Source organism: Arthrobacter rhombi (assembly GCF_039526245.1).
Lineage (GTDB): Bacteria > Actinomycetota > Actinomycetes > Actinomycetales > Micrococcaceae > Arthrobacter_H > Arthrobacter_H rhombi.
In genome coordinates this window covers 111,717-209,573 of record NZ_BAAAIV010000003.1, presented here as the reverse complement: position 1 = coordinate 209,573, position 97,857 = coordinate 111,717, and the positions used below count along the sequence as shown (strand labels likewise).

Sequence of the window (97,857 nt, the reverse complement as noted above, 5' to 3'; positions counted from 1 at the left end):
ATCGCGGCATCTTCATGTCCACCGTATGGTGGTACTCGCAGAACTACATTGAAGGTCAAGGAGAGTGGGCCAATGGCACTGGACGCTTGGAAAGTGGATGTCCCGAGAGCGACGTCCATCGTCGGCACCGCGCAGGACGATGTCGACCTTCTCAAAGACCAGGAAACGTCCCTGACCACGTCCTTCACGGAAGCCGCCACAGCTTGCGACCACATCGAGATTGGCGACGCGCTCAATGGTCTGCTCGGCGATTTCCTGGGCCCGCTGCTGGAGGCGGGAAAAAACGCCGGCAACTCCATCTGTGGAAACGCGCTGGCGTCGATCGATGCCTATGGTGACGCGAACGGGAAAATGGCGGATAAAGCAGAGAGCGCCATCTACTCCGTTCCCACTCCCCCCAAGTCGAAGGTGGATGCCGGATGAGTGTCAGCACGGCAAGTCTGCCCGAAAAGCTGCCAGACACTGGGGCCATCGATACCGCGGCCGCCGCAGTCCGCAAGGTCGGGACCAAAAGCCATGAAATCCGGAAGGATGTCCAGAGCGACTGGTCCGGTCTCGAGGGCGTCTTCAAGTCGCCCCACCAAGCATTGGTCTACTCGGCGGTGAAGACGGTGATGAAGCCCTACACCGATGCCGTCAAGACCCTTACGAACGATACTGCGACTGCCCTGGAAGACTTTTCTTCGGACATCTCCGGGCTCAAGCAGCGGTACGACGACGTGAAGAAACAGGCATCGGCACACAATGCACTGGAAGGCGACGATCGTCCCGACGACTATGGGACGAAGAACGCCGACATACAGGCCGAGATCAATGCGGTGAGCCGGCTCTACGACGACGCTGTCAAGGATTGTGCGAACACGATCTCCACGCTCAATCCGCTCGTTGCCGATCTCTCAAAGCCCGCTGGAACCGTCGGCGGGCTATCCGGCGATGCCAAGAATGCCTTGGAGATCCTCGGCGTGACAACAAAATCCCTCGAATTCCGGGACCGAAAAATCTTCTTCAAGTACAACTCCGAGGCGAACGTCTTCAGTGAGAAGAAATTGCCTCGCAAGTTCTCCATCAATGAAGGAACCCTGAAAAAACTCGGAGTACCAAATTCGTATATTGAGCGTCTGGTCGACAGCCAGAAGCCCTCGGGCGACCGCGTCTCCAAGAACGCCGGAAAGAAGATGCTGCACAACCTTGATCCCAAGAGTCCCCTGGGGGCACTGGTGGCCAAGTACCCCTGGCTCAAAAACACCAAATACAGTGTGGATGGCCGGAAAGTCACGCTCAAAGCCTCGCTGACCCGGGGCCCCGGTCAGCCTGGGCGACACGCTGCTCCGGGGCCCGCCAGGCTGCCGAAGGCCTTTGATAAGGTCAATAAGTTGGCCAATGGGCCAGCCGGGAAGATCCTGAGCGGCGTCGGTATCGCATCAACTTTCGCTGGAACCTACACCGAAGGCTACAACGATAGTCTGATCCGCAATCCCGATATGACCCCGGGTGAGCATCGGGCGGAGGCTGCCAAGGACGCGGCCATCGTGACAGGTGCTGAACAAGTCGGTAGCGTGGTTGGTACTGCCGTTGGGCGGGGCGCGGGCGCTGCCATCGGGCAGGCCATCATCCCGATTCCAGGCGTGGGCGCGGCTGTTGGTGGATTCCTTGGCGGCCTGGCCGGAGGGTATGTCGGAGGAGTAGTGGGTAACGCCATTGGATCCACCATCAACGACATCCGCCATGGTGATATCGGGTCGGTCGGTGAAGCGGTCAAGGACACCGGCAAGAAGGTTCTCAGCTCACTCAACCCATTCGACTAGTCAAGGAGCGAAGTAAACCAGCGCATGGAAGACATCCTTCTCCTAGCACTCATAATTGGCCTTCCGGCTCTGGGGCTCCTGTGCGCATTCGGGCTTGCCTGGGCCGGAATATGGCGCACATGGGCGGCAAAGGATCCTGGGCCGTTCATTTTCACGAAACGCAACTATGCCCCCATGCAGCTGGGCATCGCGGGGCTGGCCCTCTTGTGCATCTGTCCTGCCATCCTTGCGAGTTTGGATCGCTGGGAGCATGCGGAGACGCTCTGGACGGTCCTGATTGTCGTCTTCGTACCCATTGGTATCGGCATGCGATGGTGGTGGCCGGCCGCTGTGACCCCGACGTGGCACAAGGCTTGGGTTCATCGCGGGGGAACAAGTGAAACACCGCTCTGGGGGCCGGATGAGTCCGTCCCTGCTGCTGCAGCGAGAAAAGGATTGAAATGACGGGTATGGATACTGCCGTGAGACACGAGGGCTTTCAGCGGATACTTTCTTTTGAGCTACCCGAGCCATGGTCTGCTGAGGTAGTTCGCCCGGAAGTTGAGCTCTTCGGCAGCATGCCCTTGGTCGAGGGCGAATTCACGCCAAACGTCATCGTCACGGTCAATCCCTTCTCCGGGAGCCTGCCCGACTTCAGTCGTCGTGCCGTCTCGGGGATCGTCGCCTCCTTGAAGGAGGGGCGCATTGTGGACGTCGACGAGTGGGCCTACCGGACCGAGCCGCCAGACGGTGACGGTCAGATCCCCGTGGACGATCGCGGGCTGCCTCTGGTACGGCATGCTGGTCGGGTCGTGGAATATACCCATCGGGCACCAGTGGGGCGAACTGTCAGCGGCGTGGACTACCTGGTTTTGATTAATGGTTGGGCCGTCCAGATCAGTACTACCACCGCACTGCAGACCCGCCACCTCTTCGAGGAAGAGTTCGTCGCCATTGCCCGCTCGGTGACCGCATTGCGCGCGGCCGCAGAAGCCGGAGTTCCCGTGGGCGAAGACGGCAGCGTGATTCCGCCCGGTAGTGATGGAATCGACCCCGTTGCCAGCAGGGCCCGTGGAGAGGAGACCGAGGACTACTCGTTTTATCGAGCCTCAGGATCCTGGATTGGTGAGGGGACCTGGATGTCCGGGGCCGCGATCGCCCGCATGGGCGAGTTGGAGGACTCGGTCCTGGGCCGGCTTTCGAGCGGCCGCGGTGACCCGGTGCTCGAGGAGCTGCGGGACCTCGGGGTGTTGGAGGATGGGCGCCTGAGTGAGATTGGCGACGTCATGGCCACTGCTCTGAACAACGCGCCGACACGATTGCGCCTCACCGGCCGTTTCCTCGATGCCGAGACCACCTTTCAGGCGTTCGCGATTGGGGATCTGGCGTTCGTGGCCGCCGAGCAGGGCTACGGCCCGCGCGTGCACAACCAGCCGTGGAACGCTGATGACCCGACGCTGTTCAATGTCCAGTTGATCCCGCTGAGCGAACTCTCCTCATGCGCCTCCCGGTGGGCGGGGGCAGGGCCCGCATGGAACATCCACGTGGCACCCTTCCTTTTGGAATCGGGGCAGCTGGACGAGAGGTTTGCGGGTGAGGCGCCGTTGCCAGCGGGCGCGAACGAGGTCATGGAACAAGTCTGGAACCAGCCGTGGTTCATTTGGCAGATCGAAGCCGAGGGCGAAGCCGGGCCCATTGAACCCATCACCTACGTCAACACGGGAATCCGTGGAAATTACCGCCTGGCACTCATGGAGGACCCGGCCACGGGGGAAGATCGGCCGGCACTGTGGAGTACCGATAGCTCTTATGTCCTGCGTCAGCTTGAGGACGTCATCCAAGCAGTCGTCTTCGGCCGCGAGGTCCAGTGGACCTGATCTGCGGCCAGCAAAAGCCGACCGCATAGAATCGATGCGCACCCGCAACGAAAAGGAACGCATTGGCCAAGCTCTACTTCCGCTACGGCGCCATGAACTCCGGCAAGTCCACCGGACTGCTGCAAGCCGCCTTCAACTATGAGGAACGCGGTCAACGCGTGCTGTTGGCCAAGCCCGACGTCGACACCAAGGGCGATGACCAGGTCGTCTCCCGACTCGGGATGGCCCGCACGGTGGACATCATGATCCCTGCAGGGGCCTCGGTGACAGAGCTGTTCAATGCCTATGCCGCCGGTGACGATCCCGATGCGCTGCTGGAACACGTCGACCAGAAGCCTGTCGCCTGCCTGCTGGTGGACGAGGCCCAGTTCCTCTCCGCCGGGCAGGTCGATGACCTCTTCCGCATCGCGGTGCAGCAGAACGTTCCCGTGCTGGCCTACGGCATCCGCACCGATTTCAGGACCCGCATGTTCCCGGGGGCCCACCGCCTCATGGAACTGGCGCACACGCTCGAGGAACTCAAGACCATCTGCCGGTGCGGACGCAAGGCCATCTTCAACACCCGGCGGATCGGTGACGAGGTGGTGTTCGACGGCGACCAGGTGGCCATCGACGGCCAGGACGTCTGGTACGAATCGCTCTGCGGCTCCTGCTACCTGGAGGCCTCTGGCGGCCGGCTCGGCGCCTAGCGCACACGGCATCCGTCGCCCCGGGACCGGGGACCTTCGTCGTCTTCACTTTGGCTGCCCAGCGGCGGATGATGAAGCCATGGGCACCGAGATGAACCCGCTGCGGGAAACCGCCTATGCGGCCAATGAGTTGATCCACCTGCCGCGGTCCCGGGTGTGGGCCCTGCTGACGGACTTCACCGCTGCGCCACTGTGGCTCACCGGGGTCACCGAGATGCATGCCGACGGGCCGTTGGCTGCCGGCGTTGACGTGGACGTGCACGTCGGAAACCGGGTGCGGACCCACACGGTCATCCGTTTCGACCCCGAGCGCGAGCTCTGTATCTCAGCCGGGGACGGCGACGTCCACACCACCTACGCATACCGCCTGGAAGGCAGCGGTGATGACACGCGCCTGGACCTTGCCGTGGACGTCGTGGTGTCCCCGGCACTCACCGCAGAGGCGGAGGGGATCCGTGCCTCGGTGGCCGCCGATGAGGACGGCCACCTGGCACGGTTCCGCCGGTACGCTGAGCTCGCGCCTTGAGCGGCCCTCCGCCGTAACCGGGCCCTACTGGCCGAGGATGTCCCGGAAGTGGGCTTCGTACAGGTCGTCGAGCGTGGGGGCCCAATTGACCTCCGTGTCGTGCAGATGGGTTGCTGCGGCGACGGCGAACTCGGGTTGGGCCAACTGGTTCAAATTCGGGATGGAGCCCTTTTCTCCGGCTCCGGCGCTGACGAGGAAGGCGGTGCCGATCTTGCCGTCCTCCGAGCAGGACCAGGCCCCGCGCATGGTGGCCTTGACGTCCCCTCCGGGGCCCTTGGACATCGCCACGTCCCCGACCTCGGTGGAGATGCCGTCGGCGTCCTTCTTCCGTCCGGTCGCGCACATGTCGCTTCCGAGCAGGCCGGTCTCATCCATCGTCTTGCTGGTGTCGTTGGCGATATAGAACCGCTTGATCTGCACGGTGGGCGCGGTTCCGGGGTCGCCGGCAGCGGTGAACGTGCAACCCGCCTCATGCCGCAGACCGCCGAGGACCACTGAATCCACCTTCGGCAGGTAGGTGGCCACGGCGTCGAGCATGGTCTGGTCCAACAGGGTGTCCAGGCAGGCAGTGGACTTCGGGTCGGTATCGACGACGGCACTGCGGGCCTGCTTCATCCACGCCTCGTTGGCCGCACCGGAGACGATTGGTTCTTCCCCGGCCGCGGCCTGTTGCGTGCCGGTGCCCGCGGTGGACGAGGCTTCCGTGGACGGGGTCTGGGACGGGGATGCCGGGGCGGACGGGGAGCCCGCGGTAGTGCTGCTGGCGGTGGATGATGCCGCAGCCGAGCCGTTGGTGGCCTGCGAATCGGCGGCTCCGGCTCCGGTGGCGCAGGCGCTCAAGGAGAGGGCCCCGAACGTGGCCAGCGCCAGCAGGCGGGGCGCGACGGCGGTGCGGGACGTGGGCGCGGTGCGCACCCGGGGCAGGACGGAAGTGGTCTGGATAAGGCGGCGCATGGGGATCCTTGGGGCTCGAGGTTGCACGCTGTCTGCGTGCGGATATCAGTCGCGCTGTCTGCCACCGTGGACCGGGTGGCCAGGGGAGGGCCGATCCGGCCCTGCACCACTGTCGAACCTACGGAGGGGGGATAGCGTCCACAATGGTCCCCGCCGCATCGTTATCGTTTCGGGACGCGGTCGCCGTCCCTAGGGGTGCTGTCATCTTGAAGCTGGTCCGCCCGGGGTGGACCGGGTGGCGCCGCGGCACCTGCGCTAACGCGGCAGCGCGCCATCCAGGATGACCTCCAGGCCCCAAGCGAACGCGTCGGCGCCCAGTGGTGGCCCGCCCGGGCTTGCCGGATCGTTCGCGGCCACCGAAGCCAGGCGGGCCCGCTCCTGCTCGGCGGCCACCGAGCCGAGAATGTGGTTCAGGACCAGGTGCTGCGCCCAGGCAGAGCGGCCGGGGCCTACCCCTGCAGCTTCCAGGAGGTCCCGCAACGAGGTCAAGGGGGCCAGAGCCACAGGCTGCATTGACTGGGCCAGTTGGACGACCTCGGCGCTGTCCGGCACCGGAACCAGTGCGGAGCGGATGGCGGTGGCCAGCTGCACCACGGCAGACCGTCCGGCGCCAGGGCCCTGGCCGCTTGCCTCCTCGGCGGGGATGTCACCGAGGAGCTGGGCGGCGACATCGACCAGGAGTTCCTGCTTGTTCTTCACGTGCCAGTACAGCGCGCCGACCTGGACGTCGAGCTCCCGCGCCAGTCGGCGCATGGACAGATCGGCAAGCCCGAAATCGCGGAGGACCGACACCGCGGTTCCCACCACTTGTTCCCGAGTCAACGCCATGGGCCCCAGTCTAAGGGGAGGCTCCTGTACCGCCTGACCGTGCGCTCGCAGCGTCCCTGCAGTGGGGGTCGAATTGCGTCGCGGGATCGTCAGTTCTGTGGAAAAAGTCGCATGTTGCCGGGCACTTGGGTAAACTCAGTGCGTAAGAGCCCCTTTCACTCTTACGCTTTCGCCCGGTTTCGGGGCGGGGTACGGAGGTCAGGGGCGTTCTTGTGTCCGGCACCGCCGGAACCCGGCGTAAGCCGGCCGCTGACCCACGCAAGGGGGAGGATCCCATGCCAGCAATCGTGATCGTCGGAGCCCAATGGGGCGACGAAGGAAAGGGCAAGGCCACCGATCTGCTCGGAGGCCGTGTCGACTACGTGGTCAAGCCCAATGGCGGCAACAACGCCGGGCACACCGTCGTCGTCGGCGGCGAGAAGTACGAGCTCAAGCTCCTTCCCGCCGGCATCTTGTCGCCGAAAGCCACGCCCGTTATCGGCAACGGCTGCGTGGTGAACCTGGAGGCCCTGTTCGAGGAGATCGACGGCCTGGAAGCCCGCGGCGCCGACACCTCCAAGCTGCGCATCTCCGCCAACGCCCACCTGGTGGCCCCCTACCACCAGACCATGGACAAGGTCACCGAACGCTTCCTGGGCAAGCGGGCGATCGGCACCACCGGCCGGGGCATCGGCCCGGCCTACATGGACAAGATCGGACGCCTGGGCATCCGCGTGCAGGACGTCTTCGACGAGTCCATCCTGCGCCAAAAGGTCGAGGGCGCACTGCGGCAGAAGAACGAACTGCTGGTCAAGGTCTACAACCGCCGTTCCGTCGAGGTCGACGAGATCGTCGAGTACTTCCTGGGCTTCGTGGACCGGCTGCGGCCACTGGTCGTGGACTCGGTCCTTCTGCTGAACCAGGCGCTGGACGAGGGCAAGGTCGTGCTCATGGAGGGCGGCCAGGCCACGTTCCTGGACGTCGACCACGGCACCTACCCCTTCGTCACCTCCTCCAACCCGACCGCCGGTGGGGCCTCCGTCGGATCGGGCATTGGACCGACCCGCATCACCCGGTCCGTGGGCATCATCAAGGCCTACACCACCCGCGTCGGTGCCGGCCCGTTCCCCACCGAGCTCTTCGATGACATGGGCGAGTACCTGCAGAAGACCGGTGGCGAGTTCGGCGTGAACACGGGCCGCCCGCGCCGCTGCGGATGGTACGACGCGGTCCTGGCCCGCCACGCGTCGCGCGTGAATGGCTTCACCGACTACTTCGTGACCAAGCTCGATGTGCTCACCAACATCGAGAAGATCCCGGTGTGCGTGGCCTACGACGTCGACGGGGTCCGCCACGACGAGATGCCGATGACGCAGACCGACTTCCACCATGCGAAGCCGATCTTCGAGTACTTCGACGGATGGACCGAGGACATCTCCACGGCCCGCAGCATGGAGGACCTGCCGGAGAACGCCAGGAACTACATCCTGGCGCTGGAGAAGATCTCCGGAACCCGGATCTCAGCGATCGGTGTCGGCCCGGACCGCGACCAGACCATCGTGCGCCACGACCTCATCGAGGGAACTATCTAGGGACGGCCCCCCGCCGTGCCGGATGCCGCCCCGACCCCGGTCGAGACGGCATCCGCCGGTTAACGGGCGGATGGACGGCCCGCGTGTTCGAGGATCGCGACGAAGCCGTCGGGTCGGACGACGACGACCGTCCCGTCGGGCAGGCCCCGGCGCGGTGACGCCCCGAAACGGTGCAGGGGCAGGGCATGCTCTGCTGCGGTGCGCGATCCGGCGGCTGCGGCCCGCGGACCGTAGGCGTGGACCTGCCAGGTGGCCGAAGCCAGCGGGGCATGGTTGTCCTCGCCCGGATTCGTTGCGCCGATCCATGGCAGCCGTCGACCCAGGACGTGGCCGCGGCTCCGGCGTCGGGCAGGTCCCCGCAGGGACTCTGCGTGACGACGTGCGCTCTCGGTCATCCAGTAGTGGATCCGCAACTGCGACACGTAGCCGAACATCCTGCGTCCCATCGGTCCCCGCGGCACAACGCGCGCCAGCACCGGCCAGGCCAGGGGCATGAGGCGTTCCCGGATGAAGCGGGCCCGCGGTGCCGAGGACGTGACGTCGGCGAAGAGCCGGTCGGTGGTCGCGACCAGATGTGCTGCCACGGGCTGGCGTTCGGCGGCATAGCGATCGAGGTAGTCGGCCGGCATGCGCCCGGCCAGCACATCGGCGAGCTTGCACGCGAGGTTGTGCGCGTCCTGCAATCCGGTGTTCATCCCCTGCGCGCCGACGGGGGAGTGGACATGTCCGGCATCCCCGGCGAGGAAGACCCGCCCGATCTGGAAGGCGTCGGCGACCCGGTGGTGTACGCGGTAGGTGGCAAACCATCCGGAGCTGTCGTAGGTGACATCGAAGTCGCGTTCCAGGGCGGCGCGTGCCCGCCCCTCGTCGACGGTCACCTGGTCGTTGTCGGCGTCCAGGGTGCCGCTTGCGGCGCCGGGGACGTCGCGCAGAATGCCCAGCAGGCGTACACGTTTCTGCGCGCCCTGCGCAGACATGGGGAAGGTGAGCAGGAAATCGTCTCCGGCCAGCCGGACGTTGATGCCCGATCCCGTCCCCGCGACGCCCTGGGCATCCACGACGTAGAAGACCCTGGAATTGGTCGCCCCGGCGAAGCCGACGCCCAGCTGGGTCCGGGTCGGCGACGAAGCCCCATCGGCGGCAATCACGTACCGTGCGGAGATCGCCTCCGAAGTGCCGTCCGACTGCGTGGTCTCGACCAGCACCCGGTCTCCGACCTGCCCGATCGATGTCATCCGGGTATTCCAGAGGACCCGCCGTCCAACTGCCTCCAAGCGGTCGGCCAGAATCCGCTCGTTGGCGTGCTGTTCCAGGATATGGATCCCCGGGTAGGGCGTCAGTCCCGCTCCGATCGCGCCCAGCGGCACGGCGACCCATGCGTGGCGGCCCACTCCGGGACGCAGCTCGGTCGCCGGGACGGCCTGGGCCAGCACCTCGTCGACGACCCCGAGCTGGGCGTAGATCTCCATGGTCCGCGCCTGGACGCCAAGGGCCCGCGACTCGCGCGTCGGGCCGTCCTTGCCGTCGATGGCCACAGCATCCACGCCGAGGCGTTCAAGCCAATTTGCCGCCATGAGCCCTGTGGGACCGGCCCCGATGACGCAGACGTCCACCTCGCGCTGGTTGCTCTCCATGGCGTCAGGCTACGCCCGGACGGTGCCCCCGTCATCGGTGTCCGGCGTTCGGGTTTCCCGACGGCCTCGGGCGCATCGTCGGCCGGGATGTCCAGGTCACGGTGGCCACACGCAGGAGACCGAGCAGGCCAAGGCCAGCAAGGAGGGCCCGCGAAAAGGTGAAAACGTCCGACGTGGGGCCGCACTGCTGTCCAGGTTTGTGCCGAACCAGAAGAGAACGCGTCCGCGGAGCTCGCGACGCATGAGTCGCGAGACCGCCTAGGAGAGCCACGTCCGCGTCATGGCCTGAACCGTCGTTCCGTCGAGGTCCGCGAGTTTACGGGCGATGAACGCCGTCGCTCCAGGTGACGTCTGCACCCGGAAGGGTGGATCAACATCCGTGATCAGCTGTGCGAGCAGCTCGCCGACCTCACCGGCGTCTTGCGCTGCTGCGAAGGACTGCGCAGTCCGGGCGAGGTACGCCTGCAGAACCGGACCGTAGGGGCCGGCCTCCGCCACCATGTGCTCCGAATCCATCCCTGCATTCGCAATGAACTCGCTGGCCACTGCTGCCGGCTCGACGACGACGACGCCCACGCCAAGTGCGGCCGCGACCGGAGCGAGGCTCTCCATGGCACCTTCCACCGCGAACTTGGCGGCACAGTAGGCGTCGTTGAACGGCTGCCCCGCCACCCCGCCCACGCTGGTGACGGTGATGACCTTGCCGCCCACCTCCCTGAGCAGCGGAAGCGCGGCCCGCGTCAGGGCCATCACGCCGAAGTAGTTCACGTCCATGGCCCGCCGGAGATCGGCGTCGGTCAGGGTCTCGACCGTTCCGACCTGCGCCGCTCCGGCGTTGTTGATCAGGACGTCGAGTCTGCCGAATTCATGGTGAATTCGCTGGACGGTGTCGACGATGGCCTCGCTGTCCGTGACATCCAGCGGCCATGGCTCGACAGTGACGCCATGCTTGGCTGCCTCGCTCAGCAGGCGGTCCGCTTTCGACGGCGTGCGCATCGTCGCGATCACGTGATGGCCCGCCTGTGCTGCGCTGACGGCGGCATGCAGGCCGATGCCGCTGGAGCTGCCCGTGATGAGGACTACTTTCCCGGCCTGTCGCGGATTCTCCATGCCGTTCTCCTTTGATGAGGGGCGTCTGTGCGGGTTCGCCCGTTCTGTCGATTCGAGTCCAGCCTGCCATTTCCACTTGACGGAGGCCGGACCATGCTCGTGTCCGTGAGTGCCATCTCCACTGAATCGAGCGAGGTGCACGAAGTAGCAGGCGGCCCCCACTGATCCTGCTGTCAGGCTACGCCTCGATGGTGCCGCCATCGGCGGCCTCGATGGCCCGGGCCACGGAGGCCACCCGGAGGGAGGCGAGGAGCCCCAGAGCCAGGAACGCCGCCGAGGCGAACACCGCCCATTGCACACCCGTGGAGAATCCTGTGGTGAGGGCAGCGCGCAGGGTGGAACCGGCGTCGTATCCGGCAATCATGCCGCCGGCGGAGTCGCTGAGGCGCTGCGCCAGTTCCGTGGCGGTGCCCGAACCGGCTCCGGCATCACGCAGCGCCGCTGTGGTTCCTACCGTGGTGCCGATGGCCAGGATCGTGCCCGCGACGGCGGAACCCAGGCCGGAGCCGAGCTGGCGGACGGTGCTCTGGGTGGCCGATCCCTGGCCGGAGGCCGAGGTGGGGATGTCGCGCAGGACGGTACCGGTCAGCTGGGCCGACGCAAGCCCCAGGCCCAGGCCGTAGACGACCAGCAGCGGGACCAGCAGGCCGAGGGCGATGTGGTTGGTGGTGAACAGGCCCAGGGTGAGCACGGCGATGACCTCCAGGGCCAGGCCCAGGATGACCACGCGTTCGGCGCCCAGTCTGGCGGCCAGATGGCGGGCGCTGGCTCCGGATCCGAAAGCGCCCAGGGCCATGGCGGCCAGGATGAAGCCAGCGCCCAGGGTACCGGTACCGAGCACGTTCACCAGGAAGAGCGGCAGCACCAGCAGCAGCCCGAATTCGCCGACGGCGACTGCCGATGCCGCGGTGTTGCCCCAGGAGAACGTGCCGATGCGGAACAGGTTCACATCCAGCAGCGCGGCGCGGCCGGTGGCACCGCGGTGGGCCTCCCACCAGATGAAGGCTGCCAGCAGGAGCAGCGCGGCCACGGCGAGGCCGACGACGGGGGGGCTGCCCGCCGGCCAGGTCCAGGACCCGATGGCCAGGGGTTGGCGCGGGGTCCACCAGCCCAGCGTCGGGCCCTCGATGAGCGCGAAGACCAGCAGGCCGAAGCCCGTGGCGCTGAGCAGCAGGCCGGGGAGGTCGACGCCGGGGACGGCGGGGGCCTCGTGGGTCTCGGGGACGAAGAGCCAGGTGCCGATCAGCACCAGCACGCCGAGCGGGAGGTTCACCAGGAAGATCCACCGCCAGTCGATGCTGGACGTCAGCCAGCCGCCCAGCAGCGGGCCGACGGCCGCCATGCCGGAGATGACAGCACCCCAGACGCCGAAGGCAGCCGCCCGGTCGCGGCCGCGGAAGGTCGCGTTGACGCTGGACAGGGTGGAGGGCAGTACCGCGGCGCCGCCGATACCCTGCAGTGCGCGTCCGGCGATCAACGCCGCCGAGGAATCCGCCGCGGCCGCGAACAGGCTGCCCACGACAAAGAGGACGACGCCGATGACGAAGAGCTTGCGCCGCCCGAGACGGTCCCCGAGCCGCCCCGCGGTGAGCAGGAGTGCTGCCAGGACGACGGAGTAGAGGCTGTTGACCCACTGGGCGTCGCCCAGGTCCATGCCGAGGTCGTTGATGATGGTCGGCAGCGAAACACCCACGATGGTCCCGTCGAGCACGATCATCGACAGGCCGGCAGCCAGAACGGCCAGGGCGGCCCACTTGTTGGGGGCGGGTTTCTTCATGGCATAAACGTTACGCATCGGTATCCGGGTGCGACATCAACCAATCGGTCGATCGTGGGTACGCTGGGGGGACCGCAGCGGAAGGCAAAGACGATGAAGATCAGTGTTGGACAGCTCTCGCCCAGCGGGGTGCTGGAGGAGAACCTGCAGGTGGTCCGCCGGATCGTGGCCCGGGCCAAGGATTCCGGGGCCGAGCTGGTGCTCTTCCCCGAGGAGACCATGTTCACGGTCCGCAAGATCGACGGGCCGCTGGCCCCCGTGGTGGATCGGGACTGGAGCACGTTCGTCCAGCAGGTCTCCCTGCTGGCCGCCGAGTTCGAGATCGCCATCGTCGCCGGTGGCTACGAGCCGAGTGGCGAACCCCAGCCCTACAACACGCTGGTGGTCGTGGACGGCACCGGCAGGATCCTGGGCACGTACCGCAAGATCCACCTCTACGATGCGTTCTCCTACCAGGAGTCCACCCGCATCAAATCCGGTGACGTGGCTGCAGTGCCCGTCTTCGAGATCGGCGGCCTGAAGGTCGGGGTCATGACCTGCTACGACATCCGCTTCCCCGAAATGGCCCGCCGCCTCGCCGTGGCCGGAGCCGACGTGGTCCTCGTCGCAGCCGCCTGGTTCAAGGGCGACTTCAAGATCGACCACTGGGAGACACTGCTCAAGGCACGGGCCGTGGAGAACACGGTCTGGGTCGCCGCCGCGGGCACCAGCTCGACGAACACGGTGGGGCACTCGGCCATCCTGGACCCGATGGGCATCCCGGTGGACTTCCTCGACGACGAGACCGAGGCGCTGGTCACCGTCGACGTCACCCGCCGCAGGATCGACGAGGTCCGCGAATTCCTGCCCGTGCTGGCCAATCGGCGGATCGGCACCGACGTCAGCGCCTGAGCGCTGCCTCGCGGGCGTTGTCCGCCGCGTGTTCTTCCCAGCCGGGTGAGGCGGGGATGGCCAACAGCCGACGGCTCGCAAAGGCCAGGATGACGGCAACGGCGCAGATGCCCGCGCACAGGGCCAACACTCCCGACCACCCCCATGCCGCGTAGCCGAAGCCGGCGACCAGGGGGGCCAACGGGATGGCGCCCATGGCCAGCAGGTCCAGCGCGCTGTTGGCCCGGCCCAGCAAATGCGTGGGCACCGCGACCGTGAAGTAGCCCAGCAACGAGGCATTGATGGCCGGGGCGGCGAACATGCTGGCCCCCAACACGGCGCACACCGCCGGAATCGAGTGGACGAACGGCAGGGCGGCCACCGCTGCGGTACACACCGCCAGCCCGACGGCGCCGAGCCATCCGGTGGACACGCGGCGCACCAGGGGAGGGGCCAGCACTGCGCCGGCAAGCATCCCGGCCCCGACCGACGCGGTCGCCAGGCCGATGGTGGCCGGCGATTCGCCCCGCTGCTGCAGGCCGAAGACGACGGCGGTGATGGAGGCATTCATGCCGAGGTTCACGATGGTGGAGATGGCCATGACGCCGCGCAGTTCCGGGCGGTGCAACAGCCAGGAGAAGCCCTCCCACGCCTCGCGCAGGTAGCCGGTGCGGCCGGCAGCGGCAGCCGCGTCGTGCTCCGGGACATCGCACAGTGGACGCAGGTCGGCACGGATGCGCAGGACCGTGAACAGGCCCATCAGGTTCAGCACAGCTGTTGCGGCGAACGGCACGGCATGGCCGATGACCATCAGGACGCCGCCGACCGGACCTCCGGCGAGGCTGACGACGGCGTCGCGACCCTGGTTGGCTGCCATGGCCGAGCCGACGGCGCGGGGCTCGACGACGGACTTCAACGCCGCGTTGGGCACGCCGTCGAACAAGCCGCTGCGCACGTTCATCAGCAGGTTCAACACGGTCAGCAGCCAGAAGCCGAGCAGTCCGGCCAGTTGGAAGGCGGCCAGCGCGCTCGCCACGGCGACTCCGGTGGCGGTGCCCAGCAGGATGAGCCGGCGGCGGTCGTGCCGGTCGGCCAGGACGCCTCCCGGAAGAGTGGCCACGACGCGGCCGACCTGGCCGATGGCCGCGATGATCCCGGCCTGGGCGGGGTCGCCGGTGACGTAGAGGGCGAGCAGCGGGACGGCGAAGTTGTGCAGGGCACGTCCGAGTCCCGTGGACGTGTCGGTGGCCAGCCACCACCGGTAGTCGCGGTTGCGCCACAACGCCGGAGGACGGCCGGATTCCACGGTGGCGGCCACGGGGGTGGATGCATCGGCCGGGGAATCGGGCTGGAGTGGTTCCATGCGTCGAGCGTAGATCCGCACAAGAAATTGCGCAAGAGAAGTTGCGCAATTTATGCGGCGGGTTTGTAGACTGTCAGCATGGACACCGATCGCCAGCCGCCGCGTGCGCCGGAACCCGAACCCCGGGTCATGACCTCACCCATGCTCAAGGCGATGGCGCACCCCTTGCGCCGGCGGATCGTGGCCGTGCTCGGTGCCCAGGAATACGCCCGCGCCACCGACCTGGCCCGACAGCTGGGCGTGGCCGCCAATACCCTGAGCTTCCATTTGCGCACGTTGGCCGAGGCGGGGTTCGTCCAGGAGGCCCCCGAATTCGCCCGCGACCGGCGTGACCGGGTGTGGAAGGGGGCGGTCCAGTCCTATCGGGTGGGTTCGCCCGAGACCCCGATCGGGCCGGAGGACGAAGCCCCGCTGGCTGCCTACCTGGACCAGTTGACACGCGACCAGCAGGAAATGGTCGCCAAGGTGACCGCCTGGGCTCCGGGCTTTGCCACCGGCCGTGAAACGGAGGCGAAAGCGGACCTCAGCCTGGGGACGTTGCGGCTGACCCCGGACGAGGCGGACCGCTTGTTCACCGAAGTCTGCGCGGTGCTGGACCGTGCCCGGTCGCTGCACCACGAGCCGTCGCCTTCCGACGAGGCCGACGGTGTGCGGGCCTGGGATTACACGTTCATGGCCGCGCGCGAGGACCTGTAGGGCGCTCGCCGGTCAGTCGATGACTGCGGCGACGGCCTCGATTTCCACCAGCTGGTCCTCGTGGCCCAGGACCGTGACACCGAGCAACGTGCTGGGCACGTCGTGCTCGCCAAAGGCCCCGCGGATGACTTCCCACGCGGCGACCAGGTCCGCTCGGCGGGCCGAGGCCACCAAAACGCGGGTGCTGATGACGTCGTGCAGCCCGGCTCCGGCGGCTTCGAGGGCACCGGTCAGGGTCGCGATGCAGGCAGCTGCCTGGCCGGCATAGTCCTCGACCGCCAGCGTGCCCCCTTCGGTATCGAGGGGGCAGGCTCCTGCCAGGAAGACGAGTCGGGCCTCCGGTGGGGCCGTGGCAGCGTAGGCGTAGTCGACGGCGTCTGACAGGCCCGGGGCGCGGATGAGCTGGACGGCTGAGGGCATGGCACCAGTATGTCCGGTCCGGCCGGAGGCGCCAACGGCCCGCCCTCCCGCACCGGGGAGGCGGGCCGCCGTCGTTGCTTGAAAGCCTGGAGCTAGGCGAGCACCTGCCGCTTGGAGGAGACCACGCCGGTGTTGAAGCCTGCCAGGTGCAGCCCCCCGTGGAAGCGCGCATGCTCGATCTTCACGCACCGGTCCATGATGGCGTGCATGCCGTACGACTCGGCCAGCTGTGCCGCCTCCTCGTTCCAGATGCCCAGCTGCAACCAGACGGTCTTCGCGCCGGCCTGGTGGGCCTCCTCGACGATGCCGGGGGTGTCCTCCGCCTTGCGGAAGACCTCCACCAGATCCGGAGCCACCGGCAGATCGGCCAGCGATGCGTGGACCGGGTGGCCCAGGATCTCGGCGCCCTTGGCCGCCAGGATCGGGTTGATGAAGTACAGGTCGTACTTCGTGGAGCTGTTCAGGTACGTGGCCACGAAGTAGGAGGCCCGCGCCGTCTTGTCGGACGCGCCCACGATCGCGATCGACTTCGTGGACCGCAGGATGTTCAGGCGTTCGGGGGCGGAAGGCCCCACCCAGCCGCGCTGTGCGGTGTCGGCGCTCATTTGCCCGCTCCGATCTGCTCGCCGGCACCTGCCGGGACCGCGCAGGCTGCACCGTCTTCAGTCGATGCGTCTGCGGTTGTGGTGGCGGGGTCCTGCTGGGAGGCGGTCAGCGCCTGGTCCAGGTCCCAGATGATGTCCTCGATGTCCTCGAGCCCCACGGAGAGGCGGATCAGGTCCTCCGGCACGCCGGCTGCGGCGAGCTGGTCGGCGGACAGCTGCTGGTGGGTGGTCGATCCCGGGTGCAGGACCAGGGTGCGGGCATCGCCGATGTTGGCCAGGTGGCTGGCCAGCTGCAACGCCTCGATGAAGCGTCCGCCAGCCTCGCGGCCTCCCGCAACGCCGAAGCTGAAGACCGAGCCGACGCCATCGGGCAGCAGCTCCTTCGCGCGATCGTGCTGCGGGTGGGAGGGCAGGGCAGCGTAGTTCACGTACGTCACGCGCGGGTCCGTCTCGAGCCATTCGGCGACCGTGAGGGCGTTGGAGAGGTGGGCGTCCATGCGCTGGGGCAGCGTCTCGACCCCCTGCAGCAGCTGGAAGGCGGACTGCGCGGACAGCGAGGGCCCGATGTCACGTAGCTGCTCGGAACGCAGCTTGGTGAGGAACCCGTACTCGCCGAAGTTCCCCCACCAGGACACATTGCCGTAGGAGGGGACCGGTTCGGTCATGGTGGGGAACTTGCCGTTGCCCCAGTTGAACCTGCCGGATTCGACGACGACGCCGCCCAGGGTGGTGCCGTGGCCACCGAGGAACTTGGTGGCCGAGTGGATGACGATGTCCGCCCCGTGCTCGATGGGCCGCAGGATGTAGGGCGGGGTGAGCGTGGAATCCACGATCAGCGGGATGCCCGCCTCGTGGGCCACGGCGGCCAGGCCCTTCAGGTCCGCCAGGTCCCCGGAGGGGTTGGCCACGATCTCGGTGTAGAGGGCCTTGGTTTCCGGGCGGATCTCGGCGGCGAAGTCTGCCGCCTCGTTGCTGTCCACGAAGGTGGTCTCGACCCCGAAGCGGCGCAGCGTCACGTCGAGCTGGGTGATGGTGCCGCCGTAGAGCTTGGAGGAGGCCACGATGTGGTCCCCGGCCTGGGTCAGCGCGGCGAAGGTGATGAATTCGGCGGCCATGCCCGAGGCGGTGGCCACCGCGCCGATCCCGCCTTCCAGCGAGGCGATGCGTTCCTCGAAGGCGGCAACGGTGGGGTTGCCGATCCGGGAGTAGATGTTGCCGTACTTCTGCAGGGCGAACAGGTTGGCGGCGTCGTCGGTGTCCTTGAACACGAACGAGGTCGACTGGTAGATCGGCACGGCACGGGCGCCATGCTCGGCATCGGGGGTGCCCCCGGCATGCAGGGCGCGCGTACGGAATCCGAACTGGTGATCCGACATCTAGGCGTTGGCTCCTTCGAGGTTGGTTTCCGGCTGCTGCCGATCCCTGCCATGGTGTGGTCCGCCGGGGGAACCGTGCAACCGGTGTCCGGCTGCGCTCCATCGCCTCTGGCGTTAGCACCGCGCCGGTGGATTCCGGTGGTTGCTGCGGCGTCAACAAGCCAGATCTCTCGGCCGCTCGGGATGGTCTCCTCCATGGTCGCAAACCCGGGGCCGTCAGCAAAGAATGTTGCGCAGCGTGGCAGTCCGCCGCCGGTCGATAGGCTGGGGGGCATGGGAACACGCATCGCATTGGTCCGCCATGGGGAAACCGACTGGAACGCCGAGCGGCGCCTCCAGGGCCAGACCGACATCCCCTTGAACGCCGCCGGGCGCGACCAGGCACGGGCTGCGGCCCGGGAGCTGGAACGCCTGGGGCACGACGGCGGTGCCTGGGAAGCGCTGGTCTCCTCGCCGTTGGGGCGGGCCGTTGAAACGGCGGCCATCATCGGCGGGCAGCTGGGGCTGGAGGCCATCGCGCCGGTGGAGGGCCTGCAGGAACGCCACTACGGTGACGGCGAGGGCCGCATTGTCGCGGGGCTGGACCGAGCCGAACTGGATGCGTTGCTGGCCACCGCCGAGCCGGAGGCCGAGGTGGTCGCCCGGGCGCAGACGGCACTTCGCGATGTCACCGCCGCGCACCCGGACGCCAACATCGTGGTCGTCGCCCACGGCACCCTGATCCGCCTGGTGGTCGGTTCGCTGCTCGGCGTGGAGCACCCGCGGGTGCTCAACGGCGAGGTCGTGGAGATCGACGCCGACCTGCTGGCGGCCCCGGCCGACCAAGTCATCGACCACCTGCGCACCGAACGCACCCAAGAATCCACACTCAACGCCTGAGTTGGCCCGCGCGGAATGCGTGGCCGAACTGCACCGCCGCCTCCAGGACTCCCGGCGTACCGACGACGCTCAGGAGTCACGTAGCGAGTCCGTGGATGAGGCGCGGGTCAGGACCATGGCCAAGCCTATGACAGGAACGGTAAGGCCCTGGCGGACTCCAAAGGGCGCCAGCCCGCAGCAAACAAGGCAGAGGGCAAGCCGGCCAACGAACAAATGCAGTCGCTGGCCGCGAAGCTGCGCGCGGCTGAACGATTGGAAGAGGAGAGCCGCCGTCGCGACATGGACCCGCCGGCCCCGGGCCGCGAGCGTGGCCCCCGGCGCGGGCGATATCCCGCAAAAAGGCGATGGCCACCGGTTGAGCCCTCGACCTATGGGCGAGATCAGCCGGTGGCCATGTTCCACAAAGCAGGTGATTGCAGACTTTCTCAGTACAGCGAGATCCGCCCTAAGGTTTTTGCGTGAGACGGCGAGCAAACGCGCTCACCGCGACCGCGATGAGCAACGCGGCCCCGAGCATTGATCCGATGAAGATCCAATCCGGCCCCAGTGGTCGTGGAACTGCATAATCATCGACTAGAGCCCCCCACGGTAGCTGAATGACAACAGTCGATACGAGCGCCAGGGAAAGGGTTCCAAGGAAGACATTCGTCTTGGCCCAGGTCGATTCCGCGGCGTCGGCCATGAGGCCGCCGACCATGCAGGCGGCTCCCATGAGGATCAACCAGACCTGACTGGCGCCAAGAACCATCGCTGCTGCCGCCGGAGTGACGTCGGGCCAGATGAGACCACCACCGAGCGGTCGGACTATAGACAACACGACCAGGGAGACCACAAGGTAAAGACCGGCTGCTCCGCTGGTCAAGACCCCGGACTGACCCAGACTAAAATCCTTCTTTACCAATTGCATGCTTTTGCTACTGCCCTCGCGTCCTTCTTCTTGATGGCGTGTTTCACTGCGGCAAGGATCTCCGTCTTCCGCCAGGACGGCTTGCTCTTCCGGGAGCTTTCCAAATCTATCTTGAAAGTTCCAAACAAGCCGGTGACGTGGCAATCCCATTGCTGGCGCATGGTGGCGATCTTCATGGACCGGGGGTGGTGTTCCACCAAGTCCTTGCGCCGGAACCCGCTGCTGCGGGCCCTGCGCGCCGTCGCCGGCTTCTACCGCGTGAACTGGCGGCGGGCCGCCGCCCAGGAATACGAGTACGTCAGGCTCCGCGACGAGGCCGTCCGGAAGTATCCGGCCGCCTCGGGCGGCCGGATGTGACCGGCGTCCGGTCCCGGCCTACGCCGGAGTGCAGATCCGCTGCAGTTCCGGGATGCAGGGTTCGTTCTGCAGGCTGGTCGTGTCGCCGAGCGCCGTTCGCTCGAACAGCTGGGTCAGCAGCCGGCGCATGATCTTCCCCGACCGTGTCTTGGGCACGTCGGGGACGAACACGATGTCCCGCGGCTTGGCGATCGGGCCGATCTGCGTGGCCACGTGTGACCGCAATTCCGCCGCCGCTGCGAGCTGTTCCGGCGTCGATCCGGCAGCCGTGCCCGCACCGATGAGCGAACGGTCATGGGGGACGACGAACGCTGTGGCCGCCTGTCCGGTCTTCGCGTCGGTGGTGGGGCAGACGCCCGCCTCGACGACGGAAGGGTGGGAGACGAGCGCGGATTCGATCTCGATCGTGGAGAGCAGGTGCCCGGAGACATTGAGTGCATCGTCGGTGCGGCCCAGGATCCAGGTGTCGCCGTCGTCGTCGTACTTGGCGCCGTCGCCGGCGAGGAACCAGCCCTGGGTCGCGTACTTCTCCCAGTAGGACGTGAAGTAGCGTTCCGGATTGCCCCAGACGGTGCGGGCCATGGCCGGGCCGGTGGAGGTGAGCACGATGTTGCCCTGCACCTGGGCAGGGACCCGGGCGCCGCCGTCGTCCACGATGTCCGTGGAGACGCCGGGCAGGGCGCGGGTGCCGCAGCCGGGTTTGAAGACGGTGTCGGACGGGCGGGGGGAGAGGATGGTGGCCCCGGTTTCCGACTGCCACCAGGTGTCCACCATCGGGATGCCGGCGTCGGGCTGGCCGGGGATGAGGGCATCGCGGCCGACCTGGGTGCGCAGCCAGCGCCAGGCCTCCGGGTTGACCGCCTCGCCGACGGTGCCGGCCAGGCGGATGGAGGAGAGATCGTAAGCGGCGGGGATGCCGTCGGGGAACCAGCCCATGAGCGAGCGGACCAGCGTGGGGGCCGTGTAGTAGCTGGTCACGCCGTACCGTTCGATGATCTCGAAGTGCCGGCCGGGGTGTGGGGCGTTGGGGACGCCCTCGTAGATGACCTGGGTGACGCCGTTGGAGAGCGGACCGTAGATCTCGTAGGTGTGGGCGGTGACCCAGGCCAGGTCGGCGGTGCACCAGTGGACGTCGTCGCCGCGGCGGGACGGATCGGGGTGGGAGAAGAGGAACTCGTGGCTCCACGAGGCCTGGGTGAGGTAGCCGCCGGTGGTGTGCACCAGCCCCTTGGGCTTGCCGGTGGTGCCGGAGGTGTACATGATGAACAGCGGCGTCTCGGCGTCGAACGCCTGGGCGGCGTGGGTGCGCGGCTGGGTCTCGACGGCCTCGTGCCACCAGAGATCCCGGCCTGCGGTCCACGCGATGTCGCTGCCGGTGCGGCGGATGACGAGAACGTGCTCGATCGCGTTGTCCCCGGCGACTGCGGCGTCCGCGTTGTCCTTCACCGGGACGGCGGTGCCCCGGCGGAACTGGCCGTCGGTGGTGACCAGCAGCTTTGCGCCGGTGTCCTCGACCCGGAACCGCAGCGCCTCGGCGGAAAAGCCACCGAAGACCAGCGAATGCACCGCACCGATGCGGGCGCAGGCCAGCGTGATGACGATGGTTTCCACCAGCACCGGCAGGTAGATGACCACGCGGTCACCCGCCCCGATGCCCAACGACGTCAGCGCGTTGGCGGCCTGGGACACGAGTTCGGTCAGCTCCGCGTAGGTGACCGTGCGGCGGTCGCCGGGTTCGCCCTCGAAGTGCAGGGCCACTTTGTCGCCGCGACCTGCCGCAACGTGGCGGTCGGCGCAGTTCACCGCGGCGTTCAGCGTCCCGCCCTCGAACCAGCGCAGCTCCGGGCCGCGGCGGGCCTGCGGATCCACGGGGGTGGCGCTGTGGATGGTGTGCCAGGGCTCGGCCCACTGCAGCCGGGCTGCGGCGGCGGCCCAGAAGTCCAGGCGTTCGGCCTCGGAGGCAAACCCGGTGTCGGGTCCGACGGCGGACGCGTCGAGGGCGACGGTGGTGGATGTGGGGGCAGTGCTCATGAAATCAGCTCCATCGGTCATGGCGGAAGCACCTGTGCCGGATGCCGCCGCACCTGGGGTGCTGCGCCGTCCGGCGTGGTTGCTGCGGCGTCACGGAGCCACGTCTCTCGGCCGCTCGGGATGGGTTCCCCTCTACTGAAGACCAGCGGGTGGGGTGCGGGCAACTTCTGCGACGCGTTGCGAAATATTTCATCAAGGGTCCTGCGGGGGTCCCGGTGGTGAATAAATCGCACCAGAAACCCCGAAATCACCGCCATTGTTCGACGTTGGGCGGTGGTGTTCCGGGGTGCCCCCGGGCTGGGAACGGGTCGTCATGCGGGGGACGGTGGTTGTCGTGGGGGTACTTCGTGTGGCCCAATGGAGGCAGTAACCATCCAGAGCGGCCGAGAGATCTGGCTCGATGACGCCGCAGCAACCCCTTCCCGTTCACCCGGGAGGAAGGTGCTCACGCCGGAACCGATGGAGTGATTGTCAATGTCCGCTGTGCCGATCGACGAGGTGGCCCCCCGCCACCTGATCAAGCTCACCCCCGGCGTCCCAGCCGATTCCCGCTACGACGAGCTCGCCGCGATCTTCCGCCCCGTATTCGCCCGGATCGCCGAGGGCGCCGCGGATCGCGATGCCGGACGGATCCTGCCCATCGAACAAGTCGGCTGGCTGAACCAGGCACGGTTCGGTGCCCTGCGGGTACCCCGCGCGGCCGGCGGATTCGGGGCCACCCTGGTGGACTCCTTCCGCCTGCTGATCGAACTCGGGGAGGCTGATTCACAGATCGCCCAGCTGCTGCGTTCGCACATCGGCTTCGTTGAATCCGTGCTGCTGCTCGAGGACGAGTCGGTGAAGGCCCGCTGGTTTGCGCGCTTCGTCACGGGCCAGATCGTCGGCAACGCCTACACCGAACGCGGCGGCAACGACCTGGGCCAGCTCAACACCGTCGTCGAGTCGACCGGCACCGGATGGCTGCTCACGGGGGAGAAGTACTACTGCACCGGAACGATCTTCGCCGACTGGGTCGCGGTCACCGCGACCGCTCCCGGAGTGCCCGGCCGGCACATCGCCGTGGTGTCCACCCGGCATTCGGCAGTGCGGATCTACGACGACTGGGACGGCTTCGGCCAGCAGCTCACCGGCACCGGCTCGACGACCTTTGAGCGGGTCCCCGTCGACACCCTGCTGGATCCGGCGGTCCTGGAGATCCACCCGGAGTCGGCCATCTTCCAGCTGGTCCTGCTCGCCGTCCAGGCCGGAATCGCCCGCGCCGTGCTCGCCGATGCGCGGGCCCACACCCAACTGCGCACCCGGGCGTTCAGCACCGGGACCGGGGTGGCCTCGCGGCGTGAACCCCAGGTGCTGCAGGTCATCGGGGAGATCTCCGCGACGACGTTCGCCGTGGATGCGATCGTGCTGGCCGCCACCGCCGAGCTCGAGGAGGCCATCGGCCAACCCGGTCTGAGCGCCGCCGAGCAGTATGCGGTCTGCGAGCTCGCGGCCAACCGCGCCCAGTCCGCCGTGCAGCCGCTGGTCCTGCAGGCTGCCACCTCGCTCTTCGACGGGCTCGGTGCCTCCTCGACCTCCACCCGCTGCAACCTCGACCGCCACTGGCGCAACGCGCGCACCGTGGCCACCCACAACCCCGCCATGTACAAGTCCCGCATCGTCGGCGACTACGAGGTCAACGCCACGGCCCCGCGCAAGCTCAGCGCCGTCGGCGACCTCAGGACCCCCGAAGGAGAACAATGAGCACCACACCGGCACGCCGCCACGTCCGCCTCAACGCATTCGACATGAACTGCGTGGTCCACCAGTCGCCCGGCCTCTGGCGCCACCCGCAGGACCAGGCCTGGCGCTACAAGGAGCTCGGCTACTGGACCGAACTGGCCAAGACACTGGAGAAGGGCCTGTTCGACGGCATCTTCATCGCCGACGTGCTGGGCACCTACGACGTCTACGGCTCCACCAACACCACGCCGCTCTCCGCCGGCGCGCAGGTCCCGGTCAACGACCCGTTCCTGCTGGTCTCCGCCATGGCAGCGGTCACCGAGAACCTGGGCTTCGGCGTCACCGCCGGAACCGCGTACGAGCACCCGTACCCGTTCGCCCGCCGCCTGGCGACCCTGGACCACCTGACCAACGGCCGCATCGGCTGGAACGTCGTCACCGGCTACCTGCCCTCCGCCGCCCGCAACATGGGCCAGGAAGACCAGATGGAACATGACGAGCGCTACGACCACGCCGACGAGTACCTCGAAGTCGTCTACAAGCTGCTCGAGGGCTCCTGGGAAGATGACGCCGTCATCCGCGACCGTGAGTCCGGCGTCTACACTGACCCGTCCAAGGTCCACGAGATCGGCCACGAGGGCAAGTACTTCAAGGTCCCGGGCATCGCCATCACCGAACCCTCGGTGCAGCGCACGCCGGTCATCTACCAGGCAGGTGCCTCCAAGCGCGGCCTGGAGTTCGCCGGTGAGAACGCCGAATCGGTCTTCGTGAACAGCCCCACCAAGGAGCTGCTGGTCGAATCGGTGCAGAAGATCCGCGCCAATGCCGTGGCCGCCGGACGCGATGCCCATGACGTGAAGATCTACACCATGCAGACCATCATCACCGGTGCCACCACCGAGGAGGCCCAGGCCAAGTACGCGGACTACGCCTCCTACACCGACCTGGACGGCGCCCTGGCCCTGCTCTCCGGCTGGACCGGCATCGACATGTCCCAGTACGACCTCGATGACGTCATCGGCGAGGATGTGCAATCCAACGCCATCCAGTCCTCGGTCGAGACCTTCAAGAAGGCCTCCGGCGACGACGGCAAGCCGTGGACCATCCGCCAGCTCGCCGAATGGATCGGCGTCGGCGGGTTCGGTCCGGTGACCGTGGGCAGCGGCGCGGAAGTCGCGGCCAAGCTCGTCGAATGGGTCGAGGACACCGACGTCGACGGGTTCAACCTGGCCTACGCCATCACCCCGGGCACGTTCGAGGACGTCGTGGAACATGTCATCCCCGAGCTGCAGAAACTTGGCGCCTACCCCACCGAATACACGCCCGGCACCCTGCGCCAGAAGCTCTTCGGCGCCGGCGACCGGGTGAAGGACACCCACCGCGCGGCCGGCTACCGCCTGGCCACCGCGGACCTGGCCACCAGCTAGGAAACCGCACCACCACCACCACCACCACCATCCAGAGCGGCTGAGAGACCTGGCTCGTTGACGCCGCAGCAACCACCCCCTTGAGGGCCGGTGCTCCCGCCAGGACCGATGGAGAGGCCTTCCCTCGTCCCGGCCGCCCTGACCCGGCGGCCGGGACGACGGCGGGCTCTTCCCCGGCATGACCCGAGGAGGACCAGACATGACCACGAGCACCACCACCGACACACCACCGCCACCGCGGATGCGATCCCGCGTCGCCATCGCCAGCCTGGTCGGCACCACCATCGAGGGTTACGACTTCGTCCTCTACGGGCTGGCCGCGGCCACCGTGTTCGGCCCGCTGTTCTTCGCCCCCGCCGACCCGTTGGTCGGCACCATGGCCGCGTTCGCCACCTACGCCGTCGGCTTCATTGCCCGCCCCATCGGAGGCGTGCTCGGCGGCCACTTCGGGGACCGGATCGGCCGCAAATCGGTCCTGGTCGCCTCCCTGCTGCTCACCGGCCTGGCCACCACCGCCATCGGCCTGTTGCCCACCCACGACACCGCCGGCTGGATCGCCCCGGCCCTGTTGCTGGCCCTGCGCGTGCTGCAGGGCGTCGGCTATGGCGCCGAATGGGCGGGAGCCGCCCTGATGACCGTCGAACACGCGGCACCGGGCAAGCGCGGATTCACCAGCAGCGCCACCCAGATCGGCCCGAGCGCCGGCATGCTGCTGGCCACCGGCGTCCTGCTCGCCCTCGAATCGGCCATGCCCGAGGACGCCTACCTGGCCTGGGGCTGGCGGTTGCCGTTCCTGGCCAGCATCCTGCTGGTGGTCGTCGGGTTGATCGTGCGCCTGAAGATCGAGGACAGCGCCTCGTTCAAGCGCGTCGTGGACACCGACGCCGTCGCCCGCCGCCCCGTGCTGGAATCGCTGCGCACCCACCCCCGCCAGGTCGCCCTGACCACCGGGCTGCGACTGGCCCAGAACGCGTTCTACTACGTCTACACCGTCTTCATCCTCACCTACCTGACCCAGGGTGGCACCAGCCGCGAAACCGGGTTGCAGGCCATCCTCATCGCCTCGGCGCTCGGCCTGGTCTCCGTCCCCTTCTGGGGCTGGGTCTCCGACCGGATCGGCCGCCGCCGCACGTACCTCTTCGGCGGGATCTTCAGCATCCTGGTGGCCCTGGTTGCCTTCCCGCTGCTGGACACCGGCAACTTCGTGCTCATCGTGTTCACCGTCGTGCTGGGCATGAACATCGGACACGACGCCATGTACGGGCCGCAGGCCGCGTTCTTCGCCGAACTGTTCGACACCCGGGTGCGCTTCAGTGGAGTCTCGCTGGGCTACCAGATCGGTTCGGTCCTCGGCGGAGGCCTGGCCCCGCTGGTCGCCACCGCCCTGCTCGCCGCCGGCGGTGGCAGCCCCTTCTGGGTCATCGCCTACTTCGTCGGCGTCGGGGCCATCACCCTGGTCACCACGCTGCTCGCCCCGGAAACCGGGGCGCGTGACCTGGATGCACGGCACGACGCCGATGCCTCCTCCCAGCCCGAGCCCGCCACCATCAGTTAGGACCCCTCATGAGTGAAACCACCACGGCGACCACCAGCGCCGCCATCACCGTCCCGGATGGATCCGAGGCACGCTACGCCGCCCTCGCGGCGCGCTTCCGCCCCGTCTTCGCCCGCATCGCCGAGGGGGCCGTCACCCGCGAACAGGACCACGTGCTGCCCTTCGAGCAGATCGGCTGGCTCAAGGAAGCCGGCTTCACCGCGTTGCGCGTTCCGGCCGAACACGGCGGTGACCCCGTCACCCACGAACACCTCTTCCGTCTGCTCATCGAGCTGGCCGAAGCCGACTCGAACGTCTCGCACCTGCTGCGTTCGCATTTCTCCTTCGTCGAGACCATCGCCTTGCAGCCGCGCACCTTCCGCGACCTCTGGTTCCCCCGCGTCCTCGCCGGGGAGATCTTCGGCAACGCGGCCACCGAACGCGGCGGCAACGCGCTGGGGACCACCGCGACACGGCTTTCACAGCACGACGACGGATGGGTCCTCAACGGCGCCAAGTACTACACGACGGGCAGCATCTTCGCCGACTGGATCGTCGTGATGGCCAGCACCGAGGGAATCGACGGCCGGCAATACGCCGTCGTGCGGGCCGACGCCGCGGGCGTGGTCATCCACGACGACTGGGACGGCTTCGGCCAACCCCTGACCGGCACCGGAACCGCCCTCTTCGAGAACGTGTCCGTCGAGGAATCCAACATCATCCACCGCAAGGTCACCAGCACCCTGGAACCAGCCTTCTTCCAACTCGTCCTGCTCGCCGTGCTAGCCGGCATCGGGCGGGCAGCCCTCCGGGACGCCTCGGCCCTGGTGGCCACCCGGACCCGGACCTTCAACACCGGATCCGGCGGGCTGTTCCGCGACGATGCGCAGATCCAGGAGCATGTCGGCACCCTGGCCGCCCGGGTCTACGCCGCCGAGGCCATCGTTGCAGCGGCGGCCCGCGATCTGGATGCCGCCGTCGACCCCGACCTCGGGCTCGATGCCGAAGCAGCCTTCCTGCGCGCCGAACTCGGCGTGGAAAAGGCCCACGTGGCCATTCCGCCCCTCGTCCTGGAGGCCACCACGGCCCTCTTCGATGTCACCGGCGCCTCGGCCACCAGCCGCGGCAAGTCGCTGGACCGGCACTGGCGCAATGCCCGCACGGTCGCCACCCACAACCCCGCGGTCTTCAAGGCCCGCGCGGTCGGGGACTTCCACGTCAACGGCACCATCCCCACCGGGCTGAACAGCATCGGCGAAGCCACCACCACCGACCAGGGGAGCACCTCCGCATGAGCACCACCGAACGCCCCCGCCTGCTGCTGAGCGCCTTTTTGATGAACACCCCCAGCCATATCCTGGGCGGTCAATGGCGCCACCCCGAGGCGCAACAGCACCGCTTCAACGATGTGCGGATGTGGGTGGACCTGGCCCGCCAACTCGAAGACGCCAAATTCGATGCCATGTTCTTCGCCGACGTCGTGGGACTGTATGGAAACCACGAGGGCGGCTGGGCGTCCCTGGTCGACAAGGGCCTGCAGATCCCCTCCAACGATCCGCTGGTCCTGGCGTCCGCGCTGGCTGCCACCACGTCGGAGATCGGGCTGGCCCTGACCAGTTCCGTCGTGCAATCGGAGCCGTTCCAGATGGCCCGCCAATTCTCGACCCTGGACCACCTCTCCGGCGGCCGCGTCGCCTGGAACATCGTGACCAGCGTGCTGGAGAACGCGCATCGGAACTTCGGGGCGAAGGGGCTCGCCGCGCATGAGGACCGCTACGACTGGGCCGACGAATACGTCGCGGCCGTCTACAAGCTCTGGGAGGGGTCCTGGGAGGACGGTGCCCTGCTGGCCGACAAGCAGGCGGGCCGCTTTGCCGACCCGGCGCTGATCAACAAGATCCACCACGAGGGCAAGCGGTATTCCATCGAGGGCCCGCACCTGACCTCACCCAGCCCGCAACGCACCCCGTTCCTCTTCCAGGCCGGCAGCTCACCGCGCGGTAAGGCGTTCGCCGCAGCCCACGCCGAGGCCACGTTCCTCTTCGCCCCGCATACCGATTACGTGCGCCGGCAGACGGCAGCGATCCGTGGTCTCGAAGCACAGGCCGGACGGGCGCCGGGGGATGTGAAGATCTTCGCCGGATTGTCGTTCGTCGTGGGCAGCACCGAGGAAGAGGTCCGTCGCAAGGAGGCCGAGTACGACGAGTACCTGGACCTGGATGCGATCATCGCCCACATCGGGGGCGGCATCGGCGTGGACCTGGGTGGGCTGGACCACGACACCTTGTTGGGCGACGTCGAAACGGAGGGCGCCCGCGGAGTCCTCGAAGCGGCCATCGCCTCCGTCCCCGGGGGGAAGCCAACCATCGGCGACCTGGCCCGCTACCGGGCGAAGGCCCAGCAGATCTCCGGCACCCCCGAACAGATCGCCGACGAGCTGGAGCGCTGGCAGGACGCCGGCATCAACGGGGTGAACATCATCAACCAGATCCTTCCCGGTTCCTACACCGACTTCATCGAAGGAGCCCTGCCGGAGTTGCGGGCCCGGGGGCTGGCCCAGAGCGAGTACGCGCCGGGCACATTGCGCGAAAAGGTCTTCGGCCGTGCGGCCACCCTCGAGGGGACCCACCCGGCGGCCGGGTACCGCGGGGCGTTCACCCAACACGCCGCCACGGCCACGCAGGCGGCGCCGGCCCCGGTGGGCTGACGCGCCGGGCTGACCTGCCGGGCCGCGGCTTGTAGTGTGGTGGCCATGACGGAACCAGCTGCGCAGAACAACCCGTCCGAGGCCGCACTGGCCGGTGTCCCGGATGCCCAGATCCCCGACGTCGACATCCCGGAACCGGACATCGCCGACGTCGAGATCCCGGCAGTACCGGGGGAAGACCCCGGGGTGGGGGACAGCGGCCTGCCCGCCGGCCTATTCGGTGAATCCACCCGTCCGGGGGATATCCCCGAACCGGTGGTCCCCGAGGTCGAGGGCCCGCCCCTGGGAACCACCGACCCCCAGCTGCGCACCGGCGACCCGGCGAAGGGGACCACCGAACCGGTCCTGAACGTCGGGGACCCCGTCCTGGCGGAGCCGGTCTTGAACGAACCCGTCCTCGGCGGGGCCGGAGCCGACGGCCCGGCGTTGAGCCTGCACCACATCAACGACCGGGACACGATCCGCCGTCTGCTCACCACCCCGGCCCGCTGGGCCATCGTCGGGTTGTCCAACAACCCGATGCGTGCCGCCGTCGGCGTCGCGCGCATCATCCGCGACGAGCTCGGCATGGACATCGTCCCGGTCTCGCTCAAGGGCGACACCGTGCACGGCGAACGCGGCTACACCCGGCTGGACCAGATCCCGGGAACCATCGACGTCGTGGACTGCTTCGTGAACTCCACCAAGGTCGGGGCCATCGTGGACCAGGCCATCGACATCGGCGCGAAGGCCGTCTGGCTGCAGGTCGGCGTGATCGACGAGGAGGCCGCGGCCCGGGCCAAGGCCGCCGGACTCGACGTGGTGATGGATGCCTGCCCGGCGATCGAACGCCGCAACGTCATCCTCGAGTAGCCGGACCTATTCCATCTGGTCGTAGCGGGCACGCAGGAACAGGAAGATCCCGTACGCCATGAGCCCCACGGCCATGGCGGTCAACGCCGCAGGGCCCGCCGGCTGGTCACGGACCGCCTGCAGCGCCCCGTCGACGCCGGTGGCATCCTGCGGATCATGCTGGAGCGTGGCGACGATGAACAACAGGCCCACGGCGGCCAGGACCAGGCCCTTGGCCACGTATCCCACGGTGCCGAAGCCGTTGACGAGCCACCGCATGGTCTGGTTCTCCTGCGGGCGCAGGATCTTCTGGAAGCTGCGGGAGACCCCGCGGTAGACGAAGTATCCGCCGATGCCGATGACCACCAGCCCGGCAACCACCAGTGCCACGCTGCCCGGTCCGGAGGACATCAACGTGCTCGAGGCGGTGCTGCTCTGCTCCGAGGAACCCTTGCTGCTGCCCAGTGCGTAACGGATGAAGGTCGAACCGATGACCCCGAAGACGACGGCGGTGCCCGCCTGCTTGATCCGGTAGAACGCCCCGCCACTGCCGGGGAAGACCGTTTGGGCCACACACCACACGCCCAGCAGCAGGCACCCCAGGGCGCAGATCCAGATCAGCACGTCGCCGCCCGGCTGCTTCGCCAGGGTGCTGATGGCACCGGACTGGCTGGCTTCCCCGCCGGAGGCGCGCCCGACCTTGATGGCCAGGAAGCCCATGGTCAGGTGCAACACCCCGTTGGCGGCGAATCCCGTGCGGGCCACGCGCTCGAACCATTGGCTATGTGCCGCCTCGCGTGCGCCGTCGACGGCTTCTTCGGTCGTTCCCATGAGCACAGCATAGGGAATGGGTGCACCCGGAACCGCATCCGGCGCCGTCGTGCCCGGGTGGCGCCGGTCAGGCTGGGGGCGGTGCCGTGTGGCGGCGCAGCGCCAGCGGCAGGGTGGCCAGCGACAGGGCCGCAGCGACCAGCAGTGCGGTGGGGAAGGAGAACCCCGCGGCGAGCATCCCCACCAGGACCGAGCCGAGTCCCGTTCCGGCGTCGAACCCGATGTTCCAGACGGCGCTGGCCGTCCCGTAGTCGCGGCGGTCCACTGCGGAGAGCGAGAGCAGCAGGGTCAGGTTCTGCAGCCCGCCGTAGGCGATCCCGACCACGGCCATCGCCACCAACAGGAGCAGGACGCGGGTGGCGTCGGCATCCCGGATGGCCGCCGCGGCCAGGCCCAGGCCGATGACCGTGCACAGCACCAGGGGCCAGAGGAAGCGGTGTGCGCCGAACCGGTCGGCCAGGGCGCCGACCTTCCAGCGGCTCAGTGCCGCAGCCGCCGTGAGCAGGACCAGGCCGCCGGACGTGGCGGCTGGCACCGAACTGAATTGCGGGGCAAACGTGATCAGCGCGCCGCCGGCCAGGGTGACGCCGAGCAGCAGCAGCATGGGGCGCAGCAACCCGGGGGGTACCAGCCGGCGACGTGGACCGGTGGGTCCGACGCCCGGGGCGGAGGCCGCAGCGACGGAACTGGCGTGGCGGTCCGCTTGCAAGGCGCGGGCCAGGCGCGGGGTGGCGAGGATGCCGAGCAGGGGGAGGGTACCCAAGGCGAAGACGGTCCAGAAGCCGAAGGTCTCGGCCAGCCACGGACTGGCCGGGAGCACCACCAGCTGGGGGACGGCGATGGCCGCACCGTAGGCGCCGATGGCCGCGCCGTGGCGGACGGGTGGCACCAGCAGGGCGACCGCCGCCGATCCCGTGACGGTGAGGATGCCGAAGCCGACACCGCGCACGATGGACCAAGCCAGGATCCAGCCCAACTGGTCCGACACCAGCAGCAACAGGCTCGGTGCACCGAGCAGGAACAATCCGGCACCGAGCACGCGCGTGGTCCCGAAACGTTCCAGCAGGCGGGGCACCAGCCCCTGGGTGAGGACCGTGGCGAGCAGCAACGCCCCGTTGACCAGGCCGGATCCCGCGGCATCGGCGCCACCGCGCACCGCCCACAGGGGCGCCACGGACAGCAGGGCTGCATACCCGGAAAAACCGGCAGCAGTGAGCAGGAGCAGGGCCGGCATTCCCGGCGCGCTCCAGACGGAATCGCGACGGGGCGGGACGGATCGGCTCACGCTGCCCCACCCTAGCAAGCCCCGCGAAGGGGAGTGGCCCCGCCCCCGGCGTGCTCATATGAGTACGCTCAATTGCTCATATGTTATGCTCGCGGTGTTAGCCACATCACGATCGGAGCATGCCATGACGCGTCTGAACGCCGCGAACCTGTCCTCCCTCAACGACACGGTCGCCGTGCCCGGATACGATCTGGCGCAACGACGCATCGGGATCGTGCACTTCGGGGTCGGCGGATTCCACCGCGCCCACCAGGCCATGTACCTGGACGCGCTCATGAACACGGGCGCCGATCTGGACTGGGCCATCTGCGGGGTCGGGCTCATGCCGCACGACCAGCGCATGCGCGACGCGCTCGCCGGCCAGGACGGCCTCTACACGCTGGTGGACAAGGCCCCCGACGGCAGCCGCAACGCCCGCGTCATCGGCTCCATCGCCCGCTACCTCTACGCCCCGGACGACCCGGAGGCAGTGCTGGCCCAACTGGTCGACCCGGACGTGCGCATCGTCTCGCTCACCGTCACCGAAGGCGGCTACAACTACAACGCCTCCACCGGGGAATTCAACGCCTCCACCCCGGCCGTCGCCGCCGATCTCGCCGAGGGGGCGGTCCCCACCACCACGTTCGGCTTCGTCACCGAGGCGCTGCGCCGACGCCGGGAGGCCGGCACCGCGCCGTTCACGATCATGAGCTGCGACAACATCCAGGGCAACGGGCATCTCGCGGCCCGCGTCTTCTCGGCCTTCGCCACGCTGAAGGACCCGGAACTCGGCGCCTGGATGATCAAGAACGTCCCGTTCCCCAACTGCATGGTCGACCGCATCACCCCCGTCACCACCGACGCCGACCGGGCCGCCATCGCCGACGAATACGGGGTCCAGGACGAGTGGCCCGTGGTCTGCGAGGACTTCGTCCAATGGGTCCTCGAGGACAACTTCCCCACCGGACGCCCGGATTGGGGGTCGGTCGGTGTCCAGCTCGTCGACGACGTCGAACCCTACGAATTGATGAAACTGCGACTGCTCAACTGCAGCCACCAGGGCATCGCCTACCTCGGGTACCTCGCCGGCTACCGCTTCGCCCACGAAGCCTGCAGCGACCAGCTCTTCATCGACTTCCTGCTCGCCTACATGGAACGCGAGGCCACCCCCACACTCAGGCCCGTCCCCGGCATCGATCTGGACTCCTACCGCCACCAGCTCATCGAACGCTTCGCCAACGAACAGATCCAGGACACCCTGGCCCGCCTGGCCGCCGAATCCTCCGACAGGATCCCCACCTGGCTGGTCCCGGTCATCCGGGCCAACCTGTCCGACGGCGGTGCGGTGCGCCTGAGCGCCGCCATCGTCGCCTCCTGGGCGCGCTACGCCCGCGGCGTCGACGAATCAGGACAGCCCATCGAGGTCGTGGACCGGCTCCGGGAACGCGTCATGGCGGCCGCCGCCGCCCAAGATGAGGACCCGTTGGCCTTCCTGCGCGATCCCGAACTCTTCGGCGACCTCGCCGAGCGCGAGGATTTCACGAAGCCCTATCTGGAGGCGCTGGCCATCCTGGACGACGGCGGGGCGTTGGCTTTGCTGCGCACCCTCCGCGAGGACGGCTGGCAGTAGGCGGGACTGGTTCTTCGGCTAACGTGCCGGCGGGGCCTGCGCGGCAACGGGACGGTCCCAGATGACGACGAGTGCCGTCGCGATCGGCCCGAGGAACAGCCCCAGAACGAACCAGATCCACCGGCGACGGCCTTTGGTCTCGGCCAAGCCGGCGGTGACGATGGCCAGTGCCAGCCACCATCCGCCGTTGGCGGTCACTGTAGAAGTATCCATCCGAAGAGCTTCCTTTCGTTGGGCCGCCGCGTCTGCGGTGGCTACACCCCGTAGAGGCGGGTGCGTTCGGCGGCGTACAGGCTACGGGACTGCGCGCCCCAGGTCTCGCCCGAGGGGCTGAGCCGGGTCCCGACCCGGCGTTCGAAGGCGGGCAGTGTGCCGGTGGCAGCCCAGGCGGCCTGCCGCGCGGCCCCGAGGGCCACGTACTCGCCCGCTTCCAGGACATCGACCTCGAGGCCCAGCAGGTCCGGTGCCACCGCGCGCAGGGACTTCGAGCGTGCCCCGCCGCCGATCAGCAGCGCCCGCTGCGCGGGAATCGAGACCTCTGACAGGGCCTGTGCGGCATCGGCGAGGGAGTTCATCACCGAGAGCACCGAAGCCCGGGCCAGGTTCTCCCGCGTTAGCGATGCCCGGCTCAATCCCGTCAGGCTCCCGGTGGCGTCGGGCAGATTGGGGGTGCGCTCTCCGTCGAAATACGGCATGAGATTCAGCCCGCCCGCCAGTGGGTCGCCCGCGGAGGCAAGGCGGTCGAATTCGGCCAACTCGACGCCGAGGAGTTCGGCGGTGGTGGCCATGACCCGCGCCGAGTTGATGACTGCCAGCAAGGGCAGGTAGCCGCCGGTGGCATCGGCGAATCCTGCCACCGCCCCGGTGGGGTCCGCTGTGGGGCGGCCGGGTACCGATGCGAATACGGTCCCGGAGGTGCCGATCGACACGGCGATCTCTCCGGCCTCCATGCCCAGGCCCAGCGCCGCCGCCGCATTGTCTCCGGCCCCGGCGGAGACCGGTGGTTCGCCGACGCCGAAGGAGGCGAGAAGCGCTCCTCCGGACGTGTCGGGGGCGATGACCTCGGGAAGCTCGGGAACCCTGCCGAAGTATTCGTGCAGCAGGGCTTCCCGGTAGCCGGTCTCCGGGTGGTAGTAAGCGGTCCCGCTGGCGTCCGACCGGTCGGTGAACCACCGTCCCGTCAGCACGTGGTTGAGGTAGTCGTGCGGCAGCACCACCCGGTGGACCCGCGCGGCCGCGTCCGGTTCGTGACGCGCCAGCCAGGCCAACTTGGTCAGGGTGAAGGAGGCCACCGGAACGGCACCGACCTCCGAGGCCCAGAAGGCGGCGCCATGGTCCTCGACCATCGCTGCGGCCTGGCGGGCACTGCGTGTGTCGTTCCACAGCAGGGCATCGAAGACCGGCTGGTTGTCGGCGTCCAGCGCCACCATGCCGTGCTGCTGGGCTGCGAGGCCGACGCCGATGACGGTGCCTGCGGAGCCGGGGTCCGCCTGGCGCCAGGCCTGATGCAGGGCGTCGGCCCAGATGCGCGGGTCGATGCTGGTCCCGTCGGGGTGTGCCACCTTGGCCGAACGCAGTTCCCCGCCCGTCGCCGCGTCCAGGACCAGGACCTTGCAGGATTGCGTGGAGGAATCGATGCCGACGACGACGCGCTTCATGCGGTGGCCCCGTCCGTCGCCGGGTTTTCGTCAGCCAGTCCCAGCTCGGCACCCAGATGCCTGGCCAGTTCGGGGCCGATGACCAGGTGATTCGCGATTCCAGCGGCAACTGCAGCACGCACGCCGGCTACACCCTCTTCGCTCGGGGCCACCAGCACCACCCGGGGTGTGGAGATGAGTTGCTGCAAGGTCACCGCGATGACGCAGTCGTCCAGGCCGCCATCGGCTGCCGACCCGTCGGAGGCCAACAGGCGTCCGGAGCATTCCGCGACGGCGCCGGCCGCGGTGGCCGCCTTCCGCTGGGCGGGGGAGACCCGCTCGTACACTGTCGACTTTCCTGCAGCCCAATCGCCGAGGGAGACGACGGCGACATCGAGTTCATCGGCGGCGTGCAGTGCGTCGGAGATTTCCGGCTGGCGCCGCAGGCTGGCGGCGGTGTCCGCCGATTCGACGATCAGTGGAGCAGGCAGCGGCCAGGTCCGGCCTCCGGCTACCTGACCGAGACGGTGGATCAGTGAACCCGATCCGCCGCCTCCCGTCACGGAGATGGAGCCGGCCAATTGGACCACGTCACAGGAGGGCAGGTCGGGGAGGTATCCGGCCATGGCCTGCAGGGTGCGGGACCAGGAAACGCCGAGTCGGCAGCCGTCGGTGACGATGTCGGCCACGATCCCGGCGGCAGTGCGGGCCAGCTGGTCACGCGCATCCCCCGTTCCCGGGGCGATGGTCACCGACTCGATGCCCAGGGCCGCCGCCAGCTGTGCTCCGCTGGCCGGGTGCGCTGCCGGACGGCGGATCGTGATCGTCACGATCCCCTCGCGGCGCGCCTCGTCGAGGTAGCGGGCCACTTGGAAGCGCGAGATCCCGTGGCTTTTGGCGATCTCCACCTTGGACTCGTTGTCGAGGTAGTACTCGCTGGCGATCTGGGCCAGCATCTCCTCGTGCCGTTCTGGCATGTGGCCTACCTCGTCTTCCGCCGATGGCGCGTCGCGCCGGACTCATGTGAGTTGCAAGTCTTGCTCAAATGATCTTATATGACTAGAGTCACATAACAAATGAGCACTTGATCACCATCATATGAGCGAATAGGCGTCGCTCGGGCGAGGAGCAAGCTATGGCGATTCGGGACCTGTCCCTCAGCCGCCGGGGATTCATCGGAGCTGGAGTCGGTGCCATGGCGGCCGCCGGGCTCAGCGCCTGTTCGGGGTCGGCGACGGCGGGAGGGAAATCCAGCCTCGTCGTCGCCATCGTCTCCAACCCGCAGATGACCGACGCGATTTCGCTGATGAAGGACTTCCGCTCCAAGCATCCGAACATCGACGTGCGCTTCGTGTCCCTGCCGGAGAATGAGGCCCGGGCGAAGATCACCGCCTCGGTCGCCACCCAGGGTGGGGAATTCGACGTCGTGATGATCTCCAACTACGAGACGCCCATGTGGGCCGAGAACGGGTGGATCACCGATCTGAACCCGTTCATGAAGCAGACCGAGGGCTATGACTCCCAGGACTTCATCCCGACCATCCGTGAAGCGCTGACCCACAACGGCGGCCAGTATTCGGTGCCGTTCTATGGCGAATCCTCGTTCGTGGTCTACCGGGAGGACCTCTTCGAGAAGGCCGGACTCCACATGCCGGAGCAACCCACCTGGGAGCAGATCCGTGGGTTCGCGAAGGAACTGCACAACCCGGATGAGGATTTCGCCGGCATCTGCCTGCGCGGCCTGGCCGGCTGGGGCGAGGTCATGGCCCCGCTGGACACCGTCATCAACACCTATGGAGGGCGCTGGTTCGACGAGGACTGGAATGCCACCCTGGACACCCCGGAGGTCCACGACGCCGTCGCCGGATATGTCGACCTGGTCCGCACCTACGGCCAGCCTGGCGCCGCGACCTCCGGATATGGCGACTGCATCACCCGGTTCTCCCAGGGCAATGCGGCCATGTGGTACGACGCGACGGCCATGGTCTCCTCCATCGAGGACCCGAAATCGTCGCGGGTCACCGGCAAGACCAACTACGCGCTGGCCCCGGTGAAGGAAACCGATTCCGCCGGCTGGCTGTACACGTGGGCCCTGGCCATCCCGGAGACCAGCAAGAACAAGCAGGCCGCCTGGGACTTCATCGCCTGGATGACCAACAAGGACTACATGAAGCTCGTCGGCAACTCCCTCGGGTGGGAACGCCTGCCGCCGGGCAGCCGGAATTCGACCTATGAGATCCCGGAGTACGCGAAGGTCGCGAAGGACTACGCGAACCCGACCCTGAAGGCCATGGGCAACGCGACGCAGGACAAGTCCATGGTCAACCCCGTTCCCTACACCGGACTGCAGTTCGTGGGCATCCCCGAGTTCCAGGACCTGGGTACCCGGGTCGCCCAACAGATCTCCGCTTCCATCGCCGGCAGCCAAAGCGTGGAGGACGCGCTGCGGCAATCGCAGGACTTCGCGGCCACCGTGGCCCGGACCTACCAGAAGAAGGGCTAGGCCATGAGCACGATGACCGAAACGCGACGGCGTGGGGCCGCGGGCTCCGGCCCGGACGAGGCGGAACTGCGCCGGGCCAAGCGCCGGGATGGATGGAGCCGCCGGCTTCCCCTGTTGCCGGCCCTGATCTTCACCATCGTGGTGACGCAGCTGCCGTTCCTGCTGACCATCTGGTATTCGCTGCGCTCCTGGAACCTGTTGCGTCCCGACGGCAACATCTTCGTGGGCCTGCAGAACTTCGTGGACATCTTCACCGATTCCACGTTCCGGGTGGCAGCCCTGAACTCGATCCTGATCACCTTGGGCTGCGTCGTCGTCGCCCTGGTCCTGGGCACCGTCTTCGCGGTGCTGCTGGACCGGGAGTTCCTGGGCCGGGGCATCGTGCGCACGCTGCTGATCACCCCGTTCCTGATCATGCCGGTCGCCTCCTCGATGTTGTGGAGCGTCTCGATGCTCAACCCCAGCTACGGCATGGTCAACTGGGTCATCGGGCTGGTGGGCATCGACCCGATCGACTTCACTTCCTCGGCGCCGCTGCTCTCGGTGATCATCGCCCTGGTGTGGCAGTGGACGCCGTTCATGATGCTGCTGATCCTGGCCGGTCTCCAGGCCCAATCGAAGGATGTGCTCGAGGCGGCCTCGCTGGACGGTGCCGGCTGGTGGAAGACCTTCACCTTGGTCACCATGCCCCAGCTGCGCCGCTACATGGAACTGGCTGTGCTGCTGGGCTCCATCTACGTGGTCAACACCTTCGACCAGATCTACCTGATGACCGCCGGCGGACCCGGTACCGCCAGCGCCAACCTCCCCTTCTACATCTACCAGCGCGCGTTCCTGGGCTTCGACATCGGACAGGCCGCCGCCATGGGCGTCATCGTGGTCATCGCGACCATCGTCATCGCCACCTTCGCGCTGCGCCTGATCTTCCGCAGCTTCGACGACAAGGAGCAGGCATGAGCACCACGACCCTCGAGTCCCCGCGCAAAGGCACGACGGCGGGGCGCGGCGACATCGTGAAGCCCCGGCGCAAGGGAGTCATCAGCGGAAGCGTGCTGACCACGGTCACCTGGATCGTTGCGTTGGTCTTCTTCGCCCCGATCGCCTGGATGGTGATGACGTCCTTCAAGCAGGAGAACGTCGCTGCCTCCAATCCTCCGGCCTTCTTCTTCGAGCCGACTCTGGACCAGTACAAGGCGGTGATCGCCTCCGACGCGGGGCCCTACTTCCTGAACTCGCTCATCGCCACCGGCGTCTCCACCCTGCTGGTCATCGTCCTGGCCATCCCGGCGTCATACGCGCTGAGCATCCGGCCGGTGAAGAAGACCTCGGACGTGCTCTTCTTCTTCATCTCCACCAAGATGCTCCCCGTCGTCGCGGTGATCATGCCGATCTACGTGATCTCCGGGCAGCTGCGCGCGCTGGACAGCATCTGGACGCTGGTGGTCCTCTATACGGCCATGAACCTGCCGATCGCCGTCTGGATGATGCGCTCGTTCTTCCAAGAGGTCCCCGGGGAGGTCCTCGAGGCCGCCTCCATGGACGGTGCCGGACTGATCAAGACACTGCGATCAGTGCTGATCCCGATGGTCACCCCGGGTATCGCGGCCACTGCGCTGATCTGCGTGATCTTCTCCTGGAACGAGTTCTTCTTCGCCCTGAACCTCACCGCTGCCAAGGCGGCGACGGTGCCGGTGTTCCTCATGTCGCAGATGACCAGCGAGGGCCTGTTCCTCGCCCAGCTCTCCGCGGCCTCGGTGCTGGCCTCGCTGCCGGTGGTCCTGGCCGGCTGGCTGGCGCAGAAGCAGCTGGTCCGCGGCCTGTCCATGGGCGCCGTGAAGTAAACCCCGCCTCCCATCGATGGACGACGCCGGTGTCCCCGCGGGTGCCGGCGTCGTCGCGCGTAGGATGCCGGGTATGGACAACGCGAGCTTCAGCACCGCCTGCCTGGCGTTGGCCGGCGCCTACGAGGACCACCCCTTTGGCCCCGAGATCACCGTATTCAAGGTCGCCGGACGGCCCGGAGGGCGGGCCAAGATGTTCGCCCTGTTGTGGGACGGATCGGACCCGGCCCATGCGAATCTGAAGTGCGAGCCGGACCTGGCGGATCAGCTGCGGACCGTCCACCCGGAGATCACTCCTGGCTATCACATGAGCAAGAAGCACTGGAACACCGTGCGTTGCACCGGGTCTGTCGATGATGCGATGGCCCGCGATCTCATCGAGGACTCCTATGATCTGGTCGTCGAGTCCCTGCCCCAAGCTGACCGCAAACGGCTTGGGTGGAAGGGCCTGGCCCGGGGATAGGCTGGATGCATGATTTTCATTGTCGTGAAGTACAAGGTCAAGCCCGAATTCGTTGATTCGTTCATCGAGATCAACCGCCCCTTCACCGAGGCCACGCGGGCCGAGGAAGGCAACCTCTGGTTCGAATGGTCGCGCAGCGTCGAGGTGGAGAACGAGTTCGTCCTCGTCGAGGCGTTCAAGGATGGTTCAGGTGAGGCGCATGTGCGCAGCGATCACTTCGCCGCCGGCCTCGAAGCCATGCGCCCGGCGCTCGCCGAAACCCCGCAGATCGTCAGCCGTCAGATCGAGGGCGAAGGCTGGGAGGAGATGGGCGAGCTGAAGGTCGACGCCTAGCTTGCCTCGCCGGTCGTGACCGTGACGCTGCTCGCGACCGGCGTTCCATGTTCGACCGTGCGGGAGACCGTGCAGTACTTGTCGTGCGACAGCGCGACCAATCGTTCGACCATGCTGGCGGCCTTCCGGCCGTCAGCATCGTCATTAAAGGCCAGGTCGAATGCGAGCTGCAGGTCATCCATGCGGTTGGCTCCGCCCTCGTCGACGACCTTGTCGCCCGACGCGGTGACCGCAAACTTAGTCGGCTCGGCACTGCGCGACGTGGCGATATCCACGTCGATGGCCGAGCAGCCAGCGATGGCGGCCAGCAGCAGTTCGACAGGGGAGAGAAGTCCTTCGCTCTGGCCGAACTCAATCTCGGCACCGGCCGCATTGCGGGCGGTGTAGTGGCCCGTGGCCACGCGGGACAGCTCGATGGAACGGGCGTTGGGATTCTCGTTTTCGCTCATGTGTTCATGATGCCACTGCCGGTTCGAATCTGGACTCCCCGAATGGCGATGTGAAATCCGCTGCCGGCTGCGGCGGGTCTAGTCGTTCCACTCAAGTCCGAGGATCTCGAATGCGGCCCCGATCTCCGGCATGTCCTCGGTGAGAGCAGACACCCCGAGTCTCAAAACATACGGGCTGGTGGGAGCATCCGTTTCGGCCTGTTCGAAGACCGACCACAGCTCCATATCTTCACCGTGCCGCGACGTGAACCGCACGCCATCTACGTCGTCTTGCAGGAAGAGGTAGGCAGCGACTGCTTGTGTCATCGATCGAGCCTCTCCGTTCTTCAGTAGCGCGGCATCGAAGTCATAGTGGCCGTCCTCCAGCGTCTTGCGGATGAAGTGGGGATGAAGGGCCGCGATCGTCTCCGTATCCGTGACATCGCAATGGCGGCCGGTCAGGATGGCTTCGGCGGCACATCTGGGGCGCAACCAAGCCCGGTCGACTTTCCCGGGGGCGATCGTGGGATAGTGCTCCGCGTCCAACGGATCCTCGACTATTGCTTCGAGTGCTTCAGCAACGTATTTTTCCCTGCGCGCATGGGCGAGAACCTCGACAAGGCAACTGAGAACCGCATTCCCAAAATAGAGTGTCCTGAACCGCCCGTCAGGGTCGTCCCATCGGCCCTGGAAGCGCCCATTCGTGGAGTAGCTCCAGTCGGCCCACGCGAGTGGGTCGGGCTGGTATCCGATTCTCCAGACTGCCGCGTGTGGGGGGGTGAGCAATCTTGAGCGCCATGATGGATTCCTAGGCGATAAAGCTGCGTGCTGCCGCGAGGACTTCTGCGGCCGACTGTTCAGGATCGCCATCCCGGAGTAGTCGAGCCGGTGAACGATCTGAGAGTTGTGGATTCATCCCCATGAACCATGTCTGCACTACCGAAGGGTCTTCCCTTTCCGATAGCAAGGCTGCGACTTGATATGCATCCCGCAGGCGCAGCCGTACTCCTTCGGACTGGGGTTCGCGAACGCCGTCCGCCCATTCCCGGACTGCCCGGGTTTCCTTGACGCCGCCGACGTATGCCACGAGCCGGGCACCGAGGATCTCGCGCAGCGCACCGACTACCTGCGCGATCGGCCACGTTCGTGAATTCCGATACGCGGTAAGGCCTGTGTGGGGGACGAACGGGGCGGTTGTCATGGTCCTATCCTCCCCGCCCCCAGCCCATTTCACAAGGTCAGTTACAACCTGAATCACATGCTCTGTGACGTCTCGTGAGAGTAGTTCCGACGACCATCGTTCAGTTGTAGGGGCATTGCGGAGAAAAAGTGCTGGGGGGCCCGGCTGGGATTCCATCGAAACGTGAGATCACCTGCGACACAATGGCCCCATGACCTCCAACGCATCGACCCCCACGCCGACCGACGGCTCGCTGAGGCGCAGCATCTCGCTGGGCCAGCTGGTTTTCTTTGGGCTGGTCTTCATTGGCCCGGCGGCCGCTGTCGGGATCTTCGGCACCCTGGACGCCAAGTCCGGGGGAGCGGTGGCCACGGTCTATGTCGTCGCAACGCTGGTCATGGCGTTCACCGCCTCGAGTTACATGCGGATGTCCCGGGAAATCCCGCGGGCCGGTTCGGTCTTCGCCTACGCCGGCGAGGGTATCGGGCCACGTGCCGGATACGTGTCCGGCTGGATGATCCTGCTGGACTACCTGCTGATCCCCTCGGTGGCCTACATGTTCACCGGGATCGCCCTGAACTCGCTGTTCCCCTCCATCCCGATCTGGATCTTCGTCGCCGTCGCAGTCATGGCCACCACGGCACTGAACCTGGCCGGGGTGCAGGTGGCCTCCAAGGTGATCACCGCCGTCGTGCTCCTCGAGGTCGCCGTCCTGCTGGTGGTGCTGGTGTGCGGGACGTATGTGCTGGCCACGGCCGGCCCGACCCGGGACTGGCTCAGCCCGTTCACCGGCGTCGACGGGTTCTCGCTGGCCGCGGTGCTGGCCGCGGTCTCCGTCGCGGTCCTGTCCTATCTCGGGTTCGACGCGCTGGCCACGTTCGCCGAGGAAACCAAGGGGACGGTGCGCTTGGTCGGGAAGGCGACCTTGCTGTGCCTGATCACCGCCGGAGTCCTGTTCGTCGCACAGACCTATGTGGGGGCGCTGCTCTCCACCACGACCCCGGCCCAGCTGGCCGCCGACCCGTCGCTGGAAGGGGCCGCGTATTACACGGCGGTCGAGGGCAGCATCGGTGAATGGCTGCACTGGCTGCTCGCACTCTCCAAGGCTGCGGGGGCCGCCTTTGCCGCCATGGTCGGCCAGGGGGCCGGCAGCCGGATCATCATGGACATGGCCCGAGAACGACGCCTGCCCCACGCGCTGGCCCGCGTCTCCGAACGCACCGGCGTGCCCACGCGCAGCATCCTCATCACGGCGGCCGGCAACATCGTCGTCGCGGTGTGGGCCGCCACCCGCGCCGACGGGCTGGACATCCTCAGTTCCATCGTCAACGTCGGGGCGCTGACCGCGTTCATCCTGCTGCACGTCTCGGTGATCGGCTACTACCTGGTGAAGCAGAAGGCCGCCGTGCAGGGGACATGGTTCAAGCATGGCGTCATCCCGGCCGTCGGGGCCGTGCTGCTGGGGATCGTGTTGGCGTCCGCGACGCATCTGGCACTGATCGTGGGGCTGGTCTGGTTTGTGATCGGGGTGCTCGTAGCACTGATCGCCCACCGGAGGCCGACCGCTGTCTGACCTGATCTTGCAGTTGAACCGAATGGCCCCGCTGGGGATCCAGTTGGATTCAGCCGCCATGTCTGGCGGAGGCGAATCAACGCGTTATATACTAGGTTATATAGAGAAGTAGAACCGGAAGGGAGAGACTCGTGGCCATCACCTCTGTTGACGTGGACAAGTCGAAGATCGAGGAAGCGAAGCAGATCCTAGCGGTGGGTTCGGCGCGCGAAGCCATCGACAAGTCGCTGGAAATAGTCATCGCGCTGCGCCACCAGCAGTCCGTGCTCGAGGAAATGAAGGCGTCCCCGCTCACCGACGAACAACGTTCCGCTCAAGTCGCCGACTACGGCGATCCTGTTCGGCGCTAGATGGAGCCGTCCTACTCGTCCCTGCCGCTGTACATCGTCGATGCCAGCGCGTGGTCTCACGTCGGGTCGAGCGTCGAAGTCACCACGTACATCGAAGGGATTTCCCACAGCGGAATCATGATGACGTGTCCGCCAGCGTCGCTCGAGTACTGCTTCATGGCAAGGGATGCTGGCGAACACGACGTTTTCCGCGCCCGCATGACCAAGCTCAAGCAGCCGGAGCGGGACCCCCGCGTCGAGGATGTGCTGCGGGTCCAATCCGCTCTGTGGGGAAGCGGCCTCGTGAGGGCTGCGGGATCCATGAACACGCTGATCGCATCATACGCACTCCTGCACGCGGCGACAGTTGTCAGCTGCGACAAGGACTACGGCCATATTTCGCGGGCGCTGGGCAATGAGTTGAAGTACGTGCTGTTGAGGCCCTGACCCCGGATCGCGACACGTGGGGCGCTGGATAGGGTCACTTCGTGCGGGGTGGCTCGAGCCGTCGGCTCAGGGAAATGTCAGTCGTCGAGCGGGTGGCAATCCGTTCGACGGTAGTCTCGGGAGCATGGACGTCATCGCACCGCTGCGGGACCGGCTCCGCCTCACCTTCGCCGGACAAACCGAGGGCGTTCCCGCGTGGGAAGACGCGCTGGACCAGGGCGAAGACGCCGGCTACTTCGCCCCCGACTCCGCCGTCTGGCGGGTCCATGGTGGCATGACCCCCATCGCCGCAGGCATCCGCGCCCTGCTGCTCCAAGCCCTGCATCCCGGCGCGCTGGCCGGCGTGGCCGAACACTCGAACTACCGTGAGGACCCGCTGGGGCGCCTGGCCGGGACCATCCGCTGGATTTTCACGCTCACCTACGGCGACACCACGGCGGCGGACGCCGCCTGCGCGCACATCCGCAGGCTCCACGTTCCGGTCACCGGAAACTACACCGACGCCCACGGGGAGGACCGACGCTACTCCGCCAACGACCCCGGCCTCTCCGAATGGGTCCACATCGCCTTCACCGACGCGTTCCTGCGCTCGCATGAGATCTTCCGAGGACCCGTGCCCGCAAGGCTGGGCGGCGCCGACGCCTATGTCGGCCAATGGGCGAAGGCCGGTGAGCTGATGGGGCTCATCGATCCTCCGCGTACCGAGGCCGCGCTGCGGACACGCATGCAGGAGTATGACGACGGAGGGCACCTGGCCGGCGGTCCCCGCGTGGACGAGGTGGTCACCTTCCTGAAGGACCCGCCCCTGGATCCACTACTGCTTCCCGGCTACCGGCTGCTCTTCGCCGCCGTCGTTGACTCCCTGCCCGCGCGGTACCGCGAACTCCTGGGGCTGCAGACGCCCGCAGTCCCCTTACCCGGAGGGCGATCCCTCCGGATTCCCGCGCGACTGGGTGGGCAGGCGACGCTGGCCGTCGCAGGCATCGCGTTGGAACGGCAGCTGCCCAGCGAGCTGGCAGCCCTGCGACGCCTGGCCCGGATCGGGCAGCCCGCCGACCTGACCTATGCCGAGCACGGGCTCACCAAGATCGGGCACGCCCCGGCAGGCTACCGGACGGTGCACGAACGCGTCAGGGTCGGCACCGGCGAGGACGCGTTCCGGCGGCTGGCCGACGGCATCCTGGGCTGGGATCTGCATCGCGGTGCCGGTCTGCACGTACCGGCGGACACGCCGCGGGCAGCGCCGGGTATCCGGGTTGTCTCCGGCGCCGGGGTGGGACCAGTGCGGCTTCCGGTGCCGTGCCGCGTGCTGTGGAGTGAGGAACCCGAGGGCCCGGGCCCCCGACGTTCCGGATTTGGCTACGGCACGCTGAAGGGCCACCCGGAGGAGGGCGAGGAATCATTTGTCGCAGTATTGAATGCCGACGGTTCCGTCTGGTTCGAGGTCTTCGCCTACTCGCGACACGCCAACGCCCTGATACGCCTGGGGGCGCCGGCCGCGGAGCGGATGCAGGCCCTGATCACCCGTGGCTACCTCTCGGCAGCCACCCGGCTGGCTGCCGGCCAGGAGGCGGCACGCTAGTCTTTCCAAGTTGGAAAGATAGGTTTACCGTGGGTGAATGGACTCCTACCCCAGCAGACAGAACCCCAGTGCCCGGGAATCCCTGGACGCCGTCGACGCAGTCCGCGATCTGAACGCCGAACGACTGCAGCGCCCGCGACGCCACTGGACGATGGCCGGCGCCGCCCTCGCCGTCCTCGGGCTCACTCCCCTGGCAAGGGATGTGTTGCCACCGCTGGTGGCCTTTGTCGTCCCGCCCATCTTGATGTTGACGATCGTCTTCGTGGCGTCGCGGAAGCAGCCCAGCGCGGTTCGGAACGTCCGGTTGCGGGGCCTCATGTGGTTGCCATTCATCGGCGGTGTCCTGTGCGCGGGGGTGGTCGCGATCGCCGGCTCGGTCCTGTATGACTCTCACGGGTTCTGGGGTATACCGGTGGCCACCGCCGTGTTCCTCTTCGCTTTGTGCGCCGTGGGCGGTCCCGCACTGGATGCCTTCTGGGCTCGGCAGACCCGGCAACGACGGGACTAGGGAACCATGGAGGATGGACTGGACCCGCTGATCCACCCGTTGCCACGCTTGAGGATTTGCGCACTGCTGGATCCGGTCACCCAGGAAACGTTTGGGGCCATCCGCGACCTACTCGGATTGTCCGATGCCACCTTGAGCAAGCATGTGCGTACGCTGGTTGACGCCGGATACCTTGAACCCACAAATGCCCAACGATCGGGACGACGCCCCGTTTCGTTGCGGCTGACCCCCGGAGGGCGGACGGCTTTCCACCGTCATGTCGCAGCCCTGACTGGGCTGACCGGACCCGTACAGGAGGAACAGGAATGACCCACCAGACCGAAACCATGCCGACACCAGGCGCCGCACCCTCTCTGCGGACGGGCATCGCCGGCGTGTCTGTCGCGCTGTGGTACGCAACTCCCGACTTCATCCATGGCCGGCGTCCACGTGCCTTGGCCAAGACCGCGATCATCGGGGGTGCCGCGGTGGCCTTTGCCCGCGGTCCGGCCCGGTCCTCCACGCAAACGCTCGCCGGCAACCAGGCAGAAGAGCAGCAGGCCACGCCCAGTGTGCCGACCTGGGCCGGTACCCGCGACCGGCTGCGCAAGACCGAACCACGACTGCTGATCGGCGTGGGCACTTCGATCCTGATAGCTGGAATCGGCCTCAACATCGCCACGGAACGGTGGATCCACCGCTTCGGAAACCGGTTGGCCCGGAAGGGGACGCTGCTCCCACATACCGCGATCGGCCTGGTGGCGGGAAGCCTGACCGTCCTTGCCAGCCTGGACGATTTTTCGGCTCGCCCAGAAGCCTGACCGGTGTCCCAGACATAGCAGTGGCCCGGAGGAAAACCGCCGGGCCACTGCTGTAGATTCTCTAGCCGATCAGAAGTACTTCGGCAGGGTGCCCTCGTGGGCTTCGCGCAGTTCGGCGATGGACGCAGTGAACTGCCCCTGGACCTCGAGCGAATCCGAGGCCGCATCGACGATGCCCAGACGGACCACGGGGAAGCCGCGGGCGCTGGTCATGTCGTTGAAGCGGACTTCCTCGGAGCGCGGGACTGCGACGACGGCGCGGGCCTGCGATTCGGAGAACAGCGCGGTGAACGCGTCCACGCCGTCCCGATCGCACAGGTCCTCCAGTGCAACCCGGGCGCCGACGCCGTAGCGTAGCGACATCTCCACCAGGCCGGCGGCGAGGCCGCCCTCGGAGAGGTCGTGGGCCGAATCGATCATGCCATCGCGCGAGGCATTGATGAGCAGGTCGCCCAGCAGCTTCTCGGCAGCCAGGTCCACCTTCGGCGGGAGCCCGCCCAGGTGACCGCGCAGGTTGGCGAACTCGGAGCCATCGAGCTCATCCGTCGTCGTACCCAGCAGGTAGAGGGCCTGGCCGTCGGCGCTGGAGTGCCAGCCTGACGGGGTGCGACGGGCGACGTCGTCGAACTTGCCGAGCACCGCGACCACCGGGGAGGGGTGGATCGGGGTGGTGCCGGTCTGGTTGTAGAGCGAGACGTTGCCCCCGGTGACCGGGATGCCCAGCTCCATGCAGGCGTCGGAGAGGCCACGGATGGCCTCGGCCAGCTGCCACATCACGTCAGGGTCCTCGGGGGAGCCGAAGTTCAGGCAGTCGGAGACGGCCATCGGGATGGCGCCGGTGGTGGCGACGTTGCGGAACGCCTCGGCCAGGGCCAGCTGGGCGCCGTGGTACGGGTCCAGGTAGGTGTAGCGGCCGTTGGCGTCGGTGGCCAGGGCCACGCCGAGGCCGGTCTCCTCGTCGACCCGGATCACTCCGGCGTCGTCGGGGGTGGCCAGCGCGGTGTTGCCGCCGACGTAACGGTCGTACTGGTTGGTGATCCAGGACTTGTCGCACATGTTCGGCGACGCGACCAGTTCCAGCACCGCTGCCTTGAGCTCCTCGCCCAGCGACGGCAGGCTCACGCCGGCGGGGGAGGACTTGAACGTGTCGGCCTGCAGGGCGTCCTGCCAGTCGGGGCGGGCGTACGGGCGGTCGTAGACCGGACCGTCGTGGGCGACGGTGCGCGGGTCCACGTCGACGATGACCTCGCCGTCCCAGGTGATGACCAGGCGACCGGAATCGGTGACCTCGCCGAGCCAGGAGTACTCCACGGCCCACTTGTCCATGACCGCCTCGAACGCCTCGACGTTCTCGGGGGAGACGACGGCCATCATGCGTTCCTGCGACTCGGACATCAGGATCTCGCCCGGGGTCAGGGTCGGATCGCGCAGCAGCACGGACGTCAGTTCCACCTGCATGCCGCCGTCGCCGTTGGACGCCAGCTCGGAGGTGGCGCAGGAGATGCCTGCGGCGCCGAGGTCCTGGATGCCCTCGACGAGCGAGCCCTTGAACAGTTCCAGGCAGCACTCGATGAGGACCTTCTCGGCGAACGGGTCGCCGACCTGGACCGCGGGGCGCTTGGAGGGCTTGGTGGCGTCGAAGGACTCGGAGGCCAGCACCGAGGCGCCGCCGATGCCGTCGCCGCCGGTGCGCGCACCGAACAGGACCACCTTGTTGCCCTTGCCGGAGGCGTTGGCCAGGCGGATGTCCTCGTGGCGCATCACGCCCACGGCCAGCGCGTTAACCAGCGGGTTGCCCTGGTAGACGGAATCGAAGACCATTTCGCCGCCGATGTTCGGCAGGCCCAGTGAGTTGCCGTAGGCGCCGATTCCGGCGACCGCGCCGTGCATGACGCGGGCGGTGTCCGGGTGGTCGATGGCGCCGAAACGCAGCGGATCCATCACGGCCACCGGGCGGGCACCCATGGAGATGATGTCGCGCACGATCCCGCCGATGCCGGTCGCCGCACCCTGGAAGGGCTCGACGAAGGACGGGGAGTTGTGGGACTCGATCTTGAAGGTCACGGCCCAGCCATCGCCGAGGTTGGTGACGCCGGCGTTCTCGCCGATGCCCACCAGCATGTCCTTCTTCATCTCCTCCGTGACCTTCTCGCCGAACTGGCGCAGGTGGTTCTTGGAGGACTTGTAGGAGCAGTGCTCGGACCACATGACGGAGTACATGGCCAGTTCCGCGGCGGTCGGGCGTCGCCCGAGGACCTTCACGACGTCGTCGTACTCATTTTCCTTCAGGCCCAGCTCGGCCCAGGGCAGCTCGGTGTCCGGGGTGGCTGCTGCATTCTCGACGGTGTCGATGTTGAACTGCTGGCTCATTTGGTGCCTCCGACGAGGGTGCTCAGGACGGAGGCGAAGAAGCCCAGGCCGTCGGTGCCGGTGTGGGTTCCGGCGTCGGTGGTCGGGCCGTAGCCGGCCTCGACCGCGTGTTCGGGGTGGGGCATGAGCCCGACGACGTTGCCCGCCGCGTTGGTGATGCCGGCGATGTCGCGGCGCGAGCCGTTCGGGTTCCAGCCGACGTAGCGGAAGGCCACGCGGCCCTCGGCCTCGAGGGCGTCGAGGGTCTTCTCGTCGGCGACGTACTGGCCGTCCTGGTTCTTCAGCACGACGGTGATCTCCTGGCCGATCCCGTACTGGTTGGTCCAGGCGGTCTCGTTGTTCTCCACGCGCAGCACCTGGTCGCGGCAGATGAACTTCAGGTGGTCGTTCTTGATCATCGAACCGGGCAGCAGGTGCGCCTCGGTGAGGATCTGGAAGCCGTTGCAGATGCCCAGCACGGGCAGCTTCGCCTCGGAGTTCGCTGCGTCGACGATGCGGGACATCATCGGTGCGAAACGGGCGATGGCGCCGGCACGCAGGTAGTCGCCGTAGGAGAACCCGCCGGGGATGACCACGGCGTCGACGTCGGCCAGCGAATCGTCGGCGTGCCACAGGGACACGGCCTCGGCGCCAGCCAGACGCACGGCGCGGGCGGCGTCGCGGTCATCCAGGGTGCCGGGGAAGGAGACCACGCCGATGCGGGCTCCGCTGAGTGCGGTATCCGGCGTGCTGTAGTCGCCGATCAGGGGGATTTCGTTGCTGCTCATGCCTCGGCGACGACCTCGACGTTGACGACGTCCTCGATCACCGGGTTGGACAGCAGGGTCTCGGCCGCGGTGCGGGCCTGGGCCAGGATCTCCTCGGTCACCTCGCCCTCGACGGTCAGTTCGAAGCGCTTGCCCTGGCGGACGCCGGAGAAGGCGTCGAAGCCCAAGCGGGGAAGTGCGCCGACGATGGCCTTGCCCTGGGGGTCAAGAATCTCTGGCTTGGGCATGACATCAACAACGATGCGGGGCATCCGGGGGTCTCCTGTGCGCGAAGGGGGTGTGGGAACGCCTGCGGAGGTGCCGTCTCACGCCGGGATGGAGGCGCTCCGCGAGCTTGCCCTGCCAGTCTAGCCGGTTTGCCCGTGCACCACCCCCGGCGTGACGCACCCCACCGCGGCCTGTCCAGCACCGCCGCGCACGCCTACGCTGGGTCCATGGCACAGCAGAAGCAAACCCCCGGAACCGGAGCCGCCTCGAAGTCGGTCCTGCCCTTCGTCCTCGGCCTCGGCATGGCGTTCGGGATGGTCAGGATGGTCCTGCGCAAGCGCCGCGACGACCGCGCCGCCGCCCCCGTCGCGGCACCCGCACCCCGCCCCCACCGGATCGGCGGCGCATGAGCACGCTTTCTTCCCCCGGGTACGACGACGGCGCGCGCTGCCCCTGTCTCTCGGGTGAACTCTTCGGGGACTGCTGTGGGAAGGTCCATGCCGACCGCGCCGCAGGCGGCCCGGGTGCGGTGACGGCCGAGGCGCTCATGCGTTCGCGCTACAGCGCCTACTCCGTCGGGAACGTCAACTACCTGCTGGACAGCTGGCACCCCTCCTCCCGGCCGGCCACCCTGGAGCTGGACCCCGACATGGCCTGGCGCCGGCTGGACATCGTGGACACGGTGGCCGGTGGCCCCTTTGACGACACCGGAATCGTCGAGTTCGCGGCCCACTACCGGATCGATGGCGAACGCGGGGTGCAGCGTGAACGCGGCAGCTTTGTCCGCGAGGACGGCCGCTGGTACTACGTCGACGCGCTGTAGCCCCTGACTAGCCGTCCAGGGTGACCGTCCGCAGATCCAGGCGACGCAGCACCCGGTCCACGGCTTCCGGGTCCACGCCCGGCTCGCGACGCATCTTCAGGACCTCGCGGCGCGCGGCATCGAGGGCCTCACGCTGGATGCCATCCATGGTGGCCAGGGTCTTCTTGACCTTGAGCATTTTGTCCGGGTCGTCCTCGAAGTCCCGTTCCAGCAATTCGTGCAGGCTGGACATGCGCCGGGCCAGCGCCTTCTGGCGTTCGGGAGGCAAGGACTTCGTGGCCACTGAGCGGCGCATCGTTTCCAGGGCCACCCGTTGGGCACGACGGGCCAACTCGCGTTCCTTGCGCTCCTCGGCGGTGTGGTTGTTCGGCAACTTCAGGTGGCGCATCAGCGCCGGCAGTGTCAGCCCGGGACCCACCAGGGTCACCAGCAGGACGGCACAGGCACAGGAGATGATGAAGTTCCGGCCCGGGAGTGGTTCGCCGGAATCCATGGTCGTGGGCAATGCGAGTGCGAGGGCCAGAGTGGCCAATCCGCGCATGCCGCACCAGGTGAGCACGAGGACTTCCTTCAGCGAACCCGGAACGCTGTTGTGTTCCGTGCCGCCGATCTTGTAGATCCCCATCATCCACAGGAAACGCACGATGAGGACCGCGGCACACACGGCAAGGATGCCCGGCACGAAGCTCAGGATGCCGGCACCCTCGTCCTCGAACACGTAGCGCATTTCGATGCCCACCAGCCCGAACGCGACGCCAGTGGTCAGCAGCTCCACGACATCCCAGAAAGCCTGGCGGGTGATGCGCTCCTCGGAGTCCTGGGGGCGGGCGCGGCGGCCGAGCTCCAAAGCGGTGACGACGACGGCAACCACCCCGGAGCAGTGGATCTCCTCGGCCAGCAGGTAGACGGCGAAGGGGGCCACCAGGGTCGCGGCGGACCGGGCCACCATGTTGGGAACGAAGCGGTTCAGCGTTCCGACCACCCAGGCCATGGCGAGTCCGAGCAGCACGGCGCCGGCGGCGCCGAGCAGGAAGCGCGGGACGAGATCCCAGCCGACGTTGCCGCCACTGGTCGCCGCGGACACGGCGGCCTGGAAGATGACGATGGCGATCGCGTCGTTGAAGAGGCCCTCGGTCTGCAGGACGGTGATCAGGCGGCGCGGCATCTTGACCCTGCCGGCCACCGATTCAACGGCCACGGGGTCCGGCGGGGCGACGACGGCCCCGAGCGCGATGACTGCCGGAATCCCGATGCCGGGAACGATGAGCCAGGTGATCCCGGCGACGATGCCGACGGTGACGGCCACCAGCAGGACGGCCAGCAGGACCAGGGAGCGCCAGCGGTTGCGGAACACGGCCCACGAGGAGCGCTGCGCCACCGCATAGAGCAGCGGCGGAAGGAAGAGCGGGAGGATCATCTCCGGATTGATGTGGATCTCCGGGATGAACGGAAGGTAGGCCACTCCGGCGGAAAAAATCAACATCAGCACCGGATAGGGCAGCCGAATGCGCTCGCCGATACCGGCAACGATGACAGTGCCGAACAACAGTCCGACGACCAGGATCATGAATTCCATGGGTGGGTTTCCTCCTGGGCCATTCTTTCATGACCTGCGGGGATACCTGACGAAAGGTGACGCACTCCGTATCCAGGGCGACAAGCGGGGACGCCGGGATCAGGCGGGGGATTGGCGGGAGCGGTGGCGGCGGACGGCGGCCCGGTTGGCGCAGCGCACGGAACAGTACCGCTGGCGCCCGTTGCGGGTGGTGTCGACGACGACGGCATCGCAGGGCTCTGCTTGGCAGCGTGCCAGGCGGTGCATGCCACGTGTCGTGAGGTGCAATGCGGTGCCGACGCTGATCACGGCACGGAGCGCGTCGGGCAGGGATTGGCCGGCATCGCGATAGTGCAGGTGCCATCCTTCGTCGTCATGGTCCGTCAGGCGCGGGTAGGCAGCGGCTTGCGCCATCTGCACATTGAGCAGCTGTGCCCGTTCCCGGCCGTCAGTGGCGTCGACGATCCGAAGCCAGTCGTCGATGACCCTCCGCGTCGCCGGATGATCGTCCCGGGCCACGGGGAAAGCCATGGTCATGCCGACCGTGCGCATCCGGTCATCGATGCCGTTGCGGTCCTCCGGCCAGTCGTTCGCCAGCGAGGCGGCCAGCAGGACCGCGTATTCACCGTAAGGGTTGAGTTGCATAAGGGCATTACATCATGGTGGTTTCATGAGTGCACGAGCGATACGGGAACAGCAGGGAACAGTGGCTTCGGGTCGCCGGCACGAGCACGGGTGGGCCGTGGAATCGAGCCATCCGACATCGTCCGGCGTCCTGGTCTATGTCCGTTGTGGCGATTGCGGGACGCGGCGGGTCGATGTCCAGGACCATCCACACGCGGCGCCCGTCGCCCTGAGCCGGGAGGTTCCCCCGCCTGCGGTCCCCGGGCCGAATGCGCGAAGGGCGCCGGAACGCCTGGCGTTCCGGCACCCTTAAGCGGCTGCGGTCGTGGGCCTACTTCACGGTCAGCACCGGGCAGGGGGCGTCGAGGATGAGCTGCTGGGCCACCGAGCCCAGGAACAACTTCATCATCGGGGAACGCCGACGCACCGAGATGGCCACCAGCTCGGCCCCCGTGGACTCGATGAGCCCCAGGAGCTGGTCCACTGGTTCGGCACCGGCCCGGTAGACCCGGTATTCGATGCCGGCCTCGGCGAGCTGGGCGCCGATGGCGTCGGCTTCGGCCCGTTCGGCCTGACCCGGGGTGGCCGCGGCATCCGAGTGGTAGCTGACCACGTGCAGCGAGGCCGGGGTCGACTTCGATCCGCGGTACACCGATTCGCGTACGGCTTCCTCGAGCACTGCCTGGCCGGAGTTTCCCGGCAGGCAGGCCACGACGATGGCGGCACCTGCGGCGTCGACGTCGGCCGACTCCGCGACCACGAACTCGCGCGGCGGGACATGGGTGGTGGTGCTGTAGAAATCCGTCATGGTGTTCCTCTCGGTGGGGGGTTCTAGCCGATGGCGATGGCGCCGACGATGACGCCGACGGCGAGCATGACGAGTGCGACCACGAGGGCCCTCCACAGGACCTTCTTGTGGTGGTCACCCAGGTCCACGCCGGCCAGTGAGACCAGCAGCAGGATCGCGGGGACCAGCGGGGACTGCATGTGCACCGGCTGGCCGGTGATGGAGGCGCGGGCCATGTCCACCGCGGGGATGCCGAAGTGGGCGCCTGCCTCGGTCAACACCGGCAGGATGCCGAAGTAGAACGCGTCGTTGCTCATGAAGAACGTCGCCGGGATGCTGATCAGCCCGGTGATGACTGCCATGTACGGGCCCATGCTGGCGGGGATCACGTCAACCAGCCAGGCGGACATGGCGTCGACCATGCCGGTGCCGGAGAGCACACCGGTGAGCACCGCTGCGGCCAGGACCATCGAGACGACGGCGATGACGGAGGAGGAGTGCGAGGCGACCATCTTGGCCTGGTCGGAGATCTTCGGGAAGTTCACGACCAGGGCGATGGCTCCACCAACCATGAACAGGTACGGCAGCGGGACGACGTCCACGACGAGCAACACCATGATGGCCACGGTCAACGCCAGGTTGAACCAGAAGAGCTTCGGGCGCAGGGTCGGGCGGTTCGGGTCCAGTGCGGTGTCGGAGAGGCCTCCGGCGACGGTCTCCTCGGAGGAGGCGGCGCGTTCGAGCAGTGCCAGCTTGCCGCCGTCGTTCTGCGGGGCAGTGCCGCCACCGGCGGGGGATCCGCCGCGGCGGGTGGAGCCGGAGGCGCCGCGGCCCCAGCGTTCGGGGTCGGCGATGGCCAGGCGGCGGCGTTCGGAGCGGCCGAGCATCACGGCGAAGATGAACACGACGACCAGGCCGATGCCCAGGGAGGGCAGCATGGGCACGAAGATGTCCGAGGCGTCGACCTTCAGGGCTGCGGCGGCGCGGGCCGTCGGTCCGCCCCAGGGGACGATGTTCAGCGTGCCGTTGGTCAGGCCGGCGACACAGGTCAACACCACCGGGCTCAGGCCCAGGCGCTGGTAGACCGGCAGCAGGGCCGCGGTGACCACGATGAACGTGGTGGAACCGTCGCCGTCCAGGGAGATCAGCGCGGTGAGGATCATGGTGCCGACCACCACCTTGGCGGGGTCGTGCCCGGCGACCTTCACGATGAGGGTGACGAGCTTGTCGAACAGGCCGACGTCGATCATCAGGCCGAAGTAGATGATGGCGAACATCAGCAGGGCGGCGGTGGAGGACATGTCCTTCACGGCGTCCATCACCATGTCGCCGATCCCCAGTCCGGCCCCGGCGAAGAGGCCGAATGCGGTGGGGACGATGATCAGCGCCAGTAGCGGCGTCAGGCGTTTGGTCATGATGAGCGCCATGAAAGTGGCGACCATCAGGAACCCGAGTATGACAAGCATGGATTCTCCTCAGCGGCGAGGTTCCGGTACTTCCGAAATCTGCGGTCGTGGCGCGGGGCACCACGGTGTGTTCTGGACCACGCTACGGATGTGACGCGCGGAACCCCCGTTTGTGCTTATTGCCCGGGGATCTGCCCATTGGGCTAATAATGCGCATTGTGCTCACGCTGCTTCTACACTGGAGGGATGAGTACGGAACGCGCCGTCGCCGGCACCTTCACCGCGCGCATGATGGCGTTGGTCTTCGCCGTCGTGGCGGGGACCGTACTGCTCAGCGTCGGTGCCGTCGCGTTCCTGACCGTCGAACGCGTGAACGACCAGGCCGAACAGCAGGCCCTGGGGATCGGCCGGACCCTGGCCGCCGACACCTCATTGCGCCACGAGGTGGAAGGGTTCGATGGACAGCGCTCCCCGGACCCCCACGCGCTGGCCGCCGGCCCCATCCAACGCGACGCCGAGGCTGCACGGAAGCGCAGCGGTGCATTGTTCGTGGTCGTCACCAACGATCGGGGGATCCGGCTCTCCCACCCCAATCCGGATGAGCTGGGACGGCGGGTGAGCACCGAGCCGCAGGCCCTGGGAGGACAGGAATTCCTGGCCCGCGAGCACGGCACCCTGGGCGAATCGGTCCGCGCCAAGGTGCCCGTCTTCAACGATTCCGGGGCGGTGGTCGGCGAGGTGAGCATCGGCGTCGCGGTGTCGACAGTGGCGGGTCAGGTGCGGCAGGCGGTGGTCTCGGTCCTGCTCATCGGAGTGGTTGCCCTGGTGCTGGGGGGCGTGGCGGCGGCGACCCTGGTCCGCTGGCTGCGCCGGGTCACCCTGGGGCTGGAGCCGGAGGAAATGGCCCAGCTGGTGCGTGACCAGGAAGCGGTGCTCTACGGCGTCGACGACGGGGTCATCGGCATCGGGCCCGACGGGCGCATCAGCGTGCGCAACAAATCGGCCCGGCTGATGCTCGAGCTGCCCCGACGCTCCGACGCGGGGGACATCGTGGGGCTGCCCTATGCCGAGGCGGGGTTGCCCGCACGGCTCGTCGAGGACATTGGCGCAGTGCGTGCGGGTGGGGAAGGTGCCGGGACCGCGGTACGCCTTGAACTGCCGGAGCGCGTCGTGCGCGCCCGCGTCCACGACGTGATCCGCGACGGGTCGAGTCTGGGCCAGGTGGTGATGTTGCGCGACCTGACCACGCTGGAGGAACTCGGCAGCCGGCTCAATGCCGTGGAGACGATGGCCGGTGCGCTGCGCGCCCAGCGGCACGAGTTCGCCAACCGCCTGCACACCATTTCCGGTTTGCTGGCCCACGGCGAGATCGAACGTGCCGGAAGCTACGTTGGGGAGATCATCGATTCGGGGCCGGTGCGTGAACCGGTCACCAACATCGCAGCGGTCACCGACCCCTACCTGCGGGCCTTCATCGGAGCCAAGGGGGTGCAGGCCCACGAACGGGGAGTCGCCTTGCGGGTCGGGGAGTCCACTGCACTGTTCGGCACGCTCGCCGAGGCACAGGACGTGACGGCGATCCTGGGCAACCTGGTTGACAACGCGCTCGAGGCGGCGGTGACCGCGCCGCAGGAACCCCGCTGGGTGGAGGTCGACCTGCTCAGCGAGGGTGCCACACTGCACCTCGCCGTCGCCGACTCCGGTAACGGTGTGGTCCCGGGTCTCGATGTCTTCGCCGAGGGCACGACCACCCGGGGTACGGACGAGACCGACGCCCACGGCCACGGGGTCGGCCTGGCCTTGGCCCGTCGGCTCGCCCGGCTCATTGGCGGCGACCTGTGGATCGCAGACCCCGGGGGCGGGGAACCCCCGGTCGGGGCGGTCTTCGCTGCCCGGCTTCCCGGTGTGCTGGAGGACGCTGTCCTGCATCCGCCCGCCGGACCACCATCAGGAAAGGGAGCATCATGAGTGATGGACAGAAGGACCTGAGGGTGCTGATCGTGGACGATGACTTCCACGTCGCCACCTTGCACGCCGGCTACGTGGATGCGGTTCCGGGCTTCATGGCGCTGCCGCCGGTGCATGATGCCCGCATGGTGCCCAAGGCGGTGGCAGAGCACCGTCCGGATCTGCTGCTGCTGGACATCTACCTGCCGCAGGGCTCGGGGCTGGACCTGCTCCAGGCGCTGGACGTCGACGCGTTTGTGCTCAGCGCCGCCGCCGAGTCCCCCACAGTGGCCACCGCGTTCCGCCGGGGTGCCCTGGCCTATCTGCTCAAACCCTTCGACCCCAAGGTCCTCACCGCGAAACTGCGCGGATACGCCCGTTACCGGCGGCAGCTTGACGCGGGGGAGTATCTGGACCAGACGGGCATCGACCGCAGCCAACGTGCCCTGCTCGTCGCGGACGAGCCGGCTGCGGCCTCGTCCGGTGCCGCCACCGAGGCTGCGGTGCTGACCGCCGTCACCGAGGTGGGGGAGGCCACGGTCATGCAGGTGGCGCAGAGCGTGGGGATTTCCCGGGCCACCGCGCAGCGGTATCTCGCCCAGTTGGCCCAGGCGGGATCGCTGCGCCTGGACCTGCGATACGGCAGCCGTGGACGTCCGGAACACCGCTACTCGGCGAACGGATAGTGCGGAGCGCCGGCTACTGGTTGCCCGCGGATGTGCCGCGGCCCAGTAATGCCTCGGCAGACTTCCAGGCGGAGATCTTGCAGCCGTCATTGAGTGCAAACGTGCGCTGGACCGACGTTCCGTTCAGCTGTCCCTCGACGATGGCCCTCTGCGGGCCCGCCGACTGCTGGGTGCACTGGAGGCCCTTCTTCGGCGAGGTGGTCAGCAGCGACTTGCCGTCACCGCTGAGGAAAGTGCAGGCCTCCTGCGCCTGGGGGTGATCCGAGCCCTCCCCGGGCGCTCCGTTCACGCAGACCAGCCGGTAGCGGTCGGTGGCGTCGGTGCCATCGGACCTGATGGTGATGGCCAGATCGGCGTCGGCACCCGTGGCCGGACCGGCCGCCGGGTCGGTGGCATCCGGAGCGACGGTGGCGGTGGAGGGCGCTGTCGATTCCGTGGAACCGGAACCCGGGTCGGAGCCGCCCCCGGAGCAGCCGGTCACGGCCAGCAGGGCCAGGGCGGTGGTGGCCAGGAGCGGCAGGAATCCGGTCCCGCGGCGCATGCTGGGTTCCATCGGTCGGTGCACCCCCGGTAGAGGTCGGTGGGGCGGAGCCCCCTGGATGCCGAATCTTCCACCTTTAACAGCAGGAGTCCATGGGCGAGCGCATCCGGGTCGTTTCGAGTGGACGTCAGACGAGGACGTTGGCGCCGAGCAGGTCCTGGGCTACCGCCAGCAAGCGGGTGCGCAAGACGTTGGCGCGGTCGGCGAATTCCTTTTGCAGGCCCACATACTCGGCCTTGCCCTCAGCGGTCTCGATGCGGATCGGCTGGTAGCCCCACTCGTCCAGGTCGTAGGGCGAGGCCCGCATGTCCATCGTCCTGATATCCCACGCCAGCTCGAACGTCGCCAGCAGCAGCTCGCCGGGCACCGCAGCGGAGAGCTTGTAGGCCCACTTGTAGAGGTCCATGTTCGCGTGCAGGCAGCCCGGCTGGTCCAGGGCGGCTTGGGTTTCGCGGGTTGGCTGCAGCTCGTTCAATCCCACGGCCTGGGGTGTGTAGAAACGGAAGGCGTCAATGTGCGTGCAGCGGATCCGATGCCCCTCCACCACCGCATCGGTCCCCGCGGCACCGAGTCGCAGGGGCAGGTAGTCATGCCTGATCCCGTTCTCGTCCGCCTTGTAGGCCATGGCCCACTCGTGCAGCCCGAAGCAGGAGAACCGCGCCGGGTTCGCCGATGCCCCGGCCAGGATCGAATGGGCGAACTCCACGGTCCGCCGCCGCTCGGCCATGAAGGCTTCCGGATCGAACGTGACGCCCCCATCGATTCGGCGATGGTGCTTCCAGTTCTCCCGTTCGGTGGCTGCCGCTCCGAGGAGCACGACGCCGGTGCCCGGGTGCCAACGGCCCAGCCGGCCCGGCTTCTCGGTGTAGTAGGTGAAGAGGAAGTCCTCGACGGGGTGCTTGCGGCCGGTGGAGCGACGCTCGAGGAAGGGGGCCGCAAACCGCGCCACCCGGGTGCGGTGCTCCGCGGCGCGGGGCAACCAGGCGTCCTCGGGGAGGTGGAGCAGGTGGTTCGGCATCCTTCCATTGTCCGGTGTGACCGAGTCCGCGGCCAATTTTAGTTGGGGCACCAAATAGTTGGGTATAATGAGGGGGAGGAACCCGGGCTGTCCGGCGCCGCCCGGCTTGGGCTCGCGTCGCGGGCCCGACACCCCAGGGAACGGACCAGCATGAGTCACAAGCCATTGCCCATCATCAAGGACAAGACCGGCCTGAGCGCCGGATACCGACTGACGTGGTGGCTGCAGTTCCTGGGCTTTTTCGTCATGGGGCCGGCGGACCAGATGCCACATATGGACCCCAAGGAGCGGCTCAAGCGCGAGCGGGCCGTGCGGGTGATGCGTGCCCATGAAGCGCGCGGAACCGAGGCGCCCCAGGAAGTCCGGCTGACGGCCGCCGACTTCTGAGCCGGCCCGCCGTCCCGGCTAGTGCAGTCGGTCGGTCGCGGTAATCAGCTTCGTCATGGTCGCGTGCAGGCCGACCAGTTCTTCGCGGGACAATCCCAGCCGCTCCATCATCTGACCGGGGACCTTTTCCGCTTCGGCGCGTAGTGCCTGCCCGCGCGCTGTCAGGGTGATGCAGAGCGTGCGCCCGTCGTGGGCATCGCGTTGGCGTTCGATGTATCCCACGGTCTCCAGGCGTTTGGCCAGAGGGGACAGTGTGCCTGGATCCAGGCGCAAGAGCCGGCTGACTTCTGTGAGTGAGAGCGGGGAGCGTTCCCAGAGGGCCAGCATCACCAGGTACTGCGGGTGGGTCAGATGCAACGGTTCCAGGACTGGCCGATACGCGGCGATCACCGAGCGCGAGGCCACGGCCAGTGCAAAGCAGACCTGCCCCTCCAAGGCCAGGGGATCGTGGCTGTCCATCGGTGGTCACTGCCCTTCGTGTTCGCCAACGTGTGTCCCGTCCCCCGACGGGCGGGAGGCACCTCCAGTCTAAGCTCGCGCAGATGCCCCTGCCCGCCGTCGTGCATCGGTTGTAGGATTGTCTGCATCCGGACAATGTCGACCCCAGTGAGGATCACCCCATGGCCGCCTCGAGCCTCGAGCCGCTCCAACAGGAGTCCACCCCCTCGATCATCGCGCGCAAGATCCGTTCCGCGATCGGCAATGGCGAGTTCCCTCCCGGAACCCAACTCGGGGAAGCAGATCTGGCCGGCCGTCTGGGCGTCAGCCGGGGCCCGCTGCGCGAGGCGATGCAGCGGCTGACCCAGGAGGGGCTGCTGATCAGCATCCGCAACCGGGGCCTCTTCGTCGTCGACCCGACCCCGACGGATATTGCCGACATCTACCTCACGCGCACCGCCGTCGAACGGGGCGCTGCATTGAAGATCATCGAGGTCGACCACACCCACCGCGAGGCCGGCGCGGAGCTGATGGCCATCGTCGAGGAGATGGCTGCGCTGGGGACCGGTTTCGCGTCGACGGAACTGAGTCGGGTCGACATCTCCTTCCATGAGGCCATGGTCAGGTTGGCCCATAGCCAGCGCCTCACCCGGGTCCACCGGACGCTGGTCACCGAGACGCGGATGTGCCTGGCGGCCCTGGAGCAGGCCGAATACTCGTTGGCGGACCGGGTGGCCGAGCACCGGCGGATCGCCCAGGCCATCCTGGACGCGGATGTCCCCGAGCTGCACGGGGCGCTGGCGGACCACATGGACAGCGCCATCGCCCAGCTGCTGGAGCCGATCCAGGGAATCGGCGCCTCGGAGCCCGAGGCCTCCTGAGCCGTCGGCAGGGCAGCGAAGAGGGGAGCACGCAACGCGTGCTCCCCTCTTCCCTGCGCGGGCTTGGTGCCGGGCTACGCCGACATGGCCTTGCCGGCGTCGGCCTTCGCGCGGTTGACGGGAACCCACTTCGGGGCGGGCCAACCGGTTGATGCGGGCTCACCCGGCAGCGTCTCGCCGCGCAGTGAGGCCTGGGCGGTCTCGCGCATGCACAGGATGGAGATGAAGCCGATGGCCCCGGCGATGGCCATGTACCAGCCGGGGATCAGGACATTGCCGGTCGAATCGATCAGGCTGTTGGTCAACGTCTGGGAGGGGCCGGCAAAGAACGCCGTGGAGAAGTTGTAGGCGATGGCGAACCCGGTGTAGCGCACCGCGGTCGGGAACAACGCCGGCAACGTGGAGGACACCGAGGACACCAGGATGACCAGCAGCATGCCCAGGACGGCCAGTCCGACGAACTGCAGGAACAGGCTGTCCAACCCCAGGAGCATCATGGCCGGAACGGCGAGGACCGTGTAGCCGCCGGCGGCGGTGAGCAGCAGCGTCTTGCGGCCGATCCGGTCCGAGAGCGAGCCCATGAAGGGGATCACCAGCAGCATGATGGCCATGATGGCCACCAGCATCCAGTTGCCCTGCGCGGTCCCGTGCCCCAGCTGCTTGCTCAGGTAGGTCGGCATGTAACCGAGGATCAGGTAGAACGCGACGTTCAGCAGCACCACGAAGCCCATGACGATGAGGATCTGGCGCCAATGGCTGCGGATGGTGTCGCGGATGGGGGTCTTGGTGGTTTCCAGGCCGGCCGCAGCCTCGGAGAACACCTTGGGCTCGCCCAGCCGTGTCCGGATGTAGAGGGCGGTCATGCCCAACGGGATGGTCAGCAGGAACGGCAGGCGCCACCAGCCGGCCGCCATGCCGTCGTCGCCCACGATGGTGATCAGGGTCGTGCAGACGATCGCTGCGAGGATCATGCCCACGGTGGTGCCGAACTCGAGGAAGGAACCCAGGAAGCCACGTCGCTGGTCCGGGGCGCTCTCGGCCATGTAGACCGCGGCGCCGCCGTACTCACCACCGGCGGAGAAGCCCTGGACCATGCGGCAGAGCAGCAGCAGCGCCGGGGCGAAGAAGCCGATGGTGTCGATGGTCGGCAGCAGTCCGATCACGCCGGTAGCGGCGGTCATCATGGTGACCGTCAGGACCATGACCTTCTGCCGGCCGAACCGGTCACCCATGGGCCCGAGGACGAGGCCGCCCAACGGGCGGACCAGGAAGGAGATCGCCAGCGTGGCCAACGTCAGGGTGACGCCGAGGCCGCCATCGCCCTCTTCGGAGCCGAAGAAGTTCGCGGCCATGAAAATCGTGAGGTAACCGTAGACGCCATAGTCGAACCACTCGACCGCGTTGCCCAGCGCAGAGCCGAGGATCGATTTGCGCAGGTTGGATTTTGCCTCGGCCGACTGCGGTTCGGCCCCGGGAGCCCCGGGATCCTCCACTGTCGTCGAGCTGCCTGAAGCGGCGTGTTGTTCGGTCATGAGCGTTCGCCTTCCGGAAGGGGAGCTTGGCGCGCTGAGCAGGATGCCCCGCCGCCTGGGCCTAGCAGTGTGATGACCAGCATTGCATAAGCGTGCGTCGCGGCCTCTATTTCCGACAGGCGCACCGATTCGTTGGGCTGGTGTGCCTGTTCGTTCAATTCCCCGGGCCCCAGCACGATGGTGGGGATGCCGAAGTCGCGCGAAATGAAGCCGCCATCACAGGATGCACTCCACCCGGTGACGCGGGTTTCCACGCCGGCGGCGGCCAGCGACGCGGTGGCCGCCGCGACCAGCGGATGGTCGCGGTCGGTGCGGAATCCCGGCATTTCCATGGTCGTGCGCGCCTCGACGTCGATGCCGTCACCGGTGATTCCCGCGGCCGCAATCTGCTCCATCAGGTGCTCGCGGATCCGGCCCGTGTCCTCGCCGGGCATCAGCCGCCGGTCAAGCCACAGATGGGCCTCGGGGGCGACCATCGAGGTGCCGCGTCCCCCGGAAACCATGCCGACGTTCCAGGTGGCGTAACCCAGCAGGGGGTCGGGGTCGGCGGAGAGTCGTTCCTGGTCGGTGGTGACCAGGTTGCAGATCCGCACGGCGGCGTCGATGGCATTGCGCCCGTCGCTGGGCCGGCCGGAGTGGGCTGCCCGGCCGGTCACCTCGATCTCCAGGTAGGAATCACCCCGGCAGGCGATGACCGTCTCCAGATCGGTCGGTTCGGCGACCACGCAGGCGGAGTAGCGGTGCTCCAGCCCGTCGGCGACCACCGCCCGGATGCCGGCCCCGGTCTCTTCTTCATCGACCGTGCAGGCCAGGGTGACGGGACCGGCGAGCTGGGTGCCGGCGTCGTGCAGGGAGGCCATGGCGGTGAGCACTGCGGCCAGGCCGCCCTTCATGTCGGTGGCGCCACGGCCGAAGATCCGGCCGTCGGCCACGTGGGCATCGAAGGGCTCGCGCTCCCAGCCATCGCCCACGGGAACGACGTCGGAATGCCCCAGGAAGAGCACCCCCTCCCCGTCCCCGCCGGGTAGGGTGATGAAGACGTTGGGCCTCCCGGGGGCGACCTCCCGGGTGGTGACCTGCAGGCCACGGCGCCGGGCCGCTGCGACCAGCACGTCGACCGTCGCCTGCTCGGTGCCGCCGGGGTTCTCCCCGCCAGCGTTGACCAGCTCGATGGTCAGTGCCGTCAGCTCGGCGGGGTCGATGGGGGCGATGGCCGTCCCGGCTGCCGTGGCCGCCATTCAGCCACGTCCCGGGGCCTGGCCGGTGACCGCTGCGTCGGTGGACCCCCGTCGCGTTTCGGCCAGTGCGGCGTCCAGCGCCGTGGCCAGTCGTTGTACCCCCACGTCGGTGCGTTCCGGGCCGGTGGAGGCGAAGCACAGCCGGAGGGCCGAGGCGAACCGGCCGCCCGCCGACAGGGCGGGGCCGGGGATGAAGGCGACTCCCTCGGCGAGGGCGATCTCGAACAGCCGGCGGGTGTCCACTGCCGCGTCCTCGCCGGTCAGGGTGACCCAGAGGAAGAAACCGCCATCGGGGTGGGTGGTCCGCACGCGACCCGGCAGATGCCTGTCCAGGCTGGCCAGCATGGCGTCGCGGCGGTTGCGGTATTCGGTGCGCAGCCCGGCCAGGTGCTCGTCCAGGATGCCGCGGCGCAGGTACTCCGCGACCACATGCTGGGCCGGGACGTTGGTGCAGGTGTCCATGGCCTGCTTGGCGTTGATGATCAACTGGCGCAGCGACGGATCGGCGTCGATCCAGCCCACGCGCAGGCCCGGTGCCAGGATCTTGGAGAACGTCCGCACCGAGAACACCAGCGGATCGTTGCCGCTGAGCTGGCGGAAGCCGGGCAGGTCCTCGCCGGCGAAGCGGAGCAGTCCGTACGGGTCATCGTCGATGATGATGGCCCCCCAGCGGCGGGCCAACGCAATGATTCGTTCGCGCCGTTCGGTCGAGAGGGTGGTGCCTGAGGGGTTCTGGAAATTGGGGATGGTGTAGATCGCCTTGGGCGTGCGCCCGGCTTCGGCGACGAGCCGCTCCAGCTCGTCGACGTCCATGCCGTCCTGGTCCATCGGGACCTCCAGCAGGTCCGCGCCGTAGCTCAGTGCGGTCGCCGAGCCGTTGGTGTAGGTCGGGGACTCGACGATGACCAGGTCGCCCGGGTCCACGAACAGCTTGCAGGCGATGTCCAGGCCCTGCATGCCGCCGGAGGTGATGCTGATCCGTTCGGCGGAGGTCGGCTCCGCGGTGGTGGACAGGTAGTCGATGAGGGCTGAGATCAGCTGGGGCTCGCCCTCGGTGGCGCCATAGGTGAACGATGAGGCGTTGTGCACGCTGGCGGCGATCTCGGTGAACGCCTCCACGGGGACGAATTCATCGGCCGGGGCGCCCATGGCGAAACGGACGATGTCGTGTTCCTGGGCGGCGAGCAGCGAGGTGCTGGAGTCGATGACGGAGCCCACCAGGTTGGCGGCGCGGCCGGCGAGCGGCAGGTTCAGGGTGGTCATGGTGTCTCCTTCGGTGGTTCGGCGTTCGTGGTTGCGCCGGGGACGTCCAGCGGTGGCACCGTCGGCCGGGCAGGGTCGCTGTCAGCGGTCTCGGCGTTGCGCGGGACGATGCTGATCGATCCGGTCATGGTGGATTCGTCGGGGGTGGTGAATCCGAAGCGCGGCGTGGCCGGGCGTCGTGGCTCATCCACGGGTTGGGCGACGGCCGGGGTCCCGGGGGAGAGGTGCACGGCGCGCTCGCCGGGATTTCCCAGCAGCGGGCCGGAGCCGGTGGCGCCGCCGGCGTCGCCGACGTGGATGAGTCCGCGCGGGTAGGAGGTGAAGCACTCGACCCCGGTATCGGTCACCCGGATGGCCTCGGAGACCTCGTAGCCGTAACCGTCCATCCACATGCCGCACATCAGGTGGAACGTCATGTTCTCGGTGAGGATCGTCTGGTCCTCGCTGCGCAGGGAGATGGTCCGCTCGCCCCAGTCCGGCGGGTAGCCGACGCCGATCGAGTAGCCGATGCGCGAGGCCTTCTCATAGCCGTATTCGAACAGGGTCCGGTTGAAGACCTGGGAGAGCTCCTGCACCGGGGCGCCAGGGCGCACGGTTTCCAGCACGGCGGCCAGCGCGTGGTCGGTGGCCTGCGCCAGATGCGCCAGCTGCGGTGTCGGGGTGCCCGGGATGAAGGTCCGGGCCATGGGCACGTGGTAGCGGTGGTGGGCGCCGGCCAGTTCCACGACCATCGCCTGGTCCGGTTTGAGCACCTCGTCGTTCCAGGTCAGATGCGGGGTGTCAGCGGATTCGCCGGTGGGCAGCATCGGCACGATCGCGGTGTAATCGCCGCCGTACTCCGCGGTGCCGGTGATCTGTGCGTGGCTGATGGCTGCCGCGACATCGCATTGGCGGGTTCCCACCGCGATGGCCTCGTGGGCGGCGCGCATGGCCCGGTCGGTGACCACCGCCGCCTTGCGCATCAACTGGATTTCGGCCGGCGACTTGATCGCCCTCACCCAGTTGACCAGTTCGAAGCAGTCCACCAGCGTCCATTCCGGCAGGGCGTTGACCAGGGCACGGTAGCCCTTCGGGGAGAAGAAATGGGCGTCCATCTCCAATCCCACGCAGCCCTTGGTGGCCGGGGCGATGAGGTACCTGGCGCGCAGGGCGTAGGCGACCCAGTCGAAGGGGTGCAGGTGCGGGCGGTGCACGTAGCGTTCGGGGTAGCCGACGATGTTCTCCTGCGGCAGCCACGTGGTGCGGAAGGCGCCGTTGGCGTCCATCTCGCGGGTGAACAGGATCATGTCCCCCTCCAGGGGGACGAAGACCATCTGCGGGGTGTAGAACGACCAGGCGTTGTACCCGGTCAGGTAGTAGATATTCGCCGGATCGGTGACGATCAGCGCACTGAGGCCCTGCTCCTGCATGCGCACCCGTGCCGCGGCCAATCGTGCGGCGTACTCTTCGGTGGTGAAGAGCAGTGGTGCGACGCCCTCTTGTTCCATGCAGACTCCTTCAAACCTCGTTGGTAGATTGTTGACAATACTAGGCTGTGGCTCAGGTCACTGACAAGGCCCGGGGGCTCAGGCCCGCGGCATGGCCATGTATTTGGTCTCGAGGAACTCCTCGATGCCCACGCGGCCACCCTCGCGGCCCAGCCCGGAGGCCTTGATCCCGCCGAACGGTGCCGCCGGGTTGGACACGATCCCGGTGTTGAGCCCGACCATCCCGACCTCCAGCGCGTCGCCCACGCGGAAGGCGCGGTCCAGGTCCTGGGTGAACAGGTAGCCGGCCAGGCCCCAGGGGGTGTCATTGGCCATCGCGACGACCTCGTCCTCGGTGTCGAACGGGATCAGCGGGGCCACGGGTCCGAAGATCTCCTCGGTCATCAGCTGCGCCGTCGGGGACACGTTGGTCAGCACGGTGGGGGAGTAGAAGTAGCCCTTGCCTTCCGGCCGCGAGCCGCCGGTGACCACGCGGGCGCCCTGGGCCACGGCATCGTCGACGAGCTCGCCGACCTTCACCAGTGCCTTCTCCTCGACCAGCGGGCCGACGTCGGTGCCCTCGACGGCCCCATCGCCGACCCTCAGCGCGCCGAGGCGGGCGGCGAGCTTCTCGGCGAAGGCATCGGCCACGGAGGCCTGGACGAAGATCCGGTTCGCCGCGGTGCAGGCCTCGCCCATGTTGCGCATCTTCGCGGCGAACGCGCCCTCCACCGCACGGTCCAGGTCGGCATCCTCGAAGACGATCAACGGGGCATTGCCGCCGAGTTCCATGGACGAGCGCATGACGTGCTGCGCCGCCTGTTCGAGCAGCCGCACACCCACACCGGTGGAGCCGGTGAAGCTGACCTTGCGGGCGATCCCCGATTCCATCCACGGGGTCACCACGGAGGAGGCGCTCTTGGTGGTGACCACGTTCAGCACGCCGGCCGGCAGGCCCGCCTCGATGAGGATGTCCACCAGGGCCAGCGAGGACAGCGGCGTCAGATTGGCCGGCTTGAAGACCATGGTGCAGCCGGCGGCGATGGCCGGGCCGATCTTGCGGGTGCCCATGGCCAACGGGAAGTTCCAGGGGGTGATCAGCACGCAGGGGCCCACCGGCTCCTTGGTCACCATGATGCGGTTCTTGCCGTCACCGGTGATGGTCTGGTCCCCGCCGATGCGCACTGCCTCCTCGGAGAACCAGCGGAAGAACTCGGCGGCGTAGGCGACCTCGCCGCGGGCTTCGGCCAGCGGCTTGCCCATTTCGGAGGTCATGACCAGGGCCAGTTCCTCCTGCCGGGCCATGATCAGGTCGTAGGCCCGGCGCAGGATCTCGCTGCGTTCCCGCGGAGCGGTCCGCGCCCAGTCCTTCTGCGCGGCACCGGCCGCCTCGATGGCCCGCTGGGCGTCCTCCGCGTTGCCGTTGGCGACGGTGGCGATGACCTCCTCGGTGGCCGGATTCACCACGTCGAAGCGCTCACCGGAGGCCGATTCGACCCAGGCCCCGTCGATGTACAGGCCGGTGCTGATGCCCTCGACGGCGGCGCGTGCCGAGGATGCGGTGCGGGAAGTGGAGGTCTGGGCGGTCATGGGTGCTCCTTCGGGTTGCTGGTGGAAAGCTGGTGGTTCGTGCCGGCCGCGAGGCCGGGGTCGAGCAGTTCGGCCAGGTGCAGGCCGCGCCGGCCGCCATCGAGTTGGGCGACCTGCATGGTGCAGGAGAACCCGTCGGCGAGCACCGGGGTGGTGCCGTTGCCGGCCCGCATGGCCGGGGCGAGGCCCTGTTCGGCGACCTGCATGCTCAGCTCGTAGTGGTTGGCCTCGAAGCCGAAGTTCCCGGCAACGCCGCAGCAGCCGGTGGCCTCGGTGACCTCGGCGACGCCCAGGGCCGCCAGGGCCTTGCGTTGGGTGGCGGCGCCGAACACCGAGTACTCGTGGCAATGCGACTGCACGACGACGGATCCGGGCACCTGGGCCGCGGGGCTGGGGGTCCACCCGTCGGCGGCCAGGGCGGCGATGTGCCCGGCGAAGCTGCGTACGCGCGCTGCCACCCGGCGGGCGGCATCGGTGTGCACGAGTTCGGGCAGGTCCTTGGCCAGGGCTGCGGCGCAACTGGGTTCGACCACCACGATCGGGCGGTCGCTGCCGTCATCGAGTGCCTCCGCGGCGTGGGTGAGCAGCTTGCGGGCGGTGCCGAGCTGGCCGGTGGAGATGTAGGTCAACCCGCAGCAGGCGTCGGCCGAACAGGTGACCGGTTCCCCGGTGCCGGCCAGCACCCGGGCCGCCGCCCCGGCGACCTCCGGGCGGAAGCCCTTCGTGAATGTGTCCACGAAGAGCACCGCCCCGGTGCCCTGCGTCCCGGAGGAGGCTCCGGCGTCGTACCCGGTGGCCACGACGCGCGGCACCGTGGCCCCCGGGGCCGAGGCGGCGGGTGAGGTTGTCCTGGGTGGTCCGGTGCGTGCCCGGGGGGCGGCGGCCAGGGCGGCGTCGACCTCGCGGCGCCAGGCGGTGGCCGAGGCGAAGCGGGGCAGCGCGCGCCGGGTGGTCAGCCCACCTGCGGCGGCGACGAGCTTTCCCAGCGGCGAACCCATGACCGTGTTGACCAGCGGGGTGATCCGGCCGGTCAGCTTCAGCCAGCGGGGAAGCCAGCCCAGCGAGAAGTGCGAGAGCGGACGCATCCGGCCCTGGTAGTAATGGGAGAAGAACTCGGACTTGTACGTGGCCATGTCCACGCCGGTGGGGCAGTCGGAGGAGCAGGCCTTGCAGGACAGGCAGAGGTCCAACGCCTCGCGGACCTCCTCTGACTTCCAGCCCTCCTGCACGGTGGCGGCGCCCCGGACCATGTCCTGCAGCACGCGGGCGCGGCCCCGGGTGGAGTCCTTTTCGTCTCCGGTGGCGCGGTAGCTGGGGCACATCACGCCGCCGGCGTCCGAACGGCATTTGCCGACCCCGATGCAGCCCTGCACCGCGTGGACGAACGGGTCCACGCCATGGACCGCATCCGGCCCCGACGCGGGGGAGAGGTCGAAGCTGGTGCGCCACTGGCGGTCGGGCACGCCGTCCAGCAGGAGGTGCTCGTCGAACGCGTCGGGGCTGGTGATGACCCCGGGGTTCAGCAACCCCGACGGATCCCAGATCGCCCGGAAGGATTCGAAGGCGGCGAGCATGGCGGGGGAGTACATCAGCGGCAGGAACTCCGAACGGGCGCGGCCGTCGCCGTGTTCGCCGGAGAGCGAGCCGCCGTGGGAGACGACCAGCCGGGCGGCATCGGCGGTGAACTCGCGGAACACCTTCCGGCCCGCGGCGCTGCGCAGGTCGTAGGTGATGCGCACATGCATGCAGCCGGCCCCGAAGTGTCCATACATCACGCCCTGCAGGCCGTGCTCGGCGAGCAGGTCGCGAAAGTCGGAGAGGTAGTCGGCCAGGCGTGCGGGGGCCACTGCGGAGTCCTCCCAGCCGGGCCAGGATTCACCGCCGGTGTGCAGCCGGGAGGACAGGCCGGCGCCGTCCTCGCGCACCCGCCACAGCGAGGCGCGTTCGATCGCGTCGGGGACGACCCGCCCATCGACCATCCTGCCGATGGAGCGCAGCCGTTCCAGCAGCTCGTCCGCCTGGGACTGGACGTCGGCCGGGTTGGCCCCGTCCAGGTCGATGTAGAGCCACGCCTTCCCGTCCGGCAGCCCGGTGACGGAATCCTCGCCGCGGCGGGCCCTCATGGTGGCCACGATGGCGTCGTCGATGCCCTCGACGGCAGCGGGGGAGAACCCCAGGATGGTCTCGATGTCGCGCGCCGCCTCGACGACGTCCGGGTAGCCGACGCACAACAGCAGCGCGCTCGCCGGCTTGTGCACCAGTGCCATGCGGGCACGCACGACGACGGCGCAGGTCCCCTCGGATCCCACGAGGGCGCGGGCGATGTTGAAGCCCTTTTCGGGCAGCAGGTTCTCGAGGTGGTAGCCGGAGACCTGGCGCTGGATCTGGCCCAGGTCGGTGCGGAAACCGGCCAGGTTCTGCTGCACCAGGGTCTCCATCGATGAGGTGAGCTCCGCGGCCCGGCGCACCGCACCGGCGTCGTGCCCGTCGGTGGCCCGGAGCCCGGTGGCGGTGGCCGTCAGGCAGGTTCCATCGGCGGTGATGAGGTCGAACTCGATGACGTGGTCGCTGGTACGGCCATAACGCACCGAGTGGTTGCCGCAGGCGTCGTTGCCGATGGCCCCGCCGACGGTGGCGCGGGTCTTGGAGGACGGGTCGGGCGCAAACGTGAGCCGCCCGGCGGTGCGGGCCTCGATCTCCCGGGAGAGCGTGGCCAGCACCATGCCGGGATCGACGTCGACCCAGAGGTTGTCCTCGTCCAGGGCGTGGATGGCCTTCATGTGGCGGGAGAAGTCCAGGACCACGCCCGGGCCGACGGCATTGCCGGCCATCGAGGTGCCACCGCCCCGGCCCGTGACCGGGGTGCCGGCCTCGTGGCAGGCGCGCAGGGTCCGCGCCACGTCCGCCGCGGTGCGCGGGAACACGACGCCGAGGGGGCGCACCCGGTAGTTGGAGGCATCGTAGGAGTACTCCGCCCGCCGGCGTTCGGAGTCATCGAATTCGATGCCCGCCGCCTCGAGGATCCCGGCCACGGTGCCTCCTGCGGTCGGTGCTGCTGTCTGGGTCATGTGCTGCTTTCTAGGCCGTGGCGAGGGTGCGTTCGGAGACCGCTGACACGGCTGCCTCGAAGCGTTCGAGTCCCAGGGTGATCTCCTGCGCGGTGACCACCAGGGCGGGGATGAGGCGCACGACGTTGCCCTGCGGGCCACAGGTCAGGGTCAGCAGACCGTGTCCGGTGGTCTCCTGCTGGATCGCGGCGGCCGTCGCGGCATCGGGCTGGCCCTCGGCGGTGCTGAACTCGATGCCCTGCATCAGGCCCCAGCCACGGACGTCCCCGATGGAGGGGAAGCGTGACTGGATCTCCTTCAACCCGGCCTGCAGCTCGTCGCCGCGGATCCGCGAATTCTCCACGAGGCCCTCGTCATCGACGACGGCCAGGGTGGCCACTCCGGCGGCGGCGGAAACGGCGTTGCCTCCGTAGGTCCCGCCCTGCGATCCGGGCCACCCCTTGGACATCAGCTCGGTGGAGGCGGCGATGGCGGAGATCGGGAAGCCGGAGGCGATGCCCTTGGCGGTGATGAGGATGTCGGGGGTGGCAGTGGAGTGCTGGTGGCCCCAGAACCTGCCGGTGCGTCCGACGCCTGCCTGGACCTCGTCGATGATCAGCAGGATGCCGTGGCGGGTGGCCCGTTCGCGCACCCCCTCGAGGAAGCGCGGCGGGGTGGGCAGGTAGCCGCCGTCGCCCAGGGCGGGTTCGATGAGGAACGCCGCGGTGTCATTGGGGGCGGTGCGGGTGGTGAGCAGGTAGTCCAGTTCCTGCAGGGCGAAGTCGATCGCGGTGTCCTCATCCCAGCCGTAGCGGTAGGCGTACGGGAAGGCCGACATGTGGACGCCTGCCATCAGTGGTGCGAAACCCGCGGAGAACCGGGTGCCGGCGGTGGTCAGCGACGCTGCGGCGACGGTGCGGCCGTGGAATCCGCCCTGGAAGACCACGATGTTCGGGCGTCCCGAAGCCATGCGGGCCAGGCGGACGGCCGCCTCGACGGCCTCGGATCCTGAGTTCGCGTAGAAGACGGAGTCCAGGCCCGCCGGGAGCTTCTCGCCGAGCTTGTCGGTCAGTTCCAGCAGTGGCTGGTGCATCACCGTGGTGTTCTGGGCGTGGATGATCTTGCCGCACTGTTCGCGGGCGGCCTCGACCACGCGCGGATGGCAGTGGCCGGTGCTGGTCACCCCGATACCGGTGGTGAAATCCAGGTATTCGGCTCCATCGGTGCCGTAGATCCAGGACCCGAGGGCGTGGTCGACCACTACGGGGGTCGCTTGCTTCAGCAGGGGGCTCAAAGTCGTCATGTGTTCATCGTGGTGGCCCGCTCGGTAGATTGTCAACAATCTTTCGTGGCGGTAGCGTGGATGACGTGGAACACACCAACTCGAAGCGCCCGCGCCTGGCCCTGCTCACTGCCCCCGGGGTGCCGGACCCCCATAACCTCGATGCCATCCGGGAACGTGCCGACGTCGTCATCGCCCACGCCGACACCCTGGCCGACGCGCTCGCCGGCGCCGATGCCGTCCTGCTCTGGGACTTCTTCTCCTCGGCGCTCAGCGATGCGTGGCATGCCGCCGATGCACTGCAATGGGTCCATGTGGCCGCCGCCGGAGTCGACGCCATGCTCTTCGACGGGCTGCGGGCGGCCCCGGTGGTCCTGACGAACGCGCACGGGACCTTCTCCCAGCCCATCGCCGAGTTCGTCCTGGCCTCGATCCTGGCCCACGACAAGCAGCTGCACCGCAGCGAAACGCTGCAACGCCAGGGCACCTGGCAGCACCGGGAGCTGACCCGGACCGGCGGTTCACGGGCGATCGTGGTCGGAACCGGAGGCATTGGGCGGGCCACCGCCCGGCTCCTGCGGGCGGTCGGGTTGCAGGTCGAGGGCGCCGGACGAACCGCCCGGGACCAGGACCCGGACTTCGGCACCGTCTTCGCCAGCGATGAGCTCGCAGCCCACGTCGGCACCGCCGACCACGTGGTGCTGGCCGCGCCCCTGACCGACGCCACGCGGGGGATCCTGGATGCCCACGTCCTGGCCGCGATGAAACCCAGTGCGCATCTGGTCAACATCGGCCGCGGGTCACTGGTCGACGAACCGGCGCTCATTCAAGCACTGCAGGGTGGACAGATTGCCGCGGCTTCGCTCGACGTCGTGGCCGTCGAACCGATGCCCGCAGATCACCCGTTCTGGCAGATGGACAACGTGCACGTCTCGGCCCACATGAGCGGCGATGTCCACGGGTGGAGGGACGAACTGGCCGACCAGTTCCTGGTAAATCTCGACGCCTACATCGCCGGGGAACCCCTGGACCACATCGTGGACAAGGACCGCGGCTACGTCAGCTCGAGCCCGGCAGCCATCTAGCGACAGCGCGGGGCCCGCGGCCCTCAGACGTCCGGATCGTCCATGAGCTGCCGGACCTGCTGGGCGCACCGGCAGGCGGCGGCGGTCCGGGCGGCCCACTCCAGCGCCTCGTCGTGGGAGGAGACCTCGAGGATGGAGAAACCACCGATGTGCTCGGTGATCCGCGGGGTCGTGACGGAGCCGTCGGTGCCCACGACGCTGACGTCGTGGTTGCCGATCCCCCCGCCGGTGATCCAGACCCCGGCCTCCTGGGCCTGCCGGACCACCTCGTGGGCCGCGGCGCCGACGGCGGGCAGGTCTTCCATCGGGAACCGCATGTCCCCGTCGTTGAAGGAAATCAGGTACCGCGCCATGTCCGGCCTCCAGTCTCTGGCGGAACTCGCCGCCACCCGGGATTCCCCGGAGATACGTGGAGTCTAATCTGGCGGACCCTCCCGGCCTAGGGACGGAGAAGGCCCCCTCCGGACGATTCCGGAAGGGGCCTTCGCAGGATGGGACGTGCCTAGCGGCCGGTGCCTCCGTGGACCTCGGCCTCGGTGTCGCCGTCGAGCTCGAAGGCCCCGTGGACCGCGCGGACCGCGGTGTCCAGCAGCTCGGCGTCGGTGACGATCGAGATGCGGATCTCCGAGGTGGAGATCATGTTGACGTTCACCCCGGCCTGCTGCAGCGCCTCGAAGAACCGGAAGGAGACCCCCGGGTTCGATCGCATCCCGGCACCGATGAGGGAGAGCTTGCCGATCTTGTCGTTGTAGGAGATGCTCTCGAAGCCGATCTCCGCCTGTGCCGCCTCCAGCGCGGCCATGGCGTCCTTGCCCTCGAGGATCGGCAGGGTGAAGGAGATGTCGGTCTTGCCGGTCTCGGCCTTCGAGATGTTCTGCACGATCATGTCGATGTTCACGTTGGCGCCGGCGATGACGCCGAAGATCTGCGCGGCCGAACCCGGGACATCGGGGACTCCGACCACGGTGACCTTGGCTTCGGAACGGTCGTGGGCAACGCCGGAGATGATGGGCTGTTCCATGGGTTCTCCCTCTTGGATCTTGATGTTGTCGTCGGGGCTGGGCAACACCCAGGTCCCCTCGTGGTCGGTGAAGGACGAGCGCACATGCAGCGGCACACCGAAGCGGCGGGCGTACTCGACGCAGCGCAGGTGCAGGATCTTGGCGCCCGAGGCCGCCATTTCCAGCATCTCCTCACTGGAGATCGTGTCGATCTTCTGGGCCGTGTGCACGATGCGGGGATCGGCCGTGTACACGCCGTCGACGTCCGTGTAGATCTCGCAGACGTCGGCATTCAGCGCTGCGGCCAGCGCGACGGCGGTGGTGTCGGAGCCGCCGCGGCCCATGGTGGTGATGTTGTTCGATTCCCGGCTCATGCCCTGGAATCCTGCGACGATCGAGATGTAGCCGCGGTCGATCGCCTGGCGCACCCGGTGGGGGGATACGTCGATGATGCGGGCCTTGCCGTGCACCGCGTCGGTGATCATGCCGGCTTGCGAGCCGGTGAAGGAGACGGCTTGGCCGCCGTTGGAATCGATGGCCATGGCCAGCAGGGCCATGGAGATGCGTTCGCCCGCGGACAACAACATGTCCATTTCACGGGCTGGGGGCGCGTCGGTGAGCTGCCCCGCGAGATCGAGCAGCTCATCGGTGGTGTCACCCATGGCCGAAACCACTGCAACGACGTCGTTCCCGGCCGCCTTGGTGGCGAGGATCCGGGCCGCGACGCGTTTGATGCCTTCGGCATCGGAGACCGACGAACCGCCGAACTTCTGGACAATCAGGCTCATGCGTTTTGCACACTCCACTGGGTTGAGGACAGGACGGCCCACCGCCAACCCGGCTGGGCACATGCTTAACCAGTGTAACGAGGCAGCGGCGCGGTGCCCCGGTCGCGTGACTGCCACCGGTCATAATGCGCGCCGGACCCCCTCGTCCCCAGGGATGATCCGCAACCCGCTGGCGCTGCATAGGATGGGCGCTACGAACCCTGCGCACCTGCCGCCGGGACGCGGATCCGGGGGAGAGCATGGGAGCCAGGACAACACGGCACGACGGCGGGGTGCCGGGGACGGCGTCCCTGGAATCATCGGGGGTGGTCGCCACCGGGCTGGCCAGGTCCTTCGGGACGGTGCACGCGGTCCAGGCCATCGATTTCACCGCGCGGCCCGGCGAGGTCACCGCGCTGATCGGTCCCAACGGATCCGGCAAGACGACTCTGCTGCTGATGCTCGCCTCGCTGCTGGCACCCGATGCGGGCATTGTCAGGATCTGCGGCATCGACCCGGTCTCCGATCCCCGCGGTGTCCGGGCCCGGCTGGGCTGGATGCCGGACACCCTCGGCGTCTGGGAGGAACTGACAGCCCACGAGATCCTGGCGATGATGGGTCGGTTGTACGGGGCGTCGAAGGCCGCTGCAGCGGCCCGTGCCGACGAACTCCTGGAGCTCGTGATGCTGGTTCCCTTCGCCTCACGCCCGGCCCGGGTGCTCTCCCGTGGACAACAGCAGCGCCTCTCGCTGGCCCGGGCGCTGGTCAACGACCCGCAGGTCCTGCTGCTCGACGAACCCGCCTCCGGGCTGGACCCGGGAGCGCGGATCGATCTGCGCAACCTGCTGCGCGACCTGGCGGACCGGGGCCGGACCGTGGTGGTCAGCTCCCACGTGTTGGCCGAACTCGACGAGATGGCCGACCGCGCCGTCTTCATTGCCGGTGGCCGCAGCGTGCGCGAACTGACAGTTGACGACGCCGGTGCCCGGCAGCGCCGGTATTCCATCCAGTCCACCGACCCGCAGGCCTTGGCCGCCGAGCTGGCCGCGGCCGGCGTGGAGACGGTCGTCGCCGATGGATACCGCCGCAAGCCCACGGTGGTGCGCCTGGATTCGGAGGCGGATGCTGCCGGGCTGTTGCGTCGGCTGGTGCTGGCCGGGGTGCCGGTCACCGCTTTTGGGCCCAGCGCCGGTGCGCTGGAGGAGTCGTATGTGAGCAGTCTTGAACCGGTCGAAGCGGATGAAGCAGGGGAAACGCGATGAGCACGATGACGGCCCCGCCCAGGCCCACCTTGGGTATCCTCGCCGGCGTCGGCACGGTCTTCCGGATGGAATCGCGGCAGCGCCTGCGGACCCGTGGCTGGTACATCCTGCTGGTCGTCTGGTTCGTGGTCATCGGCGCGGTGGCCGCCCTGGCCGCCTACGCCACCGGGGCCTGGGCGCCGGATTCCGGGGACTCCGGGTATGTGGCCGGTGGTTCCGGCGTCGGGCAGGTCATGTTCGAGCTGGTCATTGCGTTCGTGCTGTTCTTCGGGCTCCTGGTGGCCCCGGCACTGTCGGCCAACACCGTCAGCGGCGACCGGTCGTCCGGGACGCTGGCCGTGCTGCAGAACACCCTGCTGACGCCCGGTCAGATCCTGGCGGGGAAATGGCTGGCCGCGTGGGTCTCGTCGTTGGCGTTCCTGGTGGTTTCCCTGCCGATGGTGGTGTGGGCGGTGACGTTCGGGGACGTCTATCTTCCGGCGGTCCCCGTGTTCCTGTTGATGACCGCCGTCGAACTCGGTGTCGCCTGCGCCATCGGTGTCGGGGTCTCCGCCCGGGCCGGGCGTCCACTGTTCGCCGTTGTCTCCACGTACTTGTTGGTCGCCCTGCTGGCGTTGGGCACCGCCATCGCCTACGGATTGTCCTTCCAACTGGTGGAAGAGCAGGTGACGGTATCCGGGCAGGTCTGGCCGAATGAACCCTGGTCCAAAGTCCAGTACAACGACGCCGGAGAGGCAGTCGATGGGCATGGGAAGGTCATCGAGGACCAAGAGGCCTACCTGGCAGAGGTCCAGCGGGAAGAGGACGCGTACACCCAGGACCCGGAGGCGTACGTCTGTGGGCCGGAAACCTATCGGACCAGCGTCTTCCACACCGAACGGATCACCTGGTTGCTGGCGGCGAACCCGTTCGTCGTCATAGCCGACGCGGTGCCCGCCCGGGCGTCGACCACGGCGCAGGGCGACTCCGGCGTCATGCACTCCCTGAGCCAGGGAGTCCGCGAGTCACAGGCGGGCGTGCCCGGGCAGACACCCTGCCTGGACGGCCAGAAGCAGAAGGGACCAGTAGCTGCCGCTTCCGCCGCGCCCCTGTGGCCTGTGGGTGTGCTGGTGCAGCTCTGCTTGGCTGCCGTGGTGCTGTTCCTGGGGTGGCGGCGGCTGCGGACTCCCGTCAGGAAGCTCCCGCGGGGGACCCGGATCGCCTGAGGCCCCGGGCCCCAACGGGTGAAGACGCGTGGGCCACCCCTTCCCCCGAAGGGGGTGGTCCACGCGCGTCTAGTGGGTGCCGATGGTTCCGTCGGCGTCGCCGAGAACGGCGTGCAGGAAGTCCTTGGTGCGCTGGTGTCGGGGGCTGCTGAACATCACGTCGGGCGCGGCTTCCTCGACGATCTTGCCGCCGTCGAACATGAGCACCCGGTTGGAGACGTCGCGGGCGAACTGCATCTCATGGGTGACGATGAGCATCGTGATGTCGGTGGTTTCCGCGATGTTCCGCAGGATGGCCAAGACGTCACCGACGATCTCGGGGTCCAGGGCGCTGGTGACTTCGTCGAGCAGGAGGATTTCCGGGTCCATGGCCAGGGCGCGGGCGATGGCCACGCGCTGCTGTTGCCCGCCGGAGAGCGACGAGGGGTGGGCGTCGGCCTTGTCGGCGAGGCCGACCTTGTCGAGCAGTTGCCGGGCCTTGGCGCTGGCCTCGGCCTTCGACTGGCCCAACACGTGCACGGGGGCCTCGATGATGTTCTCCAACACCGACATGTTGGGGAAGAGGTTGAACTGCTGGAAGACCATCCCGATCCGTTGGCGGATGCGCTTCTGGTCCTTCTTGCTGCGCTCGATCCGCTTCCCGCCACGCTCTTCGTGGGTCAGCGGTTCGCCGCCGACGAAGATGTACCCGTCGGTCGCCTCCTCCAGGGTCATGACCAGGCGCAGGATGGTGGTCTTTCCGGATCCGGAAGGGCCGATGAGGGTCACCCGGTCGCCCTTTTCGACGCTGAAGTTCAGGTCGTGGAGCACCACGTTGTCCCCAAATGCCTTGTCGACATCGCGGAATTCGATCACGGGCGCCGTGGCGCCGCTTCTGCCCGTGGCCCGGGCGGCTGTTGACTCAGGTGTTGTAGGCAAGGCGCTTTTCCAATCTGCCAATGAGAAGTGAGGTCGGGTAGCTGGCCAGCAGGAAGATGACGCCCACCAGGGTCAGTGGCTCGATGTACCGGTAGGTGTTGCCGCCGTAGATCAAACCCGCGTTGACGAGCTCGACGACGCCGATGACCAGCAGGAACGGGGTGTCCTTGAACATCGGATCGCGTAGTTGCCCAGCGCCGGGATGGTGGCACGCAGGGCCTGCGGGATGATGACCGCGGTCCAGGTGCGTCGCGTTGACATCGACAAGGCGGTGGTGGCCTCCCACTGTCCGCGGGGGACTGCGTCGATACCGGCCCGGTACACCTCGGACATGTACGTGGAGTAGTGGATGCCGAAGACGATGACGCCCACGGTGATGGCGTCCAGGGACAGGAAGGCGTAGTACGCGAAGAGCAGCTGGATGATGATCGGGGTCATCCTGATGATGTTCGCGATCCATTTGACGGCCTCGGCGACCGGCCGCGGTGACAGGCGCAGGGCCATCGCGATGACCAGGCCCAGGATGGACGCGATGACGGTGCCGAGCGCCGTGACCAGCAGTGTCACCTTGAGGAACTGCGTCAGCAGCGTCGGCAGGACGTCTGCCGCAGTGCTCCAGTCCCAGTCGAGGCCGGCGGTGATCCCGATCATTGGATGCCTCCTGCTCGTGTTGTGGCCACCGGCGCGGGCGAGAGGATCCGCCGCAATGAGGTCCCCTGCCCCAGCTTGCTCTTGGCTTGGCGCTCGAGGAGGTTCATGGCGAGGGTGAGGGCCAGGGCGAAAAGGAAGTATCCCAGCATGCCCACGATGCCGTAGGTGAACAGCGTGCCCGAGACCCGTTTGACCTGGTCGAGTTGGAAGGTGAAATCGGCCAGCGTGATGTACCCGACGATGGCCGTGCCCTTCATCAAGTGGATCAGCAGGCTGGACAGCGAGGGGATCATCAGGGCCCAGGCCTGCGGGAAGATGATCCGGCGCATGCGCTGGACGGAACCCAGGCTCAGGGCGGTCGTGGCTTCCCACTGGCCGGTGGGTACCGACTGGATGGATCCCCGGACGACTTCGGCGGCGTAGGCACCGTAGTTCAGTCCCAGGGCCAGGACCCCGGCCACCATCGGGTGGAGATCGATCCCGAGGAGTGGCAGGACGAAGAAGAACCAGAAGATCTGGACGACCAGGGAGGTGCCGCGGAAGAACTCGATGATGATGCGTGCCGGGATGCGCCACCCCTTGGCGGGGCTGGCCGCCGCCAGGCCCAGGATGATGGCAAGGATGAAGGCGGCGATGGCACCGAGGATGGTCAGCTCGACGGTGACGCGGAGACCGTCGAGCAGACGCGGCATGGCCTCGCCCACGGCGGCGAATTTATCGTCCACGGGGGATGGACTCCTTCTCATGCAGGAGGGGAGGGGCTGCGAAAGTGCGACCGGCCAGATGGGCCGGCCGCACCAACGATGGGACTACTTCGTCCCGGGTGCTCCCTTGCAGAGTTCGGTGGTGGTCATGTCCTTCGGCGGGAGGTTCTCCGCAGTGAATCCGAACTTGCCGACGACGTCCAGGTAGGACTTCTCGGAATCGGTGACCTTGGCCAGGCCCTCGTTGTAGGCCTTGCGCAGTTCGTCATCGCCCTTCGCGAAGACCGTGGAACCGGCTCCGAGCTGCTTCACGCCGTCGATTTCCTGGACGAAGCCGTCGCCGACCGAAATGTTGGAGTCCGGGTTGTCCTTGGCCATGGTGGTCAGCGAGATCGCCGTCATGGCGAAGGCGTCGGCACGGCCGTTGTCGACGGTGTCCATGCCGGTCTGGGCGTCGGGGACGGACTGGACCTTCAGTCCCAGTGATTTCGCGTAACCGGCCTCGATGCCGCCGGCGAGCACGGCGAGCTTGATGTCTTCGCCGCCGTCCTCCTTCTTCTTGACCGAATCGAGGTCGGTGAGGCCCTTGGGGTTGTCCTTCTGCGTCATGAGGGCAGTGGTGTACATGATCTCAGGATCGGCGAAGTCGGCCTCGGCGCAGCGGTCCGGGAGGATCGACATGCCTGCGCTGACGGCGTCGAAGCGACCGGCCTTCAGGCCCGGGATCAACGAGTTCCAGTCGACGAGCTTGGTTTCGACATTGTCTATGCCCATGTCGCCGAAGATCTTCTTGGCCAGCGCGATGGTGGCACCGGTGGCCTCGCCCTTCTCCTCGTAGGAGTACGGCACCTCGCCGGCAATGGCCACGGTGATGGTCCCCTTGTCCTTGAGGGCCTGCAAGTGGCCCTCGCCGACTTGCGCGGATCCGGATCCCGCACCCGCATCCTCGGTGGTCGTGGTGCCGCCGCAACCGCTCAGGGCGAGCGAGAGCGAAGCGAGGACGGCGCCGGACGCCAGCAGTGACCGGCGGCGGAAGGTGCGGATCATGATGTACCCCTTTTCAGGTGACAGGTTCCGGACCGGCCGAACCTCCCCCAGGGCGGTGCGGCCGGCTTCGGGCGAACCCGATCGGATGGTGCAGAGTGATGTAAATCACGCTAGTCATGAAATGGTCAATTGACAATCCGATCTTCCGGACATCGGATTGTCGACAACCATGGAGATGGGCTCGGCTCGTTCGCTGGATTGGCGGGGTTTTCCCCTGCACGAATGGCCCGATGTCGTTGCTGACTTGCCAGCCGGGGGATCGTCACGATTAAGTTACGATCTATCGACAACGGACGGGGGCCAGGTTGAAGGCGCGTGATCCGGTCGTCCCACGTTTTCAGAATGGAGCCCGCATGCCCACGGCCCCGAGCATGGCCCGCGTCCAGCGTTCGTCGACCATCGACCTGATCACCGCCCAATTGCGCAACGCCATCTATGAGGGGCTCATCCTGCCTGGCGCCCAGCTCCATGAGGCGCTCGTTGCCGAACAACTCGGCGTCAGTCGCGGTTCCCTCCGCGAATCCGCGCAGCGGCTGGTCCAGGACGGTTTGCTGGTGACCCGCCAGGGTCAGGGGATGAGGGTGGCGGAGGTGGGCCTCGACGATCTGGCCTCCTTGTACGCCACCCGGCTCGTCATCGAGGGTGCGGCACTGCGTGCCGTGGCGGCATTGGATACCCGGAAGGACCGCGAACACCGGTTGGCAGGTGCCATGAAGCTGCTGGAACGCCTCGGGGGCATGGGGCGGCAGGAGGATCCCGCCGAGTCCCCCCGGGCGATCGGCAACACCGACCTGGAACTGCACTTCGAGGTCGTGCGGGCCGCCGGAAACCAGCGCCTGTGCGCGTACATGTCCACGCTGGTCATGGAAACCCGGCTGGCCAGCCTGGGGCACCCCGAAGGCTACGTGGTGCGCACAGATGTCCATGCAGTGCATCGGGAACGCCTGGATCTCATGCTGGCCGGGGACGGTGAAGCTGCTGTGGCCCAGCTGGAGGGGCACTTCGCCGATACCGTGGGCCGGTTGACCGGGCAGCCGCCCGGGCCCGTGGCCACCGCCGTCGTCGACATCTCAGAGGGCGACCAGCACTGGGGTCCGCTCGGTTCCTGACGTGGCGGGCGGCGGGCATCCAGGGGGTGACGGACCGCAGACGGAGTCCTAGGCTGAAGCCCATGCTGACGCCGAAGGAAGTCCTGACCCGCTATCTGCAGAACCAACGAGAGGCGTTGCTCTGGAAACTTGAGGGGCTGGATGAATACGATCTCCGCCGCCCGATGACCGGCACCGGAACCAACCTGTTGGGCCTGGTCAAGCATGTGGCCACCGTGGAGTACGGCTACTTTGGCGAGGTCTTCGGCCGGCCCGGAGCGGAGCCGCTGCCGTGGAACGAGGACGATGCGGAAGACAACGCCGACATGTTCGCCACCTCCGACCAGAGCGCCGAGTGGATCCTGGGCTTCTACCAGCGGGCCCGCCAGCACGCGGACGAGACGATCGCGGCACTCGAGCTGGAGGCTGAGGGTTTTGTGCCGTGGTGGGGGCCGGAGCGTGGTCACACGAACCTGCAGCACCTGCTGGTGCACATGATCGCCGAAACGGCCCGCCATGCCGGTCATGCAGACATCGTCCGTGAGGCGATCGACGGTTCGGCGGGCCTGTCGGCGGGCAACGCCAACTTGCCGCCGGCCGAGGCGGGCTACTGGAACGGCTACCGCAGTCGACTGCAGGAGATCGCCGAGCAGTTCAGGGGCTGACTAGGCGGGACCGTTGGGGTCAGGACATCACGCGGCGGCCCTCGAAGGCCCTCCCCAGGGTGACCTCGTCGGCATACTCGAGGTCCCCGCCGACGGGCAATCCGGAGGCCAGTCGGGAGATCTTGATGCCGATCGTGGAGAGCATGCGGGCCAAATAGGTGGCCGTTGCCTCGCCCTCCAGGTTCGGGTCGGTGGCGATGATGACCTCGGAGATCTTGTCGTCGTGCAGACGGCCCAGCAGTTCACGGATGTGCAACTGGTCGGGGCCGATGCCGGCGATGGGATTGATGGACCCGCCCAGCACGTGGTACTTGCCGCGGAAGGATCGGGTGCGCTCGACGGCCATGACGTCCTTGGACTCCTCGACCACACACAGGATGGTTTCATCCCGGCGGGGGTCCCGGCAGATGTTGCAGGTCTCGTCCTCGGTGACGTTGAAGCACACCGAGCAGAACTTCACCTTGTCCTTGACCGCGCGAATGGCATCGGCCAGCCGGTTCATGTCCTCGCGGTCGGCCTCCAGGATATGGAAGGCGATCCGCTGGGCGGACTTGGGGCCGATGCCGGGCAGCCGACCGAACTCGTCGATCAGCTCTTGGACTGCACCTTCGTACACGAAACCTCACACTGCAAAAGTTGGATGACGGCTCCGCGGGGAACCTAGATGACCGGGGTGCCGTCGTGGTTGCGCTCCTCGATCAGGCGGCCGTTGAGCAGGCGTTCGATCGCCGATCGGCCGACCACCCCGGATTCCTCGATGGAGATGTCATCATCGCTGGGAATGTCCTCAACGTACTTCGATTCTACGTCCGCAGGGCCACCGCGTGGTGCTGCCCCGCCGCGCGGCTGGGCGTCAGCCGGGGGGCCGGTGCGCTGCGCGTCCTTGACCTGCGCCTGGTTCAACAACTGCTGGTACCGGCTCATGGGCTTGCCGGGCGTCGGTTGTGGAGCTTCCCGGGGTGGTGCGGCCGGGGCGGACGCGGACGACGACGGAGCAACAGCTCCGGGGGCAGGCGCGGCGGCGCTGCCCGGGGCCGGGGCCGCGGGGGCGCCCGGAGCGGGCGCTGCGGGAGCCCCACCCGGTGCCGGGGCCGCTGGTGCTCCGCTGGGTGCCGGCGCCGCGGTTCGCAGGGGGGCCGGGGCCGCCCGCCGTGCCATCTCGGCAGGCTCCACAGGGGCGGGACCGGCCGGCCGCTGCCAGGTCTCGCCCTCCGGGTCGGTGCCGCCCCGCGTGGGTGCCGTCGGGACGGGCGTCGTGGCGGGTTCCGGGCTCGGTGGAGCATCCCAGGGTGCCACCGGCACCGTGTCGCTGCCCCAGTCATAGCCGCCGTCGTCTTCGGGCTCGGGGCCGAAATCCGTCGGCCCTTCCGCGGGCCCGGGGCCCGCCGAATCGCGGTTCGTCTGGGCCGGCGGGGTCGTGGCACGGCGTTGCCGCAGGGCAGCGGCCGGCCCCGTGGCGGTCGATCCGCCGGACCCGGGGCGGTCGGCAGCCGGTGGTGGTGCAGCAGCCGCGGCAGGGGACGGCCCAGGGGAGGTGCGCGGTGCCGTCGGCGCAGCAGCCTGGCTGCTGTCCGCCGGCGCGGACGTTGCCGGTGGTGCAGCGGCGGCTGAAGGTGACGCGGAAACAGGCGCGGCAGCCCCGCTGGGGCTGGTGCTGGGGCTGGGGCGTTCGGGGCGGGTATCCGGCACCGGGCCGGAGACCGGGCGCTGGGGCTCGACCTGGGCGCGGGGCTGCGCTACCGGACCGCGGGACGCCGGCGCTGGCCGGCGCTCAGCTTTTGGGCCCGAACCACCCGCCGGAGCGGAACCCCCGGCGGTAATGACGATCTCCGGGGTGAGCCCCAGGACCTTGTTGATGCTGCGCTGGAGCAGCTCGACGCTGTCCGGCTTGGCGGAGAAGGCCTTCATGGGGCCGGGGTTCGCGAACGCCACGGTCAGCGTGCGGCCGTCGTAGCCAGCCAAGGAGGCGTGCGGCTGGATGGTCAGCCAGACGAACTTCTTCTCTTCGCGCAGGGCGTCCATGATTTCCGGCCACGCCCGACGGAACATCTCGACGGTGCCGGCGGCACCTGCGTGTGCTGGTGCCGGAGTGCCGTCGTGGGGTGTTTCCCCAGGAGGAGCGGAGGGGGCAGCAGGCGCAACAGGTGCTGGTGGCTGCTCCTGGGCCGGAGCGGTGCGAACGTCCGGAGCCGAAGACTCGGCAGGGGTCACGGCAGGGGCCGCTGCGGGCGCCGGGGCCGCGCTGTCGGATGGCTGCGCCGGGCTGTCGTCGACGGGCCCCCAGGTTCCACCCCAGTCCGGTGATGGCTCGGGGGCTGCGCTCCGGGGTTCGGCCGGTGCAGGTGCCGCCTCCGGGGTCGGGGAACCAGTCGCCGGTCCGTCCGGCGACTTGGTAGCGGGACCGTCAGAGGTCCAGCGTTCGTCTCCGGTACCCGGTGTGGTGGGTTCGGCGTCGTCGGTGGCAGGTTCGGCCGGTTGGTTCGCGGCGGGTGCCACTTCGGGAGTCGCCTGGGGCGCCGGGTCCGGGGTGGGTTCCGGAGCCGGTTCCGCCAGGGGAGCAGCCGGGGGAACCGCTGCGGCGGCCGGCTGGTCCTTGCCGCGGGCGGCCCGCAGGGCCTCACGTACCGCGGCGGCCCCCTGGGGACCAGCAGCGGATTCGAAGCCCGTGGCAGCCGGGGAGGCGCCGCCGTCGTGCACTGGCAGGGGGGTTCCGGCGGTCTCGGGTGCCGTTGACCCGGCGGGCTGTCCCGTGGGGACCTCGGGGACGTCGCCGGCGTAGCTGAGGCGGCGCTCGATGCGGTCCACCCGGGCGTTGATGCCGCGTTCGGTGGTGTCCGAGGCGGGCAGCAGCAGCCGGGCGCAGAGCAGTTCCAGGTGCAGGCGCGGGCTGGTGGCGCCGGTCATCTCGGTCAGTGCCTGGTTGGTGACGTCGGCGCTGCGGCTGAGTTCGGCGTGGCCGAGCAGCGTGGCCTGCTGGTTCATGCGGTGCAGCTGGTCCTCGGGCAGGCCGCGGATGACCTGGGAGGCGCTCTCGGGCATCGCCTTGACGATGATCAGGTCGCGGAAGCGCTCGAGCAGGTCCTCGACGAAACGACGCGGATCGTGCCCGGTCTGGATGACCCGGTCCACCGCCGAGAAGACCGTGGCCGCGTCCTGGGCGGCCATGGCGTCGACGACGTCGTCCAGCAGGGAGGCGTGCGTGTAGCCGAGCAGCGAGACGGCGAGTCCGTAGTCCAGCCCCTCGGGGCCGGCGCCGGCCATGAGCTGGTCCAGCACCGAGAGCGAGTCGCGGACGGAGCCGCCGCCGGCGCGGATGACCAGCGAGAGCACGCCCGGGGCGACCTGCACGTTTTCCTGCGTGCAGAGCCGCTCGAGGTAGGCCATCAGCGGTTCGGGGGGGACGAGCCGGAACGGATAGTGGTGGGTGCGCGAGCGGATGGTCCCGATGACCTTGTCCGGTTCGGTGGTCGCGAAGATGAACTTGATGTGCTCCGGCGGTTCCTCGACGATCTTCAGCAGGGCGTTGAACCCGGCCGAGGTCACCATGTGGGCCTCATCGATGATGAAGATCTTGTAGCGGTCGCGGACCGGGGCGAAGGTGGCGCGTTCGCGCAGGTCGCGGGCGTCGTCGACGCCGCCGTGGGAGGCCGCGTCGATCTCGATGACATCCAGGGACCCCGAACCGCCGGTGGCCAGTTCGCGGCAGCTGTCGCATTCCCCGCACGGGGTGGCCGTGGGGCCCTGGGCGCAGTTCAGGCAACGGGCCAGGATGCGGGCGGAGGTGGTCTTGCCGCAGCCGCGCGGGCCGGAGAAGAGGTAGGCGTGGTTGACCCGGTTCTTCGACAGGGCCGCCATCAGGGGAGTGGTGACATGCTCCTGCCCGATCACGTCCGCGAAGGTGTCCGGACGATAGCGACGGTAAAGGGCTGTACTCACGCCCTGAAGCCTATCCGGTCGGCGGGGCTCATTGCATCCCTCCGGTGGGCGCGGGGAACCCGGTGAAGACCCACGGTTCGCGGGGTAGCCGTGCGGGGTCGAAAACCTCCAGCGCCCGGGCCAACGGGCCGCCGGGGAGGCCGACCGATTCCAACAGCACGGAGCGCACCTGCTCGACGCCGACGCCGTCGTGGCGCAGCTGGGCGAGGGTGACCGATCCGTCGCGTTTGGCCAGCCGTTTCCCGTCCGCGTTGAGCACCAGGGGCACGTGGGCGTACTGCGGGATCGCCGAGCCGGAGCCGGCGGCCGGAACTGTGCCCAGGCCGGCCAGCACGGTCGCCAGATGGGCCTGCCGCGGGGTAGAAGGCAACAGATCATCGCCGCGGACCACCTGGTCGATCCCCTGCAGGGCATCGTCGACGACGACTGCGAGGTTGTAGGCCGGAACCCCGTCGTTGCGCACCACGACGAAGTCATCCACCACGCCCGTGTAGTTGCCGTGCAGGACATCGGTGATGGTGAACCGGTCGACGTCGGTGCGCAGGCGCAGCGCGGCCGGGCGCTCGGCCCTCCGCCGGGTGCGTTCGGACCCGGTGAGGTTCCTGCAGGTCCCCGGGTAGGCGCCGGGGGCCGCATGCGGTGCTGAAGGGGCCTCGGCGATGTCGCGGCGGGTGCAGAAGCACTCATAGAGCAGTCCGGCCTCCTGCAGGGCGGCGATCGCCGCTCGGAAGCCCTCGGCGCGCTCGGTCTGGCGCACCACCGGGCCTTCCCAGTCCAGGCCGATGGCCCGCAGATCGGCCAACTGGACGGCTTCGGCGCCGGCACGGGCTCGGTCCAGGTCCTCGACCCGCACCAGGAAGTCGCGCTGTGTGGAACGGGCGAAGAGCCAAGCCAACAGGGCGGTGCGCAGATTGCCCAGATGCAGCTCCCCGGACGGGCTGGGGGCGTAGCGTCCGGCGCCCATGGTGGCCTCCTGGCAAGTGGTGGTCGGTGGTGCTCCGGCCGTGTCCGGGAGCCGTCCCAGATTACGCCACCGCGGCCGGGGGCCGCTGGGCGGTGGGGCCTTGTGGTGGTGCGGCGTAGATGGCAGGATCTGCGCCAGAAAGGCGGGCGCCGCATGGAACGTGTATCAGGTATCGGCGGGTTCTTCTTCCGCGCGGAGGACCCGGAGGGCTTGGCCACATGGTACGAAACGATGCTGGGTGTGGACCGGGTGCCGCAGTCCATGGAGGACCAGCCATGGGTGCAGGAGGCCGGGACGACGGCCTTTGCCCCGATGGGCCGGGAGACGACCATGTGGGGAGACACATCGCGCTCCTGGTCGATCAACTTCAGGGTCGGTGATCTGACGGCGATGGTCGCCCAGCTGCGCTCGGCCGGCGTCGAGGTCGAGGTCGACCCCGAAAAATATCCGATGGGCAGATTCGCCAGCCTGGCGGACCCCGAAGGAAACATGGTCCAGCTGTGGGAGCCCGCTGTCCGGACAAAGTAAAGACCCCTCATGCACCTGCCAGAGCCCACCTACCCTTGCTACCTTCCGGTCCTGGGGGAGTTCGGCGGGATGACACCACATGAGGGGCCGACAAATAGTGTACCTGAAATCGGGGTGGGGCCAGTCCGCTGCTACTTCTGCTCCGCGCGGTCGTGCTTGACTCCCTCCGCCACGGATTGGGTCTCGGGGGAGTAGGCGTAGAGCTTGCCGTCGGCGAGGGAAACCCACCATTTGCCACACAGGTGCGTGGTCTTGTCCTGTTGTCCTGCTGGCCACCAGTCGGCCTCCAGAAGTGGTGTCGTGTATTGGTCTGCTCCCTGGTGGGCCGCTTCCGATGTGCTCGTTCCTTCGGCGACGAGTCCGCGTTCGATCTCGGAGGCGGTCGGCTTCCCGGGGCCTTTCAACGCGACGCAGGCTCCGGGCGCCTTGCTTGCGGAAACGTCCATGACCATGAGTCGCTCGTGGCCGGTGGTGCGCTGTTCCTCTTTGATGTTCGTGGCACCCTTCGGGGTCCATGCGGGGAGGACCTGATGGGCATTGGAGTCCTTCAGGTCCTTGAATTCGTAGCTCTGCGACTTGTCGTATTCGGGTCCGGTGGGCAGGGCGATTGCGCTGCATCCGGTGGCGCCCAGGAGGACGGCTCCTAGTCCGACGGTGGCAGTGATCATTCGGGTGCGGGGAGTCAAGGTCGTCTTCATGGTTTCCACGCTACGGAGCAGCCCCCGGGGAGGGGATCGGTCCACGGTCCCGTTCTGCCGTGCCCATGATCAGTCCCGGGGATGACACAACGTTGGTTCCACAGGCTGAGGCGGTCCTGACCTCGATTCGGCCTGCGGCAATTCTTCCGGTAGGCTGGACCCTGCTCTTATGGGCAAATGGAGGATTCGCCTAGCGGCCTATGGCGCACGCCTGGAACGCGTGTTGGGTTCACGCCCTCGGGGGTTCAAATCCCCCATCCTCCGCGGATACAAAAGCGGCTCTGACATGGAACGATGTCGGAGCCGCTTTTGTTTTGCCCATCGCTTTCGCCGACCACGCCATGCCTGGCTGTGGAACAACCTCTGGTCAGAAACTGCCTCTTGCCGGCTGAAGAACAGTCCCGCTCGCCCGGCGCCATGGGACGAGGGCCCCTGATGAAGAGTCCGCTAGGGCCGGTGCGCGCCCGGATGATCGGGTCCTTTGTGCCGCAGGCGGAGCATCGTCATTCCAGTCGTCGAGCCAACCAGCACCCCCATCAAGGCCCAAAGAAGCCAGGGGTTGACGACGGCATCGCCCGAAACCAGTGGGGGTAGCAACAAGATCAGTAGGGATGCAGAAAGGGCCGTCACGACGATCGAGGCAACCAACAACCTGTTCTGATTCACCATGGTCACGTGAAGCTACCTTCCCTGGCCGTCACGGCTGCGCCGCCGAATGCTGCGCGTGCGCCGGTGTGTGCGCTAGCCGACGAGAACGCCTGTGCCACCGAGGGCGCTGTGTGGTCTTTGCCATCGTCCGTCCCTGATCGTGAAGGAAATCTTCCGATATTCGACGCTACTTGCGACCAGCGAGGGTCTCAAGGCACACGAAAACATTAAGCACAGAAGACCCTGACAAGCTGCGATGTCAGATCCGCTAGGGTTTCCCCCCATCGCCCCTGTCTGCTTGAGCGCATTGTGCCTAGCATGGGCAGTGGGTCCGTTGTCGGCCCGGTGGCGGACCGCCAACCGGAGGGGAGCCCACCATGTCCGCGTCGTCCACCCAGACACCAGCCCGCAATGTCGCCCAGCAGCTGATTGCCTCGCATCTGGTCGAGGGGGAGATGGGTCCCGGCACCGAGATCGGCATCTCCATCGACCAGACGTTGACCCAGGACGCCACGGGCACCATGGTGATGCTGGAACTCGAAGCCATGGGGCTTGAACGGGTGAAAACCGAACTGTCGGCCCAGTACGTCGACCACAACCTGCTGCAGACCGATGAGAAGAACCCCGAGGATCATCTGTTCCTGCAATCCGCCGCCCAACGGTTCGGCCTCTGGTACTCCAAGGCGGGCAACGGGGTGTCTCACCCGGTCCACCAATCACGGTTTGGCAAGCCCGGGGCAACCATGGTCGGTTCCGATTCGCACACCTGTGCCGCCGGGGCGATCGGCATGTTGGCCGTCGGCGTTGGCGGCCTCGAGGTGGCGATGGCGATGGCAGGGAAGCCGCTGTATGTCACCATGCCGGAGATCTGGGGCGTCGAACTCACCGGCACGTTGCCGGACTGGGTGTCCGCGAAGGATGTGATCCTGGAGATGCTGCGCCGGCACGGGGTGAAGGGCGGAGTGGGGCGGATCATCGAGTACCACGGCCCCGGCTTGGAGGGGCTGACGGCGATGGACCGCCACGTCATCGCGAACATGGGGGCCGAACTGGGCGCCACCACCACCGTTTTCCCCGCCGATGCGGCCGTGCGGGACTTCCTCGAGGCGGTGGGGCGCCCGGATGACTTCACGGAGCTGGTCGCCGACGCGGGAGCAACGTATGACGTCACCGATTCCATCGACCTCTCGACCCTCGAACCGCTCATCGCCAAGCCGTCCTCGCCGGGCAACGTGGTGACCGTGGCCGAAGCCGCGGGAGAAGACGTCTTCCAAGTGGTTGTCGGCTCCTCCGCTAACCCCGGCCTGCGCGACTTCGCCGTCTTCGCCGCCATCCTCGCCGGACGCCAGGCCCACCCGCAGGTCTCCGTCGATGTGAATCCCACCTCGCGTGAGGTCCTCGCGGACCTCATCGCCGGCGGGTGGCTGACCCAGCTGGTCGGATCCGGCGCGCGCATCCACCAATCGGGCTGCATGGGTTGCATCGGCATGGGGCAGGCGCCCGCGACGGGTCGCAACAGCCTGCGGACGATGCCCCGGAACTTCCCCGGCCGTTCCGGGACCGAGGAGGATGCCGTCTGGTTGTGTTCCCCGGAGACGGCCGCCGCCGCGGCCCTGACCGGCAAGATCACCGACCCGCGCGAGCTCGGCCGGGATCTGGGGCTGGACTACCCGCACCCTGATCTTCCGGCCACGTTCAGCCAGAACACCGACATGCTCCAACCACCGCTGGACCCGGAGGACGCAGCCGCCGTCGAACTGGTGAAGGGATCGAACATCTCGTCCCTGCCGGAGTTCGATGCGATCGCCGACGACCTCGATCTGCCGATCCTGCTCCAGATGGGCGACAACGTCTCCACCGACGAGATCATGCCGGCCGGCTCCCGGGTGCTGCCCTTCCGCAGCAACATTCCCAAGATCGCCGAGTTCAGCTTCACCCGCATCGACGCGGATTATCCCGACCATGCGCGGGAAGCCGAGGGCGGGCACGCCGTTGTGGCGGGGGAGAACTACGGGCAGGGGTCGTCTCGCGAACATGCGGTCATCGCGCCGCGCTACCTCGGCCTGCGCGTCGTGGTCGCGAAGTCCTTCGCCCGCATCCACTGGCAGAACCTGGCCAACTTCGGCATCCTCGCACTGGAGTTCAGCGACCCCGCCGACTACGACGACGGTGCCCCGGGTGGGCGGCTGGTCATCAAGGGACTGCATGGACAGCTCACGGCGGGGAAGGACGTGCAGGCGACGCTCGGCGGCCGGGACGTCACGCTGCGGCACAAGCTCTCGGACCGGCAGGTCGCGATGGTCCTGGCGGGCGGACGGATTCCCGCGGCCGCCGCCAACTGACGGACCTCCTACCGCTCAGTAGGAAAGGGGGTGGCGGGCTCCCGGACAACACCCATAGAGTGTGATCCAAGCCACCCCTGGTCGAGGCGATCGTCCAGGCGGGGATTCTGCGCGGAAGGAACATCACCATGACTGCAGCGACCATGTCAGTGGGACGTGAGAGCACTGTCGGCTCTGTCCTACGCCGGTCCGTTTCGCGCAACGGGCGGGTGACGGCCATCCGGTTCGAGGACCGGGAGTGGACCTACGCCGGGTTGGAGGAGGCCGTCCATCGGGTGGCCCGCCGACTGCTGTCGCATGGTCTCGCCGCCGGAGACCGCGTCGCCGCGTATGGCGCCAACTCGGATGCCTACGCCATCCTGTATCTGGCCTGCGCCGAGGCCGGGCTGGTCCATGTCCCGGTGAATTTCGCGCTCAAGGGCGATGAGCTCGCCTACATCCTCGAGGACTCCGGTGCCGGGCTGGTCGTGGCCGACCCGGCCATGCAACCGCTGGTCGACCAGATTCGTGCCGCCGGCAAGGCCGCGCAGGTCACGGACGTCTGGCTGATGCTGCCTGGCGGCGGGGACGGACAGCAATCCGTGCTGGAGACTGCGCAGGACGCGTCGGCCGAGGCCGCTACGCCGGAAGCCGTCGTAACGGGAGGTGACCTCCTCCAGCTGCTCTACACCTCGGGCACCACCTCGGCTCCGAAGGGAGCCATGATGACCCACGCGGCGCTGGTGGCGGAGTACGTCTCCAGCGTCATCGCCTTGGACTTCACTGCGGACGACCGCCCCCTGGTCGCCATGCCGCTCTACCACTCGGCGGCAATGCACGTTTTCCTGTTGCCCTATCTATCGCTGGGTGCCACCGTGCGGCTGATTGCCCGCCCGGACATCGCAGAAATCCTGCGACGGGTGGAGGAAGAACACATTGGCTCGTTGTTCCTTGCGCCCACCGTCTGGGTTCCGCTGAGCAACCATCCGGCCATGGAAAGCCGCGATCTCTCCTCGCTGGCCAAGGCCCAATACGGTGCCTCCATCATGCCGGTGACCGTGTTGCAGCGGTTGCGCTCGCGCTACCCGTCGATCGGCTTCTACAACTGCTTCGGGCAGTCCGAACTCGGTCCGCTGTGTACCGTGCTGCGCCCCGAAGCACATGAGGCACGTCCCGCCTCCTGCGGCCTGCCGGTCTACAACGTCGAAGCGCGCGTGGTCACCGCCGAAGGCACCATCGCCGCGCCCGGCGAGCCGGGGGAGATCCAGTACCGTTCACCCCAGCTGATGACCGGCTACTGGAACAAGCCGGACGCCACCGCCGATGCCTTCTCCGACGGATGGTTCCGCTCGGGCGACCAGGTCACCCGAGATGCGCAGGGCTACATCCAGGTCGTCGACCGGATCAAGGATGTCATCAACACCGGCGGCATCCTTATGGCTCCACGCGAGGTGGAGGACTGCATCTACGAACTCCCCGGCGTCGCCGAGGTCGCGGTCGTGGGCATTCCCGACGAACGCTGGATCGAAGCGGTCACCGCCGTGGTTGTCCTCAAGGAAGGGGCCTCCCTGACCGCCGAAGGGGTGCGGGCGCACGTCAAATCACGAATCGCCGATTACAAGGTGCCCAAGCGGGTGGACTTCGTCGCGGAGCTGCCGCGCAACCAATCGGGAAAGTTGCTCAAGCGCGAGCTGCGGGCCGAACGAACCGGCGGTGGGGAATGAGTGTGGAAACAGATGCCACCCCGACGGTGGTCCGCACCGAACGACGCCCCGGCGTCGTCCGAATCGTCCTGGACCGGGTGGAGGGGGGCAACGCCCTGAACCTGCAGATGGCGCGAGATGCGTTGGCTGCGCTCCGTGCGGCCGAGGCGGACCCAGACGTGCACGTGTTGACGTTGACCGGGACCGGAAGGTTCTTCTGCGGCGGCGGGGACGTCGCGAACATGGCCAGCCACCCGCAGGATCGCCGGCCGGCCTTTCTTGCCTCGCTGGCCGGAGCCGCCCACGAGCTGGCCTGGGCCATGGTCACGAGTCGGCTGCTGGTGATTGCCGGTGTCAACGGTACCGCTGCCGGGGCCGGGCTGGGGTTGATACTCAACGCCGACTGGGTGTTGGTTTCCGAGGAGGCCTCGCTGCTGGCTGCCTATTCAAATCTCGGATTGTCGCCGGATACCGGGGTGTCCTACCTGCTACCCCGTCTGGTTGGGCATCAACGAGCCATTGACCTGACCCTGGGGCGACGCCGGCTTTCCGGCAATGAAGCGGTGGAGTGGGGGCTGGCCAATGCGTCCGCCCCGGCGCAGGTGTTCGACGCCGAACTGGCCGTGGCGGAAGATGGCTTCCTCCAAGGCGCAGTCCAGGCCCTGGCGCCCACCAAGCAGCTGCTCCGCGCGGGAATGGTGGAGAGGTACCAAGACCACCTGCGCGCCGAAGCCGAGAGCATCTCCACGCTGTCCGGACACCCCGATTCGGTGCGGCGCGTGGACCGGTTCGCCGGGCGCTGAACGCCGCCGGGCCACTCGTTCCGTGGCTAGACTGGCCGTGACCGCATCCCGGCACCGAAAGGCCACCATGAGTACTGCTGATTCACCCCTGAACGATATTTCGCTCACCCTCAACGACGGCACCGCGACCACGTTCGGTGAGGCCTTCGGCGGACAGGTCGTGCTGGTCGTCAATGTTGCTTCCAAATGCGGTTTCACTCCGCAGTACGAGGGGTTGGAGGAACTGTACAAGACCCATCGCGAACAGGGCCTGGCGGTCCTCGGCGTCCCGTGTAACCAGTTCAAGGACCAGGAACCGGGGACCGACGCGGAAATCGAGCAGTTCTGCCAGGTCAACTACGGGGTGACCTTTCCGCTCGCCCGCAAGGCCGAGGTCAATGGGCCCGAGGCCCACCCGCTCTACCGCGAGTTGACCGCCTACCCGTCGGGCACGGTTGAAGACGTTTCGTGGAATTTCGAGAAGTTCCTCGTCGGCCGCGATGGGCAGGTCCTGGGGAGGTTCAAGTCCAACGTGGAGCCACTCTCCGATGAACTGGTGGACGCTGTGCGCTCCGCGCTCTAGCCGGCACCGTAGAGACGGACGACCCCGCGTACGGCGGTCTCATACGTCGCATCCCAGGAGGTCTCCAGCCCCGGAATGCCAACCTGGGCAAGCTCCAGGCTGACCAGGCCGTGGACCTGTCCCCAGATGGCCGCGGCGACCAGATGGGCTGGCTCCTGCGACCCGGCTTGCTCCAGCAGGGCCGCCACCGTGCTGTGAACGGGCCCCATGGAAGACGCGGCGATGTCTTCCGCCGGCCGGCAATCGAAGCCCGCGGCTGACGCCCCGCCGAACATGAGGCCATAAAGGGCGCGGTGCCCCAGCGCCCATTGCCGGTAGGCGCGGCCCAGTGCGGCCAGGCCGTCGCGGGCGGCCAGGCGTTGGGAGTCCCCGAAGGAGGTAAAGGCCTCTTCGATCACCGCAGTGAGCAATTCTGCCTTCCCGCCGAAGAGTGAATAGATGGCGCTCGTCGAGGTTCCAGCCGCGGCCGCCACCTCGCGCAACACCAGGCCGGAGTGGCCGCGTTCGCAGATGTGTTCCGTGGCCGTGGACAACAGCCGGGCGCGCAGTGCAGCATCGTGGATAACAGGTCTTGCCATGGACTCCATCATTCCATAACATCGTTCCATAACGACGTTTCACCACCAATTGAGGGCAGCGACGATGGCGGCACCGGTGGAGGCGGGTAGGTATACAGCCGTTCCCGAGGAGGAAACGGTGACGGTATTCCTGATCGGGATGCGTGCCAACCGGTGGTGGAAGGTCGCGCCGGTCTTCCGCACGGCGGCCGCGATGCCCAGGATGTTGCGCCACCTGGCGGTCGATCCGGACGCTGGCCTGCTGGGGTACCACCAATGGCCGGGGCGGACCACAATCCTGCTGAGCTACTGGAAGAGCCCGGAACATCTGCAGCGCTTCGCTGCCGACAGGGACGCTCCGCATCTGGAGGCCTGGCGCCGGTTCACGCGGGAGTCGGCCGGCAGCGGCGATGTCGGGATCTGGCACGAGACCCATCAGGTGCAAGCCGCGGACCAGGAATCCATCTACACCGACATGCCTGCCTTCGGGCTCGGGGCCGCCACGCGTCGCGTCCCCGTCGGAAGGGGAACGCACACGGCCCGCCAGCGTCTGGGACGCCCGGCGGGGCCGCCTAGAACTCGATGACCTGGCGGACCGCACGCCCGGCGGCGAGCTCGTCCATTGCCTCGTTGAGGTCTTCCAGCGCGATGTGCCGGGTGATCAGTCGCTCCAGCGGCAGTTTTCCGGCCCGCCACAGCTCGACGAACCGGGGAATGTCCCGGGCCGGGACGGCCGAGCCGAGGTAGGACCCGATGATTGACCGGGCCTGGGCCGTCAATCCCAGCGGGCTGATCCGTGAGACGGCGCCGGGTGCCGGGAGGCCCACGGTGACCGTTGTCCCGCCGGGACCCGTGAGTCCCACGGCGGTTTCGAACGCGATCGGATGCCCGGCCGCCTCGATGACGTAGGTGGCCGTGAGGCCGTCATGGGTGGCCTGCTCCGGGGTCAGCGCGTCATCGGCGCCGAGCTGACGGGCCAACTCGAGCTTGTCGGGCTGCTGGTCGATCCCGGTGACCCGACCTGACGTGACGGCGCGGGCCACCATGAGCGCCGCCATGCCCACCCCG

94 protein-coding genes, 1 tRNA gene, 1 other RNA gene, 1 pseudogene and 3 riboswitches (1 of these 100 cut by a window edge) are annotated in these 97,857 nt (G+C 67.9%); of the genes and pseudogenes, 47 read left to right on the top strand and 50 right to left on the bottom strand.

Annotated elements, in window-relative coordinates; genetic code table 11:
• Positions 1-72: 72 nt before the first annotated feature.
• The 5 genes from ABD088_RS01990 (at position 73) to ABD088_RS01970 (ending at position 4,876) form a co-directional block, all read left to right on the top strand.
• Positions 73-423 (top strand): DUF6507 family protein, encoded by a 351-nt coding sequence (locus ABD088_RS01990; RefSeq protein WP_343899736.1) that lies wholly within the window; start codon positions 73-75, stop codon positions 421-423.
• Positions 420-1,805, top strand: coding sequence for a hypothetical protein (locus ABD088_RS01985; RefSeq protein WP_343899735.1), 1,386 nt, complete (start codon positions 420-422; stop codon positions 1,803-1,805). The genes ABD088_RS01990 and ABD088_RS01985 overlap by 4 nt, the downstream gene beginning before the upstream one ends.
• Before the next feature lie 557 nt (positions 1,806-2,362).
• The gene (locus tag ABD088_RS01980) at positions 2,363-3,661 is read left to right on the top strand and encodes a hypothetical protein (protein WP_343899734.1); all 1,299 of its coding nucleotides are present in this window, start codon (positions 2,363-2,365) and stop codon (positions 3,659-3,661) included.
• 62 nt (positions 3,662-3,723) lie between these two features.
• Positions 3,724-4,350, top strand: a complete 627-nt coding sequence (locus ABD088_RS01975; protein WP_343899733.1) for a thymidine kinase — start codon at positions 3,724-3,726, stop codon at positions 4,348-4,350.
• Between the two features lie 79 nt (positions 4,351-4,429).
• Complete coding sequence (locus ABD088_RS01970; protein ID WP_343899731.1) at positions 4,430-4,876, top strand: SRPBCC family protein; 447 nt, start codon at positions 4,430-4,432, stop codon at positions 4,874-4,876.
• Between the two features lie 24 nt (positions 4,877-4,900).
• On the opposite strand, the gene ABD088_RS01965 is transcribed toward ABD088_RS01970, so the two are convergent.
• Entirely contained in the window at positions 4,901-5,830 is a 930-nt protein-coding gene (locus ABD088_RS01965) for a hypothetical protein (protein WP_343899730.1), read from the bottom strand.
• Between the two features lie 255 nt (positions 5,831-6,085).
• The gene (locus ABD088_RS01960) at positions 6,086-6,658 is read right to left on the bottom strand and encodes a TetR family transcriptional regulator (protein ID WP_343899729.1); all 573 of its coding nucleotides are present in this window, start codon (positions 6,656-6,658) and stop codon (positions 6,086-6,088) included.
• A 275-nt stretch (positions 6,659-6,933) separates the two neighbouring features.
• Between ABD088_RS01960 and ABD088_RS01955 the strand changes: the two genes are divergently transcribed.
• A complete protein-coding gene (locus tag ABD088_RS01955; protein ID WP_343899728.1) occupies positions 6,934-8,229 on the top strand; it encodes an adenylosuccinate synthase in 1,296 nt (431 codons plus the stop codon).
• Positions 8,230-8,288: 59 nt separating this feature from the next.
• Here ABD088_RS01955 and ABD088_RS01950 read toward each other — a convergent pair whose 3' ends face one another.
• The 3 genes from ABD088_RS01950 to ABD088_RS01940 all read right to left on the bottom strand — a co-directional run bounded on the left by ABD088_RS01950 (position 8,289) and on the right by ABD088_RS01940 (position 12,750).
• Positions 8,289-9,863 carry an FAD-dependent monooxygenase gene (locus tag ABD088_RS01950; protein ID WP_343899727.1) on the bottom strand — a complete coding sequence of 525 codons (1,575 nt, stop codon included), beginning with the start codon at positions 9,861-9,863 and terminating at the stop codon, positions 8,289-8,291.
• A 258-nt stretch (positions 9,864-10,121) separates the two neighbouring features.
• Positions 10,122-10,973: an SDR family NAD(P)-dependent oxidoreductase gene (locus ABD088_RS01945; protein WP_343899726.1), complete on the bottom strand. Its 852-nt coding sequence runs from the start codon at positions 10,971-10,973 to the stop codon at positions 10,122-10,124.
• A 178-nt stretch (positions 10,974-11,151) separates the two neighbouring features.
• Positions 11,152-12,750: a DHA2 family efflux MFS transporter permease subunit gene (locus tag ABD088_RS01940; protein WP_343899725.1), complete on the bottom strand. Its 1,599-nt coding sequence runs from the start codon at positions 12,748-12,750 to the stop codon at positions 11,152-11,154.
• A gap of 93 nt (positions 12,751-12,843) precedes the next feature.
• Here ABD088_RS01940 and ABD088_RS01935 point away from each other — a divergent pair, with 93 nt between their 5' ends.
• Positions 12,844-13,641, top strand: coding sequence for a carbon-nitrogen hydrolase family protein (locus ABD088_RS01935; protein ID WP_343899724.1), 798 nt, complete (start codon positions 12,844-12,846; stop codon positions 13,639-13,641).
• Here ABD088_RS01935 and ABD088_RS01930 read toward each other — a convergent pair.
• Positions 13,631-14,983: an MFS transporter gene (locus ABD088_RS01930; RefSeq protein WP_343899723.1), complete on the bottom strand. Its 1,353-nt coding sequence runs from the start codon at positions 14,981-14,983 to the stop codon at positions 13,631-13,633. The genes ABD088_RS01935 and ABD088_RS01930 overlap by 11 nt on opposite strands.
• A 78-nt stretch (positions 14,984-15,061) precedes the next feature.
• On the opposite strand from ABD088_RS01930, the gene ABD088_RS01925 reads away from it, so the two are divergent.
• Positions 15,062-15,679, top strand: a complete 618-nt coding sequence (locus tag ABD088_RS01925) for an ArsR/SmtB family transcription factor (RefSeq protein WP_343899722.1) — start codon at positions 15,062-15,064, stop codon at positions 15,677-15,679.
• Between the two features lie 12 nt (positions 15,680-15,691).
• On the opposite strand, the gene ABD088_RS01920 is transcribed toward ABD088_RS01925, so the two are convergent.
• The 3 genes from ABD088_RS01920 to ABD088_RS01910 all read right to left on the bottom strand — a co-directional run bounded on the left by ABD088_RS01920 (position 15,692) and on the right by ABD088_RS01910 (position 18,080).
• Positions 15,692-16,099, bottom strand: coding sequence for a RidA family protein (locus ABD088_RS01920; protein ID WP_343899721.1), 408 nt, complete (start codon positions 16,097-16,099; stop codon positions 15,692-15,694).
• Between the two features lie 92 nt (positions 16,100-16,191).
• On the bottom strand, positions 16,192-16,704 hold the full coding sequence (locus ABD088_RS01915; RefSeq protein WP_343899720.1) for a CoA-binding protein: 513 nt from the start codon (positions 16,702-16,704) through the stop codon (positions 16,192-16,194).
• On the bottom strand, positions 16,701-18,080 hold the full coding sequence (locus ABD088_RS01910) for an O-acetylhomoserine aminocarboxypropyltransferase/cysteine synthase family protein (RefSeq protein ID WP_343899719.1): 1,380 nt from the start codon (positions 18,078-18,080) through the stop codon (positions 16,701-16,703). Before ABD088_RS01910 ends, ABD088_RS01915 begins: the two co-directional genes overlap by 4 nt.
• A 96-nt stretch (positions 18,081-18,176) precedes the next feature.
• A riboswitch (SAM riboswitch) is annotated at positions 18,177-18,270 on the bottom strand.
• A gap of 83 nt (positions 18,271-18,353) precedes the next feature.
• Between ABD088_RS01910 and ABD088_RS01905 the strand changes: the two genes are divergently transcribed.
• On the top strand, positions 18,354-18,959 hold the full coding sequence (locus ABD088_RS01905; protein WP_343899718.1) for a histidine phosphatase family protein: 606 nt from the start codon (positions 18,354-18,356) through the stop codon (positions 18,957-18,959).
• A gap of 445 nt (positions 18,960-19,404) precedes the next feature.
• On the opposite strand, the gene ABD088_RS01900 is transcribed toward ABD088_RS01905, so the two are convergent.
• A complete protein-coding gene (locus ABD088_RS01900; protein ID WP_343899717.1) occupies positions 19,405-19,866 on the bottom strand; it encodes a hypothetical protein in 462 nt (153 codons plus the stop codon).
• 132 nt (positions 19,867-19,998) lie between these two features.
• On the opposite strand from ABD088_RS01900, the gene ABD088_RS01895 reads away from it, so the two are divergent.
• Complete coding sequence (locus ABD088_RS01895) at positions 19,999-20,223, top strand: hypothetical protein (protein ID WP_343899716.1); 225 nt, start codon at positions 19,999-20,001, stop codon at positions 20,221-20,223.
• Positions 20,224-20,241: 18 nt separating this feature from the next.
• Here ABD088_RS01895 and acs read toward each other — a convergent pair whose 3' ends face one another.
• Positions 20,242-22,275: an acetate--CoA ligase gene (acs, locus tag ABD088_RS01890; protein WP_372710729.1), complete on the bottom strand. Its 2,034-nt coding sequence runs from the start codon at positions 22,273-22,275 to the stop codon at positions 20,242-20,244.
• A 346-nt stretch (positions 22,276-22,621) separates the two neighbouring features.
• Positions 22,622-22,720, top strand: a riboswitch (SAM riboswitch).
• An 8-nt stretch (positions 22,721-22,728) separates the two neighbouring features.
• Here acs and ABD088_RS01885 point away from each other — a divergent pair.
• From ABD088_RS01885 to ABD088_RS01860, 6 genes are all read left to right on the top strand, one after another.
• Positions 22,729-23,994: an acyl-CoA dehydrogenase family protein gene (locus ABD088_RS01885; RefSeq protein ID WP_343899714.1), complete on the top strand. Its 1,266-nt coding sequence runs from the start codon at positions 22,729-22,731 to the stop codon at positions 23,992-23,994.
• A complete protein-coding gene (locus ABD088_RS01880; protein ID WP_343899713.1) occupies positions 23,991-25,400 on the top strand; it encodes an LLM class flavin-dependent oxidoreductase in 1,410 nt (469 codons plus the stop codon). Before ABD088_RS01885 ends, ABD088_RS01880 begins: the two co-directional genes overlap by 4 nt.
• A 24-nt stretch (positions 25,401-25,424) precedes the next feature.
• Positions 25,425-25,515: riboswitch (SAM riboswitch) on the top strand.
• Positions 25,516-25,599: 84 nt separating this feature from the next.
• Positions 25,600-26,955: an MFS transporter gene (locus ABD088_RS01875; protein WP_343899712.1), complete on the top strand. Its 1,356-nt coding sequence runs from the start codon at positions 25,600-25,602 to the stop codon at positions 26,953-26,955.
• 8 nt (positions 26,956-26,963) lie between these two features.
• A complete protein-coding gene (locus ABD088_RS01870) occupies positions 26,964-28,229 on the top strand; it encodes an acyl-CoA dehydrogenase family protein (protein ID WP_343899711.1) in 1,266 nt (421 codons plus the stop codon).
• Positions 28,226-29,641, top strand: a complete 1,416-nt coding sequence (locus ABD088_RS01865) for an NtaA/DmoA family FMN-dependent monooxygenase (protein WP_343899710.1) — start codon at positions 28,226-28,228, stop codon at positions 29,639-29,641. Before ABD088_RS01870 ends, ABD088_RS01865 begins: the two co-directional genes overlap by 4 nt.
• Positions 29,642-30,073: 432 nt before the next feature.
• Positions 30,074-30,493: a CoA-binding protein gene (locus tag ABD088_RS01860; RefSeq protein ID WP_343899849.1), complete on the top strand. Its 420-nt coding sequence runs from the start codon at positions 30,074-30,076 to the stop codon at positions 30,491-30,493.
• Between the two features lie 6 nt (positions 30,494-30,499).
• Here ABD088_RS01860 and ABD088_RS01855 read toward each other — a convergent pair whose 3' ends face one another.
• Together ABD088_RS01855 and ABD088_RS01850 are read right to left on the bottom strand one after the other, a co-directional pair.
• Positions 30,500-31,303 carry a DUF1206 domain-containing protein gene (locus ABD088_RS01855; protein WP_343899708.1) on the bottom strand — a complete coding sequence of 268 codons (804 nt, stop codon included), beginning with the start codon at positions 31,301-31,303 and terminating at the stop codon, positions 30,500-30,502.
• Between the two features lie 67 nt (positions 31,304-31,370).
• Positions 31,371-32,588 carry an MFS transporter gene (locus tag ABD088_RS01850; RefSeq protein WP_343899707.1) on the bottom strand — a complete coding sequence of 406 codons (1,218 nt, stop codon included), beginning with the start codon at positions 32,586-32,588 and terminating at the stop codon, positions 31,371-31,373.
• 124 nt (positions 32,589-32,712) lie between these two features.
• Between ABD088_RS01850 and ABD088_RS01845 the strand changes: the two genes are divergently transcribed.
• Positions 32,713-34,197 carry a mannitol dehydrogenase family protein gene (locus ABD088_RS01845; RefSeq protein WP_343899706.1) on the top strand — a complete coding sequence of 495 codons (1,485 nt, stop codon included), beginning with the start codon at positions 32,713-32,715 and terminating at the stop codon, positions 34,195-34,197.
• Positions 34,198-34,215: 18 nt separating this feature from the next.
• On the opposite strand, the gene ABD088_RS01840 is transcribed toward ABD088_RS01845, so the two are convergent.
• From ABD088_RS01840 to ABD088_RS01830, 3 genes are read right to left on the bottom strand one after another with little or no spacing between them, the layout of a single operon-like run.
• A complete protein-coding gene (locus ABD088_RS01840) occupies positions 34,216-34,410 on the bottom strand; it encodes a hypothetical protein (protein ID WP_343899705.1) in 195 nt (64 codons plus the stop codon).
• Between the two features lie 41 nt (positions 34,411-34,451).
• Positions 34,452-35,855, bottom strand: a complete 1,404-nt coding sequence (gene xylB / locus ABD088_RS01835) for a xylulokinase (protein WP_343899704.1) — start codon at positions 35,853-35,855, stop codon at positions 34,452-34,454.
• Complete coding sequence (locus tag ABD088_RS01830) at positions 35,852-36,811, bottom strand: sugar-binding transcriptional regulator (RefSeq protein ID WP_343899701.1); 960 nt, start codon at positions 36,809-36,811, stop codon at positions 35,852-35,854. The genes xylB and ABD088_RS01830 overlap by 4 nt, the downstream gene beginning before the upstream one ends.
• Before the next feature lie 158 nt (positions 36,812-36,969).
• Here ABD088_RS01830 and ABD088_RS01825 point away from each other — a divergent pair, with 158 nt between their 5' ends.
• From ABD088_RS01825 to ABD088_RS01805, 5 genes are all read left to right on the top strand, one after another.
• Entirely contained in the window at positions 36,970-38,337 is a 1,368-nt protein-coding gene (locus tag ABD088_RS01825; RefSeq protein WP_343899700.1) for an ABC transporter substrate-binding protein, read from the top strand.
• Between the two features lie 12 nt (positions 38,338-38,349).
• On the top strand, positions 38,350-39,294 hold the full coding sequence (locus ABD088_RS01820) for a carbohydrate ABC transporter permease (protein ID WP_372710783.1): 945 nt from the start codon (positions 38,350-38,352) through the stop codon (positions 39,292-39,294).
• Positions 39,291-40,178 carry a carbohydrate ABC transporter permease gene (locus ABD088_RS01815; RefSeq protein ID WP_343899695.1) on the top strand — a complete coding sequence of 296 codons (888 nt, stop codon included), beginning with the start codon at positions 39,291-39,293 and terminating at the stop codon, positions 40,176-40,178. The genes ABD088_RS01820 and ABD088_RS01815 overlap by 4 nt, the downstream gene beginning before the upstream one ends.
• Positions 40,179-40,251: 73 nt before the next feature.
• Positions 40,252-40,641, top strand: a complete 390-nt coding sequence (locus tag ABD088_RS01810) for an MmcQ/YjbR family DNA-binding protein (protein WP_343899691.1) — start codon at positions 40,252-40,254, stop codon at positions 40,639-40,641.
• Positions 40,642-40,650: 9 nt separating this feature from the next.
• On the top strand, positions 40,651-40,974 hold the full coding sequence (locus ABD088_RS01805; protein ID WP_343899689.1) for a putative quinol monooxygenase: 324 nt from the start codon (positions 40,651-40,653) through the stop codon (positions 40,972-40,974).
• Here the strand turns inward: ABD088_RS01805 and ABD088_RS01800 are convergent.
• The 3 genes from ABD088_RS01800 to ABD088_RS01790 form a co-directional block, all read right to left on the bottom strand.
• Entirely contained in the window at positions 40,971-41,423 is a 453-nt protein-coding gene (locus tag ABD088_RS01800) for an OsmC family protein (protein WP_343899688.1), read from the bottom strand. The genes ABD088_RS01805 and ABD088_RS01800 overlap by 4 nt on opposite strands.
• A 78-nt stretch (positions 41,424-41,501) precedes the next feature.
• On the bottom strand, positions 41,502-42,272 hold the full coding sequence (locus tag ABD088_RS01795) for an RES family NAD+ phosphorylase (RefSeq protein WP_343899686.1): 771 nt from the start codon (positions 42,270-42,272) through the stop codon (positions 41,502-41,504).
• Positions 42,211-42,603 (bottom strand): hypothetical protein, encoded by a 393-nt coding sequence (locus ABD088_RS01790; RefSeq protein ID WP_343899685.1) that lies wholly within the window; start codon positions 42,601-42,603, stop codon positions 42,211-42,213. Before ABD088_RS01790 ends, ABD088_RS01795 begins: the two co-directional genes overlap by 62 nt.
• Before the next feature lie 190 nt (positions 42,604-42,793).
• Here ABD088_RS01790 and ABD088_RS01785 point away from each other — a divergent pair, with 190 nt between their 5' ends.
• The 7 genes from ABD088_RS01785 (at position 42,794) to ABD088_RS01755 (ending at position 47,821) form a co-directional block, all read left to right on the top strand.
• Positions 42,794-44,155, top strand: coding sequence for an APC family permease (locus tag ABD088_RS01785; RefSeq protein WP_343899683.1), 1,362 nt, complete (start codon positions 42,794-42,796; stop codon positions 44,153-44,155).
• A 131-nt stretch (positions 44,156-44,286) separates the two neighbouring features.
• Complete coding sequence (locus ABD088_RS01780) at positions 44,287-44,505, top strand: hypothetical protein (RefSeq protein ID WP_343899682.1); 219 nt, start codon at positions 44,287-44,289, stop codon at positions 44,503-44,505.
• Positions 44,506-44,931 (top strand): PIN domain-containing protein, encoded by a 426-nt coding sequence (locus tag ABD088_RS01775; RefSeq protein WP_343899680.1) that lies wholly within the window; start codon positions 44,506-44,508, stop codon positions 44,929-44,931.
• Positions 44,932-45,055: 124 nt separating this feature from the next.
• Positions 45,056-46,513, top strand: coding sequence for a DUF1990 family protein (locus tag ABD088_RS01770; protein ID WP_343899678.1), 1,458 nt, complete (start codon positions 45,056-45,058; stop codon positions 46,511-46,513).
• Positions 46,514-46,550: 37 nt separating this feature from the next.
• Complete coding sequence (locus ABD088_RS01765) at positions 46,551-47,021, top strand: hypothetical protein (RefSeq protein WP_343899677.1); 471 nt, start codon at positions 46,551-46,553, stop codon at positions 47,019-47,021.
• 6 nt (positions 47,022-47,027) lie between these two features.
• Complete coding sequence (locus ABD088_RS01760; RefSeq protein ID WP_343899675.1) at positions 47,028-47,330, top strand: transcriptional regulator; 303 nt, start codon at positions 47,028-47,030, stop codon at positions 47,328-47,330.
• Positions 47,327-47,821 carry a hypothetical protein gene (locus ABD088_RS01755; RefSeq protein ID WP_343899673.1) on the top strand — a complete coding sequence of 165 codons (495 nt, stop codon included), beginning with the start codon at positions 47,327-47,329 and terminating at the stop codon, positions 47,819-47,821. The genes ABD088_RS01760 and ABD088_RS01755 overlap by 4 nt, the downstream gene beginning before the upstream one ends.
• Positions 47,822-47,890: 69 nt before the next feature.
• On the opposite strand, the gene purL is transcribed toward ABD088_RS01755, so the two are convergent.
• The 3 genes from purL to purS are packed head-to-tail and all read right to left on the bottom strand — an operon-like array spanning position 47,891 to position 51,209.
• Positions 47,891-50,191: a phosphoribosylformylglycinamidine synthase subunit PurL gene (purL, locus tag ABD088_RS01750; protein WP_343899671.1), complete on the bottom strand. Its 2,301-nt coding sequence runs from the start codon at positions 50,189-50,191 to the stop codon at positions 47,891-47,893.
• Positions 50,188-50,958 (bottom strand): phosphoribosylformylglycinamidine synthase subunit PurQ, encoded by a 771-nt coding sequence (gene purQ / locus ABD088_RS01745; RefSeq protein ID WP_343899670.1) that lies wholly within the window; start codon positions 50,956-50,958, stop codon positions 50,188-50,190. Before purQ ends, purL begins: the two co-directional genes overlap by 4 nt.
• On the bottom strand, positions 50,955-51,209 hold the full coding sequence (gene purS / locus ABD088_RS01740) for a phosphoribosylformylglycinamidine synthase subunit PurS (protein WP_343899669.1): 255 nt from the start codon (positions 51,207-51,209) through the stop codon (positions 50,955-50,957). The genes purQ and purS overlap by 4 nt, the downstream gene beginning before the upstream one ends.
• 183 nt (positions 51,210-51,392) lie before the next feature.
• Here purS and ABD088_RS01735 point away from each other — a divergent pair, with 183 nt between their 5' ends.
• Together ABD088_RS01735 and ABD088_RS01730 are read left to right on the top strand one after the other, a co-directional pair.
• Positions 51,393-51,575: a hypothetical protein gene (locus ABD088_RS01735; RefSeq protein WP_343899668.1), complete on the top strand. Its 183-nt coding sequence runs from the start codon at positions 51,393-51,395 to the stop codon at positions 51,573-51,575.
• Complete coding sequence (locus tag ABD088_RS01730; RefSeq protein ID WP_343899666.1) at positions 51,572-51,988, top strand: YchJ family protein; 417 nt, start codon at positions 51,572-51,574, stop codon at positions 51,986-51,988. The genes ABD088_RS01735 and ABD088_RS01730 overlap by 4 nt, the downstream gene beginning before the upstream one ends.
• A 7-nt stretch (positions 51,989-51,995) precedes the next feature.
• On the opposite strand, the gene ABD088_RS01725 is transcribed toward ABD088_RS01730, so the two are convergent.
• From ABD088_RS01725 to ABD088_RS01710, 4 genes are all read right to left on the bottom strand, one after another.
• Positions 51,996-53,564 (bottom strand): Na+/H+ antiporter, encoded by a 1,569-nt coding sequence (locus tag ABD088_RS01725; RefSeq protein ID WP_343899664.1) that lies wholly within the window; start codon positions 53,562-53,564, stop codon positions 51,996-51,998.
• Positions 53,565-53,663: 99 nt separating this feature from the next.
• Positions 53,664-54,188 carry a CGNR zinc finger domain-containing protein gene (locus ABD088_RS01720; RefSeq protein ID WP_343899662.1) on the bottom strand — a complete coding sequence of 175 codons (525 nt, stop codon included), beginning with the start codon at positions 54,186-54,188 and terminating at the stop codon, positions 53,664-53,666.
• A 310-nt stretch (positions 54,189-54,498) separates the two neighbouring features.
• A complete protein-coding gene (locus tag ABD088_RS01715) occupies positions 54,499-54,975 on the bottom strand; it encodes a universal stress protein (RefSeq protein ID WP_343899660.1) in 477 nt (158 codons plus the stop codon).
• A gap of 23 nt (positions 54,976-54,998) precedes the next feature.
• Entirely contained in the window at positions 54,999-56,420 is a 1,422-nt protein-coding gene (locus tag ABD088_RS01710; RefSeq protein WP_343899658.1) for a CitMHS family transporter, read from the bottom strand.
• A gap of 186 nt (positions 56,421-56,606) precedes the next feature.
• Between ABD088_RS01710 and ABD088_RS01705 the strand changes: the two genes are divergently transcribed.
• Together ABD088_RS01705 and ABD088_RS01700 are read left to right on the top strand one after the other, a co-directional pair.
• Positions 56,607-58,328: a sensor histidine kinase gene (locus ABD088_RS01705; protein ID WP_343899657.1), complete on the top strand. Its 1,722-nt coding sequence runs from the start codon at positions 56,607-56,609 to the stop codon at positions 58,326-58,328.
• The gene (locus tag ABD088_RS01700; RefSeq protein ID WP_343899655.1) at positions 58,325-58,993 is read left to right on the top strand and encodes a response regulator; all 669 of its coding nucleotides are present in this window, start codon (positions 58,325-58,327) and stop codon (positions 58,991-58,993) included. The genes ABD088_RS01705 and ABD088_RS01700 overlap by 4 nt, the downstream gene beginning before the upstream one ends.
• 13 nt (positions 58,994-59,006) lie before the next feature.
• Here ABD088_RS01700 and ABD088_RS01695 read toward each other — a convergent pair whose 3' ends face one another.
• Both ABD088_RS01695 and ABD088_RS01690 read right to left on the bottom strand, forming a co-directional pair.
• Positions 59,007-59,534 carry a serine protease inhibitor gene (locus ABD088_RS01695; RefSeq protein ID WP_343899654.1) on the bottom strand — a complete coding sequence of 176 codons (528 nt, stop codon included), beginning with the start codon at positions 59,532-59,534 and terminating at the stop codon, positions 59,007-59,009.
• A gap of 127 nt (positions 59,535-59,661) precedes the next feature.
• Positions 59,662-60,552: a 3-methyladenine DNA glycosylase gene (locus ABD088_RS01690; protein WP_343899653.1), complete on the bottom strand. Its 891-nt coding sequence runs from the start codon at positions 60,550-60,552 to the stop codon at positions 59,662-59,664.
• A gap of 150 nt (positions 60,553-60,702) precedes the next feature.
• On the opposite strand from ABD088_RS01690, the gene ABD088_RS01685 reads away from it, so the two are divergent.
• Positions 60,703-60,939 carry a hypothetical protein gene (locus ABD088_RS01685; RefSeq protein ID WP_343899652.1) on the top strand — a complete coding sequence of 79 codons (237 nt, stop codon included), beginning with the start codon at positions 60,703-60,705 and terminating at the stop codon, positions 60,937-60,939.
• Positions 60,940-60,957: 18 nt separating this feature from the next.
• Here the strand turns inward: ABD088_RS01685 and ABD088_RS01680 are convergent, their stop codons facing one another.
• Positions 60,958-61,398 (bottom strand): MarR family winged helix-turn-helix transcriptional regulator, encoded by a 441-nt coding sequence (locus ABD088_RS01680; protein WP_343899651.1) that lies wholly within the window; start codon positions 61,396-61,398, stop codon positions 60,958-60,960.
• Between the two features lie 161 nt (positions 61,399-61,559).
• On the opposite strand from ABD088_RS01680, the gene ABD088_RS01675 reads away from it, so the two are divergent.
• A complete protein-coding gene (locus tag ABD088_RS01675) occupies positions 61,560-62,258 on the top strand; it encodes a GntR family transcriptional regulator (RefSeq protein WP_343899650.1) in 699 nt (232 codons plus the stop codon).
• Positions 62,259-62,332: 74 nt separating this feature from the next.
• Here the strand turns inward: ABD088_RS01675 and ABD088_RS01670 are convergent, their stop codons facing one another.
• From ABD088_RS01670 to ABD088_RS01640, 7 genes are all read right to left on the bottom strand, one after another.
• Positions 62,333-63,790, bottom strand: a complete 1,458-nt coding sequence (locus ABD088_RS01670) for an MFS transporter (RefSeq protein WP_343899649.1) — start codon at positions 63,788-63,790, stop codon at positions 62,333-62,335.
• Positions 63,787-65,028, bottom strand: coding sequence for a M20 family metallopeptidase (locus tag ABD088_RS01665; protein ID WP_343899648.1), 1,242 nt, complete (start codon positions 65,026-65,028; stop codon positions 63,787-63,789). Before ABD088_RS01665 ends, ABD088_RS01670 begins: the two co-directional genes overlap by 4 nt.
• Positions 65,029-66,291, bottom strand: a complete 1,263-nt coding sequence (locus tag ABD088_RS01660) for an aminotransferase-like domain-containing protein (protein WP_343899647.1) — start codon at positions 66,289-66,291, stop codon at positions 65,029-65,031. It lies immediately after the preceding gene.
• Entirely contained in the window at positions 66,288-67,778 is a 1,491-nt protein-coding gene (locus ABD088_RS01655) for a M24 family metallopeptidase (RefSeq protein ID WP_372710741.1), read from the bottom strand. The genes ABD088_RS01660 and ABD088_RS01655 overlap by 4 nt, the downstream gene beginning before the upstream one ends.
• 78 nt (positions 67,779-67,856) lie before the next feature.
• Complete coding sequence (locus ABD088_RS01650) at positions 67,857-69,347, bottom strand: NAD-dependent succinate-semialdehyde dehydrogenase (protein ID WP_343899646.1); 1,491 nt, start codon at positions 69,345-69,347, stop codon at positions 67,857-67,859.
• Positions 69,344-72,415, bottom strand: coding sequence for an FAD-binding and (Fe-S)-binding domain-containing protein (locus ABD088_RS01645; RefSeq protein WP_343899645.1), 3,072 nt, complete (start codon positions 72,413-72,415; stop codon positions 69,344-69,346). Before ABD088_RS01645 ends, ABD088_RS01650 begins: the two co-directional genes overlap by 4 nt.
• A 10-nt stretch (positions 72,416-72,425) precedes the next feature.
• Positions 72,426-73,697: an aspartate aminotransferase family protein gene (locus ABD088_RS01640; RefSeq protein WP_343899644.1), complete on the bottom strand. Its 1,272-nt coding sequence runs from the start codon at positions 73,695-73,697 to the stop codon at positions 72,426-72,428.
• Between the two features lie 65 nt (positions 73,698-73,762).
• Here ABD088_RS01640 and ABD088_RS01635 point away from each other — a divergent pair, with 65 nt between their 5' ends.
• Positions 73,763-74,761: a D-2-hydroxyacid dehydrogenase gene (locus ABD088_RS01635; protein ID WP_343899643.1), complete on the top strand. Its 999-nt coding sequence runs from the start codon at positions 73,763-73,765 to the stop codon at positions 74,759-74,761.
• Positions 74,762-74,784: 23 nt separating this feature from the next.
• Here the strand turns inward: ABD088_RS01635 and ABD088_RS01630 are convergent, their stop codons facing one another.
• A complete protein-coding gene (locus tag ABD088_RS01630; RefSeq protein ID WP_343899641.1) occupies positions 74,785-75,114 on the bottom strand; it encodes a YciI family protein in 330 nt (109 codons plus the stop codon).
• Positions 75,115-75,263: 149 nt separating this feature from the next.
• Complete coding sequence (locus ABD088_RS01625) at positions 75,264-76,550, bottom strand: aspartate kinase (RefSeq protein ID WP_343899639.1); 1,287 nt, start codon at positions 76,548-76,550, stop codon at positions 75,264-75,266.
• A gap of 239 nt (positions 76,551-76,789) precedes the next feature.
• On the opposite strand from ABD088_RS01625, the gene ABD088_RS01620 reads away from it, so the two are divergent.
• Positions 76,790-77,791, top strand: coding sequence for an ABC transporter ATP-binding protein (locus ABD088_RS01620; protein ID WP_343899637.1), 1,002 nt, complete (start codon positions 76,790-76,792; stop codon positions 77,789-77,791).
• Positions 77,788-78,996, top strand: coding sequence for an ABC transporter permease (locus ABD088_RS01615; RefSeq protein ID WP_343899636.1), 1,209 nt, complete (start codon positions 77,788-77,790; stop codon positions 78,994-78,996). The genes ABD088_RS01620 and ABD088_RS01615 overlap by 4 nt, the downstream gene beginning before the upstream one ends.
• A 69-nt stretch (positions 78,997-79,065) precedes the next feature.
• Here the strand turns inward: ABD088_RS01615 and ehuA are convergent, their stop codons facing one another.
• The 4 genes and pseudogenes from ehuA to ABD088_RS01595 form a co-directional block, all read right to left on the bottom strand.
• Complete coding sequence (gene ehuA, locus ABD088_RS01610) at positions 79,066-79,914, bottom strand: ectoine/hydroxyectoine ABC transporter ATP-binding protein EhuA (protein WP_343899635.1); 849 nt, start codon at positions 79,912-79,914, stop codon at positions 79,066-79,068.
• Positions 79,898-80,565: pseudogene (gene ehuD, locus ABD088_RS01605) on the bottom strand (ectoine/hydroxyectoine ABC transporter permease subunit EhuD). The gene ehuA and the pseudogene ehuD overlap by 17 nt, the downstream one beginning before the upstream one ends.
• Positions 80,562-81,290 carry an ectoine/hydroxyectoine ABC transporter permease subunit EhuC gene (gene ehuC, locus ABD088_RS01600; RefSeq protein WP_343899634.1) on the bottom strand — a complete coding sequence of 243 codons (729 nt, stop codon included), beginning with the start codon at positions 81,288-81,290 and terminating at the stop codon, positions 80,562-80,564. Before ehuC ends, ehuD begins: the two are co-directional and overlap by 4 nt.
• 84 nt (positions 81,291-81,374) lie before the next feature.
• Positions 81,375-82,316, bottom strand: a complete 942-nt coding sequence (locus ABD088_RS01595) for a transporter substrate-binding domain-containing protein (protein WP_343899633.1) — start codon at positions 82,314-82,316, stop codon at positions 81,375-81,377.
• A gap of 353 nt (positions 82,317-82,669) precedes the next feature.
• Between ABD088_RS01595 and ABD088_RS01590 the strand changes: the two genes are divergently transcribed.
• Both ABD088_RS01590 and ABD088_RS01585 read left to right on the top strand, forming a co-directional pair.
• On the top strand, positions 82,670-83,425 hold the full coding sequence (locus ABD088_RS01590) for a GntR family transcriptional regulator (protein WP_343899631.1): 756 nt from the start codon (positions 82,670-82,672) through the stop codon (positions 83,423-83,425).
• A 62-nt stretch (positions 83,426-83,487) separates the two neighbouring features.
• Positions 83,488-84,069: a DinB family protein gene (locus ABD088_RS01585; RefSeq protein WP_343899629.1), complete on the top strand. Its 582-nt coding sequence runs from the start codon at positions 83,488-83,490 to the stop codon at positions 84,067-84,069.
• 19 nt (positions 84,070-84,088) lie between these two features.
• On the opposite strand, the gene recR is transcribed toward ABD088_RS01585, so the two are convergent.
• The 3 genes from recR to gluQRS are packed head-to-tail and all read right to left on the bottom strand — an operon-like array spanning position 84,089 to position 88,969.
• A complete protein-coding gene (recR, locus tag ABD088_RS01580; RefSeq protein ID WP_343899628.1) occupies positions 84,089-84,685 on the bottom strand; it encodes a recombination mediator RecR in 597 nt (198 codons plus the stop codon).
• Positions 84,686-84,729: 44 nt separating this feature from the next.
• A complete protein-coding gene (locus ABD088_RS01575) occupies positions 84,730-88,005 on the bottom strand; it encodes a DNA polymerase III subunit gamma and tau (RefSeq protein ID WP_343899627.1) in 3,276 nt (1,091 codons plus the stop codon).
• Between the two features lie 28 nt (positions 88,006-88,033).
• A complete protein-coding gene (gene gluQRS / locus ABD088_RS01570; protein WP_343899625.1) occupies positions 88,034-88,969 on the bottom strand; it encodes a tRNA glutamyl-Q(34) synthetase GluQRS in 936 nt (311 codons plus the stop codon).
• A 153-nt stretch (positions 88,970-89,122) separates the two neighbouring features.
• Between gluQRS and ABD088_RS01565 the strand changes: the two genes are divergently transcribed.
• Positions 89,123-89,497, top strand: a complete 375-nt coding sequence (locus ABD088_RS01565) for a VOC family protein (RefSeq protein ID WP_343899623.1) — start codon at positions 89,123-89,125, stop codon at positions 89,495-89,497.
• On the opposite strand, the gene ffs is transcribed toward ABD088_RS01565, so the two are convergent.
• Together ffs and ABD088_RS01555 are read right to left on the bottom strand one after the other, a co-directional pair.
• An RNA gene (gene ffs, locus ABD088_RS01560) (signal recognition particle sRNA small type) lies at positions 89,493-89,589 on the bottom strand. The genes ABD088_RS01565 and ffs overlap by 5 nt on opposite strands.
• A 39-nt stretch (positions 89,590-89,628) precedes the next feature.
• On the bottom strand, positions 89,629-90,195 hold the full coding sequence (locus tag ABD088_RS01555) for a hypothetical protein (RefSeq protein ID WP_343899622.1): 567 nt from the start codon (positions 90,193-90,195) through the stop codon (positions 89,629-89,631).
• 179 nt (positions 90,196-90,374) lie between these two features.
• Here ABD088_RS01555 and ABD088_RS01550 point away from each other — a divergent pair.
• Positions 90,375-90,459: transfer RNA gene (locus tag ABD088_RS01550), tRNA-Ser, on the top strand.
• Positions 90,460-90,642: 183 nt separating this feature from the next.
• Here ABD088_RS01550 and ABD088_RS01545 read toward each other — a convergent pair.
• Complete coding sequence (locus ABD088_RS01545; protein WP_343899621.1) at positions 90,643-90,870, bottom strand: hypothetical protein; 228 nt, start codon at positions 90,868-90,870, stop codon at positions 90,643-90,645.
• Positions 90,871-91,220: 350 nt separating this feature from the next.
• Here ABD088_RS01545 and ABD088_RS01540 point away from each other — a divergent pair, with 350 nt between their 5' ends.
• The 4 genes from ABD088_RS01540 to ABD088_RS01525 all read left to right on the top strand — a co-directional run bounded on the left by ABD088_RS01540 (position 91,221) and on the right by ABD088_RS01525 (position 96,232).
• Complete coding sequence (locus ABD088_RS01540) at positions 91,221-93,185, top strand: aconitate hydratase (RefSeq protein WP_343899620.1); 1,965 nt, start codon at positions 91,221-91,223, stop codon at positions 93,183-93,185.
• Between the two features lie 128 nt (positions 93,186-93,313).
• A complete protein-coding gene (locus ABD088_RS01535; RefSeq protein WP_343899619.1) occupies positions 93,314-94,888 on the top strand; it encodes a fatty acyl-CoA synthetase in 1,575 nt (524 codons plus the stop codon).
• A 2-nt stretch (positions 94,889-94,890) separates the two neighbouring features.
• On the top strand, positions 94,891-95,670 hold the full coding sequence (locus ABD088_RS01530; RefSeq protein ID WP_372710748.1) for an enoyl-CoA hydratase/isomerase family protein: 780 nt from the start codon (positions 94,891-94,893) through the stop codon (positions 95,668-95,670).
• Positions 95,671-95,737: 67 nt separating this feature from the next.
• Positions 95,738-96,232 (top strand): glutathione peroxidase, encoded by a 495-nt coding sequence (locus ABD088_RS01525; RefSeq protein WP_343899617.1) that lies wholly within the window; start codon positions 95,738-95,740, stop codon positions 96,230-96,232.
• On the opposite strand, the gene ABD088_RS01520 is transcribed toward ABD088_RS01525, so the two are convergent.
• The gene (locus ABD088_RS01520) at positions 96,229-96,810 is read right to left on the bottom strand and encodes a TetR-like C-terminal domain-containing protein (protein ID WP_343899616.1); all 582 of its coding nucleotides are present in this window, start codon (positions 96,808-96,810) and stop codon (positions 96,229-96,231) included. The two genes, ABD088_RS01525 and ABD088_RS01520, sit on opposite strands and share 4 nt — an antisense overlap.
• 118 nt (positions 96,811-96,928) lie before the next feature.
• Between ABD088_RS01520 and ABD088_RS01515 the strand changes: the two genes are divergently transcribed.
• Complete coding sequence (locus ABD088_RS01515) at positions 96,929-97,375, top strand: DUF4188 domain-containing protein (RefSeq protein WP_343899614.1); 447 nt, start codon at positions 96,929-96,931, stop codon at positions 97,373-97,375.
• Here ABD088_RS01515 and ABD088_RS01510 read toward each other — a convergent pair.
• On the bottom strand, positions 97,362-97,857 hold the 3' end of the coding sequence (locus ABD088_RS01510; protein ID WP_343899613.1) for an alcohol dehydrogenase catalytic domain-containing protein. 647 nt of this gene lie beyond the right edge of the window; only the last 496 of its 1,143 coding nucleotides appear in the window; its start codon lies beyond the right edge, outside the window — the gene reads right to left on this strand; the stop codon is at positions 97,362-97,364. The genes ABD088_RS01515 and ABD088_RS01510 overlap by 14 nt on opposite strands.

Bases quoted from the DNA above. Each gene is read 5' to 3' on its own strand.
- ABD088_RS01990 (WP_343899736.1), top strand. From the start codon at position 73: ATGGCACTGGACGCTTGGAAAGTGGATGTCCCGAGAGCGACGTCCATC.
- ABD088_RS01985 (WP_343899735.1), top strand. From the start codon at position 420: ATGAGTGTCAGCACGGCAAGTCTGCCCGAAAAGCTGCCAGACACTGGG.
- ABD088_RS01980 (WP_343899734.1), top strand. From the start codon at position 2,363: ATGCCCTTGGTCGAGGGCGAATTCACGCCAAACGTCATCGTCACGGTC.
- ABD088_RS01970 (WP_343899731.1), top strand. From the start codon at position 4,430: ATGGGCACCGAGATGAACCCGCTGCGGGAAACCGCCTATGCGGCCAAT.
- ABD088_RS01965 (WP_343899730.1), bottom strand. From the start codon at position 5,830: ATGCGCCGCCTTATCCAGACCACTTCCGTCCTGCCCCGGGTGCGCACC.
- ABD088_RS01960 (WP_343899729.1), bottom strand. From the start codon at position 6,658: ATGGCGTTGACTCGGGAACAAGTGGTGGGAACCGCGGTGTCGGTCCTC.
- ABD088_RS01955 (WP_343899728.1), top strand. From the start codon at position 6,934: ATGCCAGCAATCGTGATCGTCGGAGCCCAATGGGGCGACGAAGGAAAG.
- ABD088_RS01950 (WP_343899727.1), bottom strand. From the start codon at position 9,863: ATGGAGAGCAACCAGCGCGAGGTGGACGTCTGCGTCATCGGGGCCGGT.
- ABD088_RS01945 (WP_343899726.1), bottom strand. From the start codon at position 10,973: ATGGAGAATCCGCGACAGGCCGGGAAAGTAGTCCTCATCACGGGCAGC.
- ABD088_RS01940 (WP_343899725.1), bottom strand. From the start codon at position 12,750: ATGAAGAAACCCGCCCCCAACAAGTGGGCCGCCCTGGCCGTTCTGGCT.
- ABD088_RS01935 (WP_343899724.1), top strand. From the start codon at position 12,844: ATGAAGATCAGTGTTGGACAGCTCTCGCCCAGCGGGGTGCTGGAGGAG.
- ABD088_RS01930 (WP_343899723.1), bottom strand. From the start codon at position 14,983: ATGGAACCACTCCAGCCCGATTCCCCGGCCGATGCATCCACCCCCGTG.
- ABD088_RS01925 (WP_343899722.1), top strand. From the start codon at position 15,062: ATGGACACCGATCGCCAGCCGCCGCGTGCGCCGGAACCCGAACCCCGG.
- ABD088_RS01920 (WP_343899721.1), bottom strand. From the start codon at position 16,099: ATGCCCTCAGCCGTCCAGCTCATCCGCGCCCCGGGCCTGTCAGACGCC.
- ABD088_RS01915 (WP_343899720.1), bottom strand. From the start codon at position 16,704: ATGAGCGCCGACACCGCACAGCGCGGCTGGGTGGGGCCTTCCGCCCCC.
- ABD088_RS01910 (WP_343899719.1), bottom strand. From the start codon at position 18,080: ATGTCGGATCACCAGTTCGGATTCCGTACGCGCGCCCTGCATGCCGGG.
- ABD088_RS01905 (WP_343899718.1), top strand. From the start codon at position 18,354: ATGGGAACACGCATCGCATTGGTCCGCCATGGGGAAACCGACTGGAAC.
- ABD088_RS01900 (WP_343899717.1), bottom strand. From the start codon at position 19,866: ATGCAATTGGTAAAGAAGGATTTTAGTCTGGGTCAGTCCGGGGTCTTG.
- acs (WP_372710729.1), bottom strand. From the start codon at position 22,275: ATGACCGATGGAGCTGATTTCATGAGCACTGCCCCCACATCCACCACC.
- ABD088_RS01885 (WP_343899714.1), top strand. From the start codon at position 22,729: ATGTCCGCTGTGCCGATCGACGAGGTGGCCCCCCGCCACCTGATCAAG.
- ABD088_RS01880 (WP_343899713.1), top strand. From the start codon at position 23,991: ATGAGCACCACACCGGCACGCCGCCACGTCCGCCTCAACGCATTCGAC.
- ABD088_RS01875 (WP_343899712.1), top strand. From the start codon at position 25,600: ATGACCACGAGCACCACCACCGACACACCACCGCCACCGCGGATGCGA.
- ABD088_RS01870 (WP_343899711.1), top strand. From the start codon at position 26,964: ATGAGTGAAACCACCACGGCGACCACCAGCGCCGCCATCACCGTCCCG.
- ABD088_RS01865 (WP_343899710.1), top strand. From the start codon at position 28,226: ATGAGCACCACCGAACGCCCCCGCCTGCTGCTGAGCGCCTTTTTGATG.
- ABD088_RS01855 (WP_343899708.1), bottom strand. From the start codon at position 31,303: ATGGGAACGACCGAAGAAGCCGTCGACGGCGCACGCGAGGCGGCACAT.
- ABD088_RS01845 (WP_343899706.1), top strand. From the start codon at position 32,713: ATGACGCGTCTGAACGCCGCGAACCTGTCCTCCCTCAACGACACGGTC.
- ABD088_RS01840 (WP_343899705.1), bottom strand. From the start codon at position 34,410: ATGGATACTTCTACAGTGACCGCCAACGGCGGATGGTGGCTGGCACTG.
- xylB (WP_343899704.1), bottom strand. From the start codon at position 35,855: ATGAAGCGCGTCGTCGTCGGCATCGATTCCTCCACGCAATCCTGCAAG.
- ABD088_RS01830 (WP_343899701.1), bottom strand. From the start codon at position 36,811: ATGCCAGAACGGCACGAGGAGATGCTGGCCCAGATCGCCAGCGAGTAC.
- ABD088_RS01825 (WP_343899700.1), top strand. From the start codon at position 36,970: ATGGCGATTCGGGACCTGTCCCTCAGCCGCCGGGGATTCATCGGAGCT.
- ABD088_RS01820 (WP_372710783.1), top strand. From the start codon at position 38,350: ATGACCGAAACGCGACGGCGTGGGGCCGCGGGCTCCGGCCCGGACGAG.
- ABD088_RS01815 (WP_343899695.1), top strand. From the start codon at position 39,291: ATGAGCACCACGACCCTCGAGTCCCCGCGCAAAGGCACGACGGCGGGG.
- ABD088_RS01810 (WP_343899691.1), top strand. From the start codon at position 40,252: ATGGACAACGCGAGCTTCAGCACCGCCTGCCTGGCGTTGGCCGGCGCC.
- ABD088_RS01805 (WP_343899689.1), top strand. From the start codon at position 40,651: ATGATTTTCATTGTCGTGAAGTACAAGGTCAAGCCCGAATTCGTTGAT.
- ABD088_RS01800 (WP_343899688.1), bottom strand. From the start codon at position 41,423: ATGAGCGAAAACGAGAATCCCAACGCCCGTTCCATCGAGCTGTCCCGC.
- ABD088_RS01795 (WP_343899686.1), bottom strand. From the start codon at position 42,272: ATGGCGATCCTGAACAGTCGGCCGCAGAAGTCCTCGCGGCAGCACGCA.
- ABD088_RS01790 (WP_343899685.1), bottom strand. From the start codon at position 42,603: ATGACAACCGCCCCGTTCGTCCCCCACACAGGCCTTACCGCGTATCGG.
- ABD088_RS01785 (WP_343899683.1), top strand. From the start codon at position 42,794: ATGACCTCCAACGCATCGACCCCCACGCCGACCGACGGCTCGCTGAGG.
- ABD088_RS01775 (WP_343899680.1), top strand. From the start codon at position 44,506: ATGGAGCCGTCCTACTCGTCCCTGCCGCTGTACATCGTCGATGCCAGC.
- ABD088_RS01770 (WP_343899678.1), top strand. From the start codon at position 45,056: ATGGACGTCATCGCACCGCTGCGGGACCGGCTCCGCCTCACCTTCGCC.
- ABD088_RS01765 (WP_343899677.1), top strand. From the start codon at position 46,551: ATGGACTCCTACCCCAGCAGACAGAACCCCAGTGCCCGGGAATCCCTG.
- ABD088_RS01760 (WP_343899675.1), top strand. From the start codon at position 47,028: ATGGAGGATGGACTGGACCCGCTGATCCACCCGTTGCCACGCTTGAGG.
- ABD088_RS01755 (WP_343899673.1), top strand. From the start codon at position 47,327: ATGACCCACCAGACCGAAACCATGCCGACACCAGGCGCCGCACCCTCT.
- purL (WP_343899671.1), bottom strand. From the start codon at position 50,191: ATGAGCCAGCAGTTCAACATCGACACCGTCGAGAATGCAGCAGCCACC.
- purQ (WP_343899670.1), bottom strand. From the start codon at position 50,958: ATGAGCAGCAACGAAATCCCCCTGATCGGCGACTACAGCACGCCGGAT.
- purS (WP_343899669.1), bottom strand. From the start codon at position 51,209: ATGCCCCGCATCGTTGTTGATGTCATGCCCAAGCCAGAGATTCTTGAC.
- ABD088_RS01735 (WP_343899668.1), top strand. From the start codon at position 51,393: ATGGCACAGCAGAAGCAAACCCCCGGAACCGGAGCCGCCTCGAAGTCG.
- ABD088_RS01730 (WP_343899666.1), top strand. From the start codon at position 51,572: ATGAGCACGCTTTCTTCCCCCGGGTACGACGACGGCGCGCGCTGCCCC.
- ABD088_RS01725 (WP_343899664.1), bottom strand. From the start codon at position 53,564: ATGGAATTCATGATCCTGGTCGTCGGACTGTTGTTCGGCACTGTCATC.
- ABD088_RS01720 (WP_343899662.1), bottom strand. From the start codon at position 54,188: ATGCAACTCAACCCTTACGGTGAATACGCGGTCCTGCTGGCCGCCTCG.
- ABD088_RS01715 (WP_343899660.1), bottom strand. From the start codon at position 54,975: ATGACGGATTTCTACAGCACCACCACCCATGTCCCGCCGCGCGAGTTC.
- ABD088_RS01710 (WP_343899658.1), bottom strand. From the start codon at position 56,420: ATGCTTGTCATACTCGGGTTCCTGATGGTCGCCACTTTCATGGCGCTC.
- ABD088_RS01705 (WP_343899657.1), top strand. From the start codon at position 56,607: ATGAGTACGGAACGCGCCGTCGCCGGCACCTTCACCGCGCGCATGATG.
- ABD088_RS01700 (WP_343899655.1), top strand. From the start codon at position 58,325: ATGAGTGATGGACAGAAGGACCTGAGGGTGCTGATCGTGGACGATGAC.
- ABD088_RS01695 (WP_343899654.1), bottom strand. From the start codon at position 59,534: ATGCGCCGCGGGACCGGATTCCTGCCGCTCCTGGCCACCACCGCCCTG.
- ABD088_RS01690 (WP_343899653.1), bottom strand. From the start codon at position 60,552: ATGCCGAACCACCTGCTCCACCTCCCCGAGGACGCCTGGTTGCCCCGC.
- ABD088_RS01685 (WP_343899652.1), top strand. From the start codon at position 60,703: ATGAGTCACAAGCCATTGCCCATCATCAAGGACAAGACCGGCCTGAGC.
- ABD088_RS01680 (WP_343899651.1), bottom strand. From the start codon at position 61,398: ATGGACAGCCACGATCCCCTGGCCTTGGAGGGGCAGGTCTGCTTTGCA.
- ABD088_RS01675 (WP_343899650.1), top strand. From the start codon at position 61,560: ATGGCCGCCTCGAGCCTCGAGCCGCTCCAACAGGAGTCCACCCCCTCG.
- ABD088_RS01670 (WP_343899649.1), bottom strand. From the start codon at position 63,790: ATGACCGAACAACACGCCGCTTCAGGCAGCTCGACGACAGTGGAGGAT.
- ABD088_RS01665 (WP_343899648.1), bottom strand. From the start codon at position 65,028: ATGGCGGCCACGGCAGCCGGGACGGCCATCGCCCCCATCGACCCCGCC.
- ABD088_RS01660 (WP_343899647.1), bottom strand. From the start codon at position 66,291: ATGACCACCCTGAACCTGCCGCTCGCCGGCCGCGCCGCCAACCTGGTG.
- ABD088_RS01655 (WP_372710741.1), bottom strand. From the start codon at position 67,778: ATGGAACAAGAGGGCGTCGCACCACTGCTCTTCACCACCGAAGAGTAC.
- ABD088_RS01650 (WP_343899646.1), bottom strand. From the start codon at position 69,347: ATGACCGCCCAGACCTCCACTTCCCGCACCGCATCCTCGGCACGCGCC.
- ABD088_RS01645 (WP_343899645.1), bottom strand. From the start codon at position 72,415: ATGACCCAGACAGCAGCACCGACCGCAGGAGGCACCGTGGCCGGGATC.
- ABD088_RS01640 (WP_343899644.1), bottom strand. From the start codon at position 73,697: ATGACGACTTTGAGCCCCCTGCTGAAGCAAGCGACCCCCGTAGTGGTC.
- ABD088_RS01630 (WP_343899641.1), bottom strand. From the start codon at position 75,114: ATGGCGCGGTACCTGATTTCCTTCAACGACGGGGACATGCGGTTCCCG.
- ABD088_RS01625 (WP_343899639.1), bottom strand. From the start codon at position 76,550: ATGAGCCTGATTGTCCAGAAGTTCGGCGGTTCGTCGGTCTCCGATGCC.
- ABD088_RS01620 (WP_343899637.1), top strand. From the start codon at position 76,790: ATGGGAGCCAGGACAACACGGCACGACGGCGGGGTGCCGGGGACGGCG.
- ABD088_RS01615 (WP_343899636.1), top strand. From the start codon at position 77,788: ATGAGCACGATGACGGCCCCGCCCAGGCCCACCTTGGGTATCCTCGCC.
- ABD088_RS01595 (WP_343899633.1), bottom strand. From the start codon at position 82,316: ATGATCCGCACCTTCCGCCGCCGGTCACTGCTGGCGTCCGGCGCCGTC.
- ABD088_RS01590 (WP_343899631.1), top strand. From the start codon at position 82,670: ATGCCCACGGCCCCGAGCATGGCCCGCGTCCAGCGTTCGTCGACCATC.
- ABD088_RS01585 (WP_343899629.1), top strand. From the start codon at position 83,488: ATGCTGACGCCGAAGGAAGTCCTGACCCGCTATCTGCAGAACCAACGA.
- gluQRS (WP_343899625.1), bottom strand. From the start codon at position 88,969: ATGGGCGCCGGACGCTACGCCCCCAGCCCGTCCGGGGAGCTGCATCTG.
- ABD088_RS01565 (WP_343899623.1), top strand. From the start codon at position 89,123: ATGGAACGTGTATCAGGTATCGGCGGGTTCTTCTTCCGCGCGGAGGAC.
- ABD088_RS01555 (WP_343899622.1), bottom strand. From the start codon at position 90,195: ATGAAGACGACCTTGACTCCCCGCACCCGAATGATCACTGCCACCGTC.
- ABD088_RS01540 (WP_343899620.1), top strand. From the start codon at position 91,221: ATGTCCGCGTCGTCCACCCAGACACCAGCCCGCAATGTCGCCCAGCAG.
- ABD088_RS01535 (WP_343899619.1), top strand. From the start codon at position 93,314: ATGACTGCAGCGACCATGTCAGTGGGACGTGAGAGCACTGTCGGCTCT.
- ABD088_RS01525 (WP_343899617.1), top strand. From the start codon at position 95,738: ATGAGTACTGCTGATTCACCCCTGAACGATATTTCGCTCACCCTCAAC.
- ABD088_RS01520 (WP_343899616.1), bottom strand. From the start codon at position 96,810: ATGGCAAGACCTGTTATCCACGATGCTGCACTGCGCGCCCGGCTGTTG.